Annotated in this window: 102 protein-coding genes, 2 tRNA genes and 2 pseudogenes; 50 read left to right on the top strand and 56 right to left on the bottom strand. The window is 73.2% G+C overall.

Annotated elements, in window-relative coordinates:
- Nucleotides 1-351 precede the first annotated feature (351 nt).
- Nucleotides 352-426, top strand: coding sequence for a 50S ribosomal protein bL37 (locus tag ACIRG9_RS24810; RefSeq protein WP_369700219.1), 75 nt, complete (start codon nucleotides 352-354; stop codon nucleotides 424-426).
- A 74-nt stretch (nucleotides 427-500) separates the two neighbouring features.
- On the opposite strand, the gene rsrA is transcribed toward ACIRG9_RS24810, so the two are convergent.
- From rsrA to ACIRG9_RS24785, 5 genes are all read right to left on the bottom strand, one after another.
- Complete coding sequence (gene rsrA / locus ACIRG9_RS24805; RefSeq protein WP_402860390.1) at nucleotides 501-788, bottom strand: mycothiol system anti-sigma-R factor; 288 nt, start codon at nucleotides 786-788, stop codon at nucleotides 501-503.
- A gap of 2 nt (nucleotides 789-790) precedes the next feature.
- The gene (locus ACIRG9_RS24800; RefSeq protein ID WP_402860387.1) at nucleotides 791-1,594 is read right to left on the bottom strand and encodes a sigma-70 family RNA polymerase sigma factor; all 804 of its coding nucleotides are present in this window, start codon (nucleotides 1,592-1,594) and stop codon (nucleotides 791-793) included.
- Between the two features lie 297 nt (nucleotides 1,595-1,891).
- A complete protein-coding gene (locus tag ACIRG9_RS24795; protein ID WP_402860384.1) occupies nucleotides 1,892-2,509 on the bottom strand; it encodes an alpha/beta family hydrolase in 618 nt (205 codons plus the stop codon).
- A 143-nt stretch (nucleotides 2,510-2,652) separates the two neighbouring features.
- Nucleotides 2,653-3,045, bottom strand: a complete 393-nt coding sequence (locus tag ACIRG9_RS24790; RefSeq protein ID WP_402860381.1) for a WhiB family transcriptional regulator — start codon at nucleotides 3,043-3,045, stop codon at nucleotides 2,653-2,655.
- Between the two features lie 210 nt (nucleotides 3,046-3,255).
- The gene (locus tag ACIRG9_RS24785; protein WP_402860378.1) at nucleotides 3,256-3,966 is read right to left on the bottom strand and encodes an SOS response-associated peptidase; all 711 of its coding nucleotides are present in this window, start codon (nucleotides 3,964-3,966) and stop codon (nucleotides 3,256-3,258) included.
- A 101-nt stretch (nucleotides 3,967-4,067) separates the two neighbouring features.
- Here ACIRG9_RS24785 and aroA point away from each other — a divergent pair, with 101 nt between their 5' ends.
- The 4 genes and pseudogenes from aroA to ACIRG9_RS24765 all read left to right on the top strand — a co-directional run bounded on the left by aroA (nucleotide 4,068) and on the right by ACIRG9_RS24765 (nucleotide 8,438).
- Nucleotides 4,068-5,369: a 3-phosphoshikimate 1-carboxyvinyltransferase gene (aroA, locus tag ACIRG9_RS24780; protein WP_402860376.1), complete on the top strand. Its 1,302-nt coding sequence runs from the start codon at nucleotides 4,068-4,070 to the stop codon at nucleotides 5,367-5,369.
- The gene (locus ACIRG9_RS24775) at nucleotides 5,339-6,496 is read left to right on the top strand and encodes a ribosome small subunit-dependent GTPase A (protein WP_402860373.1); all 1,158 of its coding nucleotides are present in this window, start codon (nucleotides 5,339-5,341) and stop codon (nucleotides 6,494-6,496) included. Before aroA ends, ACIRG9_RS24775 begins: the two co-directional genes overlap by 31 nt.
- A 115-nt stretch (nucleotides 6,497-6,611) precedes the next feature.
- Nucleotides 6,612-7,430 (top strand): histidinol-phosphatase, encoded by an 819-nt coding sequence (gene hisN / locus ACIRG9_RS24770; protein ID WP_402860370.1) that lies wholly within the window; start codon nucleotides 6,612-6,614, stop codon nucleotides 7,428-7,430.
- 61 nt (nucleotides 7,431-7,491) lie between these two features.
- Nucleotides 7,492-8,438, top strand: a pseudogene (locus ACIRG9_RS24765) (hypothetical protein).
- Here ACIRG9_RS24765 and ACIRG9_RS24760 read toward each other — a convergent pair.
- Complete coding sequence (locus tag ACIRG9_RS24760) at nucleotides 8,393-9,589, bottom strand: glycosyltransferase (protein WP_402860367.1); 1,197 nt, start codon at nucleotides 9,587-9,589, stop codon at nucleotides 8,393-8,395. The pseudogene ACIRG9_RS24765 and the gene ACIRG9_RS24760 overlap by 46 nt on opposite strands.
- 238 nt (nucleotides 9,590-9,827) lie before the next feature.
- On the opposite strand from ACIRG9_RS24760, the gene ACIRG9_RS24755 reads away from it, so the two are divergent.
- From ACIRG9_RS24755 to ACIRG9_RS24745, 3 genes are all read left to right on the top strand, one after another.
- Nucleotides 9,828-10,814, top strand: a complete 987-nt coding sequence (locus ACIRG9_RS24755) for an SDR family oxidoreductase (RefSeq protein WP_402860364.1) — start codon at nucleotides 9,828-9,830, stop codon at nucleotides 10,812-10,814.
- A 125-nt stretch (nucleotides 10,815-10,939) separates the two neighbouring features.
- A complete protein-coding gene (locus ACIRG9_RS24750) occupies nucleotides 10,940-11,668 on the top strand; it encodes an ATP-binding protein (protein ID WP_402860361.1) in 729 nt (242 codons plus the stop codon).
- Between the two features lie 114 nt (nucleotides 11,669-11,782).
- Nucleotides 11,783-12,358 (top strand): DUF5709 domain-containing protein, encoded by a 576-nt coding sequence (locus tag ACIRG9_RS24745; RefSeq protein ID WP_402860358.1) that lies wholly within the window; start codon nucleotides 11,783-11,785, stop codon nucleotides 12,356-12,358.
- 13 nt (nucleotides 12,359-12,371) lie between these two features.
- Here the strand turns inward: ACIRG9_RS24745 and ACIRG9_RS24740 are convergent, their stop codons facing one another.
- On the bottom strand, nucleotides 12,372-13,025 hold the full coding sequence (locus tag ACIRG9_RS24740) for a response regulator (RefSeq protein ID WP_402860355.1): 654 nt from the start codon (nucleotides 13,023-13,025) through the stop codon (nucleotides 12,372-12,374).
- The gene (macS, locus tag ACIRG9_RS24735; protein WP_402860352.1) at nucleotides 13,022-14,143 is read right to left on the bottom strand and encodes a MacS family sensor histidine kinase; all 1,122 of its coding nucleotides are present in this window, start codon (nucleotides 14,141-14,143) and stop codon (nucleotides 13,022-13,024) included. The genes ACIRG9_RS24740 and macS overlap by 4 nt, the downstream gene beginning before the upstream one ends.
- Nucleotides 14,144-14,258: 115 nt before the next feature.
- Here macS and ACIRG9_RS24730 point away from each other — a divergent pair, with 115 nt between their 5' ends.
- The 6 genes from ACIRG9_RS24730 (at nucleotide 14,259) to ACIRG9_RS24705 (ending at nucleotide 18,690) form a co-directional block, all read left to right on the top strand.
- Nucleotides 14,259-14,726: an ATP-binding protein gene (locus ACIRG9_RS24730; protein ID WP_402860349.1), complete on the top strand. Its 468-nt coding sequence runs from the start codon at nucleotides 14,259-14,261 to the stop codon at nucleotides 14,724-14,726.
- Between the two features lie 96 nt (nucleotides 14,727-14,822).
- Nucleotides 14,823-16,307: a glycerol kinase GlpK gene (gene glpK, locus ACIRG9_RS24725; protein ID WP_402860346.1), complete on the top strand. Its 1,485-nt coding sequence runs from the start codon at nucleotides 14,823-14,825 to the stop codon at nucleotides 16,305-16,307.
- Nucleotides 16,308-16,360: 53 nt separating this feature from the next.
- Nucleotides 16,361-16,777 (top strand): DUF3592 domain-containing protein, encoded by a 417-nt coding sequence (locus ACIRG9_RS24720; RefSeq protein WP_402860610.1) that lies wholly within the window; start codon nucleotides 16,361-16,363, stop codon nucleotides 16,775-16,777.
- A gap of 141 nt (nucleotides 16,778-16,918) precedes the next feature.
- Nucleotides 16,919-17,371 (top strand): YbaB/EbfC family nucleoid-associated protein, encoded by a 453-nt coding sequence (locus tag ACIRG9_RS24715; RefSeq protein WP_402860343.1) that lies wholly within the window; start codon nucleotides 16,919-16,921, stop codon nucleotides 17,369-17,371.
- A gap of 137 nt (nucleotides 17,372-17,508) precedes the next feature.
- The gene (locus tag ACIRG9_RS24710; protein ID WP_402860340.1) at nucleotides 17,509-17,802 is read left to right on the top strand and encodes a hypothetical protein; all 294 of its coding nucleotides are present in this window, start codon (nucleotides 17,509-17,511) and stop codon (nucleotides 17,800-17,802) included.
- 12 nt (nucleotides 17,803-17,814) lie between these two features.
- A complete protein-coding gene (locus ACIRG9_RS24705) occupies nucleotides 17,815-18,690 on the top strand; it encodes a hypothetical protein (RefSeq protein WP_402860337.1) in 876 nt (291 codons plus the stop codon).
- Nucleotides 18,691-18,697: 7 nt separating this feature from the next.
- Here ACIRG9_RS24705 and ACIRG9_RS24700 read toward each other — a convergent pair whose 3' ends face one another.
- Nucleotides 18,698-19,531 (bottom strand): phosphoribosylaminoimidazolesuccinocarboxamide synthase, encoded by an 834-nt coding sequence (locus ACIRG9_RS24700; RefSeq protein ID WP_402860334.1) that lies wholly within the window; start codon nucleotides 19,529-19,531, stop codon nucleotides 18,698-18,700.
- A gap of 155 nt (nucleotides 19,532-19,686) precedes the next feature.
- On the opposite strand from ACIRG9_RS24700, the gene ACIRG9_RS24695 reads away from it, so the two are divergent.
- Nucleotides 19,687-21,006: an ABC transporter substrate-binding protein gene (locus ACIRG9_RS24695; protein WP_402860331.1), complete on the top strand. Its 1,320-nt coding sequence runs from the start codon at nucleotides 19,687-19,689 to the stop codon at nucleotides 21,004-21,006.
- A gap of 90 nt (nucleotides 21,007-21,096) precedes the next feature.
- Here the strand turns inward: ACIRG9_RS24695 and ACIRG9_RS24690 are convergent, their stop codons facing one another.
- From ACIRG9_RS24690 to ACIRG9_RS24670, 5 genes are all read right to left on the bottom strand, one after another.
- Nucleotides 21,097-21,351: a hypothetical protein gene (locus tag ACIRG9_RS24690; RefSeq protein ID WP_402860328.1), complete on the bottom strand. Its 255-nt coding sequence runs from the start codon at nucleotides 21,349-21,351 to the stop codon at nucleotides 21,097-21,099.
- Nucleotides 21,352-21,454: 103 nt separating this feature from the next.
- Nucleotides 21,455-21,528, bottom strand: a tRNA-Met gene (locus ACIRG9_RS24685).
- A gap of 134 nt (nucleotides 21,529-21,662) precedes the next feature.
- Nucleotides 21,663-21,736 (bottom strand) — tRNA-Met (locus tag ACIRG9_RS24680).
- Between the two features lie 162 nt (nucleotides 21,737-21,898).
- Complete coding sequence (locus ACIRG9_RS24675) at nucleotides 21,899-24,889, bottom strand: UPF0182 family protein (protein WP_402860325.1); 2,991 nt, start codon at nucleotides 24,887-24,889, stop codon at nucleotides 21,899-21,901.
- Between the two features lie 124 nt (nucleotides 24,890-25,013).
- Nucleotides 25,014-26,027 (bottom strand): PDZ domain-containing protein, encoded by a 1,014-nt coding sequence (locus tag ACIRG9_RS24670; protein WP_402860322.1) that lies wholly within the window; start codon nucleotides 26,025-26,027, stop codon nucleotides 25,014-25,016.
- Between the two features lie 168 nt (nucleotides 26,028-26,195).
- On the opposite strand from ACIRG9_RS24670, the gene ACIRG9_RS24665 reads away from it, so the two are divergent.
- Nucleotides 26,196-27,464, top strand: a complete 1,269-nt coding sequence (locus ACIRG9_RS24665; protein ID WP_402860319.1) for a zinc-dependent metalloprotease — start codon at nucleotides 26,196-26,198, stop codon at nucleotides 27,462-27,464.
- Between the two features lie 101 nt (nucleotides 27,465-27,565).
- Here ACIRG9_RS24665 and ACIRG9_RS24660 read toward each other — a convergent pair whose 3' ends face one another.
- Together ACIRG9_RS24660 and ACIRG9_RS24655 are read right to left on the bottom strand one after the other, a co-directional pair.
- Nucleotides 27,566-28,252, bottom strand: coding sequence for a hypothetical protein (locus ACIRG9_RS24660; RefSeq protein WP_402860316.1), 687 nt, complete (start codon nucleotides 28,250-28,252; stop codon nucleotides 27,566-27,568).
- Between the two features lie 57 nt (nucleotides 28,253-28,309).
- Nucleotides 28,310-28,831: a M48 family metallopeptidase gene (locus tag ACIRG9_RS24655; protein WP_402860313.1), complete on the bottom strand. Its 522-nt coding sequence runs from the start codon at nucleotides 28,829-28,831 to the stop codon at nucleotides 28,310-28,312.
- A gap of 522 nt (nucleotides 28,832-29,353) precedes the next feature.
- On the opposite strand from ACIRG9_RS24655, the gene ACIRG9_RS24650 reads away from it, so the two are divergent.
- From ACIRG9_RS24650 to ACIRG9_RS24640, 3 genes are all read left to right on the top strand, one after another.
- A complete protein-coding gene (locus ACIRG9_RS24650; RefSeq protein ID WP_012014940.1) occupies nucleotides 29,354-29,521 on the top strand; it encodes a DUF5679 domain-containing protein in 168 nt (55 codons plus the stop codon).
- A 259-nt stretch (nucleotides 29,522-29,780) separates the two neighbouring features.
- The gene (locus ACIRG9_RS24645) at nucleotides 29,781-30,893 is read left to right on the top strand and encodes a TOMM precursor leader peptide-binding protein (protein ID WP_402860311.1); all 1,113 of its coding nucleotides are present in this window, start codon (nucleotides 29,781-29,783) and stop codon (nucleotides 30,891-30,893) included.
- 10 nt (nucleotides 30,894-30,903) lie between these two features.
- Complete coding sequence (locus ACIRG9_RS24640) at nucleotides 30,904-32,250, top strand: ABC1 kinase family protein (RefSeq protein ID WP_402860308.1); 1,347 nt, start codon at nucleotides 30,904-30,906, stop codon at nucleotides 32,248-32,250.
- 385 nt (nucleotides 32,251-32,635) lie between these two features.
- On the opposite strand, the gene ACIRG9_RS24635 is transcribed toward ACIRG9_RS24640, so the two are convergent.
- From ACIRG9_RS24635 to ACIRG9_RS24625, 3 genes are all read right to left on the bottom strand, one after another.
- Nucleotides 32,636-33,001: a WhiB family transcriptional regulator gene (locus ACIRG9_RS24635; protein WP_402860305.1), complete on the bottom strand. Its 366-nt coding sequence runs from the start codon at nucleotides 32,999-33,001 to the stop codon at nucleotides 32,636-32,638.
- A gap of 139 nt (nucleotides 33,002-33,140) precedes the next feature.
- Complete coding sequence (locus ACIRG9_RS24630) at nucleotides 33,141-33,392, bottom strand: hypothetical protein (protein ID WP_402860302.1); 252 nt, start codon at nucleotides 33,390-33,392, stop codon at nucleotides 33,141-33,143.
- Nucleotides 33,393-33,528: 136 nt separating this feature from the next.
- Nucleotides 33,529-35,676 (bottom strand): ATP-dependent DNA helicase UvrD2, encoded by a 2,148-nt coding sequence (locus tag ACIRG9_RS24625; protein ID WP_402860299.1) that lies wholly within the window; start codon nucleotides 35,674-35,676, stop codon nucleotides 33,529-33,531.
- A 91-nt stretch (nucleotides 35,677-35,767) separates the two neighbouring features.
- Here ACIRG9_RS24625 and ACIRG9_RS24620 point away from each other — a divergent pair, with 91 nt between their 5' ends.
- Complete coding sequence (locus ACIRG9_RS24620; protein ID WP_402860297.1) at nucleotides 35,768-36,010, top strand: mycoredoxin; 243 nt, start codon at nucleotides 35,768-35,770, stop codon at nucleotides 36,008-36,010.
- 65 nt (nucleotides 36,011-36,075) lie between these two features.
- On the opposite strand, the gene ACIRG9_RS24615 is transcribed toward ACIRG9_RS24620, so the two are convergent.
- Nucleotides 36,076-37,368: an MFS transporter gene (locus tag ACIRG9_RS24615; RefSeq protein WP_402860294.1), complete on the bottom strand. Its 1,293-nt coding sequence runs from the start codon at nucleotides 37,366-37,368 to the stop codon at nucleotides 36,076-36,078.
- A 213-nt stretch (nucleotides 37,369-37,581) separates the two neighbouring features.
- Between ACIRG9_RS24615 and ACIRG9_RS24610 the strand changes: the two genes are divergently transcribed.
- From ACIRG9_RS24610 to ACIRG9_RS24600, 3 genes are all read left to right on the top strand, one after another.
- A complete protein-coding gene (locus ACIRG9_RS24610) occupies nucleotides 37,582-38,562 on the top strand; it encodes a helix-turn-helix domain-containing protein (protein WP_402860291.1) in 981 nt (326 codons plus the stop codon).
- Nucleotides 38,563-38,634: 72 nt separating this feature from the next.
- Entirely contained in the window at nucleotides 38,635-38,874 is a 240-nt protein-coding gene (locus ACIRG9_RS24605) for a DUF397 domain-containing protein (protein WP_402860288.1), read from the top strand.
- Between the two features lie 209 nt (nucleotides 38,875-39,083).
- On the top strand, nucleotides 39,084-39,353 hold the full coding sequence (locus tag ACIRG9_RS24600) for a hypothetical protein (protein WP_402860285.1): 270 nt from the start codon (nucleotides 39,084-39,086) through the stop codon (nucleotides 39,351-39,353).
- Between the two features lie 210 nt (nucleotides 39,354-39,563).
- On the opposite strand, the gene nudC is transcribed toward ACIRG9_RS24600, so the two are convergent.
- From nudC to ACIRG9_RS24585, 3 genes are all read right to left on the bottom strand, one after another.
- On the bottom strand, nucleotides 39,564-40,508 hold the full coding sequence (nudC, locus tag ACIRG9_RS24595; protein ID WP_402860283.1) for an NAD(+) diphosphatase: 945 nt from the start codon (nucleotides 40,506-40,508) through the stop codon (nucleotides 39,564-39,566).
- A gap of 22 nt (nucleotides 40,509-40,530) precedes the next feature.
- The gene (locus ACIRG9_RS24590; protein WP_402860280.1) at nucleotides 40,531-41,868 is read right to left on the bottom strand and encodes a M16 family metallopeptidase; all 1,338 of its coding nucleotides are present in this window, start codon (nucleotides 41,866-41,868) and stop codon (nucleotides 40,531-40,533) included.
- A gap of 115 nt (nucleotides 41,869-41,983) precedes the next feature.
- Complete coding sequence (locus tag ACIRG9_RS24585) at nucleotides 41,984-43,291, bottom strand: M16 family metallopeptidase (RefSeq protein ID WP_402860277.1); 1,308 nt, start codon at nucleotides 43,289-43,291, stop codon at nucleotides 41,984-41,986.
- Nucleotides 43,292-43,519: 228 nt separating this feature from the next.
- Between ACIRG9_RS24585 and ACIRG9_RS24580 the strand changes: the two genes are divergently transcribed.
- Genes ACIRG9_RS24580 through ACIRG9_RS24565 form a run of 4 tightly spaced genes read left to right on the top strand, consistent with a single transcriptional unit; the run spans nucleotide 43,520 to nucleotide 46,673 of the window.
- Entirely contained in the window at nucleotides 43,520-44,581 is a 1,062-nt protein-coding gene (locus tag ACIRG9_RS24580; RefSeq protein ID WP_402860274.1) for an ABC transporter substrate-binding protein, read from the top strand.
- A complete protein-coding gene (locus tag ACIRG9_RS24575) occupies nucleotides 44,578-45,357 on the top strand; it encodes an ABC transporter ATP-binding protein (protein WP_402860271.1) in 780 nt (259 codons plus the stop codon). Before ACIRG9_RS24580 ends, ACIRG9_RS24575 begins: the two co-directional genes overlap by 4 nt.
- Entirely contained in the window at nucleotides 45,347-46,231 is an 885-nt protein-coding gene (locus ACIRG9_RS24570) for an ABC transporter permease (protein WP_402860268.1), read from the top strand. Before ACIRG9_RS24575 ends, ACIRG9_RS24570 begins: the two co-directional genes overlap by 11 nt.
- 4 nt (nucleotides 46,232-46,235) lie before the next feature.
- A complete protein-coding gene (locus ACIRG9_RS24565) occupies nucleotides 46,236-46,673 on the top strand; it encodes an RrF2 family transcriptional regulator (RefSeq protein ID WP_402860265.1) in 438 nt (145 codons plus the stop codon).
- Between the two features lie 27 nt (nucleotides 46,674-46,700).
- Here the strand turns inward: ACIRG9_RS24565 and ACIRG9_RS24560 are convergent, their stop codons facing one another.
- From ACIRG9_RS24560 to ACIRG9_RS24535, 6 genes and pseudogenes are all read right to left on the bottom strand, one after another.
- Entirely contained in the window at nucleotides 46,701-46,892 is a 192-nt protein-coding gene (locus ACIRG9_RS24560) for a hypothetical protein (protein WP_402860262.1), read from the bottom strand.
- A gap of 173 nt (nucleotides 46,893-47,065) precedes the next feature.
- Nucleotides 47,066-47,269 (bottom strand): cold-shock protein, encoded by a 204-nt coding sequence (locus ACIRG9_RS24555; protein WP_007464836.1) that lies wholly within the window; start codon nucleotides 47,267-47,269, stop codon nucleotides 47,066-47,068.
- 194 nt (nucleotides 47,270-47,463) lie between these two features.
- Nucleotides 47,464-50,976: an ATP-dependent helicase gene (locus ACIRG9_RS24550; protein WP_402860259.1), complete on the bottom strand. Its 3,513-nt coding sequence runs from the start codon at nucleotides 50,974-50,976 to the stop codon at nucleotides 47,464-47,466.
- Complete coding sequence (locus ACIRG9_RS24545; RefSeq protein ID WP_402860256.1) at nucleotides 50,973-54,602, bottom strand: ATP-dependent helicase; 3,630 nt, start codon at nucleotides 54,600-54,602, stop codon at nucleotides 50,973-50,975. Before ACIRG9_RS24545 ends, ACIRG9_RS24550 begins: the two co-directional genes overlap by 4 nt.
- 173 nt (nucleotides 54,603-54,775) lie before the next feature.
- On the bottom strand, nucleotides 54,776-55,321 hold the full coding sequence (locus tag ACIRG9_RS24540; RefSeq protein ID WP_402860253.1) for a TIGR00730 family Rossman fold protein: 546 nt from the start codon (nucleotides 55,319-55,321) through the stop codon (nucleotides 54,776-54,778).
- 144 nt (nucleotides 55,322-55,465) lie between these two features.
- Nucleotides 55,466-56,299 (bottom strand): annotated as a pseudogene (locus tag ACIRG9_RS24535) (TIGR00730 family Rossman fold protein); the annotation flags it as partial.
- 261 nt (nucleotides 56,300-56,560) lie between these two features.
- On the opposite strand from ACIRG9_RS24535, the gene ACIRG9_RS24530 reads away from it, so the two are divergent.
- Nucleotides 56,561-56,722 carry a hypothetical protein gene (locus tag ACIRG9_RS24530; RefSeq protein WP_167667066.1) on the top strand — a complete coding sequence of 54 codons (162 nt, stop codon included), beginning with the start codon at nucleotides 56,561-56,563 and terminating at the stop codon, nucleotides 56,720-56,722.
- Between the two features lie 65 nt (nucleotides 56,723-56,787).
- Here the strand turns inward: ACIRG9_RS24530 and dapE are convergent, their stop codons facing one another.
- Entirely contained in the window at nucleotides 56,788-57,861 is a 1,074-nt protein-coding gene (gene dapE / locus ACIRG9_RS24525; RefSeq protein WP_402860250.1) for a succinyl-diaminopimelate desuccinylase, read from the bottom strand.
- A gap of 138 nt (nucleotides 57,862-57,999) precedes the next feature.
- On the opposite strand from dapE, the gene dapD reads away from it, so the two are divergent.
- Nucleotides 58,000-58,956: a 2,3,4,5-tetrahydropyridine-2,6-dicarboxylate N-succinyltransferase gene (dapD, locus tag ACIRG9_RS24520; protein ID WP_402860247.1), complete on the top strand. Its 957-nt coding sequence runs from the start codon at nucleotides 58,000-58,002 to the stop codon at nucleotides 58,954-58,956.
- 126 nt (nucleotides 58,957-59,082) lie between these two features.
- Nucleotides 59,083-59,649: a sugar O-acetyltransferase gene (locus ACIRG9_RS24515; protein ID WP_402860244.1), complete on the top strand. Its 567-nt coding sequence runs from the start codon at nucleotides 59,083-59,085 to the stop codon at nucleotides 59,647-59,649.
- Between the two features lie 27 nt (nucleotides 59,650-59,676).
- Here the strand turns inward: ACIRG9_RS24515 and ACIRG9_RS24510 are convergent, their stop codons facing one another.
- The 4 genes from ACIRG9_RS24510 to ACIRG9_RS24495 all read right to left on the bottom strand — a co-directional run bounded on the left by ACIRG9_RS24510 (nucleotide 59,677) and on the right by ACIRG9_RS24495 (nucleotide 63,059).
- Complete coding sequence (locus ACIRG9_RS24510; RefSeq protein ID WP_402860241.1) at nucleotides 59,677-60,324, bottom strand: nucleoside/nucleotide kinase family protein; 648 nt, start codon at nucleotides 60,322-60,324, stop codon at nucleotides 59,677-59,679.
- A complete protein-coding gene (locus tag ACIRG9_RS24505) occupies nucleotides 60,324-60,965 on the bottom strand; it encodes an SIMPL domain-containing protein (RefSeq protein WP_402860238.1) in 642 nt (213 codons plus the stop codon). The genes ACIRG9_RS24510 and ACIRG9_RS24505 overlap by 1 nt, the downstream gene beginning before the upstream one ends.
- A 5-nt stretch (nucleotides 60,966-60,970) precedes the next feature.
- Entirely contained in the window at nucleotides 60,971-61,999 is a 1,029-nt protein-coding gene (locus tag ACIRG9_RS24500) for a prephenate dehydrogenase (RefSeq protein WP_402860236.1), read from the bottom strand.
- Nucleotides 62,000-62,105: 106 nt separating this feature from the next.
- Nucleotides 62,106-63,059, bottom strand: a complete 954-nt coding sequence (locus ACIRG9_RS24495) for a DUF4034 domain-containing protein (RefSeq protein WP_402860233.1) — start codon at nucleotides 63,057-63,059, stop codon at nucleotides 62,106-62,108.
- Nucleotides 63,060-63,214: 155 nt separating this feature from the next.
- Here ACIRG9_RS24495 and ACIRG9_RS24490 point away from each other — a divergent pair, with 155 nt between their 5' ends.
- The gene (locus ACIRG9_RS24490; RefSeq protein WP_402860231.1) at nucleotides 63,215-65,056 is read left to right on the top strand and encodes a M48 family metallopeptidase; all 1,842 of its coding nucleotides are present in this window, start codon (nucleotides 63,215-63,217) and stop codon (nucleotides 65,054-65,056) included.
- A gap of 101 nt (nucleotides 65,057-65,157) precedes the next feature.
- Here the strand turns inward: ACIRG9_RS24490 and ACIRG9_RS24485 are convergent, their stop codons facing one another.
- The 7 genes from ACIRG9_RS24485 to ACIRG9_RS24455 form a co-directional block, all read right to left on the bottom strand.
- Entirely contained in the window at nucleotides 65,158-66,927 is a 1,770-nt protein-coding gene (locus tag ACIRG9_RS24485; RefSeq protein ID WP_402860228.1) for a trypsin-like peptidase domain-containing protein, read from the bottom strand.
- 62 nt (nucleotides 66,928-66,989) lie between these two features.
- The gene (locus tag ACIRG9_RS24480) at nucleotides 66,990-68,543 is read right to left on the bottom strand and encodes a sensor histidine kinase (protein ID WP_402860225.1); all 1,554 of its coding nucleotides are present in this window, start codon (nucleotides 68,541-68,543) and stop codon (nucleotides 66,990-66,992) included.
- Entirely contained in the window at nucleotides 68,540-69,241 is a 702-nt protein-coding gene (locus ACIRG9_RS24475) for a response regulator transcription factor (protein ID WP_402860222.1), read from the bottom strand. The genes ACIRG9_RS24480 and ACIRG9_RS24475 overlap by 4 nt, the downstream gene beginning before the upstream one ends.
- Nucleotides 69,242-69,326: 85 nt before the next feature.
- Nucleotides 69,327-69,944: a PadR family transcriptional regulator gene (locus ACIRG9_RS24470; protein ID WP_402860219.1), complete on the bottom strand. Its 618-nt coding sequence runs from the start codon at nucleotides 69,942-69,944 to the stop codon at nucleotides 69,327-69,329.
- Nucleotides 69,941-70,774 carry a DUF4097 family beta strand repeat-containing protein gene (locus tag ACIRG9_RS24465; protein WP_402860217.1) on the bottom strand — a complete coding sequence of 278 codons (834 nt, stop codon included), beginning with the start codon at nucleotides 70,772-70,774 and terminating at the stop codon, nucleotides 69,941-69,943. Before ACIRG9_RS24465 ends, ACIRG9_RS24470 begins: the two co-directional genes overlap by 4 nt.
- Before the next feature lie 113 nt (nucleotides 70,775-70,887).
- Nucleotides 70,888-71,814, bottom strand: coding sequence for a lysophospholipid acyltransferase family protein (locus tag ACIRG9_RS24460; RefSeq protein ID WP_402860214.1), 927 nt, complete (start codon nucleotides 71,812-71,814; stop codon nucleotides 70,888-70,890).
- Nucleotides 71,811-72,587: a GNAT family N-acetyltransferase gene (locus ACIRG9_RS24455; protein WP_402860211.1), complete on the bottom strand. Its 777-nt coding sequence runs from the start codon at nucleotides 72,585-72,587 to the stop codon at nucleotides 71,811-71,813. Before ACIRG9_RS24455 ends, ACIRG9_RS24460 begins: the two co-directional genes overlap by 4 nt.
- 209 nt (nucleotides 72,588-72,796) lie before the next feature.
- Here ACIRG9_RS24455 and ACIRG9_RS24450 point away from each other — a divergent pair, with 209 nt between their 5' ends.
- The 5 genes from ACIRG9_RS24450 (at nucleotide 72,797) to ACIRG9_RS24430 (ending at nucleotide 79,609) form a co-directional block, all read left to right on the top strand.
- Nucleotides 72,797-73,453 (top strand): hypothetical protein, encoded by a 657-nt coding sequence (locus ACIRG9_RS24450; RefSeq protein WP_402860208.1) that lies wholly within the window; start codon nucleotides 72,797-72,799, stop codon nucleotides 73,451-73,453.
- Between the two features lie 163 nt (nucleotides 73,454-73,616).
- Entirely contained in the window at nucleotides 73,617-74,555 is a 939-nt protein-coding gene (locus tag ACIRG9_RS24445) for an ABC transporter ATP-binding protein (RefSeq protein WP_402860205.1), read from the top strand.
- Nucleotides 74,552-75,376 carry an ABC transporter permease gene (locus ACIRG9_RS24440; protein ID WP_402860202.1) on the top strand — a complete coding sequence of 275 codons (825 nt, stop codon included), beginning with the start codon at nucleotides 74,552-74,554 and terminating at the stop codon, nucleotides 75,374-75,376. Before ACIRG9_RS24445 ends, ACIRG9_RS24440 begins: the two co-directional genes overlap by 4 nt.
- A 253-nt stretch (nucleotides 75,377-75,629) precedes the next feature.
- Nucleotides 75,630-79,340, top strand: coding sequence for a multifunctional oxoglutarate decarboxylase/oxoglutarate dehydrogenase thiamine pyrophosphate-binding subunit/dihydrolipoyllysine-residue succinyltransferase subunit (locus tag ACIRG9_RS24435; protein WP_402860199.1), 3,711 nt, complete (start codon nucleotides 75,630-75,632; stop codon nucleotides 79,338-79,340).
- Between the two features lie 89 nt (nucleotides 79,341-79,429).
- Nucleotides 79,430-79,609 (top strand): DUF6104 family protein, encoded by a 180-nt coding sequence (locus tag ACIRG9_RS24430; protein ID WP_402860196.1) that lies wholly within the window; start codon nucleotides 79,430-79,432, stop codon nucleotides 79,607-79,609.
- 20 nt (nucleotides 79,610-79,629) lie between these two features.
- On the opposite strand, the gene ACIRG9_RS24425 is transcribed toward ACIRG9_RS24430, so the two are convergent.
- Complete coding sequence (locus tag ACIRG9_RS24425; protein WP_402860193.1) at nucleotides 79,630-80,217, bottom strand: TetR/AcrR family transcriptional regulator; 588 nt, start codon at nucleotides 80,215-80,217, stop codon at nucleotides 79,630-79,632.
- 49 nt (nucleotides 80,218-80,266) lie between these two features.
- On the opposite strand from ACIRG9_RS24425, the gene ACIRG9_RS24420 reads away from it, so the two are divergent.
- The 4 genes from ACIRG9_RS24420 (at nucleotide 80,267) to ACIRG9_RS24405 (ending at nucleotide 84,847) form a co-directional block, all read left to right on the top strand.
- Nucleotides 80,267-80,770, top strand: a complete 504-nt coding sequence (locus ACIRG9_RS24420; protein WP_402860190.1) for a GNAT family N-acetyltransferase — start codon at nucleotides 80,267-80,269, stop codon at nucleotides 80,768-80,770.
- 107 nt (nucleotides 80,771-80,877) lie between these two features.
- On the top strand, nucleotides 80,878-81,585 hold the full coding sequence (locus ACIRG9_RS24415) for a DUF998 domain-containing protein (RefSeq protein ID WP_402860187.1): 708 nt from the start codon (nucleotides 80,878-80,880) through the stop codon (nucleotides 81,583-81,585).
- A 71-nt stretch (nucleotides 81,586-81,656) separates the two neighbouring features.
- Nucleotides 81,657-83,729, top strand: a complete 2,073-nt coding sequence (gene pta, locus ACIRG9_RS24410; RefSeq protein ID WP_402860184.1) for a phosphate acetyltransferase — start codon at nucleotides 81,657-81,659, stop codon at nucleotides 83,727-83,729.
- Nucleotides 83,726-84,847, top strand: a complete 1,122-nt coding sequence (locus ACIRG9_RS24405; RefSeq protein WP_402860181.1) for an acetate/propionate family kinase — start codon at nucleotides 83,726-83,728, stop codon at nucleotides 84,845-84,847. The genes pta and ACIRG9_RS24405 overlap by 4 nt, the downstream gene beginning before the upstream one ends.
- 148 nt (nucleotides 84,848-84,995) lie before the next feature.
- On the opposite strand, the gene ACIRG9_RS24400 is transcribed toward ACIRG9_RS24405, so the two are convergent.
- Nucleotides 84,996-85,169 carry a hypothetical protein gene (locus ACIRG9_RS24400; RefSeq protein ID WP_402860178.1) on the bottom strand — a complete coding sequence of 58 codons (174 nt, stop codon included), beginning with the start codon at nucleotides 85,167-85,169 and terminating at the stop codon, nucleotides 84,996-84,998.
- Between the two features lie 156 nt (nucleotides 85,170-85,325).
- On the opposite strand from ACIRG9_RS24400, the gene ACIRG9_RS24395 reads away from it, so the two are divergent.
- Nucleotides 85,326-86,318, top strand: coding sequence for an alpha/beta hydrolase family protein (locus ACIRG9_RS24395; protein ID WP_402860175.1), 993 nt, complete (start codon nucleotides 85,326-85,328; stop codon nucleotides 86,316-86,318).
- 81 nt (nucleotides 86,319-86,399) lie between these two features.
- Nucleotides 86,400-86,939, top strand: coding sequence for a nucleotidyltransferase domain-containing protein (locus ACIRG9_RS24390; RefSeq protein WP_402860172.1), 540 nt, complete (start codon nucleotides 86,400-86,402; stop codon nucleotides 86,937-86,939).
- 37 nt (nucleotides 86,940-86,976) lie between these two features.
- Here ACIRG9_RS24390 and ACIRG9_RS24385 read toward each other — a convergent pair whose 3' ends face one another.
- The 3 genes from ACIRG9_RS24385 to ACIRG9_RS24375 form a co-directional block, all read right to left on the bottom strand.
- A complete protein-coding gene (locus tag ACIRG9_RS24385; protein WP_402860169.1) occupies nucleotides 86,977-87,939 on the bottom strand; it encodes a zinc-binding dehydrogenase in 963 nt (320 codons plus the stop codon).
- 69 nt (nucleotides 87,940-88,008) lie between these two features.
- The gene (locus ACIRG9_RS24380; RefSeq protein WP_402860166.1) at nucleotides 88,009-89,184 is read right to left on the bottom strand and encodes an NADP-dependent malic enzyme; all 1,176 of its coding nucleotides are present in this window, start codon (nucleotides 89,182-89,184) and stop codon (nucleotides 88,009-88,011) included.
- A 139-nt stretch (nucleotides 89,185-89,323) separates the two neighbouring features.
- A complete protein-coding gene (locus tag ACIRG9_RS24375; protein ID WP_402860163.1) occupies nucleotides 89,324-89,680 on the bottom strand; it encodes a S26 family signal peptidase in 357 nt (118 codons plus the stop codon).
- 84 nt (nucleotides 89,681-89,764) lie between these two features.
- Here ACIRG9_RS24375 and sodN point away from each other — a divergent pair, with 84 nt between their 5' ends.
- The 3 genes from sodN to ACIRG9_RS24360 all read left to right on the top strand — a co-directional run bounded on the left by sodN (nucleotide 89,765) and on the right by ACIRG9_RS24360 (nucleotide 91,136).
- Nucleotides 89,765-90,169 carry a superoxide dismutase, Ni gene (gene sodN / locus ACIRG9_RS24370; protein WP_402860160.1) on the top strand — a complete coding sequence of 135 codons (405 nt, stop codon included), beginning with the start codon at nucleotides 89,765-89,767 and terminating at the stop codon, nucleotides 90,167-90,169.
- 65 nt (nucleotides 90,170-90,234) lie between these two features.
- Nucleotides 90,235-90,687, top strand: coding sequence for a GNAT family N-acetyltransferase (locus tag ACIRG9_RS24365; protein WP_402860607.1), 453 nt, complete (start codon nucleotides 90,235-90,237; stop codon nucleotides 90,685-90,687).
- Between the two features lie 44 nt (nucleotides 90,688-90,731).
- Nucleotides 90,732-91,136 (top strand): ATP-binding protein, encoded by a 405-nt coding sequence (locus ACIRG9_RS24360; protein WP_402860157.1) that lies wholly within the window; start codon nucleotides 90,732-90,734, stop codon nucleotides 91,134-91,136.
- Between the two features lie 32 nt (nucleotides 91,137-91,168).
- On the opposite strand, the gene ACIRG9_RS24355 is transcribed toward ACIRG9_RS24360, so the two are convergent.
- Nucleotides 91,169-91,558: a hypothetical protein gene (locus tag ACIRG9_RS24355; RefSeq protein ID WP_402860154.1), complete on the bottom strand. Its 390-nt coding sequence runs from the start codon at nucleotides 91,556-91,558 to the stop codon at nucleotides 91,169-91,171.
- Between the two features lie 43 nt (nucleotides 91,559-91,601).
- Between ACIRG9_RS24355 and ACIRG9_RS24350 the strand changes: the two genes are divergently transcribed.
- Together ACIRG9_RS24350 and ACIRG9_RS24345 are read left to right on the top strand one after the other, a co-directional pair.
- Nucleotides 91,602-92,552, top strand: coding sequence for a diacylglycerol/lipid kinase family protein (locus ACIRG9_RS24350; RefSeq protein WP_402860151.1), 951 nt, complete (start codon nucleotides 91,602-91,604; stop codon nucleotides 92,550-92,552).
- Between the two features lie 445 nt (nucleotides 92,553-92,997).
- Nucleotides 92,998-93,255, top strand: a complete 258-nt coding sequence (locus ACIRG9_RS24345) for a WhiB family transcriptional regulator (RefSeq protein WP_402860604.1) — start codon at nucleotides 92,998-93,000, stop codon at nucleotides 93,253-93,255.
- A 79-nt stretch (nucleotides 93,256-93,334) separates the two neighbouring features.
- On the opposite strand, the gene ACIRG9_RS24340 is transcribed toward ACIRG9_RS24345, so the two are convergent.
- The 4 genes from ACIRG9_RS24340 to ACIRG9_RS24325 all read right to left on the bottom strand — a co-directional run bounded on the left by ACIRG9_RS24340 (nucleotide 93,335) and on the right by ACIRG9_RS24325 (nucleotide 96,768).
- Entirely contained in the window at nucleotides 93,335-94,084 is a 750-nt protein-coding gene (locus tag ACIRG9_RS24340; protein ID WP_402860148.1) for a sirohydrochlorin chelatase, read from the bottom strand.
- Complete coding sequence (locus ACIRG9_RS24335; RefSeq protein WP_402860146.1) at nucleotides 94,066-94,830, bottom strand: phosphoadenylyl-sulfate reductase; 765 nt, start codon at nucleotides 94,828-94,830, stop codon at nucleotides 94,066-94,068. Before ACIRG9_RS24335 ends, ACIRG9_RS24340 begins: the two co-directional genes overlap by 19 nt.
- Nucleotides 94,827-94,985: a hypothetical protein gene (locus ACIRG9_RS24330; RefSeq protein ID WP_402860144.1), complete on the bottom strand. Its 159-nt coding sequence runs from the start codon at nucleotides 94,983-94,985 to the stop codon at nucleotides 94,827-94,829. The genes ACIRG9_RS24335 and ACIRG9_RS24330 overlap by 4 nt, the downstream gene beginning before the upstream one ends.
- A 76-nt stretch (nucleotides 94,986-95,061) precedes the next feature.
- Nucleotides 95,062-96,768 carry a nitrite/sulfite reductase gene (locus tag ACIRG9_RS24325; protein WP_402860142.1) on the bottom strand — a complete coding sequence of 569 codons (1,707 nt, stop codon included), beginning with the start codon at nucleotides 96,766-96,768 and terminating at the stop codon, nucleotides 95,062-95,064.
- Between the two features lie 484 nt (nucleotides 96,769-97,252).
- Here ACIRG9_RS24325 and ACIRG9_RS24320 point away from each other — a divergent pair, with 484 nt between their 5' ends.
- The gene (locus ACIRG9_RS24320; protein WP_402860139.1) at nucleotides 97,253-98,833 is read left to right on the top strand and encodes a glycosyltransferase family 39 protein; all 1,581 of its coding nucleotides are present in this window, start codon (nucleotides 97,253-97,255) and stop codon (nucleotides 98,831-98,833) included.
- A 175-nt stretch (nucleotides 98,834-99,008) separates the two neighbouring features.
- On the opposite strand, the gene ACIRG9_RS24315 is transcribed toward ACIRG9_RS24320, so the two are convergent.
- Nucleotides 99,009-100,556 carry a sensor histidine kinase gene (locus ACIRG9_RS24315; protein ID WP_402860136.1) on the bottom strand — a complete coding sequence of 516 codons (1,548 nt, stop codon included), beginning with the start codon at nucleotides 100,554-100,556 and terminating at the stop codon, nucleotides 99,009-99,011.
- A 25-nt stretch (nucleotides 100,557-100,581) separates the two neighbouring features.
- On the bottom strand, nucleotides 100,582-101,613 hold the full coding sequence (locus ACIRG9_RS24310) for an SIS domain-containing protein (RefSeq protein ID WP_402860601.1): 1,032 nt from the start codon (nucleotides 101,611-101,613) through the stop codon (nucleotides 100,582-100,584).
- A gap of 180 nt (nucleotides 101,614-101,793) precedes the next feature.
- Between ACIRG9_RS24310 and ACIRG9_RS24305 the strand changes: the two genes are divergently transcribed.
- On the top strand, nucleotides 101,794-103,614 hold the full coding sequence (locus ACIRG9_RS24305) for a tetratricopeptide repeat protein (protein WP_402860133.1): 1,821 nt from the start codon (nucleotides 101,794-101,796) through the stop codon (nucleotides 103,612-103,614).
- Between the two features lie 97 nt (nucleotides 103,615-103,711).
- Here the strand turns inward: ACIRG9_RS24305 and ACIRG9_RS24300 are convergent, their stop codons facing one another.
- On the bottom strand, nucleotides 103,712-105,295 hold the full coding sequence (locus ACIRG9_RS24300) for an MDR family MFS transporter (RefSeq protein WP_402860130.1): 1,584 nt from the start codon (nucleotides 105,293-105,295) through the stop codon (nucleotides 103,712-103,714).
- 114 nt (nucleotides 105,296-105,409) lie between these two features.
- Here ACIRG9_RS24300 and ACIRG9_RS24295 point away from each other — a divergent pair, with 114 nt between their 5' ends.
- Nucleotides 105,410-105,979: a TetR/AcrR family transcriptional regulator gene (locus ACIRG9_RS24295; RefSeq protein WP_402860127.1), complete on the top strand. Its 570-nt coding sequence runs from the start codon at nucleotides 105,410-105,412 to the stop codon at nucleotides 105,977-105,979.
- 44 nt (nucleotides 105,980-106,023) lie between these two features.
- Here ACIRG9_RS24295 and ACIRG9_RS24290 read toward each other — a convergent pair whose 3' ends face one another.
- Both ACIRG9_RS24290 and ACIRG9_RS24285 read right to left on the bottom strand, forming a co-directional pair.
- Entirely contained in the window at nucleotides 106,024-106,533 is a 510-nt protein-coding gene (locus tag ACIRG9_RS24290) for a GNAT family N-acetyltransferase (RefSeq protein WP_402860124.1), read from the bottom strand.
- Entirely contained in the window at nucleotides 106,530-106,745 is a 216-nt protein-coding gene (locus ACIRG9_RS24285) for a biotin/lipoyl-binding carrier protein (protein ID WP_402860121.1), read from the bottom strand. Before ACIRG9_RS24285 ends, ACIRG9_RS24290 begins: the two co-directional genes overlap by 4 nt.
- Between the last annotated feature and the right edge of the window lie 202 nt (nucleotides 106,746-106,947).

The raw sequence follows: 106,947 nt of genomic DNA, 5'->3' as shown, positions 1-106,947 counted from the left end.
TCCTGCTTCATCGGCGATCGCCCCCGGGACGAACCCAAGCCGAGGTCTTACACCGCCTCCACAGGCATCACATCCCGCCAGCCCGGCGGTAGACCGGCCGAGCTTCCCCCACCGGAACCGCCGACGCTATCACCCGCAGACACGACGGGTGCTCGCCTGCTGGGCGGGCTACCTACCCACCAGGACCGGGATGCGGAGCCGGCCGGGCCGGGGCGTTTCCGCCCCCGCCGGACCCGCGGGGCCGCCACCGGCACTAGCATCAGCGCCGTCGGTCCCAGCCCGAGCAGGACCGGTACGCGACCTCCGCCGCGCTCGCCCGCGGCCGGACGTGACAGCACAAGGAGGCAGAGCATGGCGAAGAAGGCCCGCAAGAAGAAGGCCCGCAAGAAGAGCGGCGCGAACCACGGCAAGCGCCCCAACTCCTGATCGTCGGGACGCGACGGTGGCCCGGGTCCGATCGGACCCGGGCCACCGGTGTCTTCAGCTCGTCGCGATCGCGCTCAGTCGGCGAGTTCGCGGGACTCGGTGGTCTCGAAGACCACCAGCTCGGCCAGGCGTACGCGCAGTCGCTCCCGCAACTCCTCGGGCGCGGTCTCGTTGCCGCAGCAACGGGCGACCAGTGCCCGCACCTCCTGCTCGATGCCGTACTCGCGCAGGCACGGCCCGCACTCGTCCAAGTGGTGACGGATCAGCACACGCCGCTGCTCGGCGCACTCCAGGTCGAGGTAGAGGTAGACCTCGGCAAGCACCTCACGGCAGTCCGTCTCGTGCGGCTCTCCACAGCTCACGGTCACACCTCCCGGCTGGCGGCGGCGGTCGAACCCTTCGACGGCGCGGCGGTGAACCCCCGCTCGGCGGCGTACTGCTCGAGCAGCTTGCGCAGATTACGCCGACCGCGGTGCAGCCGCGACATCACGGTGCCGATCGGCGTACCCATGATCTCGGCGACCTCCTTGTAGGAGAAGCCCTCGACGTCGGTCAGGTAGACCGCCAGGCGGAACTCCTCCGGCAACTGCTGGAGGGCCTCCTTGACGTCACTGTCCGGCAGCCGATCGAGCGCCTCGGTCTCCGCCGAGCGCAGCCCGCTGGAGGTGTGCGACTCGGCCTCGGCGAGCTGCCAGTCGGTGATCTCGTCGGTCGGCGCCTGGACCGGCTGGCGCTGCCGCTTCCGATAGGAGTTGATGTAGGTGTTGGTCAGGATCCGGTAGAGCCAGGCCTTGAGATTGGTGCCCTGCTCGAACTGGTGGAAGGCGGCGTACGCCTTCAGGTAGGTCTCCTGGACCAGGTCCTCGGCATCCGCCGGGTTCCGCGTCATCCGCAGCCCGGCAGCGTAGAGCTGATCGACGAAGGGCATCGCGTCCCGCTCGAAGCGGGCCCTGCGCTCGTCCGTCTTCTCGGTGGTCAACCGCACATCCCCTCGCGTCGGATGCTTTCCCGCCGAGGATACGCGTACGGGCGTGCCCGCAGATTCGGTTCCGGCCAGTGTGCTGGCGCTCACCGCCGCCGACGCGGACCACTCCGGCGCGTCGAGCAGTCGCCTCAACGCCCGCGCGTCCCGTTCGTCCCGCTCCCGGCTCCGTGTCTCGATCGGCACCGGCCACCCCCCTCGGCTGGAAAAGTCATCCCGGGGGTGGTAACGCACGCCGCCGATGGCACATTCCGCAGCCACCCCCGCCGTTCCTGGTCCCGGCCCCGGCCGCGACCGGCGCTGGGACCAGGAAGGGCCTGGGAGGATGGCCCCGGATGCCCGAATCGGGCCGCCGACGCCATCCGATGCAACGACCCGCCGCCGCCCCGGGTCACGCCCGCGCATCCCCAAGATCGCCCTCCCCCACAAGATCGCCTGGTGTCGAACCGGACCGCTGGCGCCCGAGGAGCCTGACGTTGGCTGTCAGGCGGGCGTCCAGCCTCGGGTACGCAGCCAGTCGCGAACCACCTCGGCCGTGCCGGCCGGATTGCCGCGCAGGTCGTGCCGTTCGCCCGGGCGGATCGCCACCTCGACGTCCGGCCCGGGCTCGGGGACACCGAACGGGTCCCGGTCTCCGTTGACCACGAGGGTGGGCAGGCCGGTGGTCAGTTCGTCGGCGCGCGAGCGCTCCGGGCGCCCGGGAGGATGCAGCGGGAAGGCGAGCGCGACGATGCCGGCAGCGCCGACGGCACCGGCCGTACGGCAGGCGACCCGGGCACCGCTGGACCGGCCACCCACCACCCAGCGGGACACCGTCGGGTGACGCTCCCGCAGCGCGGCCAGCACGGCCCGCCATGCCTCGTCGAGGTGCCCCGCGGGGGCGGGCGCCCGCCGGCCGGCGACCCGGTACGGCTGGGTCACCCGGATCACACCCACCCCGGCGTCGACCACCGCGTCCCGGACCGCGAGCAGGTCCGGAGCATCCACGGCGCCGCCCGCCCCGTGCCCGAGGACCAGCAGAGTTTCGACCGGGACCGCCGGCAGGTCGGTGACCGTCCGGGCAGGTCCGCGAGGCGTTTCGATCTCGTCGCTGTGCCGCACCGGCCCATTCTGCGCCCGGCGCCGGTGGCCCGCGGCGCACCGGCGCATTCCGTGCCGGCGCCGAAGGGCCGTTCCGCTCCACGGCGTACCGGGCCGAAATGCCGCCGCCCGCGTCCGACGGACGCGGGCGGCGGCGTACGGAATCAGCGCGACGGCACCAGGGTGAGCAGACGGTCGCGGACCGGCGGGCCCGCCTCGTCGGCCGCATCCGGATCCGGCTGGACCTCGCTGCGCCAGGCGACGAGCATCGCCCGCCGCTCACGCGGCGTGGTGCCGCCCCAGACGCCGTGACAATCACCTACCTCAAGTGCCCAGGCCAGGCACGATCCCTGGACGTCACAACTTCGGCAGAGCGCGACGGCGGCGTCGGCCGGCTCATTGGGTGCCGGGAAGAACGTCTCCGGATCCACGCTCTGGCAGGTACCTCTGGTCCGCCACGCCTCGTCATGTCGTCGCTCACGTAACGCCCGCAGCAGCCGCGGGTCTCGTCGTGCGGCGGCCACTTCGTGCGGGCGGGGCATACGCGCCCGTGTCAATACACCCACCTCCCCCGTGGGACCGGCAGATGATCCTTAAGATCGATGGGTGTCATCCGCCCCGTGCGAACAGACGCCCAACGCCGGCGCTGTGTTCTATCGCACTTGCGGACACGGGGACAAGCCTCCGCGGTAAACATGGCTAAACGGCCGGGCGACGTTTCAGGCGCAACCCCGGCAAATCAGCACACGACAATGTGCCGACAATGATCAAAACAGCGTCATTTCCGAGGCCGCCTCCCCCCGCGCCAGGGGCACCCGGGCGGTCAGGCCGGGTCCGTCGTTGCGGACGTCGCCGACCGCCGCCGACACCGGCCGGATCTCCAGCCCGGCGAGCCACCCCGGAGCCGGCGGGGCGAGCAGCGCGGCGGGCTCCTCGGCCGGGCCGAGCCAGGATGCCCACCGCTCCGGGGGCAGCAGCAGCGGCATCCGGTCGTGCACCTCGGCCAGCTCGCCGACCGCCGCGGTGGTCAGCACGCTGAAGGTGAGCAGGGCGGCACCCGCCGGCTCCCAGACCGACCAGATGCCGGCGAAGGCCAGCACCGAGCCGTCCACGGGGGTCAGGTAGTACGGCTGCCGTCGTCCGTCCGGCTCGCGGACCCACTCGTACCAACCGTCGGCGGGCACCAGGCAGCGCCGCCGGGCGAAGGAGGGGGCGTACGCCCGACTGGTGGCGATGGTCTCCACCCGGGCGTTGATCATGCGGGCGGCCCCGGACGCGCTACGGGACCAGTGCGGCACCAGACCCCAGCGACCGACGGAGAGCAGCCGGTGACCCTCCGGAGCCAGCCGGACCAGCGGCACCGGATCGGTCGGGGCGACGTTGAAGTCCGGGCCGACCGCGTCGCTGGTCTCGTCGGACGACTCGAACAGCGCGCTGAGGTCGCCCGCGCTCCGGGTCGTCGCGTACCTCCCGCACATGCGCACACGCTAACCCGCCGCCGGCGTTCCGGCTGTCCCGCCAACCGGGAGCAGGCACGACGGGCGGTTCCACCGTCCCCGCGAGTTGGCACAATGTGGGCGTGGGGAATCTGACCGAAACGCGACCGCCGGAACCGTGGACCGCACCGACCGCCACCGACCCGGTCGCCGCCACGCTGCGCCTGCCCGGGTCCAAGTCGATGACCGCCCGGGCCCTGGTGCTCAGCGCGCTGGCCAGCGGCCCGTCGACGCTCGTCCGGCCGCTGCGCGCCCGCGACACCGAGCTGATGGCCGGCGGGCTGCGCGGGATGGGCGCCCACATGTCGATCTCCGACGACGAGCGCTGGCTGGTCCGGCCGCACCCACTGGTCGGCCCCGCCCACGTCGACGTCGGCCTGGCCGGCACCGTGCTGCGCTTCGTGCCGCCGGTGGCCGGCCTCGCCGCGGGCCGGGTCACCTTCGACGGCGACCCGTACACCCGGGCCCGCCCGCTCGGCCCGATGATCGGGGCGCTGCGCTCCCTCGGCGTACGCATCGACGCCCCCGCCACCGGCAGCCTGCCGCTGGCGGTGCTCGGCGCCGGCCGGGTCGCCGGCGGCGAGGTGGTCATCGACGCCTCCGCCTCCAGCCAGTTCGTCTCCGGGCTGCTGCTGGCCGCGCCCCGCTTCGACCGGGGGTTGGTGATCCGGCACGTGGGGCCGCCGGTCCCGTCCGCCCCGCACCTGCGGATGACCGTGCAGATGCTCCGGGCCGCCGGGGCCGCGGTCGACGACGCCACGCCCGACGTGTGGGCGGTCGAGCCCGGCCCGCTGACCGGGCGCGGCTGGGAGATCGAGCCGGACCTCTCCGGCGCGGTGCCGTTCTTCGCCGCCGCACTGGTCACCGGCGGCGAGGTGACCCTGCAGGGCTGGCCGCCCAGCAGCATGCAGCCGGTCGAGCAGCTCCGCGCGCTGTTGACCGGGATGGGCGGCGAGGTGACGCTGACCACCGCCGGGCTGACCGTCCGGGGCACCGGCAGCGTGCACGGCCTGACCGCCGACCTCTCCGACGTCAGCGAGCTGACCCCGGTGCTGACCGCGCTGGCGATGCTCGCCGACTCGCCGTCCCGGCTGACCGGGGTCGGGCACATCCGGGGGCACGAGACCGACCGGATCGCCGCCCTGGCCACGGAGTTCGCCGCGCTCGGCGCGGACATCACCGAGTCCGCCGACGGGCTGGAGATCCGCCCCCGCCCGCTGCGCGGCGGGACCTTCCGGACGTACGCCGACCATCGGATGGCGCACGCCGCGGCGGTGGCCGGGCTGGCCGTCCCCGGCATCGAGGTGGACGACGTGGCGTGCACCTCGAAGACCATGCCGGAGTTCCCGGCACTATGGTCGGGGATGGTGACCGGAAAGAGCTGACCCGACGGGGGGACGTCCTGGCGACCAGGCGACGCGAGTACGACGAGGACGATGTCCGGGTCCGGCCCGGGAAGTCGTCGCGCCCGCGTACGCGCACCCGGCCCCGACACGAGAACGCGGTCGACGGGTTCGTGATCGCCGTCGACCGGGGCCGCTACACCTGCGTGCTCCCCGACGGCGGGCCGGACGCTCCGACCGTCACCGCGATGCGCGCCCGCGAGCTGGGCCGCAAGTCGGTGGTGGTGGGCGACCGGGTCGGCCTGGTCGGCGACACCTCCGGCGCGCCGGGCGCGCTGGCCCGGATCGTCCGGATCGCCGACCGCAGCTCCGTGCTGCGGCGTACCGCCGAGGACGACGCGACCACCGCCGAGGGGCGGCTGGAACGGGTCGTCGTCGCCAACGCCGACCAACTGGTGATCGTCAGCGCGCTGGCCGACCCGCCGCCGCGCACCGGGTTCATCGACCGCTGCCTGGTCGCCGCGTACGACGCCGACATCGAGCCGCTGCTCTGCCTGACCAAGGCCGACCTGGCCGGCCCGGAGGCGGTCCTCGACTACTACACCGAGCTGGAGCTGCCGTACGTGCTGATCCGGCCGGACTCCGCGCTGGACGCGCTGCGCGCGCTGCTCGCCGGGCGGGTGTCGGTGCTGGTCGGGCACTCCGGAGTGGGCAAGTCGACGCTGGTCAACCGCCTCGTCCCGGAGGCCGGCCGGGCGGTCGGCACGGTCAGCGCGATCGGCCGGGGGCGGCACACCTCGACCAGCGCGGTGGCGCTGCGGCTGTCCCCGCTCCGGCTCGGCGCGTCCGGCGCCGCGCCGCGACCCGGAGACGGCGACCCGGGCTGGATCATCGACACCCCCGGGGTACGCAGCTTCGGGCTGGCCCACGTCTCGGCGGAGAGCCTGCTGCACGGCTTCCCCGATCTGGTGGAGGGGACGGTCGACTGCCCGGCGAACTGCCAGCACACCGCCGACGAGGCGGACTGCGCGCTGGACGCGTGGGTGGCCGCCGGCAAGGCCGACCCGCGCCGGCTGGCGTCGTACCGCCGGCTGCTGGCCTCCCGGTCCGGCGAGGGCGACCCGCGGGAGCCCGAGCGGAACCCCGGCGACCCGCTCGCCGGTTCCTGACCGACGGGACGCCGGGCGCGTTCGCGGCCCGGAGCGGCCCCGAGCCGGTTCCTGACCGGCGGGACCCCGACCGCCCCGCCGCCACGGCCGTCCGGACGTCGCTACCGTGTCCGGCATGACCGGGTACGCCGACGACCTCGCCCTCGCCCACCTGCTCGCCGACGCCGCCGACGCCGTCTCCACGGCCCGGTTCCGCGCCCTCGACCTGCGGGTCGAGGCCAAGCCCGACCTGACCCCGGTCTCCGACGCGGACACCGCCGTGGAGCGGACGATCCGCACGCTGCTGGCCGAGCACCGGCCGGGCGACGGCCTGCTCGGCGAGGAGTACGGGGAGCAGCCCGCGACCGGCCCGGACGGGCGACGCTGGGTGGTCGACCCGATCGACGGCACGAAGAACTTCGTCCGGGGCGTACCGGTCTGGGGGACCCTGATCGCCCTGCTGGAGGCCGACCGTCCGGTGCTCGGCCTGGTCTCCGCCCCGGCACTGGGCCGACGCTGGTGGGCCGCCCGGGGTGCGGGCGCGTACGCCGGTCCCGACCTGGCCTCCGGCGCGCCGATCCGGGTCTCCGGCGTCACCGGCCTGGCCGACGCGAGCTTCTGCTACTCCTCGCTGACCGGCTGGGAGGAGGCGGGCCGGCTGGACGCCGTGCTCCAGATCATGCGCGACACCTGGCGCAGTCGGGCGTACGGCGACTTCTACGGCTACATGCTGCTGGCCGAGGGGGCGCTGGACGTGATGGTGGAGCCGGAGCTGTCGCTCTGGGACATCGCCGCGCTGGTCCCGATCGTCACCGAGGCGGGCGGCACCTTCACCGACCTGGCCGGTCGACCCGCCCCGGCCGGGACCAGTTCCGACGAGATCAGTGCGATCGCCACCAACGGGCCGCTGCACGGGGACATCCTGGCCCGGCTCGGCCGACCAGCCGCGCGCTGATCCACGGGCTGTCCTCTATCCTCGCCAGGTGGTGTCCTCCGGTTGGTGTTTCCTGGCGGCGATGATCGTCGCGTACGGCTTCGCCAACCTGCTCCAGTCGGTGGCCGCGGCGCGGACCACCCTGCACCACACGTTCGATCCCGGGCTGCTGCTCCGGCTGGCCAGCCACCGGACCTACCTGGTCGGCCTGCTGTGCCAGGTCGTCGGCTTCGTCTTCGCCTTCCTCGCCCGCCGCGACCTACCGTTGTTCCTGGTCCAGGCCAGCGTGGCGGCCGGGCTCGGGGTGACCGCCGTGCTCGGCGTGCTGGTGCTCAAGTGGCGACTTCCGGTCGCCGAGGTCGTGCTGCTCGTGCTGCTCTTCGGCGGGATCACCGCGCTGGTGCTCGCCGCCCAGCCCGCACCGTCCCGGCAGCTCGGCACGGGGGGACTGGTCGGTCTGGCGGTGGCGCTCGTCGTGATCGCCGTGCTCGGCTTCTTCACCGCCCGGCTGCGCGGTGCGCCCGGCTCGGTGGCGCTCGGCTCGCTGGCCGGGATGGCGTTCTCCGCCGCGGCGGTGGCCGCCCGCCCGCTCGCCTCGGCCGACTCGGCGGAGGCGTTCGTCCGTGACCCGCTGCTCTACCTGCTGATCGTCCACTCGGTGGTCGGGCAGCTGCTGCTCGGCCTGGCCATGCAGCGCGGCTCCACCACGGCGGCGGTGGCCGCGATGGACGCCGCCGGGGCGGTCCCCGCGGCGATCATCGGCCTGCTGCTGCTCAACGACCGGATCTGGCCCGGACGGGAGTGGCTGGCCGGCGTCGGCTTCCTGGCCACGCTGGTCGCGGTGCTCGGCCTGACCCGGTACGCCGAGCCGCAGCACCACCACGCGGTCGCCCGCAAGCGGGAACGGCCCCTGGTCGCCGCCGGCACGGCCGCCCGGCCACGCCGCTGACCTCCGCCCCTGGGGCCCGACCCGGCCCGCCCGGTCAGGCCGCCTCGACCGGCCTGCGCCGGCTGACCACCCGCTCGTAGAGCCGTTCCAGTGCGCCGGCTGTCCGTTCCCAGGTATAGCTGCACCGCACCCGGTCCACCGCTGCGTGCCCGTACGCGAACCGCCCGGCGTTGTCGGTCAGCAGCCGGCGCAGGGTCACCCCGAGGGCACGGACGTCCCCGGGCGGTACGAGCTTCCCGGTCACCTCGTCGACCACCGCGTCGGCGAGGCCGCCCATCGCGTAGCCGACCACCGGCACCCCGCAGGCCATCGCCTCCAGCGACACCCGCCCGGCCGAGCAGTAGTGCGGCGTGCAGGCGACCACGTCGGCGGAGCGGTACCAGGTCGCCATCTGGCCGTGCGGGACCGCCCCGACCAGCGTCACCTGGTCGGCCACCCCGGTCCGTTCGGCCAGTTCACGCAGCCGGCGCGCCTCGTCGTGATCGGCGAGCTGCGCGGCCGGCGGACCGCCGGCGATGATCAGCTCGGCGTCGCCGACCAGCCGCAGCGCCCGGATCACGTCCTCCTGGCCGTGCCGGGGCGAGAGCCCGCCGACGGAGAGGATGCGGGCCCGCTGGTCCCGGGGTGCCGCCTCGCCGTCCGGGTGGAACTGCTCGGTGTCCACCCCGGTCGGCACCATCGCCACCGCGGTGCGCTGGAGCCCCATCCGGGTCAGCTCGTCGACCTCGTCGTTGCACTGGGCGATCGCGATGTCCACCGCCCGGGTCAGCGCCCGCTCCAGCGGGATCCGCTCCCCCGGCCCGTCGTACCGCTGGCCGAGGTGACGGAGCTGCTCGACGCCGAGCGAGTGGAAGGTCTGCACGACCGGGATGTCCGTCTCGCGTACGGCGTTGGCGGCGGCCAGGCCCCCGACCCAGTAGTGCCCGTGCACCACCTCCGGCGTCCAGTCCCCGGACCACCGCTGCGCGAGCCAGCGGCCGAACTCGGTCACGTACGGCACCAGCTCGGCGGTGGCCAGCGGGACGGGCGGGCCGACGGGCGCCCGCTCCAGCCGGTAGCCGTCCAGCTCGACCGACTCGGGCTGACCCGGGTCGTCGCGCCGCTCGTGGACCCGGATGTCGTGACCTCGTGCGGCGAGTTCGGCCGCCACCCGCGCGACGTGCTGGTACGTACCGACGGTGGAACCTTCGACGGACGGGCCGGCGTGTGCGCACACAAGGCCGACGCGCATGGTGCACCTCCACGCGTTCTATCCAGCGGTGGATCCTCCGGTCAGAGGGTCCCATTAACCCGGCCCCGGTGCGCCGAAACCTGGCAGATCAGGCGCCGCCCCGCGGACCAGGTCGAACGGTGGTCGACCCCGACGGCACGCGGCGTGTCCCCGGCATCTGAAGGAAGGTTGCCGGGCCAACCATGATCGGGGCGACCCCGGCCGCATGACCGGCCCGGCCCGGGGGTACCGCCGAGGAATGCCTCTCACCCGCAGCCTCGGCGACGCCACCGTCGTGATCACCGGCGCCTCCAGCGGCATCGGGGCGGCCACCGCGTACGCGCTCGCCCGCCGGGGCGCCGACGTGGTGCTGGCGGCGCGCACCGAGGAGGCGCTGCGCCAGGTCGCCACGCGCTGCCGGAAGCTGGGCGGTCAAGCACTGGTCGTACCCACCGACGTGACCGATCCGGAGGCGGTGGAGCGGCTCGCGGCGCGGGCGGCGGCGGAGTTCGGCCGGATCGACGCCTGGATCAACAACGCCGCGGTGAGCGTGGTGGGGCTGTTCGACGAGATCCCGGTGACCGAGTTCCGCCGGGTGGTGGCGGTGAACCTGCTCGGCACGGTCTACGGGACGAAGGCGGCGCTGCGCTGGCTGGACGCCGCGGGGGGCGGGGTCCTGGTCAACAACGCCTCGGTGCTGGCCGAGGTGGCCATGCCCTACCAGTCGGCGTACAACGCGGCCAGGCACGGCATCCGCGGGCTGGCCGACACGATCCGGCAGGAGTTGCGCGTCACCGGCCGGAACAACATCTCCCTCTGCACCGTGCTGCCGGCGGCCGTCGACACCCCGTTCTTCCGGCACGCCGCCAACCGCACCGGCCGGGAGCCGGCCCCGCCCCCGCCGGCCCACCCGCCGGAGGTGGTGGCCGAGACGATCGTCCGGCTGCTGCGCCGGCCCCGCCGGGAGGCGTACGCGGGCGGCACGGCCCGGCTGCTCGGGCTCCAGTGGCGACTGGCCCCGGCGGTGGTGGAGCGGGTGTCCGGCTGGTACACCGCCCGCACCCGGTTCGGCCCCGGCGTACGGCTGGACACCGCCGGCAACCTGTTTCCGCCCGACGCGGCGGCAGGCGGCTGGCACGGCCGCCGCCGGCAACTGCTCCGGCTGACGGCGTTCGGGCTGGCCGCGGCGGGCACCGCGGTGGGCACCGTGGCCGCGATCAGCCGGCGATCGCGGGCCGGCCGCTGATGCCGCGCGCCGACCGGCCGGATGCGCCGCCCGAACCGGGCCGGCAGGATGGGTCGATCATGCCGACGGACCCGCGTTGTCGGGTGGTCACGGACGGATCGTCCCCGGTCGTCAGGCTCACCGGCGTGCTCGATCGGGCCGGCGCCGACGGCGTCCGCGACGCGCTCCTCGCCGGGCTGTGGCAGCGGTCCGGCCCGGTGATCGTCGACCTCTCCGCGATCCGGATCGCCGATCCCGAGGCCCGGGCCGTGGTGGACGACGTGCACCGCGCGGTGGCCGACTGGCCCGCCAGCGGGCTGCTGGTGCTCGACCCGTCCCGCTCTGTCAACCCCGACGCCCCGGTCCGCCCGTCCGGTTCCAGCTCCCGCGCCCCGGTCCACCGCCCCGGCTCCGGCCCCGGCGCCCCGGTCTACCCGTCCCTGGACCGGGCGCGGGCCGCGCTGGCCGAGGTGCCGCCGGCGGCCGTGCTGGCCGCCGACCTGCCGCCCGCGGTGGGCGCGGCCCAGAAGGCACGGGCACTCGTCACCGACGGCTGCGCCCGGTGGGGCGTGCCGGAGCTGGTCGACCCGGCCTGCATCGCGGTCACCGAGATGGTGAACAACGTGGTCGCCCACGCCGGGACGCCGATGACCGTCCGGCTGGCCCGGCACGGCAGCATCCTGCACCTGGCCGTCCGCGACGGGTCCACCCGACGGCCCGCGTACGCCGGGCTGGCCCCACTCACCTCGGTCGGCGGGCGCGGGCTGCTGCTCGTCGCCACCTCCGCCCGGCGTTGGGGCAGCACGCCGCTGCCGGACGGCAAGGTGGTCTGGTGCGTGCTGCACGCCGAGGACGAGGCCGCCCGCCTCGGTTGACCCGCGCCGACGGGGCGCCAGCTGCGGCAGATCTGGCCGGTTTCCGACCGTTCCTCCCGATCCACCCCCGCCGGACCCGGTTAGCCCGGTCAGCTCGGCGGGTAGTGACCAATCATGCGCGACGACGACTACCCCACCCCCGTGTCCGATCCGGAGGCGGAGGGACTGCCCGACACCGCCGACGACGACTCCACGGCCGACGACGACGTCCTGACCGGACGCGAGGCGGACGGCCCGGAGCCGGCGCAGCTTCCCGCCGACCGCGACCCGGTGGCGGTGGACCACTTCGGGACCACCGCCGAGGAGCAGCTCGACGGCGAGTCGCTGGACTACAAGCTCCAGCGGGAGACGTACGAGCGGCCCGTCGACGATCCGCTCGCCGGCCCGGTCGACCCGGGCATCGCCGCCGAGGCGGACAGCGAGGAGGCCGCCGCGCAGGCCCAGTTCGACGCGGACGTGATCGACCCGGGCCCGACCTCCGACCCGCACTCGGCGGTCTCCATCTACGACCACGACCAGCTCGGCGCCGTCGCCGACCACCAGGTGGGCCGGCTGGTCGAGCCGGATGAGGGAGCGCACACCGACCAGGAGACCGACAGCATCGGGTACGACGCGGGCGCGGCCGGCGGCGGGGCGACCGCCGAGGAACTGGCGGTCCACGAGACCCGCCCACCCGAGGCCACCCCCTGACGGCACGCGTCCGTCAGTCGTCCAGGCCCCGCTCGATGGCGTACCGGGTCAGCTCGACCCGGTTGTGGAGCTGGAGCTTGCCGAGCGTGTTCTGCACGTGGTTCTGCACCGTCCGGTGGGAGAGCCCGAGCCGCTCGGCGATCTGCTTGTACGACAGCCCCTTCGCCACCAGTCGCAGCACCTCGGTCTCGCGCTCGGTGAGCCGGGGCGCCGCGTCGTGGACGGTGGCCGGGCGGGCCGCCAGCCGCCGGTACTCCCCGAGCACCAGCCCGGCCAGCCCGGGCGTGAAGACCGGCTCGCCGGCCGCCGTACGACGCACCGCGTCCAGGAACTCGGCCGGGGCGGCCGACTTGACCAGGTAACCCGTGGCGCCGGCCTTCACCGCGTCCAGCACGCTCTGCGGCTCACCGCTGGCCGACAGCATCAGCACCCGTACCTCCGGCAGCACGGCGCGCAGTCCGCGGATCACCTCGACGCCGGAGACGTCCGGCAGTTGCAGGTCGAGCACGACCACGTCCGGGCGGGCCGCCGCGGCCACCCGGACCGCCTGCCGCCCCTCCCCGCTGGTCGCCACCACCAGGTGCCCGGCCTCGGTCAGGTCGCGGGCGACCCCCTCCCGCCACATCGGGTGGTCGTCGACCACCATCACCCGCACGCCGCTGCTCATCGGCCGTTCCTCGGCACGGTCAGCTCGATCTCGGTACCCGCGCCGGGGGCGGAGACGATCCGCGCCGAGCCGCCCAGGTCGGCGACCCGGCCGCGGATCGACTGCGCCACCCCGAGCCGGCCCTGCGCCGCGGCCTCGGCCAGCCGCCCCTCCGGAATTCCCGGGCCCTCGTCGCGTACCGAGACGGTCACCGTCTCCCCCTCGTCCTCGATCAACACCCAGGCCCGCCCGCCGGCGTGCCGGGCCACGTTGTCCAGCGTCGCCCCGACCGCGGCGGCCAGTCCGTCGGCGACCCGGGCGGGCAGCGTCACCGGGGTGGCCGGCGCGGCCAGCTCGACCGTCGCCGAGGCATACCGGTCGAGCAGCTCGCGCAGATCGGTATCCCCCTCGTCGGCTGGCACGGCCCCGGCCCGGCCGATCAGGGCGCGCAGCGCGACCTCCTGCTCACCGGCCAGCCGGGCCAGCTCGCCCGCCTCGCCGTCCAGCTCGGCGCCGCGCCGCCGCACCAGCACCAGCACCTGCAGCACCGAGTCGTGGATGTCCCGGGCCAGCCGCTCCCGCTCCCGGGTGGCCGCCTCCAGCTCCACCGCCCGTTGCAGCCGCTGCTCGGCGGTGACCGCCAGTCGCGCCACGTGCCCGACCGCCACCCCGGCGAGCAGCATCAGGATCAACCCGGTGACCGACGACTGGCTGATCCGCGTCCGGGTGGCCAGGTCGACCCCGCCGAGCACCAGCGCGGCAACCGTGCCGCGCCGCCGGCCGCCGGAGACCGCCCAGGCCAGCACCGGGCCGGCCAGCCAGGCGACGGTCAGGGTGGGCACGCCGGCGGCGAGTGCCGCACGCCCCACCACCCACGGGGTGGAAACCATGATCGCGAGGACCACACCGAGGTCGGCCAGGAGCAGCGGCCAGCGCCGCCCGGCCGGGCGCGCGTAGCCGGCCGTGGTCACCCCGGTCCAGGCCAGCATCAACAGGAGTACGCCGCCGGCGGCCAGCGGGTGCGCGTACCGGTGTCCGTCGCGGAGCACCAGCAGCCCGATGTACGCCAGCGAGGCGAACCGGAACACCGCGATCGACCGCCAGAGCGGGACCTCCAGGCCACCCGGGGACGACGGCATGTGCGACACCATGTCACAGCTGGCCAGGGGTGGGGTGACGGGTGCGCGCCGGGAAACCCTGACGTACGGTGGAAATGCCGCGAAAATCGCCGAGATCCACCGTCGGGACGGGGCCATGACAGACGCAGATCTCCCCGCACCGCGTACGGTTGTGCCCATCGAACCTTCCCTCCTCATCGGCGAGGCCTTCGACCAGGCCCAGGTGACCGAGTTGCGTCACTCGGTCACCTCCTGCGTGCACGCCGTGGGGCTGCGCGGCCAGCGGTTGGACGACTTCGTGCTGGCGGTCAACGAGCTGATCACCAACGCCGTTCGGCACGGCGGCGGCCAGGGCTGGCTGCGGCTCTGGCACGGGGCCGGGGAACTGGTCTGCGAGGTCGCCGACCACGGTCGCGGGATCAGCGCCCACCGGCTCAGCGACCGCAACCGGCCCGCCCCGGACACCGCCGGCGGCTGGGGCCTCTGGCTGGCCCGGGAGCTGAGCGACACCATGGTGGTCGACACCGGCGACGCGGGCACGGTCGTACGGATCACCGCGGCACTCGGTCTCCCCGAGCAGATCCGCAGGCAGCCCGCCGAGTAGGCGCACCGGTCGGAGATCCTGGACGGTGCACGCCTGCCGATCGTACGGGTCGGCGCGGGGCGGGCGACGGACGATCCCGGCAGGTACGGTGCAGCCGTGACCGGAGAATTCGTCGCCGCCATCGACCAGGGCACCACCTCGTCGCGGTGCATCGTCTTCGACCGGGCCGGGGCGATCGTCGCCGTCGCCCAGCGCGAGCACCGGCAGCACTTCCCGCGGCCCGGCTGGGTCGAGCACGACGCCGAGGAGATCTGGGCGAACGTCCAGCAGGTGGTGCGGGAGGCCCTGGCCGCCGCGGGCACCGGGCCGGCCGGGCTGGTCGCCGTCGGCATCACCAACCAGCGGGAGACCACCGTGGTCTGGGACCGGGCGACCGGCCGGCCGGTCGCCAACGCCATCGTCTGGCAGGACACCCGCACCGCCCCGGTGCTGCGCGAGCTGGCCGAGTCCTACGACGAGGAGCGGCTGCGGGCCCGTACCGGCCTGACCCTGGCCACCTACTTCGCCGGGCCCAAGCTGCGCTGGCTGCTCGACCACGTCGACGGGCTGCGCGAGCGGGCCGAGCGGGGCGAGGTCCTCTTCGGCACGATGGACAGCTGGCTGATCTGGAAGCTGACCGGCCGGCACGTGACGGACGTGACCAACGCCAGCCGGACCATGCTGATGGACCTGGAGACCCTGGACTGGGACCCGGAGCTGCTCGACGCGCTGCGGGTGCCGGCCGCGATGCTGCCGGAGATCCGCGGCTCGGCGGAGGTCTACGGGGTCGCCGGCGGGGTGCTCGCCGGAGTGCCGGTGGCCAGCGCGCTCGGCGATCAGCAGGCCGCCCTCTTCGGACAGACCTGCTTCCAGCCCGGCGAGGCCAAGTGCACCTACGGCACCGGCAGCTTCCTGCTGCTCAACACCGGCACCTGCCCGGTCACCTCCCGGCACGGACTGCTCACCACCGTCGCGTACCGGATCGAGGGCCAACCGGCCGTGTACGCCCTGGAAGGCGCGATCGCGGTCACCGGCTCGCTGGTCCAGTGGCTGCGGGACAACCTCGGCCTGATCTCGACCGCTCCGCAGATCGAGGAGCTGGCCCGCACGGTGGACGACAACGGCGGCTGCTACGTGGTGCCGGCCTTTTCCGGGCTGTTCGCGCCGCACTGGCGCAGTGACGCCCGGGGCGTGATCGCCGGGCTGACCGGCTACGTCACCAAGGGGCACCTGGCCCGGGCGGTGCTGGAGGCGTCCGGCTGGCAGACCCGCGAGGTGGTCGACGCGATGAACGCGGACTCCGATGTCGCGCTGCGCCGGCTGCGGGTGGACGGCGGGATGACCGGCAACACCCTGCTGATGCAGTTCCTCGCCGACGTGCTCGACGTGCCGGTGGTCCGCCCCCGGATCACCGAGACCACCTGCCTCGGCGCCGCGTACGCGGCCGGACTGGCGGTCGGCTTCTGGCCGGACCTGACCACCCTGCGGGAGCACTGGCGGGCCGACGCACAGTGGACCTCGGAGATGGACCCGGCGCTGCGCGACCGGGAGCTGCGCAACTGGCGCAAGGCCGTACAGCGCACCCTCGACTGGGTGGAGTGACCCGCACCCGGTTCGCTGCGCGGCGGTTCGATCGAACGGAGAAACAGTTGACCGTGTCCCTGTTGATGCTCCTCATCATGTCCGGCCTCGGGCTGACCGGGATCGGCTACGCCACCGTCCGGTTCTGGCGCGACCGACGCCTGCTGCGCGAGGGCCACCGGGCGCCCGGCGAGGTGGTTGACCTGCTGGTCAACAAGGTCAAGAGCGGCGAGATCTACACCCCCGTGGTGCGCTTCCACACCGCCGACGGGGTGCCGGTCACCTCGTCGCCGGGCCGGTGGCGCCAGGCCCCCTTCACCCCGGACGGCCAACCGGTCACTGTGGTCTACGATCCTTCCCGGCCGTCGCGGGTGCTGGTCGTCGCCAGCGGACGCACCGGCACCGAGTCCGTGGTCGTCCCGTTCGTCGCGCTGCTGGTGATCGGTGTCGCCCTGGCCATCGCCGGGGTGTACGTCTTCTACACCTTCTAGCGCCGGCCACCGCTCGGCATATCCGTCTCTTGCGGATGGTCGGGCCGCCGCCCCGGTCGTTGGCGCGCTTTGTCACGTTCCCGGATTCCGGCTAACGTCGGCGCGACCCGAATGGCACGACGACGCGAGGGTGATACCGAGATGACCGCAACCAACGGGGAGCCGGCGGGGAACGACAACCCGATGGCCCAGATCGCCGCCCGGATGCGTGAACAGATGGCGCAGGGCGACGAGCTGCGGAGTCGGCTGACCGGGCTGACCGGCCGGGCGGTCAGCGACGACGAGCAGATCGAGGTGGTCTGCACCGCCGAGGACCCGGCCCACGAGCTGCGGATCGACCCCCGCGCCATGCGCCGCTCCTCCGCCGAGCTGGCCGAACTGCTGCAGGAGCTGCTCCGATCGGCCCGGACGGATCTGCAGCAGCAGACCACCGAGGCGGTACGCGACGTGGCCGGCCAGTTCGGACCGCAGTCGCTGATCGGCAACCCGGCCGCAGCACAGGCCAAGCTGGCACAGATCAACGAGATGGTCAGCGGCCCGATGCGGCAGAGCAGCGAACTGCTGGAGCGGCTGCGCCGCCAGTTGTCGATCTGAGCTGACAGGACATTCGCCGAAACGCCGGCGGGCGGGTACGGCGGAGGCTCGAAGCGGCGGAACAGCCTTCGATGCGCGCTTGCTAGGCTCGGCCCGGCCGGCCGCACCGCGAGCGGCAGGGCCCACGGGGAGGGTTGATGATCGAGGTAGACGTGGGCGCGATCCGCGCCCTGGCCAAGGATATCGAACAGCAGACGGCGCCCGGACTGGAAGCGGCTTCCGAACGGCTGAACAACACCAGGGCGATCGAACACAGCAACTTCACCACGGTGGTCCCGGCCCTCGCGGTCGTGTATGTCGCGGCGGTGGAGTTCATGGAGGAGGAACTGCGCACCAAGCGGACCCACCTCATCGAGATCGAGTCCCGGCTGAACACCAACGCCGACAACTGGGAAGCGACGGAAGACGCCAGCACCATCGTTACCCGCTGAGGTGAGGACCGCATGGCAACGAGCAGTTCGGCCGCGGCCGCGAAGGCGGCCCTTCTTGAGATCACGATCGCCTGCGCGGTCATTCCGGGCGCCTGGCCGATCGCCCAGATCGTCTACTTCAACCAGTGCGACCCGGAGGCCATGCTGGACGCCTCCCAGGAGTGGATGCAGGTCTACCGCGAGCTAGAGGTCGCCCGGCAGTGCCTGGATCAGGCGGTCTCCTCGGTGTCGGCGGAGCAGTGGGCCGGTGCGGACCGGGACGCGTTCGGCAAGCACGTGCAGGCGTACGACGTGCAGGTGGTCGGCAGCCAGGTCGTCGCCGTAGCGGTCTCCGTGGGCCTGATCTGCGTCGCCGTGGTGCTGCTCGTCCTGATCGTCGCGTACGCGCTGATCTCCACGATCCTGTGCGCCTTCGCCGTCTTCATCGCGGCCGCGGCGGCCAGCTTCATCGGTGCGCCCGCCGCGGCCTCCGCCGAGGCGACCGCCAACTCGATCGCCGCTTCGGCGCTGGGCGTGCTGAAGACCATCGAGGCCGCGGCCGAGGGAGCCGCCCTCGGCGCCGCCGCCGCCGTCACCGGGGCCCTCGCCTTCGACGTCGGGGTGCAGCTGGGCAGCGGTAACACCGACGTGCTGAAGGATCTCGTCCAGGCCTCGATCGACGGGATCGACAACGTGCTCGTCGGCTTCCTCTCCAAGCTGGAGCGGGACTTCGTCGGCCACGGGATCTACAACGGCGGCAAGCACGTGGCGGGCTCACCCTACGGGCCGGGATCCCTGATGTACGGCGGCATGACGCAGTACGGGCCGACGGGCGACGGCTACGGCACGGGCGGCCTGGTGGACAACATCTGGAACCGGTTCTTCGACGAGGACGCCATCAACCACTGACCACCCGTCAGTCCCAACGGTTGCCGGTGAGCTTCTCGTAGACGTCGACGTAGCGCGCGCGGGTCGCCTCGACCACCTCGGCCGGCACCTCGGGGGCCGGCGGCCGCCGATCCCAGCCGCTGCCGATGGCCCAGTCCCGGACGTACTGCTTGTCGTAGGAGAACTGGGCCCGGCCCGGCTGGTACGACTCGGCCGGCCAGAACCGGGACGAGTCGGAGGTGAGGAGCTCGTCGGCGAGGACCAGGCTACCGTCCGGCGCCCAGCCCAGCTCGATCTTGGTGTCGGCGACCAGGATGCCCCGGTCGGCGGCGAGCTCCGCGCCGCGCCGGTAGACGTCGAGGGTGATCTGCCGTAGCCGCTCGGCGGTCTCCGCGCCGAGCTTGTCGACCACCTGCGCGTAGGTGATCGGCTCGTCGTGCTCGCCCTTGGGCGCCTTGGTCGACGGGGTGAAGATCGGCTCGGGCAGGATCGACGCCTCCACCAGGCCTCGGGGCAGCTCGACACCGGAGACCGCGCCGGTGCGCTGGTATTCATCGAACCCGCCGCCGGTGAGGTAGCCCCGGGCCACGCACTCGACCGGGACCATCTCCAACCGCCGGCAGCGGATCGCCCGGCCGGCGAACTCCGCCGGCACGTCGGTGGCCGAGATCACATGGTTCGGCACCAGGTCGGCGAGCTGCTCGAACCACCACAGCGACAGGGCGGTGAGCAGCCGGCCCTTGTCCGGGATCGGGGTCGGCAGCGCCACATCGTAGATGGAGATGCGGTCGGAGGCGACCAGGAGCAGGTCGTCGCCGTCGGCGTACACGTCCCGGACCTTGCCCGAGTGCAGAAGTTCCACGGCGCCTAGTACACCACGCGGCCGGGCCCGCGCCCGGTGCGGCCACCGGCCGTCCCGTCGGAGGGGCCGGCGGCACCCGTCCCGGCGTTGACACCCTCGCCCGTGCCCTGGGTAAATGATCTGTACGCAGCATCCGCCCGCCCCAGGAGAGCCCCGTGCGCGCTCCGCAGTCCGTGCCCCGTCCCCACGTCGACCGACGGCGGTTCCTCGGTGCGCTGGCCGGGCTGCCGCTGCTCGCCGGAGGGATGGCCGGCTGCCGGCCGGAGGAGGATGCCCGGGTCGACGACGGGCCGGTCGAGCTCTCGGTGTTCTGGTGGGGCGGGACCCGCCGGTCCACCGCGACCGAGCAGGCGCTGCGCCTCTACTCGCAGCAGAACCCCCGGGTCCGGTTCCGGTTCACCTCGCAGGGGCTCGCCGGCTACTACGACCGGCTGGCCACCCAGGCGACCGGGGGCAACGTGCCCGATCTGTTCCAGATCGACGACACGGTGCTCACCGAGTACGCCCAGCGGGAGATCGTCCTCGACCTCGACCCGTACGTCGCCGACCAGCGGCTCGACCTCAACGGCCTGCCGGAGCACCTGGCCCGCTACGGCCAGGTGTCGGGCCGGACGATGGCCGTCCCCGCCGCGCAGACCAACGCCGCGCTCGTCTACAACCGCGACCAGCTACGCCGCCTGAAGCTGCCCGAGCCGGGCGGCGGGATGCCGTGGAAGGAGTACCTGCAGTGGGCCACCCGGGTCACCCAGGAGTCCCACAGCCGGGTGGCCGGCATGGTGGACGCCTCCGGCGACTACCGGGCACTCTGGCTCTGGCTGCGGGCCCAGGGCGGCGAGCTCTACCGGGGGCGGCAGCTCGGCTTCAGCTCGGCCGAACTGCTCGACTGGTTCGAGTTCTGGGAGGTGGCCCGCCTCGACCGGGCGACACCGACCGCCGGGCTGGTGGAGCTGGCGGACAGCGGCGAGTTGGCCCGTCAGCCCGTGGTCACCGGGCAGGCGGCGGCGTCCTTCGCCTGGTCGCACGAGCTGCCGGAACTCCAGCGACTCACCGATGACGAGCTGGGCATGACCACGTTTCCGGGCACCCCGGCCGCCCAGTGGCCGCGGGCATCGATGTACTGGGCGGCGTTCCGGGGCACCCGTCACCCCGGGGCGGTCGTCGACGTGATCAACTTCCTGACCACCAACGTGGCGGCCGGTCGGGTCCTCGGCACCGAACGCGGGCTGAACGCCAGTGTCCCCGTCCGGCGGTTCGTCGAGCAGGGCGTGACCGACCGGTCGGGAAAGCGGGTGGTGGCCCTCGGCACCGACCTGGCCGAGCTGATGGGGCCCGCGCCCGAGCCGCCGCCGAAGGGGCATACGCAGGTGCGCAACCTGCTCGTGGCCGCCGCCGAGAGCATCCGCAGCAAACGGTCGGGCGCCCGGGCAACGACCTCCCGATTCATGGCCCAGGCGAACGCGGCCCTGGCCGAGTGACCACCGCCGCGCCGCGGGCCCGGGAGCGCGGAGGCACCCGCCGGGCCGGCGCAGGGGCGGCAGATCGCCGCGCTGGCCGCGACGGCGCGGTCAGCGGGGCGGGCCGCTCCGGCGACGGGTCAGCCGCATCAGCAGGAGCACCAGCAGCACGATCACCCCGACCACCACCAGGCAGCAGAACAGCCCGAGGAAGCCGAAGCCGCCCCGGGGCCGCCGCCGGACGGCCTCCACCACCACTTCGCCGGTGCCCGTGGACGCCCACGCCGCGACCGGCACGAACACCGAGAGCACGATCCCGCCGAGGACCGCGCCGAGCCGGCCCCACCACCTGTTCCAAGCAGACATGGCCCCATCCTCGCCGAACAGCGCAACCAGGAAGAGTCGCACCGTGCCGGGCCGGAAACAGACGAGAGGCCCCGGAGCACACTCCGGGGCCTCTCGTGACGAGTAGCGGGGACAGGATTTGAACCTGCGACCTCTGGGTTATGAGCCCAGCGAGCTACCGAGCTGCTCCACCCCGCGTCGGCTTGTACAGCTTATCGCATCTCCGGAACGGAGATCAGCCGGGTCCGGCGATCGCGACCGGGACCCGAAGAACGGGAAGAAGAACGGGAAGAAGAACGGCCCCGAGGGATCCTCGGGGCCGTTCCATTTCGTAGCGGGGACAGGATTTGAACCTGCGACCTCTGGGTTATGAGCCCAGCGAGCTACCGAGCTGCTCCACCCCGCGTCGGTCCGTTAACCGTAGCGCACGGACCCCACGGGGCGCAAAACGGCTGCCAGGACAGCCAGTTCCTGACCGCCTTGCGGGCCTCCCGTCCGGAACACGACAAGCCCGCGGCCCGGGACCGCTACGGGTCTCCGGGCCGCGGGCTCGGTGGTCGGGCCGGCGTCAGCCGTTCGGTGTCGGCGAGGGCGAGGCCGGTGACGACGCTGGCGGGCTGCCGCTGGGCGACGCGGCGGGCGACGGGTTGGCCGCCTCCTGCGCATGCTGGAACGCGGTGATCGCCTCGTCCAGCGCCTTCAACGCCCGGCCGTACCGCTCGAAGTCGCCGGACGTCTGGGCGGCCTTGACCTCGGTGATGGCGCTCTGCACCCGGTCGGCGGCCTGGGCCAGCTCACCGGTGAGCACCGGCTGGGTGGTGCCGCCGCCGGTCGGCGGATTCCCGTCGGTCGGCGGGGTGCTGCCGCCCGGGGCGGGATTGCCGGCCCCCCGTTTGCCCTTCTCGACGAGTTGCTTGATGCCGTCGTTGATGTTGTTCGCCAGCACCACGTACGAGCTGCCGTCGCCGTACGAGAGCAGCACCTTCTGCAACAGCGGGAACGCGTCCTGCTGGTTGCTCTTCACGTAGACCGGCTCGACGTAGAGCATGCCGTCGGCGAAGGGCAGCGAGAGCAGGTTCCCGTACTGCACCTGCGCCTGGTTGGACTGAAGCAGGTTGAGCTGCTGGCGGATGTCGCCGTCGTTGGTCATCTGCTGGTGCACCTGGACCGGGCCGCCGGTCCGGGTCTGGTCCGGCAGCTCCAGCACCTCCAGCCGTGGCTGGCCGTCGACATACGACCCGGAGATCAGCGCGGCGAGGTTCTGCCGGCGGTTCGGGGTGACCGCTGAGGTGAGCTGGAAGCGCGGCCCCTCCTGCCCGGGGAACTGGGTGAAGAGGTAGTAGGGCGGCTGCTTCTGCCCGCTGTCCGGCGCGTCCGGGGCGTTCGGCACCTCCCAGAAGTCCTGCCCGGAGTAGAAGTCGCCCGGATCGGTGACGTGGAACCGGGTCAGCAGGTTGCGCTGCACCTTGAACAGGTCCGCCGGGTAGCGGAAGTGGTCGGCCAGCTCCGCCGGGATGTCGCTCTTCGGCTGCACCAGGTCGCCGCCGAACGCCTTGTTCCAGGCCTTCAGCACCGGGTCGTTGTCGTCGAACTGGTAGAGCCGCACCGTGCCGTCGTAGGCGTCGACCGTCGCCTTGACCGAGTTGCGGATGTAGTTGACGTTCTCCCGGGCGAGCTGGAACGTGCCCCGCCCGGTCAGCTCGTCGGCCGTCTCGGCCTGAAGGTTGACCCGGTCGGCGTACGGGTAGGTCGCGGCCGTGGTGTAGCCGTCGACGATCCACAGGACCCGGCCGTTCACCACCGCCGGGTACGGGTCGCCGTCCAGGGTGAGGAACGGCGCGACCTTCTCCACCCGGTCCCGCGGGTTGCGCACGTAGAGCAGCTTGGAGTCCTTGTTCACCGCCTCGGAGAGGAGGAAGTTCGACTCCTGCTCCTTGATCGCGTAGAGCAGCCGCCGGGTGAACGAACCGATCTTGACGCCGCCCTCACCGGTGTACGTGTAGTACTGCTCGCCGCCGGTCGAGATCGGCCGGTCGAACTCCACGTTGCGGTCGCCGGTCTGCCCGACGATCGCGTAATCGTCGGCCGTCATCCGCTCGCCGTAGTAGATCCGCGGCTGATCGGCCGGGATCTGCTCGGACGCCGACGAGCAGCCCTGCGTCTCCTTCGCCGCCTCGCCGAGGAAGCCCGAGACGAAGTACGGCACGCCGTTGCAGACCTGGTTGGCGGGTGCGGCCACCAGCCCGTACCCGTGTGTGTAGACGGTGTGCCGGTTGATCCAGTTGCTCTGCTGCGGGGTCAGCTCGCCGTAGTTGATCTCCCGGAGGCCGACCACGTAGTCGGAGGTCTTGCCGTCGACCGCGTACCGGTCGATGTCCAGCTTCGCGCCGAAGTCGTAGAAGCCACGGACCTGCTGGAGCTGGGTGTACGTCTCGGAGACCAGCTGTGGGTCGAGCAGCCGGACGTTCGACACCACCGAGGTGTCGGTGGCCAGGCTGGCCGGCGGGACGAGGTTGCTCGCCGCGTACCCGGTGCTCTTCGCGGCGGTCAGCCCGTACGCCTCCCGGGTCGCGTCGATGCTGCGCTGGATGTACGGCGCCTCCTTGTCCCGGGCGCTCGGCTTCACCTCGAAGGTCTGCACCGCCCACGGGTAGATGCCGCCGATCGCCACCGCCGAGACGCCGAGCAGGGCGAGCGCGATGCCGGGCCAGACCAGGTTCCGCATCACCGCGTTGGAGAACACGATGATCGCGATGGCCACCACGATCGAGATGTACGCCAGGATCTCCTTCGCCGGGAGCAGCGCGTTCACGTCGGCGTAGCCGGCGCCGTAGAGCTTGGCGCCCTCGTTGTACTCCAACAGCATCGCCCGCCGGTCCAGCACGTACGCGATCGCCTTGAGCAGGACGAAGACGGCGACCAACGTGCTCAGGTGGCCCCGGGCGGCGTTGGTCATCCGGTCACCGACGCCCTGCAGCCGCACCCCGCCGTAGATGTAGTGCACGGCCAGCGCGCCGAGCAGGGACAGCACCACCACGGTGAAGCCGACGCCGAGCAGATAACGCCAGAACGGCAGCTGGAAGACGTAGAACCCGACGTCGACGCCGAACTCCGGGTCCTTCACGCCGAAGTCCCCGCCGTTGCGGAACAGCATCCACTGGCCCCACCGGCTCTGCGCCGACAGCCCGGCGAAGAACCCGATGGCGGCGGAGACCAGGGCGATCCAGGTGCCGAGCCGGGGGGTGAGCAGCATCCGGTACCGCTCCAGGGTCGCCTGCTCGGGCGAGTGCGGGCGCAACTGGGGCCGCAGCCGGTACGCCAGCCAGAGGTTGCCCGCGATGATCACCGCCAGGCCGGCCCCGACCACCAGGAACAGCACCAGCCGGGTGACGAGGACATCGCTGAAGACCTGGGTGTAGTGGACCTCGTCGAACCAGAGCCAGTCGGTCCACGCGTTGACTCCCCACCCGAGCAGGGTGAACAGCAGGAACACCCCGATCAGGACCCCGATGGTGACGCGTCCGCGCCGGCTCATTCTCGGCAGGGGGCTGCTACGCATGACCACTGTTGGCTCCGCACGCTCGATGTGATCGGCTCCGACCAGGCACCCAGAGTACGTGGTGTTCCTGAACACGTCGGGTCAAGGTCACGTCACGATCCTCCACGCGTTCACCACGGGCGGCTCAACAACGGGTCGGTTGCCCCCCGGCGCGCAGCGTCTCCAGCGTCTTCAGCGCGTCGTCCAACGACGTCACCTTCAGCAGCGGCAGGTCGGGCTGCGGGTTGCTGACCGCCTCGGCGCAGTTGTCGGCGGGCACCAGGAACACCTTGGCACCGGCCTTCTTCGCGCCGACCAGCTTCTGGGCGATGCCGCCGATGGGGCCGACCCGTCCCTCGTCGTCGATGGTGCCGGTGCCGGCGATGTTCTTCCCGCCGGTCAAATCGGCCGGCTCCAGCTTGTCGATGATGCCCAGGGCGAACATCAGCCCGGCGCTCGGTCCGCCGATGTCCGCCAGGTCGATCTTCAGGGTGAACGGGTGCGGCTGCTGCTGGTCGATCTCGACACCGATCCGCGGCCGGCCGTCCTGCTCCCGGCTGGTCACCGTGGCCGTGCCGGGCTGCCCGTCCCGGGTGTACCCGATCTTCAGCGCGGTGCCGGCCGGCTTGGCCCGGATCAGCTCGGTGAGCCGGGCGGCGCTGGTCACCTGCTGGCCGTCGACCGAGGTGAGCACGTCGCCGGGCTTGAGCACGTTCGTCGACGGCCCGCCGGCGGTGACCGCCTTCACCAGCACCTGGACCGGGTAGCCCAGCTCGCGCAGGGCCGCCGTCTCCGCGCTGGTCTGCGAGTTCTGGAAGTCCTCGACGTTGCGCTTCTCGATCTCCTGCTGCGACTCGCCCGGCGGGTAGACCAGCTCGCGGGGCACCACCGCCTCGTCCTTGGAGAACCAGCCGGCCAGCGCCGAGCGGAGCCGGACGGTGGGCTGCACACCGACCGTGGTGAGCCGCAACTGCCCGGCGGAGGTGGACGTCGGCCGGCCGTCGACCTGGATGATCTCCTTGCCGTTCGAGGTGCCGAGGGTGTTGACCGTCGGGCCGGGACCGAGCACCACGTACGGGATGGGCACGCTCAGCACCCCGATGCTGAGCAGGGCGGTGAGCAGTGCACCGAAGAGTACGGTCACGCCGCGACGTCTCATGCGGGAGAGCGTACCGAGCCGGGCATGCGGCTCCGGCCCGACGACCGGCGGACTTCGCCCTCGGCGCAACGCCGACCTGCCCGACCTGCGGCGCAGCGCCTCATTCGGTCTGGAGCGCCGCCTGGCGGCGCGGGGCCGAATTACCACCGCACGCGTACCGTAGACGACGTGCCTGATATTCCGTTCGGCTTCGCGCTCCCGGGTGGGCAACCACCAGACCCCAACGACCCCGCACAGATGCAGCAGTTCATGACGCAGTTGCAGCACCTGCTCTCCGCGTCGGGCAGCGGTCCGGTCAACTGGGACCTCGCCCGGCAGGTGGCCGCGAGTCAGCTCGCCGCCGCCGGCGACCCGGCGGTCTCGCCGTTCGAACGCAACGCGGTGGAGGAGGCGCTGCGCATCGCCGATCTCTGGCTGGAGCCGGCCACCTCGTGGCCCTCCGGCATCCGGACGTCGATCGCCTGGAACCGCAACGAGTGGATCTACAAGACCCTCGACGTGTGGCGCAAGCTCTGCGACCCGGTGGCCAGCCGGATGGTCGGCGCGATGGGCGACCTGGTCCCGCCGGAGGCGCGGGCCCAGCTCGGCCCGATGCAGTCGATGGTCGCCACGCTGGGCGGCGCGCTCTTCGGCGGCCAGCTCGGCCAGGCGCTCGGCTCGCTCGCCGCCGAGGTGCTGTCCGCGGGCGACATCGGCCTGCCGCTCGGCCCGGCCGGCACCGCCGCGCTCGTCCCCGCCAACATCCGGGCGTACGGCGAGGGCCTGGAGCTGCCCGAGGACGAGGTACGCCTCTACGTCGCCCTGCGCGAGGCCGCCCACCAGCGGCTCTTCCAGCACGTGTCGTGGCTGCGCGGGCACGTGCTCGCCGCAGTGGAGAACTACGCCGCCGGCATCCGGGTCAACCGGGAGGCGATCGAGGAGGCGATGGGCCGGGTCGACCCGACCGACCCGGAGTCGATGCAGGCGATGGCCCTGGAGGGCATCTTCACCCCCGAGGACAGCCCGGCGCAGAAGGCCAGCCTGGCCCGGCTGGAGACGGTGCTCGCCCTGGTGGAGGGCTGGGTGTGCCACGTGGTCGACAGCGCGGCCGGCGATCGGCTGCCCAACGTCGTACGCCTCGGCGAGGCCTTCCGCCGGCGCCGGGCCGCGGGTGGGCCGGCCGAGCAGACGTTCGCCGCCCTGGTCGGTCTGGAGCTGCGGCCCCGCCGGCTGCGCGAGGCGACGGTGCTCTGGGCGGCGTTGACCGAGCACCGCGGGATCGCCGGCCGGGACGCGGTCTGGGGTCACCCCGACCTGCTCCCGTCGGACGACGACTTCGCCAACCCGGAGGCGTTCGCGGCGACCAGCAGCGACCTGGACGAGGAACTGGCCAACTTCGACTTCACCGCCCCCGGCGCCCCCGAGGAGGACCGCCCGGGCGAGGACGACAAGCCCTGACCCTTCTCCCCCGGTCCCAAGGTCCGCGCAACATCAGGGAAGTAGTGGCCTCAGCGGTGAGTCGGGGCCGCTACTTCCTGGAAGTTGTGCGGATCCTGCTTCTAGTGGGGGCGCGGGGAGAGGAGGGCGCGGGTGGCGTCCCAGCCGTCGATGGCCGGGTCGAGGGCCGCCAGGTCGGCGGGGCCACGCAGCCGGCGCCAGCCGGCGGTGACGGCGACGTCCCCCGGCCGCGGGGCGGCGGCCCGCACGTCGGCCGCCGCCGCCGTCGACAGGTCCACCTCGGGCAGCCATTCAGGTACGGGCAGCCGCGCCGCCACGCCGAGCAGCCCCGGGCCGTGCCCCTCCACCGGGGCGACCGCCACCGGGCGGCTGGACAGCGGCCGGAGCAGCTTGCCGAGGGTGAGCCCGGGCAGGTCGGGCGCGTCGGCGACCACCACCGCCGCCTGGTCGTACCGGGCCGGCCCGGTGCCAGCATCCGCCGGCGCGGCACCATCGCCCGGCCACCCGGCATCGTCGACGGTCGGGGCGGCGCGGTCGGCGGTCAACGCCGCGAACACGGCGTTGACCGTGGGTTCGGACACCTCGTACACGGGGGTGCCCGGCCAGACGACGGCGTCGGCCAGCCAGCGGTCCCCGGGCGGCACCGCCACCGCGGTCTCCACCTCGTTGAGCGTGGCGAGCAGGTCCACGACGTCCTCGGCGAGTGCGGTACGCCACCGCGTCGGATCGATCCCCGGCGGCGTCCAGGTCACCGGTCCGAGCAACGCCACCACCACACGTCGGGCCATGCCCGACCCTAACCCGGGCCGCGCCACACGGGGCGGCCCGTCGCCGGTGCCCTCAGCTCAGCCGGCCAGGGCGACGGAGGCGACGCCTTCCAGGTAGCCCCGGGCCCGCTCGGTCTTCGGGTAGCGGCCGACCAGGGCCCAGAACCGGGCGTTGTGGCTGGGCACGATCAGGTGCGCCAACTCGTGCAGGAGCACGTAGTCGATCACCCAGTCGGGCATGTCCTGGATCCGGTGGGAGATCCGGATGGTGCGGTCGGCGGGGGTGCAGGAGCCCCACCGGCCGTTCTGGTTGGTGACCCAGCGCACGCTGGCCGGGGCGGCCGCGCCGCGGTGCTCGGGGAGGTAAAGGTTGATCAGGCGGGTGGCTCGGGCCAGCAGTTCCCCGTCGGAGCGGGCGAGCCGGCCCTCCCGGGCGGCGAGCCGGGCCAGCATCCGGTCGACCCACTCGCTCTCCTCGGCCCGGGAGAACTGGTCGGGGATGAGCACCACGACCCGTTCGCCGTCCCGATACGCGGACACTGTACGTCGCCGGCGCTGACTGCGCCGCACCTCGACGACCGGCTTCCGCGTCCCGGCCATTACCGGTCCGCGCAGCCTCGGATGACTGTCACGAAGGCAAGCTAATGCTTACTGACCAGGAGTCCGCAAGAGTAAACACGATGACACGCGCCCGGAAAATGGTATTTGGTCGCGGGGAGTCCTGAAAAATTTCGTTGCGCTGGCCGCTCGAAGGACTCCGGTCACCCTTCGTGGCGAACCGAACCGGCCCGCCGGCCGTCACCCGTCGGCCCTCGGACACGTTAGGTGATCTACGGGTGGGGCGTCGCGCGGGGCTGCCCGAAGGGGGAATCTGAGTGCATTCACCCGGCGTGTCCCCGCCAAACTGACTTATCCGACCTAACCCGGCATGCACACTCTCGTCGTCGGCTTGCTCACAGAGTCGGCGTACAGCTGACATGGAACTGCCCAGAGCTGGGTAGGGTCCGCCAACCGGCGGTCACGAGCGTGATCGCGGAGAACCACCCGGCGCCGGAGCCACGCGTGGCCCGCCGCTGGGAGACCCGCCGGGCGTGCCCGGCGGACGAGACGAGGAGGGCTAGCGTGGCCGACCAGGCCCAGACCTACAACGGTTACTGCGTCAAGTGCAAGGAGAAGCGGGACTTCGAGGGACGCGTGGAGGTCTCGAAGACCGGCATGAACATGGCCAAGGGCAAGTGCCCGGTGTGCGGCACAACAGTGAACCGCATCCTCGGCAAGGCCAAGGTCTGACCCACGAAGGTGCCGCCGGGCGGGCCGCCAGGCATGAGCCCGCCGGCACCTTTGTCGTCGGGTGGCGCGGGAGAGGGACGACCGGCGACTGGTCGCCCCTCTCCCGCGTCACCTCCGACCACTGACTGTCGGTCGGCCGACACCGGTTACCGCCCGGTTGTGGATAAGCCGGCTTTTCCTGTGGACAGCCCTGGATGCGGTCGGGCATACCTGTGGACAACGAGGCACGGACAGCGCGGATACGGTAACGATTCGTGGCATGACCGCGCGCACCCCGCTCGCCCGTCCGACGTTCCTGCCGGGCCTGACCCGGCTCTGGCGGGACCGGTACACCCTCCAACTCGGGCTCGAACCGGGCCGTGCCGTCCTGCTGGAGGTGGCCAACCCCTCGGCCGCCCGCCTGCTCGACCTGCTGGACGGCACCCGCAGCGAGCGCGCCGTCCTCGCGTACGCGGCCACGCTCCAGGTGGCACCGGACGAGGCCCGGGTCCTGCTGGACACGCTCCGGGCCGCCGGTCTCGTCGTACCGGCGCACAGCCTGCTTCCCCGCGACCTCGCCGGGCCGGCCCGGGCCCGGCTGGCCGACGAGGCCGCGGCCCTGCCCCTGGCCCCCGCCGGGCTGCCCGGCACCCCGGCCCAGGTCCTACGCCGCCGCCGGGCGGCCCGGGTGCTGGTCACCGGTGCCGGCCGGCTCGGCGGGGCGATCACCGTCGCGCTGGCCCAGGCCGGCGTCGGCCACGTGGCACCCGACCTGTCCGGCCCGGTCCGCGCGGGCGACCTGGTCGGGACCGGCCTGACCGCCGCCGAGGTGGGCCGGCCGCTGGCCACCGCCCTCCGGGAGGCGCTCGGCCGGTCCGCGCCAGGGACGAAGACCGGGCAGCTGCCGCGCGGCCGCGTCGACCTGGTGATCCAGCTCGGCACGGACCGCCCCGCGGCCCTGCTGGCCGCCCGGTACGCGCAGCGCCGCCAACCCCACCTCCTGGTCGACCTGCGCGGCGGCGTGCCGGTGGTCGGCCCGCTGGTACGGCCACCGGCCGGGCCCTGCCTGAGCTGCCTCGACCTGCACCGGGTCGACCGTGACCCGGACTGGCCGGCGCTCGCCGCCCAGCTCGCGACCGACGAGACCGAGCGCCCGTGCGCGGCCACCACCCGGCTGGCGGCGGTGGCGTACGCCGCGGCGGAAGCGCTGGCCCACCTCGACGGCGGCGCTCCGGAGACCCCCGGCTGCGCCGTCGAGATCGCCGGAGCCGGCCGGTTCCGCCGCCGTCAGTGGCCACCGCACCCGTCCTGCGGGTGCTCCGGACGTCGCTCGACCCGAATCGGCATCACCCGCTCCGGGCTCGCACCAGCAACGGGCCCGTCGAGTCGGTAACAATGACCGGGTGACCGACATCCCGCGCCGGGCCGTGTCCCGGACCGCCAAGCTCGCCGCTCTGCCGCTCGGCTTCGCCGGCCGGACCGTCCTCGGCATGGGCAAGCGGGTCACCGGGCTCGCGTCCGACGTCATCTCCGCCGAGATCCAGCAACGCACCGCCGAGCAACTGTTCAGCGTGCTCGGGCAGCTCAAGGGCGGGGCGATGAAGTTCGGGCAGGCGCTGTCGGTCTTCGAGGCGGCGCTGCCCGAGGAGATCGCCGGGCCCTACCGCCAGGCGCTCACCAAGCTCCAGGAGGCCGCCCCGCCGCTGCCCGCGGCGACCGTGCACAAGGTGCTCGCCGAGCAGCTCGGGCCGGACTGGCGGGACCGGTTCGTGGAGTTCAACGACACCCCGGCCGCCGCCGCCAGCATCGGGCAGGTGCACCGCGCGGTCTGGCGCGACCCGGGGTACGGCCCGGACGGCGCCCCGCACCACCGGGACATCGCCGTGAAGATCCAGTATCCAGGCGCCGGGGACGCCCTGCTCGCCGACCTGAAGCAGCTCTCCCGGCTCGGCGGCATGTTCCGCGCGATCCAGCCCGGGCTGGACGTCAAGCCCCTCCTCGTCGAGCTGCGCGAACGGATCACCGAGGAACTGGACTACGAGTTGGAGGCCGAGTCGCAGCGGGCCTTCGCCGCGGCGTACGCCGGCGACGCGGAGATCTTCATCCCGGCGGTGGTGGACGCCTCGCCCCGGGTGCTGATCACCGAGTGGGTGGAGGGCATCCCGCTCGCGGACATCATCCGGAACGGCACCGAGGAGCAGCGCGACGAGGCCGGTCGGCTGATGGCCGAGCTGCACCTCTCCGCGCCGATGCGCGCCGGGCTACTGCACGCCGACCCGCACCCGGGCAACTTCCGGCTGCTCCCGGACGGTCGGCTCGGTGTGATCGACTTCGGCGCGGTGGCGCGGATGCCGGAGGGCACTCCCGAGCCGATCGGCCGGCTGGCCGGGCTGGCCCTGCGTGGCCGGGCGGACGCGGTGGTGGCCGGGCTGCGCGAGGAGGGCTTCGTCAGCCAGACCGAGCCGATCGACGCGCAGGCGCTGTTGGAGTGGCTCCAGCCGATGCTGACCCCGGTCGCCGAGGAGGAGTTCCGGTTCACCCGGGCCTGGCTCCGTTCCGAGGCCACCCGGCTGGCCAGCCCCCGGTCGCCCTCGTTCCAGCTGAGCCGCCAGCTCAACCTGCCCCCGTCCTACCTGATGATCCACCGGGTGACGCTGGGCTCGATCGGGGTGCTCTGCCAGTTGGAGGCGAAAGCGCCCTACCGGGCGATCCTGGAACGCTGGCTGCCCGGCTTCGCCCCGGTGAGCTGAGCGCCGACCGAGCCAGGGCGGGTCTGGCCGATCGTCGCCCGGCCTGCGCCGGCCCCAGACGTCGCCGCGACCCGGGTGCCGGCCGCGGCGGGAACGCCACGGGGGCGGTGGCCATCCGGCCACCGCCCCCGTCGTGTTCGGTAGGGATCTAGAGAACGCCCAGGTCGCGAGCCGACTGGCTGCGGCTCTTCATGGCGACGGTACGGGCGGAACGGGTTGCCTCAGTGCTCGTGGTGGTGCGACCGGCCTGAGGCCGGGGCATTCGAGCCCTGGACAACGCTTCGTGAAGTAGTTGCATCTCGGTTCCATTCGGCAGGTGCATCATCGGTTTCAGCTTTCTCGCGGCCGGTGGGACACCGGCGGGGACGTGTGGATCGGAAACGTGTCAGGCTGCCAGCCGGACCGTGTTGCGCGACTCGGACAGCCCACTGGCCGCCAGTCGCGCCTCGGCCTCGACCCGGAGCTGGGCGTCGCGGGCGAGGTCCTCCTTGCGCGGACGGCCACGGGGCCGCTTGCGCGGGACGACCGCGCCACGCTCGAAGATCTCGCCGCCCCAGACCCCCCACGGCTCGGCACGCTCCACCGCGCCGGCAAGGCACTCGACGCGCAGCGGGCAGTCCCCGCAGAGCGACTTGGCCAGCTCCAGCTGGGTCGGGGCATCGGAGAACCACAGGTCAGGGTCGAACTTCCGGCAGGGCAGGTTCGCCTCCACCTCGACGCTCACGTCGAGCGGGGCCAACGCCAGACTCATCCTCCGGTCACCTCTCTCTCACTTCGATCTCGTGGATCGTGTTTCCGACGTACTTCGGCACTTCGCGGTGCAAAAAACTGAGGCCGCGGATCCCGGTAGCGGGTTCCGCGGCCTCGAGGTGAGCCGGTGGTCTGGTGGATCAGACCGGTCTACCTCGAGGTGGAACACCGCGGGCATCCGTGCGCTTGTTGACGCCGATGCCCATGCCCGTGAAGCCACTGGTCCCCTCGATCCCCGCCAGCGGCGCAACGGTCAGGTTCAGCTCGGCCTGAACCTGGACCTGGTGCACCTGCGGGACCGACGGTCGAGTGGCAAGGGCCACCCGGACGGACGACAGCGGAGCGCAGGCAGCTGGCATCGCCGCCGGACGCTCGTAGATGTAGGTCTCCATTGATGCCACCTCCCTGACTTTCCTCGTGCCGACCATGGACTCATCCCCCGTGAGCAGCCCGAATGGCGCCGCTCGTGAGGTGTGCTCTGAGGCTATTCCTCGCCTCCGGGGGAGGGCAAACGATTTACGGCCAGATCTAGAAACTTTTCTGTGGGCAGACATCGTCGACCGCTGCGCCTGCCACCAGGGCCAGCACGGTATCGCCGTAAAGTCCCAGTTTGCGGGGGCCGATTCCGGCGATCGCGATGAGTTCCTCGCTGCGTCCCGGCCGCCGCTCGGCCAGCGCGGTCAGCGTCGCGTCGGTGAAGACCACGTACGCCGGCACCCGCTGCGCCTCGGCCACCCGCTGCCGCCACTCGCGCAGCCGCTCGTGCAGTTCCTCGTCGAGGTCGGACGGGCAGGTCGGGCAGCGCCCGAGCTTGCGGTCCGCCCCGGCGAGCAGGGTGGCGCCGCAGATCCGGCAGGACACCACCTGAGGTCGCCGCCGCTCGGTCCGCCGGGCCGCGCCGGCGCCGGCCCGCTCGGTGCCGCCCGAGCGGTCGAGCTGCGGCAGGAAGCGGGACGGCCGCCGGGCCCGTCCACCCGGCGAGCGGGCCGCGGCGTACGACAGCCAGAGCCACTCCCGAGCCCGGGTGATCCCGACGTAGAGCAGCCGCCGCTCCTCCTCGACCTGCTCGGGGGTCTTGGCGTAGGAGGTGGGCAGGGTGCCCTCGACGAGGCCGACCAGGAACACCGCGTCCCACTCCAGGCCCTTCGCGGAGTGCAGCGAGGCCAGCGTCACCCCCTCCACTGTGGGTACGTGCTGCTGGGCCGCCCGCCGGGCCAACTCCTCGTTGAAGTCGGCCAGCGTCACCGGGCGCTCGACCGCGGCGGCCTCCCCGATCGGGGTGATCTCCGGCGTGCCCGCGTACTCCTCGGCGAGCTGGACCAGGGCGGCGAGCGCCTCCCACCGCTCGCGGGCGGCGCCGCCCGCCGGGGGCGCGTCGGGCGCCCAGCCGACCGCGGCGAGCCCCTCCACCACGGCGGCCGGCAGCGGGGTCTCGCCAGGGATCGACCGGGTGGCGGCGCGCAGCGCCACCATCGCCTGCCGCACCTCGGGCCGCTCGAAGAACCGTTCCGCCCCCTGCACCTGGTACGGCACCCGCGCCTCGGTGAGCGCCTTCTCGTACGCCTCGGACTGCGCGTTGGTCCGGAACAGCACCGCGATCTCCCGGGCCGGGGTGCCGCCGTCGATCAGCGCCCGGCAGCGGGCGGCGACCGCGTTCGCCTCGGCCGGTTCGTCGGTGAAGATCCGCAACTCGGGTTCGGGGCCGGGCGGGCGCTGTCCGTGCAACTCCAGCCGCAGCCGGGCCTCGGTGCCCCGGGCCTGCGAGATGACGGCGTTGGCCAGCCCGACCACCTGCGGGGTGGAGCGGTAGTCGCGAACCAGCCGGACCACCGCGGCGGAGCGGTACCGGCGCGGGAAGTCGACCAGGTACGACGAGGTCGCCCCGGTGAACGAGTAGATCGTCTGGCTGGCGTCGCCGACCACGGTGAGGTCGTCCCGGCCGCCGAGCCAGACGTCCAGCAGCCGCTGCTGGAGGGGGTTGACGTCCTGGTACTCGTCGACGACGAAATGCCGGTACTGGCCGCGTACCTGCTCGGCGACGTCGGCGTGCTCCTCCACACCCCAGACGGCGGCGCGCAGCATGTCCTCGAAGTCGATCACGCCGTTGCCGCGCTTGAGCCGCTCGTACGCGGCGAAGACCTCGGCCACCTTCGCCGGCTCGTACGGGGTCTCACGCAGCGCCTTGGCCGCGGCCACCACGTACTCGCCGGGCTCGACCAGGGACGACTTGGCCCACTCGATCTCACCGGCGAGGTCGCGGGCGGCGGCCCGATCGGCGCGCAGGCCCACCTTGGCGGCGGCCAGGGTGACCACCCGGACCTTGCTGTCCAGCAGCTCCGGCATGGCGCGCCCCTCCAGCAGCCGGGGCGCGAAGTAGCGCACCTGGCGCAGCGCCGCCGCGTGGAAGGTGCGGGCCTGGACGTTGCGTACCCCGAGCGCGGTAAGCCGGGCTCTCATCTCGGCGGCGGCGCGGGCGGTGAAGGTGACCGCCAGCACGTGCCGGGCGGAGATGTCGCCGGTGAGGGCGCGGTGAGCGATCCGGGCGGTCACCGCCCGGGTCTTGCCGGTTCCGGCGCCGGCCAGGATGCACACCGGACCGGCCGGTGCGGTCACCGCGGACCGCTGTTCCGGATCCAGTCCGGCGAGCACCTGTTCCGCCGCTGAGTGAACCGCCACAACCAGGAATCATCTCAGCCCTCCGCGATGTTGCAGCGGTTAGCCTGGCCGGATCGGACCGGGCGCGAGCCTTCCCTTGGAGGACCTGACCATGTTGACGATGTATTCCACCCCGTGGTGCGGCTACTGCCACCGGCTGAAGTCGCAACTCGACCGGGAGGGCATCGGGTACGAGGTGGTCGACATCGAGCAGGATCCGCAGGCCGCGGAGTTCGTGATGAGCGTCAACGGCGGCAATCAGACCGTTCCGACCCTGCGTTTCGCCGACGGCAGCGCCCTCACCAACCCCTCGATCAACCAGGTCAAGCAGCACCTCGCCACCATTTCCGCCTAACCCACCCCCCACCCCGCCCGTCCCGGCCCCTGCCCCGGTCCCGGTCCGCCCCGGTGATCATGAAGTTAGCGCCCGTGAGTTCGGCGTGTCGTGACGACAACCTCATGATCGACGGTGGACAGCGGGCGGCGAGGGCCCGGGACGGGGCTGGGGGTGGGGGTGGGTGGGTCCGTGGAGGGGGGTGGGGTCAGGCGGCGGTGGTGCCAGAGGTATCCGCCGGCGGCGGTCGTGACCACTCCGACCAGGGCGAACAGCAGGCGGTAGTCGAAGACGCCGACGAGCAGGGCGCCGGTGCCGATGGAGACCGCCTGCGGGCCGCTGACCAGCGCCTCGGAGGCGGCGGTGACCCGGCCGAGCAGCTCCGTCGGGGTACGCCGCTGGACCAGCGTGTTGAGCCCCACCATGGTCAGCGGCAGCGACACCCCGGCGAGCAGCAGCGCCCCCACGCCGAGCCAGAGCCGCGGGTACGCCAGCGCCAGCGCGGCCGGCCCGAAGAACGTAACCCCGGCGGCGAGCGCACCCACCTCCCCGGCCCGGCGTACCACGCCGGCCGAGACGAGCCCGCCGGCCAGCCCACCGACGCCCTGCACGGTGACGAGCACGCCGACGAACGCGGCGTCCCGGTGCAGCCCCAGATCGACGTACGCGAAGATCAGCGACTCGGTGAAGCCCATCACCAGCGAGCCGAGCCCGTAGCCGAGCAGGGCGCGGCGCAGTGCGGGCTCGCCGGCCAGGTGCCGCAGGCCGGCGCCGAGCCCGGCCGGCCAGCGCCGGACGGCGCCGGGTGACCCGGACTCGGTGACCCGGAGGAGGCCGACCACGGCCGCGGCGGTGAGGAAACCGGTCATGGCGAGGGCGACCAGCAGCCATCCCCCGACGGCGGCGTAGAGCCCGGCCCCGGCGAGCGGACCGACCAGCCGCAGGCCCTGCCGGACGGTCTGCAGCACCCCGTTCGCGTCGGCCAGCAGCTCGCTCGGCACGATCTGGCGGATCAGCCCGCTCAGCACCGCGCTCAACGCGATGTACGACAGGCCGTAGCAGGCTGCCACCGCGTAGATGATCCAGACGTCAGCGCGATCACGGACCGCGAAGAGCGGGCCGAGCAGCACCGCCGTGCCGAGGTTGGCGACCACGAAGAACGGCTGGCGCCGGTACCGGTCGACGACCCAGCCGACCAGTGGGGCCAGGGCCATCGGCGCGACGATCGCGAAGATGGTCGCCCCGGCCATCCCGTCCGAGCCGGTCAGGTCCTTCGCCCAGACGGCGAGGGCCAGCAGCAGGATCGACTCGGCCGCCATGCTGGCCAGCAACGCGGCGAAGAGCAGGCGGAAGTCGGGGCGGCGCAGAACGACGCGCATCGGGGTTCCCTTCGGCGAGGGGTGCGTCGGGGACGCGCGCCCGGCCCCTCCCCGTCCGGACCGGTCGGGCGTCCTTCCAGAGTCCACTTTTTGTCGCAAGACACGCCCTCGCCGGAACCTCCGACATCGGTCGCGGCGTCCATACTGACCGTGGGGGCCGAACTTCATACGGTTACCGTCGCGCCCTGCGGCGGTCGACGGAAAGAGGACATCGTGCCTCCTGCCACACCAGGCCCGATCCTGCGTCGTCGCAGGCTCGGCACCGAGTTACGCCGGCTGCGTGAGCACGCCGGCCTCACCGGCGACCAGGTCATCGAGCGGATCGGTTGGGCCTCCGCGTCCAAACTGTCCCGCCTGGAGAACGGGCGCAGCCGACCCGACCCCGACGACGTCGGCGTCCTGCTGGCCCTCTACGACGCGGACGACGGGCTGCGCGAGGAACTGCTGGGGATCACCCTGGAGGCCGGCGACATGCGGGGCTGGCTGCGCAACTTTCCGGTGATGACCCAGCAGCAGCGCGGCTTCGCCGAACTGGAGGCGGGCTGCGCCGAGATCTCCGAGTACAACCCGGTGCTGGTCCCCGGGCTGCTCCAGACGCCGGGATACGCCCGGCACCGGATCAGCTCCGCGTCCCGAGTGGCTGAGCAGGCCGGCGACTCGGAGGGCGAGGACCCGGAGACCGAGGTACGCGCCCGCCAGGCCCGCCAGTCGCTGCTGACCCGATCCCCCGACGCGCCGCGCTACACGGCGGTGCTGGAGGAGGCGGCGCTCGGCCGGCGGGCCGGACCGCCCGCGGTGCTGCGCGAGCAGATCGTCCACCTCTGCGAGCTGGCCATGCTGCCGAACGTCACGCTGCACCTGCTGCTGCGCGACACCCGGATCGGCGACTGGTACCTCCCGCCGACCGCGTTCTCGGTCTACCGGTTCGCCGATCCGCTCGACCCGGAAACCCTGGCCATCGAAGGCGGGTTCACCGACGTCATGTCGACCGAGGTAAACACCCTAAATCGCTATAAAGTGGTGTTCGAGTGGCTACGCTCGGCGGCGCTCTCCGCATCGGACACCCTCTCCTGGCTCATCGAGACGACGGGACGGCTGCCCGACACGGCAGCCGAGTCCACTGCGGCGTCCGGGCCGGCAATGGCGCCGGCCCAGCGCCGCCGCGGCTCGGGCCGCCTGGCGACGGACCGGTGATCCACGCCGGACCTGGCCGTCCGCGCGGCGTCACTCGCCCCCATCGGAGCACTCCAGACCAGGAGCAGAACCATGAACGAGACTCGCAACAGCTCGTCCGACCTCGCGCCGCAGCTAGCCGGCGCCACCTGGCGCAAGAGCACCCGCAGCCAGACCTCGAACTGCGTGGAGGTCGCGCCCCTGCGTAACGGGCCGGCGGCGGTGGCGCTCCGGGACAGCAAGGACCCGAGCGGGCCGGTGCTGCTGTTCAACCGGGCTGGATGGCTGGGCTTCATCGCCGGCGCGAAGAACGGCCAGTTCGCGATGAGCTGATCCGCCGAACGCACCGGGGCCGTCGGCATCGCGCCGGCGGCCCCGACGCATGTCCGCCCGCGACAATGGTGCTGACCTGGACTCGCCCGATCGGTCGACCCCCACGAACGATCGTCGAGTTTCACTTGCTGGGACAACCGCCGGGCGTAACATGTCGAAAGAGTGACGTGGAAGTTCCAGCGCGTATCCGTCCGTCCCGGGGGACACCCATGCGGTTCCTGATCGTCCGCACCGAGATCCGTGCCGCCGCCGACACCGACATCGCCGCCGCCTGGTCCGGAGGGGGCCGGCTGCGGGATGAGACCACCGCGCCGGAGCCACGCCGCCAGGTCGTCCACGCCGAGGACCGCGACGCCGCCCTGCTGCTGGCCCGCGCACTGGCGTGCGTAGGAGCCGTACGCGCCGGCCGGCACCGGGTCAAGGTGCTCCCGGTCGAGGAGACCAACCCAGGTCACCCCTACCGCTGGGACGGCAGCTGACCACGTCTGACCTCCGTCGTGGCCGGACCGGCTCCTCCCGCCGCGTTCCTGCCTCACCCGGCCGCGACGCCCCTGTTCCCGGCCCGGGGCCGCCGCGGCAACGACGGTTCCGGGCCGGGGCCGCGTCGCCGGGCTCGCCGACTGGGCCCCGCGTGACCTGGTCGCGCCGGTCCGGCTGGCCGTCGACGCGGAGCGGATCTCCCGCCCCGGTCAGCAGTGGCCGTCGAGCCAGCGGTGGACGAGGAACAGGGCGATCGAGGAAGGCGGCGGAAGGACCAGCCGCTCCCCGCACACGTCGACCGCCTCCCCGGCCAGCGCCACGCCGATCTCCCGCCGGGTGAACCAGCGGGCGTGGGCGATCTCGGCGGGGTCCACCCGGATCGGCTCGTCGGCGTCGGCGCGGGCCAGGAAGCCGAGCATCAGCGAGCCGGGGAACGGCCAGGACTGGCTGCCCGCGTACGAGATCTCCGTAACCTCGACGCCGACCTCCTCGCGGACCTCGCGGAGCACGGCGGCCTCGGCCGACTCCCCCGGCTCGACGTAGCCGGCCAGGCAGGAGTAGCGGCGCTCCCCCGGGGTGTGTGCCCAGGCGGCGTTGCTGCCGAGCAGGCAGCGCCCCTCCGGGCCGTCCACCGCGTCGTGGACCAGCACGATCATCGCCGGGTCGGTGTGCGGCCAGACCCGCTCGCCGAGCGCGTCGACCCGTGACCAGCCGGCCTCGTCGACCTGCGTGGAGTGCCCGCTGATCGACGAGTAGCCGTGCCGGACGTGCCAGTTCAACAGGGCGAGCCCGGTGGTGAAGATCCCCGCGTCCCGGTCGGCCAGCAGGTGCCCCACCTCGCGCAGGTTGACCCGGCGGGTGCCGGGCAGCTCCGGCAGCGGCGCGTCCACCGCGAAGACCGGTACGCCGTCCGGATCGACGCCGAGGAACATCGGCACCGACCGGGGCACCTCGGGCAGCTCGTCCGGGCCGACCAGCACCAGCTCCGGCGGGGCGGTCTCGCCGCGCACCAGCGCCCGGCCGTCGTCGGCCGAGTCCAGCACCAGCACCCGGGCCCGCTCCCACGCCTCGGCGAGCCAGTCCCGGTCGGTACGCCGGTGCGCCGCCCGGTCCAGCGTGGACCGGGCCAGTGGCGGGCAAACCTCGCCGCTCATGCCGCCGCCTCACTCCGCTCGCTCACGCCGCCTCCGTTCGGACCGTGGTGAGCGCGGCCAGCGGCTCAGCGACCCGCTCGGCGTCACCGAGGACCACGGTGACCGCCTTCGCCGGGGCGAGGTAGCGCGCCGCCGCCTCCGCCACGTCGTCCACGGTCGCCTTCGTCAGCCGGGCGGCGTGCTCGGCGAGGAAGTCCAGCCGCAGCCCGTTGCCGGCGTACGCGCTGGTCAGCGATGCCAGCCCGGCCTGGGTCGACATGCCGAGCTGGAGCGTGCCGAGCGCGTACTGGCGGGCTTGCTCCAGCTCCTCCGGCTTCGGCGGCAGGGCGGCGAGGCGACCCAGCTCGTACATCGTCTCCAGCAGCGCGGGTGCGGTGACCTCGGTGGCCACCTCGGCGGCGGCGATCAGCACCGACCCGGCCACCGAATGCTCCACCACCGAGTGTGGCCCGTACGTGTAGCCCTTGTCCTCCCGGATGTTCTCCACCCAACGGGAGGAGAAGTAGCCGCCGAAGACCAGGTTGGCCAGTTGCAGGGCGGCGTGGTCGGGATGGGTGCGGGGCACCGCCGGCAGGGCGATCCGCAGCGAGGACTGCACCGAGCCGGGCCGGTCGACCAGCAGCAGCGGGCCGGGCTCCAGCGGCGGCGCGGGCGGCAGCTCGGCGACGTTCCCGGCCCCGTCCCAGCCGGCCAGCGCCTGCTCGGCGGCGTCCAGGGCCCGCTCCGGCTGCACGTCGCCGACCAGCACCAGCACCGCGCCGGCCGGGTGCACCCGCTCGGCGTGCAACTTGCGCAGCACCGGTGGGCGGACCGTGCGTACCTCGTCCGGCTCGGGAGTCTGCACCGCGTACGGGTGCTTGCCGTAGATCCGCTTGAGCAACGCGGTCCGGGCCAGGTGGGCGGGCTGGCTCCGGGCGACCTGGATCCGGTCGACCAGCCGGTCCCGCTCGGTCTCCACCCAGTCGTTCGGGTAGACGGCCCCGGTCAGCACGTCGGCGAGCAGCTCCAGCATCCGGCCCAGGCCGGTGACCAGGCTGGCCCCGGACAGCATCAGCCGGTCCGGGTCGATCCCGGCGGAGAGACCGCCGCCGACCTTCTGCAGCTCGGCCGCGATCTGGGTCGCGGTGTGCGTCGCCGTGCCGGAGAGGATGGTCTGCGCCAGCATCGCGCCGCGTGCCAGGTGGGTACGCCCGAACGGCATCCACAGCCGCAGCTCGACCAGCGGAATCGCCTGCCGGCGTACGGCGATCACGGTGAGTCCGTTGGCGAGCGTGCGCTCTGCCTGCGTCGGCACCTTGAGCCTGCGGGTGGGCCCGAGTGGCGGCAGCGGTCGGGTCCCGGTCTCCACCGTCGCCGTCACCGGCCTTCCTCCGTTCGCGACTGCGGGGCTCGCAAACCCGGCTCACTCCTCGCGCTCACCGGGCCGGTCTTCGTTCGCGACTGCGGGGCTCGCAAACCCGGCTCACTCCTCGCGCTCACCGGCTACCTCCTGCAATGACCTCGATGGACGCGCGGCGTTCCGGCCGCAGGGTGGCGGCGGCGGCGAGGACCTGCTCCTCGGTCACCTCGCCGACCAGCCGGGGCAGCTCGTTGAGCAGGCCCGGTTCGCCGCGTTGCTGTTCGAGTACGGCCATCCGCAGCGCCCGGCCGAGCACCGCGTCGGTGTCCCGCAGCAGGTGGGTGGCCATCCGGGCCTGGGTGCGGGCCAGCTCCCCCTCGGTCAGCCCGTCGGTGGCGAGCCGGTTCAGTTCCTCGTCGATGGTGCGCAGCACCTTGTCGACGTCGCCGCCGGGCGGCAGGTGGGCCTGGAGCAGCAGCGCGGTGGGGTCGCGCACGTCGAACGGGTCGCCCATGAAGCCGAGGTAGCCACCGAGACTGGTGACCGTGCGGTCCCGCTGGACCAGCCGCTCGACCAGCCGGGACGCGTCACCGTCGGTGAGTACCTCGGCCAGCACCACGTACGGCAGGTATCCGGGGAAGTCGGTCACCGGGTCGGGCACCCGCCAGGCTCCGGCCACCGCCGGCAGCGGAGCCAGCTTGTCGGTGTACGAGGTGCGCCGCTCCCCGGTCAGGTCGGGCTCGGCGAAGTCGGGCCGGCGCGGGGCGGGCCGGGCCGGCACGTCCCCGAAGTGCCGCTCGATCAGCTCGGTCGCCTCGGTCACGTCGATGTCCCCGCTGACGGCGAGGACCGCGTTGCCGCTGGCGTAGTAGCGCCGGAAGAAGTCGGCGGCGTCGGCGACGGTGGCCGACTCCAGGTCGTCGAAGGAGCCGTAGCCGTCGTGCGCGTTGGGGAAGGTGTCGAACATGACCGGCGGCAGGGTCAGCCAGGGGAACCCGCCGTACGGCCGGTTGAGCACGTTGACCCGGATCTCCTCCTTGACCACGTCGACCTGGTTGCGCAGGTTCTCCTCGGTCAGGCGGGGGCCGCGCATCCGGTCGGCCTCCAGGAAGAGCGCCCGTTCCAGCGCGTTGCTCGGCAGGGTCTCGAAGTAGTCGGTGTAGTCCAGGTGGGTGGAGCCGTTGAAGGTGCCGCCGGCACCCTGGACGTGCCGGAAGTGGGCCAGCTTCTCCAGGTTCTCCGAGCCCTGGAACATCAGGTGCTCGAAGAGGTGGGCGAAGCCGGTGCGGCCCTCCGGCTCGGACCGGATGCCGACGTCGTAGACCACCGCCACCCCGATCACCGGGGCGCTGCGGTCGGGGGTGAGCACCACCCGCAGGCCGTTGTCGAGGGTGAACCGCTCGACCGGATACTTCGTCGCTGGAATTCTCGCTCTCGGCGGCACGGATCGACCCTAACGTGTCCGCACCGGCCGCACCGGCCGTGTGGCCCGGCACTCCGGACGGCCGTCGTGGCGATGGGCCGACCAGCACCGCTTACTCCACCGAACCGGTAGGAAATGTCAAGAACCTCCGGGTCGACCTTCCCGGATCGTGGATGGGCCTTGACGCCGTTCCCGGCTTGCCCCAGTCTTCCTACCAACTAAGTAGGAATACTGTGGATTGGACACACGATGAGACGGCTTCCCTTCCGCCGGCTACTCTCCGTCGCCACCCTCGCCGTGGTCGGCGCGGCCACCCTGGGCACCACCGCGGCCTGCGGCGACGACACCGACGCCGCCGGCGGGTCCGGTCCGGTGACGCTGCGCCTCGGCTACTTCCCCAACATCACCCACGCGCCTGCGGTGGTCGGCGTGGAGAAGGGGATCTTCACCGAGAAGCTCGGCAGCGGCGTCAAGCTCGACACGAAGACCTTCAACGCCGGGCCGGCCGCCATCGAGGCGCTCTTCTCCGGCGCGCTCGACGCCACGTACATCGGCCCGAACCCGACCGTGAACGCCTTCTCGAAGTCGAAGGGTGAGGCGGTCCGGGTCATCTCCGGTGCCGCCTCCGGCGGCGTCGCGCTGGTGGTGAAGCCCGAGATCACCTCGGTCGAGCAGCTGCGCGGCAAGAAGATCGCCACGCCGCAGCTCGGCAACACCCAGGACGTGGCGCTGCGCTACTGGCTCAAGGAGAAGGGCCTGGCCACCACCAAGGAGGGCGGCGGCGATGTCAAGGTCGTCCCGCAGGAGAACGCGCAGACCCTGGAGACCTTCACCAGCGGCACGATCGACGGCGCCTGGGTGCCGGAGCCGTTCGTCTCGCGACTGGTCAACGCCGGCGGCAAGGTCCTGGTCGACGAGCGCGACCTCTGGCCGGACAAGAAGTTCGTGATCACCAACCTGATCGTCAGCACCAAGTTCCTGAAGGCCCACCCCGACGTGGTGAAGAAGCTGGTCGAGGGGCAGGTCGCCGCGAACGACTTCGTCAACAGCAAGCCGGACGAGGCCCAGCAGGCCATCTCCGACCACATCGGCAAGATCACCGGCAAGCCGCTGGACCTCAAGCTGATCAAGCAGGCGTGGCCCACCCTGGAGTTCACCAACGACCCGATCCCGTCCTCGCTGAAGGTCGGCCTGGACCACGCGGTCGCCGTCGAACTGACCGCTCCCGTGGACCTCACCGGCCTCTACGACCTGACGTACCTCAACGAGGTGCTCAAGGCGCAGGGCAAGCCCGAGGTAACCCAGCCGTGACGTCGACCACGACCGTCCCGCGCAGCGCGACCGGCTCGGTCGCGCTGCGCGGCGTGACCAAGGTGTACGGCCAGGGCGAGCACGCCGTCCTGGCCCTGGACGGGGTGTCGCTGGACGTCGCCCCCGGCGAGTTCGTCTGCCTGGTCGGCGCCTCCGGCTGCGGCAAGAGCACCCTGCTCAACCTGGTCGCCGGGCTCGACCGGGTCAGCGGTGGGCAGATCGACCTCGGCGAGGAGATCAATCCCGGCCTGATGTTCCAGGAGCCGGCCCTGTTCCCGTGGCTCACCGTCGAGGCGAACGTCGAGGTGCCGCTCAAGCTGCGCGGGCTGCCCCGGGACGAGCGCCGCGCCCGGGTCGCCGAACTGCTGCGCACGGTCCACCTGGCCGACTTCGGTCGCAAGCGCCCGCACCAGCTCTCCGGCGGCATGCGGCAGCGGGTCGCGCTGGCCCGTACTCTCGCCCTGGACACGCCGGTGCTGCTGATGGACGAGCCGTTCGGTGCCCTCGACGCGATGACCCGGGACATCCTGCACGACGAGCTGGAACGGATCTGGTCCGAGCGGAGGCTCACCGTGCTCTTCGTGACCCACAACGTCCGCGAGGCGGCCCGCCTCGCCGACCGGATCATCCTGCTCTCCAGCCGGCCCGGCCGGATCATCTGGTCCACTCGGGTCGACGTGGCCCGGCCCCGCCGGATCGACTCCCCGGAGATCGCGACCATCGCCGCCGAGGTCACCGAACGGCTACGTACGGAGGTGGGCCGCCATGGCCAGTGACACGCTCGCCGGGTCGACGCGTACCGACGCGCAGATCACCGGCCTGGACGCCCTGGAGATCGCGGGCCGCGAACAGGGCCCGACCCGACTGCGCCGGGCCTGGTCGGCACTGTGGCCGAAGCTCGCCGCCCTGGCTCTGGTCATCTCCTTCTGGCAGGCCGTGGTCTGGACCGGCTGGAAGGATCCGTGGGCCCTGCCCGGCCCGGCGACGGTGTTCGAGGACCTCGGCCACTACCTGGTCAGCTCGGCGCTCTGGGACGGCCTGGCCACCACCGGCCGGCGGGCCGCCGTCGGCTTCGCCGCCGCGGTCACCGTCGGGCTCGTGCTCGGCCTGGCCGTGGCCCGGGTGCGGGTGCTCCGCGCCGCCCTCGGCTCGATGATCACCGCACTGCAGACCATGCCGTCGATCGCCTGGTTCCCGCTGGCCATCCTGCTCTTCCAACTCAGCGAGCAAGCGATCTTCTTCGTGGTCGTGCTCGGCGCGGCGCCGTCCGTCGCCAACGGCGTCATCCATGGCGTCGACTACGTGCCGCCGCTGCTGGTACGGGCGGGCCGCAACCTCGGCGCCCGGGGGCTCAACCTCTACCGGTACGTCATCGCGCCAGCCGCGCTGCCCGCGATCGTGGCCGGGCTCAAGCAGGGCTGGGCATTCGCCTGGCGCAGCCTGATGGCCGGCGAGCTGCTGGTGGTCATCGCCACCCGGACCTCGATCGGCGCGCAGCTCACCTATGCCCGTGAACTCAGCGAGGCGCCCCGGCTGATGGCGATCATGATCGTCATCCTGGTGGTGGGGCTCGGCGTGGACGCCGCCTTCGGCGCGGCCGACAAGGCGATCCGCCGCCGGTGGGGCGTGCTGGACCAGGCCGGCAACTGACGCCGTGTACGTCTCCGCGCGCGCCGACTACGCGCTCCGGGCCATGCTCGCCGTCGCAGCCGCCGGGTCCTCCGGCGACGGGGAGGCCGGCGACGAGCTGGTGAAGGCGGCGGCCCTGGCCGAGAGCCAGGACATCCCGCTCAGCTTCCTTCAGGGCATCCTGCTCGAACTGCGCCGGGCCGAGCTGCTGAACAGCCACCGCGGGACCGAGGGCGGATACGCGCTCACCCGCCCCGCGGCCGAGATCAGCGTGGGCGACATCCTGCGCGCGGTCGGCGGGGCGCTGACCAGCGTCCGGGGCCTGCCGGCCGATCGGGCCGGCTACCACGGGGTGGCCGTCGGACTGCGGGACGTCTGGTTGGCGGTGGACGGTGCGATCGCGCTGGTGGTCGACCGGACCACCCTCGCCGACCTGCTGGGCGACCGCACGCCGACGGTCTGACCAGGCGGGATGCCGGGGCGGTGGCCCTCAGCCGGCGGTCGCGCCGACCGACCGCCCGGCCGGGCTGTGCAGCTCGACCAGCCCGGCCCGGGCGGAACCGGCGGAGGCCGGGTGCCACGGGCCGAACGCGGCCAGCATGGCGAGCACCAGGCCCAGCCCCGCGACCGCGAGGACCAGCAGCAGCTCACGCGCCGCCCCCGAGTGGGCCTCGCCCGCCATGGTCCCCCCTCCCGCGCCCGCCAGGCACGCCCGGCCTCTTCCCCCGGATAACAGCATCACCCGAGACTGAGCCGCGGAACAGTCGTCTTTCGGACGCCATTCGCGCGGATCTCCGACTCAGGCTTGCCGTACCCGTGGGTGTTGGGGCGGGCGCGCCGGGCGGCGGGTGAAGGTCAGAGCGGGCGGATGTTCTCCGCCTGCGGGCCCTTCTGGCCCTGGGTCACCTCGAACTCGACCCGCTGGTTCTCGTCCAGGCTGCGGTAGCCGGACGACTGGATGGCGGAGAAGTGGGCGAAGACGTCGGCGCCGCCGCCGTCCGGGGTGATGAAGCCGAAGCCCTTGTCAGCGTTGAACCACTTGACGGTTCCGATAGCCATTGTTCGTCTCCTCTGACGGAACGTTCCGGCCCACGCCTGTCGCAGGCCGGAGTGATGGTGCGCCACCCGGCGCACCTGTCGCTGCTGGTCGCCCCGCCCGGAGCATTCCGGACACAACAAAGTGCGCCTGGGGCCACAATCCGCCAGGCGCACACAGAGTCTCTGGAAACCAAAACTGCAACGTCGTCAAGGTATCACGGCCGGCGGGATGTGCCAGCCCCCGCCGGAGCTTCCGGCACGCCGGCGATCAGGGCGGTCAGCCCCTCGGCGTCGAGCAGGTCGGCCGGCCGGACGGTGGCCCCGTCCCGGACATAGTGGAAGGCCGCACCGACCCACTCGACCGGCACACCGGCCAGCTCGGCCCAGGCCAGCCGGTAGACCGCGAGCTGCACCGCCACCGCCTCGGCCTCCCGCCCGGTGGGCTGCCGGCCGGTCTTCCAGTCGACCACGTCGTACCGGCCGCCGGGGCGGGCGAAGACGGCGTCCATCCGGCCCCGGACCACCACGCCGGCGAGAACTGTGGCGAACGGCACCTCGACCTCCACCGGCACCCGCTCGGCCCACTCACTGGCCAGGAAGCGCTCCTGCAGTTCGGTGAGCGCCTCGTCGGGCGCGGCGTCGTCGTCCGCCGCGCCGGGCAGCTCGTCCACGTCCAGCAGCCGGTCGGCGCCGAAGCGCTGCTCCAACCAGGTGTGGAAGGCGGTGCCGCGCCGGGCGTACGGGTTGGGTTCGGCGGGCATCGGCCGGCGCAGCGCCCGGGCCAGAGCCCCCGGATCGCGGCGCAGCGCCACCAACTGGGTCACCGACAGATGCTCGGGCAGCTCGATCTCGACCGACTCGGCCCGGCGGGCCAGCTCCGCCCGCTCGGCCAGCAGCAGATCGGCCTCCCGCCGCCACCGGACCACCTCGGGATCGTCCGCCCGGCTCCCGGTGCCGTCGTCCCCGGGCACCACCCGGGTGCCACCGGCCGGCCGCTCGGTCCCGGTCCGGCCGCCCACCGGCCCGGATTCCGTCGCCCCGGTGTCGGCGGTCGGCCCGGCGAGCGCGAGCCCGGTCGCCTCGCGGTGGGCCGACTCCGGGTCGGCGAGGTAGCGGCGGACCAGCGCGGCGGCCTCGGCCAGCGCCGGACGGCGGGCGCCCAGCGGGTCGGCCGGCCACTCCGCCCGGAGCACGACCTCGGTGGTCGGGTTCACCGCGTCCCCGGCCGGCTCCGGCGCCCACTCGTCGACCAGATGCCCGGCCGCGCCGTCCAGGCAGGCGTCGTGCACCTCGCCCAGGAAGACCGACGGGCCACGGAACCGCTTCGTCCCCTCCCCCCACCAGTAACCCGAGCAGAGCAGCAGCCGCCGGGGTCGGGTCACCGCCACGTACGCGAGCCGGCGCTCCTCCCGCTCGTCGTGCGACCGCCAGGCGTCGCCGAAATCCTCCAGCGCCCGGGCCACCCCGCGCTGGTCCTCTGCCCCGTGAAGGCCCAGCTCGGGCAGCCCGTCGGCGTCGCCGCGCAGCGGGAACGGCAGCACGCCCAACCCGCCGAGCCAGTGGTCGGAGTTGCGCACCGGTCCCGGCCAGACACCCCGGGTCAGCCCGGCGGCCGCCACCACGTCCCACTCCAGGCCCTTGGCGGCGTGCGCGGTGAGGATCTGCACCGCGCCCTCCACCACCTCGACCTCGCCGGGCGTCAGGCCGCGCTCCTCGTCCTCCGCCGCGGCCAGGTAGGCGAGGAAGCCGGCCAGGGTCGCACCGGGCGTCTCACCGCTGAACCGGGCCGCGACGTCGCCGAGCGCGTCCAGGTGCCCGCGGGCCAGGCCGGCGTCGCCGGTGCCGTCCCGACCCGCCCGGACCGCCACCTCCACGTCCAGGCCGATGGTCCGCTCGATGTCCGCGATCAACTCCGGCAGGGACTGGTCCAGCCGGTAGCGCAGCAGCGCCAGCTCCATCCCGTACGAGCGCAGCCGCGCGTACCCCTCCGCGGAGTAGGCCTGCGCCGGCCCCAGGTCGGCGAGCGCCTCGACCAGGGTGGCCTCGTCGAGGACGTCCACGGTGATCTCCGGCCCCCCGTCGCCGGCCAGTTCCCGGCGGGCCCTCGCGATGCCCTTCGCCCGCCGGTGCAGGGCGACGAGGTCGCGCGGCCCGATCCGCCAGCGCGCCCCGGTGAGCAGCCGCAGCAGCGCCGCCCCGTCGGTGGGATCGGCGAGGACCCGCAGCGTGCAGACCACGTCGCGGATCTCGGGGGTGTCCAGCAGGCCGCCGAGCCCGACCACCTCGACCGGCAGGCCCCGGGCGCGCAGCGCGGACTCGATGGCGGGGATCTGGCTGCGCAGCCGGACCAGCACGGCGGTGGTGGGGCGGTGCGGCACCGGGATGCGCTCGGGCAACGCGTCCGACATCCCGGCCGCCCCGCGCCAGGCGGCGACCACGCTGTCGGCGATCCACTCGGCCTCGTCGGCGTACGTCTCCAGCAGCGCGCAGTGCACGGTGCCGGCGGCCTGCCCGCGCGGGCTGCGGTGCGGGATCGGGTCCCTGACGCTGCGCGCCGCGTGCAGTTCCGGCACCCGGGCACCGGCCGCCCGCAGCGGCACCGAGAGCGCGTTGGCGACGCCGAGGATCTCCGGCCGGTTGCGCCAGCTGGTGGTGAGGCTGAGCACGTCGGCGGGGGTGCCTTCGGCGCGGGCGAACTCAGTGGGGAACCGGTCCAGGGTGCCGGCGCTGGCACCGCGCCAGCCGTAGATGGACTGGCAGGGGTCGCCGACGGCGGTGACCGGGTGGCCGCCGCCGAAGAGCGCGTTGAGCAGCACCACCTGGGCGTGGCTGGTGTCCTGGTACTCGTCGAGCAGCACCACCCGGAACCGGTCCCGTTCGATCAGCCCGACACCGGGGTGGTCCCGGGCCACCCGCGCGGCCCGGGCGAGCTGGTCGGCGAAGTCCATCGCCTCGAAGTCGTCCTTGCGCCGGGCGTACGCGCGGACCAGCGGCAGCAGCTTCAGCCGGGTCTGCTGGAGCTGCAACGCCTTCTTGACGTCGGCGTAGACCCGGCCGGGACGGGACTGCACCTCGGCGAAGAAACGGCCGGTCCAGGCGGCCAGCGCGTCCGGGCCGACCAGGTGCTCGTCCAGCTCCCCGGCGAGGGACAGCACGGCGTCGGTGACCGTGCTGGGCATCCGGTCCACCTCGGACATGTCGCCGTCGTAGTTGCGGACCAGCAGGTCGACGAGCTGCCATCGGGACGCCTCGGTGAGCAGCCGGGTGCTCGGCTCGTACCCGGCGCGCAGCCCGTGCTCGGTGACGATCCGGCCGGCGTACGAGTGGTAGGTGGAGACGGTCGGCTCGCCGGCCAGCGGGTCGTCGTGCGGGTCCCGGCGTGGGCGGCCCAACCGGCGGATGAGCTGGTCGAGCCGGGTACGCACCCGGTGCGCCAGCTCGCCGGCGGCCTTGCGGGTGAAGGTGAGGCCGAGGATCTGTTCGGGCCGCACGTACTGGTTGGCGACCAGCCAGACCACCCGGGCGGACATCGTCTCGGTCTTGCCGGACCCGGCGCCGGCGACGACCAGCAGCGGCTCCACCGGCGCGGCGATGATCGCCGCCTGTTCCCGGGTGGGCGCCGGCAGCCGCAGCAGCTTCGCCAGCTCCACGGGGGTGTAGCGGGGGCCGGAGTCGGCGGTCCGGGGCGCCGGGGTGGCGGCGGCACCGAAGAGCGCGGGCTGGGTCACGGCTGCTCCGGACGAGGCGTGGTCGGCGGCTCGACCACCTGGCGGCCCTGCCCGGATACCGGGCAGCTGGTCCGGACCGGGCAGACCCGGCACTTCGAGTTGGCGACCGCGGCGAAGGTGGCGGCGGCCATCGTATCCGCGGTACGCCGGACCAGCGCGGTGGCCCAGCCGGCCTCCGGCCCCTCCCCGGCGGCGGCCTGGGTCTGCTCCTTGGCCTCCCTGGCGCCCGTGCCGAGCTGCACCAGCGCGGCCCCGCCGGACTCGTCGCCGAACTCGGCGAACCCCCCCGCCTCCACCGCCGCCTGGTACGCGCCGAGCTGCGGGTGCTCGGCCACCTCCCGCTCGGTGACCGCGGTGGACTTGCCGGTCTTCAGGTCGATCACCACGAGCCGCCCCTCGGCGTCCACCTCCAGCCGATCCACCCGGCCGGCCAGCTCGACCGGCCGGCGCGGGTCGTCGAGGCGTACCGCGAACTCGTGCTCGATGGCGAGCAGCCGGCGCGGGTTGCCGGCCAGCCAGCGCAGCAGCTTGTCCACCATGGCCTCGGCCCGGGTGCGTTCCGGGCCGACCATCCAGCGGGCGGCCAGCTCGATCGCGTCGAACCGGGCGGCCACGTACTCCAGCAGTGCGGTCCGGTCCACGCTGGCGTCCTCGGCCAGCATCGCGGCGGCGTGCACCAGGTTGCCGACCCCCTGCGCGGCGCTGGCCGGGGCGCTGCCGCCGTGCCGTTCCAGCAGCCAGCGCAGGCTGCACCGCAGCGCGCTCTCCATCGCCGACGGGGTGACCCGCACCGGTTCGCCCTCGTCGACCAGCGGCCGGTCGTCGGAGAGGCCGCGCAGCCCCCACCAGTCGTCCGGGTGCGCGCCGGGCACCCCGGCCGTGGCCAGCCGGGCCAGCTCGGCCGCCGCCGCGCGCCGCTGGGCGGGCGGCACAGCCGGGTCGACCACCGCGGTGCGCAGCTCCGCCACCAGCGCGGACAGGGTGAGCCCGCGCGGCGGCAGGGTGACCGGCAGGGCGGCCGGCGCGGCGTCCTGCGGATCGTCAATCGTCGGCACCGGCCCGTCCGACGCCGGTGGCACGGCCGGCGTGGCGCCGTCGCCCCGGTCACGGCGGTCTCGCACCGGACCGCCGTCCCCGCCGGCGACGCGGCGCGCGGCCCGGCCGGCGGAATCCGGATGGCCCGGTCCCGGACCGGGTCCCGCCGGGACGGCTCCCCCGCCGCCGACGGCGGGCGGCTCGGTGCCGCCCAGCTCGTGCAGGAAGCGGCTGGGCTGCTCCTCGTGGTCGTCGCCGCCCACCGCCGCCGAGGCGACCGCGGTGACCAGCAGCCGGTGCCGGGCCCGGCTGACCGCGACGTGGAACAGCCGGCGTTCCTCGTCGAGCAGCGCCGAGGTCTGCCCGACCAGGCTGGCCCGTACGCCGGTGCCGTCGGCCCGGCCGGCGAGCACGTCGACCAGCCGCTCGGAGCCGAGCAGACTGCCGCGCAGCCGCAGGTCCGGCCAGACGCCCTCCTGCACCCCGGCGATCGCGACCAGGTCCCATTCCAGGCCCTTGGCGGCGTGCGCGGTGAGCAGGCGTACCGCGTCGCCCCGGTCGGCGCTGGCGGCCAGGGTGTCCGCCGGCAGGTCCTGGCCGAGCACGTGGTCGAGGAAGACCTCGGTACGCGCACCGGGCAGCCGGTCGGTGAACCGGGCTGCCGCGTCGAAGAGCACCAGCACCGCGTCGAGGTCCCGGTCGGCGGCCTCGGCGCGCCAGCGCTGGGCGGTCTCGTGCTCGCCGGTGGCCGCCCGGCCCCGGGTGATCGCACCGGCCCAACGCTCGGCCAGCCCGCTTTCCTGCCACACCGCCCAGAGCACCTCCTCGGCGGTGGCCCCGGGGGTGGCGGCGACCTGCCGGGCGGTCGCCAGCAGGTGCGCCACCGCCTGGGCGGGCTCCGCCCAGCGCCGCTCGACGGCGGCCAGCTCGGCCGGGTCGCGCAGCGCCTCGACGATCAGCTCGCCGGAGGGGCGGCGGTCACCGGCGGCCAGCGCGAGCGCGCGCAGCCCCTGGCGCAGCCGCCGCTCGGCGAGCGGGTCGGCGCCGCCCAGCGGCGAGTGCAGCAGGGCGACCGCCGCCTCCTCGTCCAGCCGGTCGGGTTCCAGCGCGCAGCGGAGCAGGAGCAGCAACGGAGCCACCCCGGGCTGGAGGTGCAGCGGCAGGTCCTCGCCGTGCACCACGGTCGGCACGCCGGCGGTGTGCAGGGCACGCCGTAGCGACGGCAACTGACGGCCGGTGGAGCGGACCAGCACCGCCATCCGGGACCAGGGCACCCCGTCGAGCAGGTGCGCCTCGCGCAGGGCGTGGGCCAGCCACGCGGACTCGCTGGTCGCCGAGCGGAAGGTGCGTACCTCGACCGTGCCGGGCGGCGCGTCGGGCAGCGGGCGCAGCCGCCGGTGCGCCGCCGGCCCGCGCAGCCGGCGGGCCAGTCGGGCGGTCGCCGCCAGCAGCTCCGGGCCGGCCCGGTACGACGTGGTCAGCACGACCTGCGCGGCGGGCGCCCCGGAGGCGGTACGGAACCGGTGCGGGAAGGTGGCCACACCCGCCGGGTCGGCGCCCCGGAACGCGTACGTGGAGGAGTCCGGGTCGGCGAAGGCGACCAGGGACTTGCCGCCGCCGGCGATGACGGCGAGCAGGTCGAGCTGGGCCGGGTCGGTGTCGGCGAGCTCGTCGACATAGACGTGAGCCAGCCGCCGACGCTCGGCCGCCAGCAGCTCCGGGTCGTCGAGCAGCATGCCGGTGGCGGCCCGGACCAGTTCGGCCGGGTCGTACGCGATCGAGCCGCGGTTGCTCACGTCGCGCAGGGCGAGGACGGCGACGTACTCCCGTAGGAAGCGGGCGGCGGCCGGCCAGTCGGCGCGCCCCAGCTTCTCCCCCAGCCGGGCCAGCTCGATCGGGCCGACGCCCCGCTCGGCGGCGCGCATCAGCAGGTCGCGGAGCTGCTGCGCGAACGCCCGGGTACGCAGTGCCGGCCGCAGGTCCTCCGGCCAGCCGACCGGGTCGTCATCCGGCTCCTCGCCGACCACGTCGAGCAGCTCGCGGATGATGAGATCCTGCTCGGGCCCGGTGAGCAGCCGGGGCGACGGCTCGCCCCGCTCGGCGGCGGCCCGGCGGAGCAGCCCGAAGGCGTACGCCGGGAAGGTGCGGACCAGTGGCTCGCGGAGCACCCGGGCGGGCCAGGTCGCAATGCCGCCCGCCGCCTGTCCACCCTCGTGCGGATGGCCGGCGCCGGCGATCCGCGCCTCGATCCGGTGGCGCAGGTCGGTGGCACCGCGTCGGCCGAAGGTGAGCACCAGGACGCGCTCGGGGTCGGTGCCCTCGGCCACCCGTGCGGCGACCGCCTCGACCAGCGTGCTGGTCTTGCCGGTGCCCGGCCCTCCGACGACCAGCATCGGCCCGTCGGTGTGCGCGACCACCTCGGCCTGCACGGCATCCGGCCGGCGCGAGGGCGGATATGCGGCATCGCCCGCCGACCCCCCGGATCGCGGCTCCGCCCCGGTCTCTTCAGGACCGTCCCCCTGCCCCGCCCCGCCGGCACGGGAGACCCCCGTCACCGCCCCGGCGGACCGACGCACCAACCGGTACGCCATCACCCCATCCCACCACGCCCCTACGACACCCCACCGCCCCCACCCCACCCACGCGTCCCTGCCCTGCCCACCCCACCCCTGCCCACGTCGATCATGAGGTTGTCGTCACGACACGCCGATGCGCGGGGCAACAACTTCATGATCACCGCGGACGGGGGGTGGGGGTGGGGGCGTCAGGTCAGGTGGGGGGTGAGGAGGTCCAGGGCGGCGGGGACGGTGTCGGCGACCAGTAGGAGGTCGAGGCCGGCGGGCTTGAGGAAGCGACGGTCGGCGAGGGTGCGTAGCCAGTCCAGCAACGGCCGGTAGAAGCCGTCCGCGTCGACCAGCACCATGGGCTTGCCGTGCAGGGCCAGGGTGGCCGTGGTCCAGACCTCGAACAGCTCGTCGAGGGTGCCGAGCCCACCGGGCAGGGTGATGAACGCGTCCGACTTCTCGATCATCAGCGTCTTGCGGCTGGCCATCCCGTCGGTGACCAGCAGCTCGTCGGCGGCCAGGTCGGCGACCTCCAGGTCGACCAGGACCTGCGGGATCACCCCGACGGTGCGGCCACCAGCGGCCCGTGCGCCGTCCGTCACCGCACCCATCATGCCGACGCAGCCGCCGCCGCTGACCAGCGTGTGTCCGCGCCGGGCCAGCTCCGCACCGGTCTCGGCCGCCAGGTCCAGCCAGCGCTGGTCGAGGGTACGCGAGGACGCGCAGAACACGCAGATCGCGGCCACCGGTCAGCCCCGCCCCGCCGGGCGGGACCCGGGCTGGTCCCCCGCCGGTGGCTCGGGCGCGGCCTCGACCGGCTCGTCGGTGGCCCCGGCCGGCGACGCGGGTGCGGCCTCGGCCGGGGAGTCGGGTGCCGGATCGGGCGCGGCCTCGGCGGCGGCCTGCTGGTCGGCGGCGACCCGGGCGACCGCCTCCTCCCGGATGGCCTCCTGCTCGGCGGAGAGCACCGCCTCGGCCTCCACGATGTGCCGGACCGCCTGGTCGACGTCGTCGGTGAGGCAGATCAGTTCCAGGTCGGACGGGCCGATCTTGCCCTCGGCGACCATGCTGTCCCGCAGCCAGTCGATCAGGCCCCGCCAGTAGTCGAGGCCCATCAGCACCACCGGGAAGCGGGTGACCTTGCCGGTCTGCACCAGGGTCAGCGCCTCGAACAGCTCGTCCATGGTGCCGAAGCCACCGGGCAGCACGACGAACGCCTGTGCGTACTTGACGAACATGGTCTTGCGGGCGAAGAAGTAGCGGAAGTCGATGGACAGGTCGGCCCAGTCGTTGAGGCCCTGCTCGAACGGCAGCTCGATACCGAGCCCGACGGAGAGCCCGCCCGCCTCGCTGGCGCCCCGGTTGGCCGCCTCCATCACCCCCGGGCCGCCGCCCGTGATCACCGCGTACCCGGCCCGGGCCAGCGCGCCGCCCAACTCCTCGGCCATCCGGCACTCGGGGCTGTCCGGCATGCTGCGGGCCGAGCCGAAGACGCTGACCGCCGGCGGCAGGTCGGCGAGGGTGTCGAAGCCCTCGACGAACTCCGACAGGATGCGCAGCGCCCGCCAGGCGTCCTTGGTCTTCCAGTCGCCCCGGCCCCGGGAGTCCAACAGCCGCTGGTCGGCGGTGCTGGTCGGGATGGCCTGGTTGCGCAGTGTGACGGCACCCCGGTGCCGCACACCGCGTGGGCCACGGCCGGGCTGCCGCCCGTTGCTCTGGCTCATGACGGCACTCTGCTGCGCTGCGTGCCGCCATGAGGCACCAACGCGCTGCACTGATGATTCGCTCGCCTGCGCTCGCTCATGACGGCACTCCGCTGCGCTCGCTCATGGGGCCACCGTAGTGGAGCTACGGCGGTCCGGTGCGGAGGCGGGCGAGCGCGCGAAGTTCTTGGCGATCTTAGGCAACTAAATCGCTCGCCCGGACGTCTTACTATTCACATACGGGGTATGCCCCGGCGCGAGCTTTCGGGGGAGGAGCCAGCGTTGATCAGCAACACCGAGATGATCCGGATCCGCCGGCAGATGCAGCGGCGGATCCGCGACGTGGTGGCCGAGCGCCGCCGTGCCCGCATGATGGAAGCCCACCACACCGACCTCACCGGCGAGTCCGCCGAACCGGACACCTCACTGACGACGACCGTCTGAGGCTCCGCCGGACCGACCTCGGGGGGCCGCGTCACCGACGCGACCCCCCGGTCGCGTGTCCGGGCTCAGGCCGGGGCGAGCCAGCGGTGCAGGGTGGCCGCACCGTCACGGATCTTGGTCAGCTCGACGTGCTCGTCCGGGTGGTGGGCCAGGTTCGGGTCGCCCGGGCCGAAGTTCAGCGCCGGGATGCCCAGGGCCGCGAACCGGGCCACGTCGGTCCAGCCCAGCTTGCCGACCGGGGCCGCCCCCACCGCCTCCAGGAACTCCCGCGCCGGCGCGGCCGCCAGCCCGGGCAGCGCGCCGGCCGCCATGTCGGTCACCGCCAGCTCGAAGCCGGCGAAGACCTCCCGCACGTGCGCCTCGGCCTGCTCCGGCGTACGGTCCGGGGCGAACCGGAAGTTGACCTCGATCTCGCACCGGTCCGGCACCACGTTGCCGGCGACCCCGCCGTGGATGCGCACCGCGTTCATGCCCTCCCGGTAGTCGCAGCCGTCGATGGTGACCCGCCGCGCCTCGTACGCGGTCAGGCGCCGCAGCACCTCCCCGGCGGCGTGGATCGCGTTCACACCGTGCCAGGAGCGCGCCGAGTGGGCCCGGACGCCGGTGGTCGACACGATCGCCCGCATGGTGCCCTGGCAGCCGGCCTCGACGATCCCGTAGGTCGGTTCCAGCAGCACGGCGAAGTCGGCCTGGAGCCACTCCGGGTGGGCCTGGGAGACGAGCGTGAGCCCGTTGTACTGCGACTCGATCTCCTCGGCCTCGTAGAAGAAGTACGTGACGTCGTAGCGCGGATCGGGCAGGGTCACCGCCAGATGCAGCGCGAAGGCCACCCCGGACTTCATGTCGGAGGTGCCGCAGCCGTACATCAGGTCGCCGCGCATGGTCGACGGGAAGTTGTTGTTGAGCGGGACGGTGTCCAGGTGGCCGGCGAGCACCACCCGCTGCGACCGGCCGAGATCGGTGCGGGCCATCACCGTGTTGCCGTGCCGGTACGTGGTCAGGTGCGGTACGCCCCGCAGCACCTCCTCGACACAGTCGGCGATCGCCTTCTCGTTTCGGGAGACGGACTCTATGTCGACCAGTGCGCGGGTAAGCGCCACCGGATCAGCCAGGACCTCGGGGGTCAGCGGGTTCTGCATGCCTCGCACGGTACCGTCAGCACTGGTGAGCGCGTGGAGCGAGCTTGCGAGCACCTCGGCGAGCACGAGGAGTGACCCTGCGAGCCCCGCGGTCGCGAGCAGCAGCAGCCACCGTAGCCGCGAACGAGAGGTAGAGCTGTGACGTCCGATTCGGCCTGGGGCATCGGTCTGGCCACGACCACCGCTGACGACCTGGTGCTCGACACCTGGTACCCGACCGGCAAGCTCGGGCTCGGCGAGCTGCCGCTCGTCCCCGGCGAGGACCAGGCCGACGTCCTCGACCTGCCGCCCGGCGCGGTCGGCGGGCGGGCGCTGCCCGGACTGCGTACGGTCCAGGTGGTCACCGTGATCGGCTCGCTCGACGACCCGATCAAGGACGCCGCCGACGCGTACCTCCGGTTGCACCTGCTCTCCCACCGCCTGGTCCGGCCCAACGAGCTCAACCTCGACGGCATCTTCGGCAAGCTGGCCAACGTGGCCTGGACCTCGGCCGGGCCGTGCCCGCCGGAGCGGGTGGACGAGCTGCGCGTCCTCGAGCGGGCCGCCGGCCGCCACCTCGCCGTCTACGGGGTCGACAAGTTCCCCCGGATGACCGACTACGTGGTCCCCTCCGGCGTCCGGATCGCCGACGCGGACCGGGTCCGCCTCGGCGCGCACCTGGCCTCGGGCACCACCGTGATGCACGAGGGCTTCTGCAACTTCAACGCCGGCACGCTGGGCAGCTCGATGGTCGAGGGGCGAATCGTGCAGGGCGTGGTGGTCGGCGACGGCTCCGACATCGGCGCCGGCGCCTCGATCATGGGCACCCTCTCCGGCGGCGGCACCGAGAAGGTCCGCATCGGGGAGCGGAGCCTGGTCGGCGCGAACGCCGGCATCGGCATCTCGCTCGGCGACGACTGCGTGGTGGAGGCGGGCTGCTACGTCACCGCCGGCTCGAAGATCACCCTGCCGGACGGCCGGGTGGTCAAGGCCCGCGAGCTCTCCGGCGTGGACGGCCTGCTCTTCTGGCGCAACTCGGTGACGGGGGCGCTGGAGACGAAGCCGCGCACCGGCCGGGGCATCGAGCTGAACGCCGCCCTGCACGCCAACGACTGACCGGCCCGGCCGGTTGACGCACCGGGGCGTCACGCGGCGACCGGGCCCGAGCCGGGGTGGACGCTCTGGCCCGGGTCCGTCTCCGATCCGGCACCTGCCCCGGCACAAACCGGGCATGATCTCCCGGTGACCACCATGAGGGAACGCATGCTCGCCGGCGAGCTGTACCTCGCCGACGATCCCGAGATCGCCGCCGACCTGGACCGGGCGGCCCGGCTCACCGAACGCTTCAACGCCGGCCCCGTCGACGACCCGCAGGGCCGGCTCGCCGCGCTCCGCGAGCTGCTCGGCACGCTCGGCGAGGGCAGCTGGATCCGGCCGCCGTTCCACTGCGACTACGGCTGGCAGACCCACCTCGGGCCGCGCTGCTTCGTCAACTTCAACGCGGTCTTCCTCGACGTCGCCCGGATCAACATCGGCGCCGACGTCCAGATCGGACCGAACGTGCAGCTCCTCACCGCCACCCATCCGCTCGGTCCGGCCGCCCGACGGGCCAAGTGGGAATCGGCCGAGCCGATCAACATCGGCGACAACGCCTGGCTCGGCGGCGGGGTGATCGTGCTGGGCGGCGTCACCATCGGGGCGAACACCGTGGTCGGAGCGGGCGCGGTGGTGACGAGGGACCTGCCCCCCGATGTGCTGGCCGTGGGTAATCCCGCTCGACCGGTACGCACCCTGGAGCAGACCACCTGACCCGCGAAAACAGGCCTGGCCGCGCTGTCACCCGGGCAGGGGATCGGTGAGTCGGACCACCAGATCGGCGCGGCCGGCGGTGCCGGCGACCCGGGCTGCATTCGCCTCGTCGCTGCCCAGCGCCCAGGCACGCGCCTGCTCCGGGGTCTTGCCGTACGCCTCGTGCCGGGCGGCCAGCCGGCTCAGCCGCAGCTCGGCGTCCAGGTCGAGAAACCATGCCTGGTGCAGCAGCGGGCGCACCTCCTCCCACGGGTCGTCACGCAGGAGCAGGTAGTTGCCCTCGGTCACCACCAGCCGGACCTCGGGCGGCACCTCGATCGCCCCGGCGATCGGCTCCTCCAGGTCGCGGCGGAACGCCGGCGCCCACACCGAGGTCGGCTCCAACCGGTGCAGCCGACGCAGGACGGAGACGAAGCCGTTGGCGTCGAAGGTGTCCGGGGCACCCTTGCGGTCGGCCCGGCCCAGCCGGACCAGTTCGGACTGGGCCAGGTGGAAACCGTCCATCGGCACCAGCCGGGCGGCCGCACCGACCTCGGCGACGATCCGCTCGGCCAGGGTGGACTTGCCCGCGCCGGGCGCGCCGGCGATGCCGAGCAGCTGTCGCGGACCGGCGCCGGCCAGCGCACGCGCCCGCTCCACCAGCTCGCCAAGGGGGAGCACCTGGGCTGGTGGCATCAGCCGAGCACCGGCTCGCTGATGGTGAACCGGGCCTCGACCGCCGCCTGCACCGGCTGCGGCTGCGGATCCAGCTCCAGCTCGGGCGGGGCGTCGTCGGCCCCCGCGTAGGCCGCTCTCGCCAGCATCGGCGGGGCGGCGGCCAGGCCGGTGTCGGCCAGCTCCACCAGGGCGGTCACCCTGGCGCCGAGCGCCTCCGCGTACTCCCTCGCGCGGGCCAGGGCGTCCGCGATGGCCGCGTGCCGCGCCTCCCGGTACGCCGTGCTGTCCGGCCGCAGCGCCCACGCGGGACCGGCCACCTCGACCTGGTCCTGCTCGGCCAGGCGGAGCATCAGATCGCCGAGCGCGGTGAAGTCGGCGACGGTGACGGCCGTGGTGACGCTGCCGTGGTACGCCACCACCCGCTCGCCGGACCGTTTCGTCTCCGGCCAGACCCGGAGCTGGCCGGTCTCCCGCCGCTCCACTGCCGGCCCGGCCGCGTCCAGCAGCACCCGGACGGCGGCGGCCCGCTCGGCCAACCGGGTCAGCGTGGTCTCCCGGTCGCGGTCCCGGGCGGACGCGGTGACCGTGAACCGGGCCAGCTCAGGAGCGACCTCCCGGTACGCCTCGCCGCGTACCACCACGACCGGTGCGTCCGCCATGCTCCTCACCCTAGTGTCGGGCCGGTCGGCAGGTGCGCCGTGTAGGTGACCGCGCCCGCCTCGACCCGGCAGCCGGTGAGGTGGCCACCGGCCGCCCCCAGCTCCCGGAGATACGCCAACTCCCCCGCGTGTTCGGCCGAGGCCGGGAACTCACACCGATGGGTGGTGTACGAGCGGGCGCCCAGCGCGGCCCGGGCCGCCCGCGCCTCGTCCAGCCGAGCCGCGAGCGCCCCGGCGTCCCCGGCCGCCAGCGCCTCGGCGAGCTCGTCGAGGACGTTCCGGACCGCGCCCAACTCGGCCAGCACCCGGTCGCGGTTGCCGAGCAGCATGTTCGCCGTCCGGGCCGGCGGCCCCCCGGCCACCCGGGTGCCGTCGCTGAAGCTGCCGGCGGCGAGCGCGAGCACCGCGTCGCGCAGCGCCGCCCGCTGCACGGCCCCGGCCAACGCGCCCGCGAGCAGGTGCGGCACGTGCGAGGCGAGCGCCGCGGCGGTGTCGTGCTCCGGCGCGGACATCGGCACCACCTGGGCGTGGAAGACGTCGATGAGCAGCGCGGCGAGCCGTCGGAACGCGGCCATCCCGGTCGGCGCCGGGCAGAGCACCCAGGCGGCCCCGTCGAGCAGGGCCGGGGAGGCGGCGGCGAGGCCGGCCCGGTCGGCACCGGCCATCGGGTGGCCGGGCACGAACCGGTGCCCGAGCCCCTGCGCGGTGGCGGCGGTGGACACGTCCGCCTTGGTGCTGCCCACGTCGGTGAGCACGCATCGGTCGTCGGTGACGCCGGCCACCCGGGTCAGCATCGCGGGCAGGGTGGGCAGGGGACCACAGAGGAAGACCACGTCCCGGCCGGCGACCGCCTCCTCCAGGGCATCCGGGACGACGACGCCCCGCTCGGCGGCGTACCGGCGGGTCGCCGGGTCCGGATCCCAGCCCGCCACGTCGAGCCCGGCGTCCCGCAGCCGCAGCAGCACCGAGCCACCGATCAGGCCGGTGCCGAGCACCGCCACCCGTGCCTGCCCGTTGGCTGCGCCCACCGTCACCTCGGTCCGCTCGTACGTCGGCGTCGCCGCTCCACCCTCGCGCCGAGGATATCGTCCCCGGGGGTCGGCACGGTCGCGCTCGCCCTCCACCCGGGACCGCCGGGGCTCAGCCTCGCCCGGCGCCGACCTTCCGCCGCCAGCGGGCGAACGCCATGCTCGGCGTGCCAATGTTGTAGCACCAGGGCAGCTCCGTCACCCGGTCGCCGATCACCTCGAACTGCTCGACCGCCGAGCGGTGGTCGCCGGCCCGGGCGAACAGCTGCGCGAAGTAGTTGTGCGCCACGGGCCAACCCGGGCGTCGCCGGTAGTCCGGGTGGCGTACCGACTGGTCGGCCGCCGCGTTCACCTCGGCCACCACATCGGCGCCGCGCAGGTACTCGTCATCGCGCCCCGACGGCAGGTCCAGCCACATCTCCAGGTGCGCGCTGGGGATGAGGGCCCCCAGCGGAGAACCCGGCGGCATCTTGGCCACCGCGTCGCGGGCGAACGCGAACATCTGCTCGTGGCTGCCGAACCACTTCGCGCAGTTGTACTGGAGCATCTGCTCGTGGGCGATCCGGTGCCCGGGGTGCCGGGCGACGACCTCGTCGAAGCGGCGCTGCGCCTCGGGTCGGCCCACCTGCCGTCCGCGTGCCGACTTCACCAGGAACGTCCAGGCGGTGGTGTCGTCCGGGTTGCGCGACACGACCTCGTCGAGGCAGTTCTCGGCCAGCTTGAGCCGGCGCCGGAACTCCTGGAACTGCTCCTGGCTGGTGCGCTTGGCCGAGGCCGCGCCTCTCGCCTCCCAGGCCCAGTGGACCGCGTGCGCGCCCCGGACCAGCACCGGGAGCGTGGACCCCGGCTCCGCGTCGATCCATTCGCCGATCCAGTCCTGCACCCCGGGCACGTCCGCCGCGATCGAGACGTAGAACGCGTGATCGTCCGGGTCGGTGGCCGCCGTCAGCAGGTCATGCCCCGCCCGCCAGTCCCGCCGCAGCAGCGCCTCGCGTAGGGCGCGCGCCGTGTCGTCGCCCATCGCCGGATCAACCCGCAGCCGCCCACCAAGCCGGAATGGCCACATGCCTCGTTCCTCTCCCCGCAGTGTCGGCGCAGATCGTATGGGCTCGGCGGATGGGGGCGGAAGGGACTTGTCCGAAGAGCCCTCGCGTCGTACGGTCCCCCGACGGCCCGCCCGGCAGAGAGAGGCGGGCACCTCTTACGGGGGAAGGGAAATCCATGTCCGCGACATACCGGGCGCTCGCCTCGGTGGTCATGTTGATCGGCTTCTACGTCGTCGCGCTGCTCCAGCTCGTCGCCGTCGCCGCGCTCGGCGTCTGGCTGTTCAGCCGCACCAGCGGCGTACTCACCGGCAAGCTGCTGCTCCCGCTGCTCGTCGCGCTCGGCGCGGTCGGCGTCGGCCTCTGGAAGGCGATCCGCACGAAGAACGAGCCGATGCCCGGCCCGATCCTGGGCGAGCGGGAGGCGCCGCAGCTCTGGGCCACCGTACGCGAGCTGGCCGCCGCGGTCGGCACCCGCGCGCCCGACGAGATCCGTTTGCTGCCGGACGTGAACGCGGCCGTCAGCGAGCAGAGCCGGCTGCTCGGCCTGCTCGGCGGCCGGCGCACCCTCTACGTCGGGCTGCCGCTGCTCCTGGGCCTGCGGGTCGACCAGTTGCGCTCGGTGCTCGCGCACGAGCTGGGTCACTACTCCGGCCAGCACACCCGGCTCGGCGCGGTCGCCTACCGGGGCCGGCTGGCCATCGCGGAGACCGTCGAGCGGATCAGCCCGCGCAATCCGGTCGGGTGGGTCTTCAAGGGCTACGCGATGCTCTACCTGATGGTCGACAACGCGGCGTCCCGCCGGCAGGAGCTGGAGGCCGACCGGGCGTCGCTGCGGCTCGCCGGCCACGAGGCGGCCAGCTCCGCGCTGCGTACGCTGCCCGCGCTCGACGCGGCCTGGGCGTTCTACATGCGCCAGTACGTCGAGCCGGGCTGGTCGGCCGGGCTCCTGCCGGACGACCTGTTCGGCGGCTTCGCCCGGTTGCTCGACGCGCGCCGGGACGAGATCGACGAGATGCGCGAGAACGCGCCGGAGCGGAAGGCGTCCCGCTGGGACACCCACCCGCCGATCGGCGTACGGGTCGCCGCCATGGCCGAGACGCCGGTGGTCCAGGTACGGCCGGACGACCGGCCGGCCTGGATCGCGCTCGCCGACGTGGCGGGCGCCGGCCGGCAGCTCCAGAGCATGGTGGTCGAGCACGGGTCGCGCCAGATTCTGCCCTGGCCCGAGTTCGTCGCCGAGTGGATGGCCACGTCCACCCAGCAGCAGGCGGACCGCATCTACCGGGCGGCCGGCCGATTCACCGGTGTGGCGACGCCGGGTCTGCCCACGGTGCTGGACCTGGTCCGCGCCGGCCGGCTCGGCGAGCTCGCCGAGCAGTTCATCTCCGGTGCCACCCGGAGGGAGGCGGCGGTCGCCTTCGCCGGGCCGATGGAGACGCTGCTCGACAACGCGGCGATCCGCTCGGGGCGGGCACACTGGCAGCTCTCCTGGTCCGGGCCGGCCCGGCTGGTCGGCTCGACCGGCGAGCCGTGGGACCTGGCCGAGATCGCCAAGCTGGCGGTGTCCCCGGAGACCCTGGACGAGGCGCTGGCCCGCCTCGCCGAGCGGGGCGTCGACCCGGCGCAGGCGACGGTGGTGCAGGCCCGGGCGTCCGCGCGCGACGCCGACCTGATCGGCGGGCTGGCCAACATCAAGATCGACGGCCGGGAGCACGACGTGCTCGTGCTGGACAACGGCCTCGTCCTGATCCCCGACCCGGGCAAGTCCAGTGAGGGTGAGCAGCGGCTCACCACGCTGGTCCGCGCGGAGCCGGTGAGCGAGGTGGCCACCCGGTACCCGTACCTGCCGTACGAGGAGATCACCTCGGTCGAGGTGCAGCGGGAGGTGCCGTTGAAGGCGGCCCTGACCCTGCACGACGGCCGGGTGGTTCAGGTCCAGGAGCTGATGGCCAGCGAGTTCCTGGAGAAGCACAGCCGGGACACCCTGCTGCACGTGTTCCGGCAGATCAACAGCTGATCCGGGACGGCGGCGGGGGGGGGGGGGGGGGGGGGCCCCCCCCCCCCCCCCCCCCCCCCCCCCCCCCCCCCCCGCCAGTGGAGGAGGCAGGTCTGTATCCCTTAGGACGTCTCAGCGAGCGTCACGGTTGCCGTCTGGTCCGATCCGTTTCGCTTGAACTGCACATCGACCCGGTCGCCGACCTTGCCCGACTGGACGGCACCAACCAGATCGTTCGAATCCTTGATCACCTTGTCGCCGAACCGGGTGACCACGTCGCCCCGCTGCAGCCCGGCCTTTTCCGCGGCGCTGCCCGGGACGACCGCGGCGATCAGCGCGCCACCGTCCTCGGCGGCGTTCACGCTGACCCCGAGCGACGGGTGGCTGATCTTCTCGCCGCGCTGAAGCTTTTCGGCGACGTCCTTGGCCTTGTTGCTCGGGATGGCGAAGCCGACGCCGATGTTGCCGTTGCTGCCCTGTCCGGCGGTGGCGATGGCGGTGTTGATGCCGATCACCTCGCCCCGGGTGTTGACCAGCGCGCCGCCGGAGTTGCCCGGGTTGATCGGGGCGTCGGTCTGGAGCAGCCCGGAGATCGAGCTGGCGCCCTGCTGCGGTTCCATCTGCTGCTGGCCGCCCTCGCCGGCCTGGATGGTGCGGTCGCGGGCGCTGAGGATGCCGGCCGTGACCGAGCCCTGGAGGCCGAGCGGGCTGCCCAGGGCGAGCACCTGGTCGCCCACCTGCATCGCGTCGCTGTCGCCGAACTTGGCCGCCTTCAGACCGCTCACCCCGCTGGCCTGGACCACCGCCAGGTCGGTCTTCGGGTCGGTGCCGACGATCTTCGCATCGGCGTTCTTGCCGTCGGCGAAGACCACCTTCACCGTGTCACCGCTGGCGGAGGCGACCACGTGGTTGTTGGTCAGCACGTACCCGTCGGCGCTGAGGATCACCCCGGAGCCCTCACCGCTGTTCGTCATGATCGTGACGATGCTGTCCTGGACGGAGGCCGCGATCTTCGGCAGGTCGGCGGGGTTGATCACGGGCGCCGCCGAGTAGTTGCGGGTGATGGTGGTGCCCGAGTTGCCGTTCAGGGCGAGCGCGAGCGCGCCGCCGGCCACCCCGGAGCCCAGCATCAGCGCCAGGGCCAGGGCCCCCACGCCAAGGAACCTGCCCGCTCGGCTCGGCCGCGGCCCGGACTGCGGCGAGGCCCACGGCGGGACCGGCTGGCCGGGCTGGTGCGGCTGCGCGCCGGGATACGGCTGGTGCGGCTGGTACGGCGGAACGGCCCCGCCGGCCGCCGTCGGGTAGCCGGCACCGTAGTGCGCGCCGGCACCCTGGTGCGGGCCGGCACCATAGTGCGCGCCGGTGCCCTGGTGCGTGCCGGCGGCCCAGCCGGACGGCTGCTGCCCCCCGTACCAGGGGCCGGGCTGCTGCGGCTGCCCGGAGACCGGGTACGGCGGCGCGGACGGGGTCGCCGTCGGCCGGGCGTACGGGCTGGCGGCCTGCTCCGACTCGACCCGACCGGCGTCGAAGGCGGCCGGGGCGTCGGTACGGCCGAACTCGGCGGTGGCCGGCGCGTCAAGGCGGCTGACCTCGACGGTGGCCGGCTCGTCGGTGCGGCCGAGCTCGGTGGTGGCCGGAGCCTCGCTACGGCCGAAGTCCGTGGTGGCCGGCTCGTCGGCGCGGCCGAAGTCCGTGGTGGCCGGCGCGTCGGCGCGGCCGGCGCCGGCGGCGGTCCCGGCGGCCGGGGAGTCGGCCGGAACCGGCGCGACGGCCGGGGTGGGGCTGGAGTCCGAGGGCCCGTTCCCGGCGTGGGGCAGCTCGGCGGTGGGATGCGACGGCTCGGCGTCGGCGAGAGCCGGCGACCGCTGCGGGTCGGTCTCGTGGTCGGTCATGTATCCACCTTCTCCGCTGGCACTGCAATCAGCCTGGAATACGCCTGTATGTTTTCTGAAAGTCAGTCGCCCGGCTCCGGGGATTCGGGCAGCAGTGGCAGTTTGACCCGGAATGTGGCCCCGCCGCCCGGTGTTTCGACTACCTCGACCATGCCGTGGTGCACCGCCACCAGCGCGGCCACGATGGCCAGCCCAAGCCCGGTGCTGGTCGGCCCGCCGGCCTGCCGGGTCCGCGCCGCGTCCACCCGGTAGAACCGCTCGAAGACCCGCTCAGCCTGTTCCGTGGTGAGGCCCGGTCCGGTGTCCGCCACCTCGATCACGGCCAGGTTGCCGGGTTCGACCCGCAGCCGCAGGGTCACCGAGGCGTCCGGCGGGGTGTGGGTGAGCGCGTTCGTCATCAGGTTGCCGATCACCTGCCGCAGCCGGGCGTCGTCACCGAGCACCACCAGCGGCCCGGCACCGGGCTCGATGTCCAGCTCGACCCGGCGCTCCGGGTCGACCGCCCGGGCCGCCTGCACCGCGTCCGAGGCGAGCACCGGCAGCTCCACCGGGGCCAGCGCGATCGGCCGTTCCCGGTCCATCCGGGCGAGCAGCAGCAGGTCCTCCACCAGCAGCCCCATCCGGGCCGCCTCGTCCTCGATCCGGCGCAGCAGGCCGGCGGTCTGCTCGGGCTGCCGGGCCGCGCCCTGCCGGTAGAGCTCCGCGAAGCCCCGGATGGTGGTCAGCGGGGTGCGCAGCTCGTGCGAGGCGTCCGCGATGAACTGCCGCATCCGCTCCTCGGAGCGGCGGGCCCGCGCCTCGGACGCCTGAGCCTGCGCGGCCGCGTCCCGGGCGCTGACCTCCGCGCTGCGGGCCGCCGCCTCGGACGCCGCCCGCGCGGTGAAGGCCGCCTCGATCTGGGCGAGCATCGCGTTCAGCGCCCGGGAGAGCCGGCCCAGCTCGGAGGTCGGGAAGGCCCGGCCCTCCTCTGGGTCGGGCACCCGCCGGCTCAGGTCGCCGCCGGCGATGGCCGCCGCCGTCCGCTCGATCTCCACGAGCGGCTTGAGACTGGTACGCACGATTCCCGCGCCCACCGACGCCAGGATGATCAGCACCGCCCCACCGACCAGCAGGTCGATCCAGACCAGCTGCTTCACGGCCTGGTCGACAGCGGTGAGATGCTGCCCGAAGGCAACGACCTGACCGCCCCCGACATCCGTGTAGAGCATCCGCCAGCGCGTCCGGCCATCGATCGAGCGGACGGTAAACGGATCACCTACGTTGGCCTGGAAGCCGGCGTAGTCCGTGGGAAAGGGCGGCAGTGCCTCCGGGCTAAGCCCGTGATAGCGCACGGGTTCGGCCAAAACTCCACCGGGAATGGCCTTGGAGGCCACGTAGTCCGAGGGGATACCGACCTGCACTGGATTCTCGCTGCGTTCCAGCTCCCGGGCCACGCCGGCGGCGCCGCTGCGGAGTTGGTCGTCCGCCTGCCCGATCAGGTAGTTGCGGAGGAAGTAGGCGGTGAGCGCGCTGATCACGAGAAGCGCGGCGGCGACCAGGGCCAGGACTGCGGCGACCAGCTTGACTCGCAGCGGGATGGTCCGAAGGTGGCCCTTCGCGTCGTGGACGGCGCTCACGCCGCCGGCTTACGCAGCACGTAGCCGACCCCGCGCAAGGTGTGGATCAGTCGCGGCTGGGTGTTGTCGACCTTGCGGCGCAGGTAGGAGATGTAGGACTCGACGATGTTGTCGTCGCCGCGGAAGTCGTAGTTCCAGACGTGATCGAGGATCTGCGCCTTGGAGAGCACCCGGTTGGCGTTGAGCATCAGGTAGCGCAGCAGCTTGAACTCGGTCGGCGACAGCTGCACCCGCTGGCCGGCCCGGTGCACCTCGTGGGTCTCCTCGTCCAGCTCCAGGTCGGCGAAGGTGAGCCGGGAGGGGGCGTGATCACCGGTGGCGGTACGCCGCAGCACCGCCCGGATCCGGGCGGTCAACTCCTCCAGGCTGAACGGCTTGGTGACGTAGTCGTCGCCGCCCAGAGTGAGCCCGCGGATCTTGTCGTCGGTGGCGTCGCGGGCGGTCAGGAAGACCACCGGGGTACGCGTACCGCCCTCACGGAGCATCCGGATGACCTCGAAGCCGTCCAGGTCGGGCAGCATCACGTCGAGCACGACCAGGTCGGGCCGGTGGTCCTTGGCGGCGGTCAGCGCGGCACTGCCGCTGGTCGCGGTGGCGACGTCGAAGCCGGCGAAACGCAGGCTCGCGGAGAGCAGCTCGAGGATGTTGGGATCGTCCTCGACGACGAGCAGACGAGCCTCGGTCTGGGTAGCCACCATGTCGCCCATCATCCGCGCCCCGGCTGCGGTCCCGCTGGGTGGATGCTGAAAACAGCCTGTGAGCGGGCCGAGCCTGGGAGGCGGCTCAGCGGAGCAGCCGGCGCAGCCCGTCCAGCGCGCCGTCAAGCAGCCGGATCGCGGTCCGGAGCTGGCTGTCGGTGAGCCGGCCGGCGCGGACCAGCGCGCCCACCTCGACGGTGAACGCGGCCAGCCGCTGGTCGAACTCGGCGAGCAGGGGCGTTTCGCCGTGCGCCGCCCGGCCGCCGTTGGTGGTGGGCCGGGTCGGCGGCGGCTCCCAGTGTCCCCGCCGGGTCTGCCGGGCCGCATCGCGCAGCTCCCGCTTCAGGTCGCGCACGGAGCCGCGTACCTCGCTGCGGATCTCCCCGGCCAGGGCGGACAGGTCCTCGACCGAGGCGGTGATGTCCGATTCCAGAATGGCCAGCTCGTCGGCGCGCTGCCGCAGCTCCGCCCGGCCCGCCTCGGTGATCTCGTACACCTTGCGGCCGCCGGCCGCGGTGTGGGTGACCAGCCCCTCGACCTCCAGGCGTTGCAGCCGGGGGTAGATGGTGCCGGCGCTCGGCGCGTACAGGCCGAGGAAGCGGTCCTCCAGCAGCCGGATCAGCTCGTAGCCGTGCTTCGGGCCGTCGTCGAGCAGCTTGAGCAGATAGAGCCGGAGCCGCCCGTGACTGAACACGGCGGTCACGGCAGCTCCTCCAGGTCGTCGGCGTCCTCGACGGGCCGGGCGAGCAGCGCGATGCTGCCCGACGTCGCGGACGCCCAGAGCTTACCGCCGCCGGTGCCGAGGACACCGTGGCTGTCCTTGACGGAGCCGAAGCCGCCGCCGCCCGTCAGTGGGAAGCCGCTGGTGATCCGGCCGGAGGTGGTGTGCAGGTGGACGGTAAGGTCGCTGTCCTCACGGACCCGCACGGTGATGCTGCCGGAGATGGCGCTGAGCCGGATGTCGCTCCCCTTGGGATTGTCCAGGTCGCAGGTGATCGACCCGGAGACCGCGTGGGCGCGGACCCGCTCGGGCGCGCTGTCGGCGAGGATCAGCTCGCCGGAGACCGTCTCCAGGTTGAGGTCGCCGCCCACGCCGAGGGCCTCCACCGGACCCGAGGTGACCTTGGCGGTGGTGTGCCCGCGCAGCCCCATCAGGGTGACCCGACCGGAGGTGACGTCGACCCGGGTGTCCCGGCGCAGGCCGGAGGCGACCAGCGAACCGGCCACCAGGTGCAGGTCGGCCAGCACGTGCGCCGGTACGGCGATCGAGACCTCGGCCCGGAACCGGCGGCCGAGCTGACCGAGCCACCAGAGGAACCCGGGCCAGCGGGGGTGCCGCTCGTGCCCGACGAAGAGGCGACCGTCGCGCTGCTCCACCACGACCGGCCGGCGGCTGACCCGGGTGATGTCGATCCGGGCCGGACCGTCGGTGGCGACCACGTTGAGGCGGCCGGTGACCAGCCGTACGTCGAGCCGGGTGACCGGCTCGTCCAGGGTGAGCCGCTGTGGGCTGTCGACCGTCCAGCTGGGCATGGCGTCCTCCCCTCGGCGACGTGCCGAGCCACGGCACGTCGAGTGACCGGGGGGAAGCATAACGCGATACATCGCGACTGAACAAGACTGTCGCGAGATATGTCGCGAGAGCGTCAGGCGGCCAGGTCGAGCGCCACCTCCCGATCGGTCGACATCGTGGGAGCATCGCCCGAACGGGCCGGCGAGAGGTCCAGCACCGGGGCGGGCCGACCGGCGGACACCGGCCGGGCCGAGGTCAGGTGGATCGCCGACTCGGCGGCGCGGGCCAGCACCCGCCGGTCCGCCTCCACGTCCGGGTGCAGCGCGGTGGCCACCACCACCGACACGGTCAGGTCCCGGGCGGACAGCACCCGGCGTACCGACTCCCAGAGCGTCTCCTCACCGAGGAAGGCGGCCAGGGTGGTCGGGTCGCCGGCGTACCGGTAGGTGAGGCGCAGCGGCACGATCGGCGCGCCGGCGTCCACCGCGGCCTGGAACATGGCCGGCCGGAAGCCCCGCCCGGGCCGGCAGTCGGCCGCCTCGCCGCACCAGGTCGTCCCCTCGGGGAAGACCGCCACCGAGTGTCCGGCGCGCAGCGCGCTGGTCACCCGACCGACCGTGGCCGGCAGGTCACGCGGCCGGGACCGGTCCACGAAGACCGTGCCACCGGCGGCGGCCAGCGGCCCCATCAGGGGCCACTCCCGCACCTCCTGCTTGGCGAGCATCCGGGCCGGCGCGACCGCGAGCACGGCGAGGATGTCCAGCCAGGAGAGGTGGTTGGCGACCAGCAGCGCCCGCCGGCGCGGCAGCCGGCCCCGGACCACCAGCCGCACGCCGAGGGCCCGCAGGGTGCCGCGGGCCCAGCCACGCAGCGCGGCCCCCCGGTCCCGGGCGGGCAGCAGCGGCAGCAATGCGGCCAGCCCGACCCCCGCCAGCAGCATCCCGAACACCCCCAGCAGCCGCCCCACCCGGCGCGGGAGCGACACGGCCGGCCCGGCGTCGGCCGGCAGGCACGCCGGCCCGCAGCCCGACGAGGGCCGCCACAGGTCGTCGGTGGTCACGACGGCTCCCCACCGAGGAAGTGCCGCAGGTAGCGCGGGTTCATCCGGTCCAGCGAGAGCAGCACGTAGAAGTCGGCGCAGGCGAAGTCCGGGTCGTACGCCGGCTCCCCGCAGACCCACGCGCCGAGCCGGAGGTAACCGCGGAGCAGCGGCGGGATCAACGCCCGACGCTCAGCGGTCGAGAGGCTTGCCGGATCGGCGGCGGGCGCCTCGGCGAACCACGGGCGGCGGGGCGTGATCCGCATCGGCGGCGGGGCCAGGTGCCGGGCGGTGACCTGAGCCCACACCTCGGCAGCCGCGAGGCCGCCGTCGGCGACCGGCACCGAGGCGCAGCCGCCCAGCCAGCGCGACCCGCGCAGGTGCAGGTAGCGGGCGATGCCCGCCCACATCAGGTTGATCACCGCGCCGGAGCGGTGGTCCGGGTGCACGCAGGAGCGACCCGCCTCGACCAGGCCGTCCCGGAGCGGGGCGAGCGGGGTCAGGTCGAACTCGCCGTCGGAATACGGGCGACTCGCGCGACCGGGCGGCAGCAGCCGGTACGTGCCGACCACCTCGTCGGTGCCCTCCCGCAGCACGACCAGGTGGTCGCAGTGCGCGTCGAACTCGTCGGTGTCGAGCCCGGCGGCCCCTGGATGCAGGGTCGCGCCGAGCTCGGTGGCGAACACCTCGTGGCGGAGGCGTTGCGCGGCCGCGACCAGGTTCGGGTCGTCGGCGATCAGCAGGGTGTAGCCACTGGTCGTCAGGGGTGCGCCAGCGGCGTGCAGAACGGCCATGGGTATCTGTGTAAGGGGCGCGGTTGCCGGCCATGGGGATGAGGGGTGTCGATCCGGTGAACGCCGGTCGGCGCTCCGGTCCCGCCCCCCACCTGCGGCGTTCACCCCCGCGCCGGGATCGGGCGGGTGGAGCCGGCGAAGTCGGGCGTGCGAGGCTGCCGGGCGGGGCCGGCAAGGGGGCCGGGCCCGGACCAGCCTGGAGGACGTACATGATCATCGAGTCGCGCTTCCACGGGCCCGCCGGCTCGGGCAACGGCGGCTGGAGCGCCGGGATCTTCGCGGCGGTGGTCGACGGCCGGGGGCCGGTGGAGGTCACCCTGCGCAAACCGCCCCCACTGGAGACCCCGCTGACCGCGGTCGACGGCTCGGTTCACGACCCGGACGGCCAGGTGATCGCGCAGGTACGCCGGGTCGACGAGTTCAGCGCCGTGGTGCCACCGGTGGACCAGCCGACGGCCGAGGCCGCCGCCCGGACGTACCCGGGGCTGGTGGAGCACCCCTTCCCGGGCTGCTACGTCTGCGGCCCCGAGAATCCGGACGGGCTGCGCATCTTCCCGGGCCGGCTGCCGGACGGCCGGACCGCCGCGCCGTTCCGCGCCCCGGCCGGGGTGGTGCCGGCGACGGTCTGGGCGGCGCTGGACTGCCCCGGCGGCTGGGCGGTGATCGCGCCCGGCCGCCCGTACGTCCTGGGTCGGATCGCCGCAGTGGTCGCGGCGCTGCCGCGGCCCGGCGACGAGTGCGTGGTGACCGGCGCGATGGTCGGCGGCGAGGGGCGCAAGGCCGAGGTGCACTCCAGCCTTTACGGCCCCGACGGCGCCCTGCTCGGCTACGCCCGGGCCACCTGGATCGCGCTGCCGCCGGCCTGACCTCTCCTCCCTGAGAACGATCGCCTCCTGCCCCCGACGGAGGAGGACGTACGCGTCCCGCCTGATTGACCCTGTTGCGCGCGGTTGCGAGGCTGTGCCACGGCGCTGTTCGCGACGGTGCCCCCAGCGGCGCGCCCGCGCGCCGCGCCAGGAGAGGAGAACGATGTCCGACGGGCAGTCAAGCCCCAGCGCCGGGACCGGCCAGATCGTGGTGTCCGGGCTGACCAAGCAATACAAGAACGTGCGGGCGGTCGACAATCTGTCCTTCACCGTCCAGCCGGGGCGGGTGACCGGCTTCCTCGGCCCGAACGGCGCCGGTAAGACGACCACCCTGCGCATGCTGCTCAACCTGGTCACGCCGACCGCCGGCGAGGCCACCATCGGCGGCCACCGGTACGCCGACCTGACCGACCCGCTGCACTCGGTGGGCGCGGTGCTGGAGGCGTCCAGCGCGCACAAGGGCCGTACCGGGATCAACCACCTGCGGGTGATCTGCGCTGCGGCCGGCCTGCCCCGCGAGCGGGCCGACGAGGCGCTCGCGCTGGTCGGGCTGACCCCGGCCGCGAAGCGCAAGTTCAAGGGCTACTCGCTGGGCATGAAGCAGCGGCTCGGCATCGCCGCCGCGATGCTCGGCAACCCGCAGGTGCTGATCCTCGACGAGCCGGCCAACGGCCTCGACCCGGAGGGCATCCGCTGGATGCGCGGCTTCCTCAAGGGGCTGGCCGCCGAGGGGCGGACCGTGCTGGTCTCCAGCCACCTGCTCTCCGAGATGCAGCTGCTCGCCGACGACGTGGTGATCATCGCGGCCGGCAAGCTGGTCCGGCAGGGCACCGTGGAGCAGGTGCTCGGCTCGATGACACACGGCGCCCAGGTGCGGGTCCGCACCCCGCAGGCCGACGAGCTGACCGCCGCGCTGCGCGAGCAGGCGGCCACCGTGGCCACCGGCGAGCACGGCGCGCTGCTGGTCACCGGCGTGGACGCCCCGACCGTCGGCCGGGTGGCCCTGGCCGCGAAGGTGGAGCTGCACGAGCTGACCACCGAGCGCCCCGACCTGGAAGGTGTCTTCCTCGAACTGACGGCCGGAAAGGCGGGCATCCGATGAACCTGGTTCGATCCGAGCTGCTCAAGATCCGTACCACCAGCACCTGGTGGATCTTCGGGCTGATCACCCTGCCGCTCTGGGCCCTCGCCGTACTCTTCAACTGGCTGCAGGCAGACGCCCTGACCAGCGGAAACATCGGCGAGGTGCCGGCCGATCAGGCCGACCAGGTGCAGGCGGTCGCCAGCGTGGACAGCCTGGCCGCCAACCTCTACACCAGCGGCCAGTTCTTCGGCCTGCTCATCGTGATGCTGCTCGGCATCGTCGTGGTGACCAGCGAGTTCTTCCACCAGACGGTGACCACCACGTTCCTCACCGCGCCGCACCGCGCCGCGGTGATGCTGGCCAAGCTGGCCGCCGCGGGTGTGCTCGCGCTGCTCTTCTGGCTGGGCACCACCCTGCTCAACCTGGTCGCCGCCCCGCTGGTGCTGAACGCGGTGGACATCGGCTCCCAGTTCGGCAACGACGCGGCCTGGCGGGCCGTGGGCCTCAACTGCCTGGCCTACCTGCTCTGGTCGGTGCTGGGCGTCGGGATCGGCGTGCTCATCCGCAGCCAGATCGGCGCCACGGTGACCGGCATCCTGCTCTACCTGGGTGGCACCATCGGCGCCGCCATCGTGATCAGCGTGCTGGCCGCGAAGTTCGGCGAGTGGATCAACAAGCTCCAGCTGCTGGTCCCCTCGCTGGCGTCGAGCCTGATGGTGAGCGGGGCCGAGATTCCCGGCAACCCGCCACGCTGGGCGGGAGCCGCGGTGTTGATCGGGTACGCCGTCGTGGCCGGCGTGATCGGGATTCTGACCATCCGGCGTCGCGACATCTCCTGACCCCGAACCCTCGACCGGCCCTGAGCGGTGACCCTGTGTCACCACTCAGGGCCGCCGTCGCTTATCACCACCGGAACGGACACGCAGGGTTTGCTGAACTTCTGGCATCTTCTGTGAATCGGGCCACCCGCCGGAGGCGACAATGCCCACAGGATTCGTACGGCGTAGCCTGGGATCCGTCCGTGCGCCCATTTCCGGGCACCGCCGGACACCGCGTGCATACGAACCCGCGTGAAAGAGGCGATCAGCGGCCGTGTCGACCCAGCAAACTTCGCAGGAGAACCCACTGGCGGGTTTCGGCCCGAACGAGTGGATCGTCGAGGAGATGTACCAGCGCTATCTCGCCGACCCCTCGAGCGTGGACTCGGCCTGGCACGACTTCTTCGCCGACTACCGGCCCGCCCCGGGCGCCGCGACCCCGCGCCCCGACGGCAAGGCCAAGCCGGCCACCCGTCCCGAGCCCGCTGAGCAGCAGGAGGCCGTCGCCAGCGTCACCCAGCAGCCGGCCCCGGCGAAGCCGGCCCCCGCCGCGAAGGCCCCCGAGAAGCCGGCGGAGAAGCCCGCCGCCAAGCCGGCCGCGAAGCCCGTCGCCAAGGCCCCGACCGTCAGCGCCGCCGGCACCACCCCGCTGCGCGGCGTCGCCGCCAAGATCGTGCAGAACATGGACGCCTCGCTCGCCGTGCCGACCGCCACGAGCGTCCGCGCGGTCCCGGCGAAGCTGCTGGTCGACAACCGCATCGTGGTCAACAACCACCTGGCCCGCGGCCGCGGCGGCAAGGTGAGCTTCACCCACCTGATCGGGTACGCGATGGTCCGGGCGCTGGTCGAGCACCCGGAGATGAACAACTCCTACGCCGAGGTCGACGGCAAGCCGGCGATGGTCCGCCCCGAGCACGTCAACCTGGGCATCGCCATCGACCTGGCCAAGCCGGACGGCTCCCGCACCCTGGTGGTCCCCTCCATCAAGGCCTGCGAGCGGATGGACTTCCGGCAGTTCTGGCAGGCATACGAGGACGTGGTCCGGCGCGCCCGCCGCAACGAGCTGACCATGGACGACTACTCCGGCACCACCATCTCGCTGACCAACCCGGGCGGCATCGGCACGGTTCACTCGATCCCGCGCCTGATGCAGGGCCAGAGCGCCATCATCGGCGTCGGCGCCATGGAGTACCCGGCGCCTTACCAGGGCATGAGCGAGGCCACCCTGGCGGAGCTGGCGGTCAGCAAGGTCATCACGCTGACCAGCACGTACGACCACCGGATCATCCAGGGCGCGCAGTCCGGCGAGTTCCTCAAGGTGATGCACGAGCTGCTGCTCGGCGAGCACGGCTTCTACGACCAGATCTTCACCTCGCTGCGCATCCCGTACGAGCCGGTGCGCTGGGTGCAGGACGTGGCCGTCAACTCCGAGGGCCAGATCAACAAGACCGCGCGGGTGCACGAGCTGATCCACGCGTACCGGGTGCGCGGCCACCTGATGGCCGACACCGACCCACTGGAGTTCAAGATCCGCAAGCACCCGGACCTGGACGTCCTCCAGCACGGGCTGACCCTGTGGGACCTGGACCGGGTCTTCCCGGTCAACGGCTTCGCCGGCAAGCAGCGGATGAAGCTGCGCCAGATCCTCGGCGTGCTGCGTGACTCGTACTGCCGCCGGGTCGGCGTCGAGTACATGCACGTCCAGGACCCGGAGGAGCGGCGCTGGATCCAGGAACGGATAGAGCGCAAGTACGAGAAGCCGAACCGGGACGAGCAGAAGCACGTGCTCAACCGGCTCAACGCCGCCGAGGCGTTCGAGACCTTCCTGCAGACCAAGTACGTCGGCCAGAAGCGCTTCTCGCTGGAGGGCGGCGAGTCGCTGATCCCGCTCCTCGGCGAGGTGCTGGAGTCCTCCGCCGAGGCCGGGCTGGACGAGGTCGTCATCGGCATGGCCCACCGCGGCCGGCTCAACGTGCTGGCCAACATCGTCGGCAAGCCGTACGAGAAGATCTTCTCCGAGTTCGAGGGGCACCTCGACCCGCGCTCCACCCAGGGCTCGGGCGACGTGAAGTACCACCTCGGCCAGAACGGCAAGTTCACCACCCCGAACGGCGAGCACACGGTCAAGGTGTCGGTGGTGGCGAACCCGTCGCACCTGGAGGCCGTGGACCCGGTGCTGGAGGGCATCGTCCGGGCCAAGCAGGACCGGATAGACCTCAAGCTGGAGGGCTACACCGTGCTGCCGCTGGCGGTGCACGGTGACGCGGCCTTCGCCGGCCAGGGCGTGGTCGCCGAGACGCTCAACCTGTCGCAGCTGCGCGGCTACCGCACCGGCGGAACGGTGCACGTGGTGGTCAACAACCAGGTCGGCTTCACCACCGCCCCGGAATACAGCCGGTCCAGCCTCTACAGCACCGACGTCGCCCGGATGATCCAGGCGCCGATCTTCCACGTCAACGGCGACGACCCGGAGGCCGTCGTCCGGGTGGCCCGGCTCGCCTTCGAGTACCGCCAGGCGTTCAACAAGGACGTCGTGATCGACATGGTCTGCTACCGCCGTCGCGGACACAACGAGGGCGACGACCCGTCGATGTCCAACCCGCAGATGTACCAGATCATCGACTCCAAGCGGTCGGTCCGGAAGCTCTACACCGAGGAGCTCATCGGGCGGGGTGACATCACCGTGGAGGACGCGGAGGAGCTGCTGCGCGACTACCAGGCGCAGCTGGAGCGGGTCTTCAAGGCCACCCGCGACGCGGCCACCACGCCGCGCCAGCTCAGCCGGCCGAACCGCGAGGAGGAGCCGGAGCCGCGGGTCGACACCGCCACCGACGCCGCCGTGGTCAAGGCGATCGGCGAGGCGCACGTCAACCTCCCCGAGGGCTTCACCCCGCACAAGCGCATCCAGCAGCTGCTGGACCGGCGGGCCAAGATGTCCGTCGAGGGCGGCATCGACTGGGGCTTCGGCGAGATCATCGCGTTCGGCGCGCTGCTGAACGACGGGGTCACCGTCCGGCTCGCCGGGCAGGACTCCCGGCGCGGCACCTTCGTCCAGCGGCACGCCTCGATCGTCGACGCGAAGACCGGCGACGACTACCTCCCGCTGAAGTCGCTCACCGCCGACGGCGAACGGTCCCGCTTCTTCGTCCACGACTCGCTGCTCTCCGAGTACGCCGCGATGGGCTTCGAGTACGGCTACTCGGTGGAGAACATCAACGCGCTGGTCTGCTGGGAGGCCCAGTTCGGTGACTTCGTCAACGGCGCCCAGTCGGTGATCGACGAGTTCATCTCCTCCGGCGAGGTGAAGTGGGGCCAGCGCTCCGCGGTCACCCTGCTGCTGCCGCACGGCCACGAGGGCCAGGGCCCGGACCACACCTCCGGCCGTCCGGAGCGGTTCCTCCAGCTCTGCGCCGAGGACAACATGCGGGTGTCCATCCCGACCACCCCGGCGAACTACTTCCACCTGCTGCGTCGCCAGGCCCTGTCGCCGAAGCGCAAGCCGCTGGTGGTGTTCACGCCGAAGTCGCTGCTGCGGCACAAGCTCTGCGTGTCGCCGGTGGAGGACTTCACCTCGGGCACCTTCCAGCCGGTCCTGCGGGACACCGCCGCCCCGGCGCCGGAGCAGGTGAAGCGGGTGCTGCTCTGCTCGGGCAAGGTCTACTACGACCTGTTCCAGGCCCGGCAGGAGCGGGGGGTCACGGACACCGCGATCATCCGGATGGAGCAGCTCTACCCGCTGCCCGTCGAGGAGATCCGGGCCGCCCTGGCGCAGTACCCGAATGCCGAGGACTTCGCCTGGGTGCAGGAGGAGCCGGCCAACCAGGGTGCCTGGTCGTTCGTCGCGCTCAACCTGCTGGAGCACCTGAGCGACGTCCGGCTGCGCCGCATCTCCCGTCCGGCCGCCGCCGCCCCGTCGGTCGGCTCGGCGAAGATGCACGACGTCGAGCAGACCGCCCTGATCGAGGCGGCTCTCCCCCGCCCGTGATCTGACCGCACCGCGAGACACCGGGGCAGCGACCGTACGACGGCCGCTGCCCCGCCTCGTGTGGCGTCGCCTTCCGAGAGGACGAACCGTTGTACTTCACCGACCGTGGCATCGAGGAGCTGGTCGAGCGCCGGGGCGACGAGCAGGTCACCCTGGAGTGGCTGGGCGAACGGCTGCGCGACTTCGTCGACCTGAACCCCGAGTTCGAGACCCCGATCGAGCGCTTCGCCACCTGGCTGGCCCGGCTCGACGACGAGGACGAGGAGTAGGCCGACCACGCCGGCCAGGGTTACCGGGCCGCTGCCCCGGTCAGGTCCAGGTACCGCTCGACGGCCGCCGTCGCGCGCTCGGCGTCGCCGGTGGCCAGTAGGTCGAGCAGCGCACCGCGCAGCAGCGCCAGACCGAGGGCAGGATCGGCATCGCCGGCATGGTGGTCGCCGCCAGCCTCGCCGTGGGCGTCGGCCAGCAGGCCGAGCCAGTCCTCCACTGTCTGCCGGGCGAAGCCCGCCCAGGGCCCGTCCGGCTCGCTGAGCGAGCGGGCGTACGCCTGGAGCCAGAGGACCAGCAACGATCGGTGCGCCGGATCCACGAGCCACCGCCACGTCGCCCGCACCGCGGCGGCGAAGTCGTCGTGCCCTCCCGCCTCCAGGACCCGACGCAGCGCCGTCAGCTCGTCGGCGCGGGCGCGGGCGAGCAGCGCGCGGATCAGCTCGTCCTTGGAGCCGAAGAGGAAGAGCAGTACCCGGGGACTGGACCCGATGGCGGCGGCGAGCGGGCGCAGCGACAGCTCCGTCAGCCCGTGCTCCAGCGCGTACCGGTAGGCCCGCTCGGTGAGTTCGTCCCGGCGGGCGCTGGGGGGTCGCTTCTGCTCGGTCACAGCGCTACTCTGCCACTGAAACGACTGTTTCAGTTGGAGAGGGGTGTCGATGAGCTCGGAAATCCTCATTCGTCCGCTGGGCCGTCCCGGTGACCTGGGCTGGGTGGTGATGGCCCACGGCGAGATGTACGCCGCCGAGTACGGCTGGGACACCAGCTTCGAGGCGCTCGTGGCCCGGATCGTGGCCGACTACGCCGCCGGTCACGACGCGACCCGGGAGGCCGCCTGGATCGCCGAGGTCGACGGCGAGCGGGTGGGCTGCGTCTTCTGCGTCGCGGCGGACGAGCGGACGGCGCAGCTCCGGATCCTGCTGGTGGACCCGGCGGCCCGGGGACGCCGGGTCGGCGGCCGGCTCGTCGACGAGTGCCTCACCTTCGCACGGCGGGCGGGGTACTCCCGGATGCGGCTCTGGACCAATCACCCCCTGGTCGCCGCCCGCCGGATCTATCTCTCCCGCGGGTTCCGGCTGATCGAGGAGGAGCCCCACCACAGCTTCGGAGTGGACCTGACCGGGCAGGTGTACGAGCGGGAGCTGGCACCGGCCGGCGGGTGAGCCGACCATTGACGGCGGGCCGTTCCCTGGCGTCCACTGGAAGGCAGCGTCCAGGGTCCGACGAGGACGCGCCGGACCACACGCCGCCCGACGCCAGGGAGGCGGAGATGAATCCTGAATCCCGCAAGCCGCCACAGGACGCGGTGACCGTGCGTCACCTACGCCTGGGCATCGGATCCGTCGGCATCGCACTGCCGGTCGTGCTCGTGGTCGGTCACCTGGTCGCGACCCGCCGGCTCACCCTGCTCGACTCGCTCAGCGGTTACTACCACACCGAGATGCGCGACGTCTTCGTCGGCTCGCTGTGCGCCGTCGGGGTGTTCCTGATCGCCTACCGGTACCGCCGGCCGGACGACGTGCTGGGCACCGTCGCCGGGGTGCTGGCGGTCGCGGTGGCCCTCTTCCCCACCACGGTGGGCGCACCGACCGGCACCATCAGCCACCGCGACGAGACGGTCGGCATGGTGCACCAGGTCGCCGCCGCGGCGCTCTTCGTGCTCCTCGCGGCCTTCTGCCTCTTCCTCTTCACCGGACCCGACCGGGTCGGGGTGCCGCCGTCCCGGACGGCCGTCCGGTTCTACCGCGTCTGCGGCGGGCTCATCCTGGCGGCGATCACGGTCGCGCTGGCGAGTACGCAGCTCTCCGAGGAGGTACGGCAGGCGCTCAAGCCGGTGCTGTGGTGCGAGACGGTCGCCGTGTTCGCCTTCGGGGCGGCCTGGGTGGCGAAGAGCGACGCGCTGTTCCGGGCCGCGGAGTCCATCGACGGGAGTAACGCGGAGCAGGACACCCGGCCCGCCGCACCGGCATCGCCCTGACCAGGAAAGGGCCGTCGGCCCCGGGCACAAGGACCCGGGCGGAGGGCACCGCGATCTTGTAGCGTGTGGTCGTGGCACGCAGCGTTTACCTGACCGGTGTGGGGTCGGGCGGTGGCAAGTCGACGGTCGCGCTCGGCCTGGCCGAGTTGCTCTCCCGGCAGGTCGAGCGGATCGGCGCGTTCCGGCCGTTGGTCCCCGGCACCGGCCCCGACCCGATCCTCGCCCTGCTCACCGAGCGCTACCGGGTGGAAGTGCCGATCGACGAGCTGCACGGCTCGACGTACGCGGAGGCCACCGCGCTGGTCGCCGAGGGGCGGCGGGGAGAGCTGATCTCCCGGATCGTGGCCCGCTACCGCGAGGTCGAGCGGCGCTGCCCGGCCGTGGTCGTGGTGGGCAGCGACTTCGCCGACGGGGACGGTGCCGGCCCCCGCGAGCTGGCCTTCAACGCCCGGCTGGCCACCGAGTTCGGCAGCGTGGTGGTGCCCGTGGTCGACGGGTTCGGGCAGCAGCCCGAGGCGATCGCGGCGGCGGTGCGCGGGGCGTACCACGACCTGCAGGACCTGGGCGCGACCGTGGTGGCCGTGGTGGCCAACCGGGTGCCCGGGCCGATGGAGCTGCCCGAGCTGCCCGTCCCCGCGTACGCGATCCCGGAGGTGCCGGCCGTGTCGGCGCCGACGGTGGCCGAGGTGGCGGCGGCGCTCGACGCCACCCTGCTCTCCGGCGACGAGGCCGCGCTCGAACGGGACGTGCTCGACTACGTGGTGGGCGCGGCGCACGTGCCCACCCTGATCGACCACCTGACCGACGGGGCGTTGGTGATCACCCCTGGCGACCGGGCCGACCTGCTGGTGGCGGCCGGCGCCGCGCACGTGGCCGGGCAGGTCTCCCTGGCCGGCCTGGTGCTCACCCTCGGCGAGCAGCCAGACCCGCGGGCGATGCGGCTGGTCGAGCGGCTGAACACCGGACTGGCCGTGCTCTCGGTGACCAGTGACAGCTACGACACGGTCGCGGCGTCCAGCCGGATCGAGGGCCGCCCCAGCACGGCGAACCCGCGCAAGGTGGAGGCGGCGATCGGCGCCTTCGAACGCTGCGTGGACACCGTCGACCTGGCCGGCCGGCTGCGGGTCAGCCGCTCCGAACGGGTCACCCCGCTGATGTTCGAGAACGACCTCATCGAACGGGCCCGGACGCGACGCCGGCGGCTGGTGCTGCCGGAGGGCGCGGAGGAGCGGATCCTGCGCGCGGCGGAGATCCTGCTCCGCCGGGGCGTCGCCGACCTCACCCTGCTCGGTCGCCCCGACGAGATCGCCCGGCGTACCCGGGAGCTGGGCGTGGACATCGGCGACGCGCAGGTGGTCGACCCGGTGACCAGCCCGTGGCGGGACGAGTTCGCCGCCGAGTACGCGCGGCTCCGCGCCCACCGGGGCCTGAGCCTCGAACTGGCCTACGACATCGTGGCCCAGTCCAACTACTTCGGCACGATGATGGTGCAGACCGGGCACGCCGACGGCATGGTCTCCGGGGCCACCCACACCACCGCGGCCACCATCCGGCCGGCCTTCGAGATCATCCGGACCGTGCCGGGCGTCTCGGTCGCCTCCAGCGTCTTCTTCATGCTGCTCGCCGACCGGGTGCTGGTCTATGGCGACTGCGCGGTCAACCCGGACCCGGACGCCGCCCAGCTCGCCGACATCGCCATCTCGTCGGCCGACACCGCGGCCCGGTTCGGCATCGAACCGCGGGTGGCGATGCTGTCGTACTCGACCGGCGAATCCGGCTTCGGCGCGGACGTGGAGAAGGTCGCGGCGGCCACCAAGCTGGTCCGGGAACGCCGGCCGGAGCTGCTGGTGGAGGGCCCGATCCAGTACGACGCGGCGATCGACCCGCAGGTGGCGGCCACCAAGCTGCCGGAGAGCCCGGTGGCGGGGCGGGCCACGGTGTTCATCTTCCCGGACCTGAACACCGGCAACAACACGTACAAGGCGGTGCAGCGGTCGGCCGGCGCGGTGGCGGTCGGCCCGGTCATGCAGGGCCTGCGGCGCCCGGTCAACGACCTGTCCCGGGGCGCCACCGTGCCCGACATCGTCAACACGGTGGCGATCACCGCCATCCAGTCCGCCGCGCCGTCGGAGGAGGTCGCGTGACCGACCGGATCCTGGTCCTGAACTGCGGGTCGTCGTCGGTCAAGTACCGGCTGTACGACGGTGAACAGGTCCGCGACAAGGGCCTTGTCGAGCGGATCGGCGAGCCGGGCGGCGGGCCGGTCGACCACGAGACCGCGGTGCGGGAGATCATCGACCGGCTCGACCTCGACGGGCTGGCCGGGGTCGGGCACCGGGTGGTGCACGGCGGCCGGAGGTTCAGCGCGCCGGTGCTGATCGACGACGAGGTCATCGCCGCGATCGAGGACCTGGTGCCGCTCGCACCGCTGCACAACCCGGCCAACCTGGCCGGCATCCGGGTGGCCCGGGAGGCGCTGCCGGACACCCCGCAGGTCGCCGTCTTCGACACCGCCTTCCACCACACGCTGCCCGAGGCCGCCGCCACGTACGCGATCGACCGGGACACCGCCGAGCGCTGGGGGGTCCGCCGGTACGGCTTCCACGGCACGTCGCACTCGTACGTCTCCCGGCGCACCGCCGAGCTGCTCGGCCGGCCGTACGCGGAGCTGAACACGATCACCCTGCACCTGGGCAACGGGGCGAGCGCCTGCGCGGTCCGTGGCGGGCGCAGCGTGGCCACCTCGATGGGTATGTCCCCGCTGGAGGGCCTGGTCATGGGCACCCGCAGCGGCGACCTGGATCCGACGGTCATCTTCCACCTGCGCCGCGAGGCCGGGATGGGCGTGGACGAGATCGACGACCTGCTCAACCACCGCAGCGGCCTGCTCGGGCTGACCGGGGCCAACGACATGCGCGAGGTGCTGGCCCGCCGCGACGCCGGCGACCCGGCCGCCGTGCTCGCCTTCGACGTCTACCAGCGCCGGATCACCGGGTACGTGGGCGCCTACTACGCCCTGCTCGGACGGGTCGACGCGGTCACCTTCACCGCCGGCGTCGGCGAGCACGCGGCACCGGTCCGGGCCGCGTCCCTGGCCGGCCTGGAGCGGCTCGGGATCGCGGTCGATCCGGCCCGCAACGACGGCAGCGGCGACCGGGTGATCTCACCGGACGGTGCCGAGGTCGCGGTCTGCGTGGTCAACACCGACGAGGAGCGCGAGATCGCCCGGGAGACCCGGGACGTGCTCGGCCAGCCCGGCTGAGCCGCCGGCGGGCGATCACACAGGCCGCCCGAAGGCAGCGACGGCTCCCCGACCGCGCAGCAGCGAACGGGCCGGGTAGGCGCCTCTCGGCAAACCACGACCGGGCGGTGTTCGTCCGGCCGTCCAGCCCGGACCCGGCGGCGGGGGCTCAGGCCAGCGCCAGCCAAACGACCAGGGCGATGACCACGACGGCGACGCCGATGCCGGCGATCAGCGGCAACCGGGAGGGGGCCTCCGCCGCCGCCGCTGCCGGCTCCGGCGACTCGACGAAGGCACGGAACTGCGCGGTGTTGCCGCTCGGGTCGGTGTAGTTCTCAGCCATGCGCGTGACCCTAGCGAAACTCGTCCACTCGGACGGTCCCGACGTGCCCGAGACGACAACACGGTCCGGCCGGTGGAGACACGTCGGCCGGGTGGCGGTGACGCCCGGTCCGGACGTCTGGGCCGTACCGGCCACCCGGCCGCCTACCGTGAAGGGGTGAGGGTGCAGCGGCTGGTCGCCGCGCTGGTGACGGCGCTGCTCGCCGGGTGTGGTCCGGCCACGACCGCCGCTCCCGGGCCGTCCACCAGCCAGCCCGCCCCGCAGCGGGCGTACGCCGTCGGGATGCGGCAGTTCGTCGTCGACCCGGGCGGCACCCGGCCGCTGCCGGTCACCGTCTGGTACCCGGTGGAGCCGGCCGCGCAGCCCGCCCCGGCCGCAACGGCACCCGGCCCCGCGCTCACTCGGCTGGCGGCACCCGCAGCCGCGCCGTCCCCGGGCCCGCCCGAGGTCCGGCCGGGTGCGCCGGTGGCCGCCGGACGCTTCCCGGTGGTGATCTACAGCCACGGGCTGCACAGCCTGCCCGAGCTGCACGCCCCGTTGACCACCCGCTGGGCCGCCGCCGGCTTCGTGGTGGCCGCGCCCACCTATCCGCGTACCAACCTGCGGGCGCGGGACTTCAGCCGGGCCGATGTCCGCAACCAGCCCGCCGACGGCTGGCGGCTGATCCGCCACCTGATCCGCCTCGACGCCCGCCGCGGCGACCCGCTCGCCGGGCACCTGGCCGTCAACCGGATCGGCGCGGCCGGACACTCGGCGGGCGGCTTCACCACGGCCGGCATGTTCACCTCCGGGCACCCGGCGCGGCTGCGCGCGGGGATCGTGATCGCCGGAGGTGGCCTGGCCGGCAGCTTCGCCGGTCCCGTCGCCCCGCTGCTGTTCGTGCACGGCAGCGCCGACCCGATCGTGCCGGAGTCCGTCGGCCGGGCCGGGTACGCCCGCGTGCTCGGGCCGGCCGCCTTCCTGAGCCTCCCCGGTCAGGGCCACGGCGAGTACCTGACCCCGGGCCGCCCCGGCTTCGCCCAGGTCCTCGCCGCCACCATCGACTTCCTCCGCTGGACCCTCTACGACGACCGGGCGGCCCTGCGCCGGCTCCCCATCGACGCCCAGCTCCCCGGCACCACCGCCCTCACCAGCCGCCTCCCCCGCTGACCCCGCCGACCCGCAACTCCATGATCAACCGGGTCGCTGCGGGGGCGGCGCGGGCGAGGTGTGGGCGGTAGCGTTGCGCGGGTGGACGGTGCGGGGCTGGCAGGGCGGCAACTCGACGCCATCCGCGAGGTGACCGGGCTGGCGGAACGAGCCGGCGTCGCGGTGTGGCTGCGCGGCGGCTGGGCGATGGACTTCCACCTCGGCGAGGTGACCCGGCCGCACGTCGACGTCGACTGGTACTGCTGGCGACGCGACGCGAACGCGCTGGCCGCCCTGCTCGGCGGGCACGGTTGGCGCCCGGACCCTCGGATGCCCGCCGACACCCAACTCGACCTGCTTCGGGGCGACGTGGAGCTGAGCTTCGCCTACCTGGACCGGGACGCCGACGGCCGGGTCGTGGTGGGCGCCGGGCCGTGGGCCGGCACGCCGCTGCCCGACCGGATGCTCGACGCTGAGCCGGGCCGCATCGGCCCGCTGTCCGCGCCGATCATCGGCGTGGCCGCGCAGATCGAGTTCAAGGAGATGTTCCCGGTCTGGATGCCGGCCCGGCCACGCCGCGCCAAGGACGCCGCCGACCTCGCCCGCCTCCGAAGCAGCGTGCCGGACCCGCGCGGACGGTGACCGGCCGGCCGCCCGGAGGATCGGGACCGGTGTGGGCTCAGGCGGTGTGGTCGATCACGACCTTGCCGAAGACGTCGCCCGAGGCGAGGCGGGCGAAGCCCTCCTCGATCCGGCTGAACGGCACCACGCTGTCGACCACCGGGCGTACCTGGTGCTCGGCGCAGAACGCGAGCAGCTCGGCGAGTTCGTCCAGGGTGCCCATCGAGGTGCCGAGGATCTCCAGCTGCATCGCGAAGACCCGGCGCAGGTTGACCTTGGGCTCGTGACCGGAGGTGGCGCCGGAGACGACGATCCGGGCCATCGGCGCGGCCGACTTCAACGAGTGGTCGAAGGTGGCCGCCCCGACCGTCTCGATCACCACGTCGACCCGCTCCGGCAGCCGGGCGCCCGGCTCCAGCGCGGTCGCGCCCAGCTCGGCGATCCGCTCCCGCTTCGCGGCGTCGCGGCTGGTCGCGTACACCCGCTTGCCGAGCGCGACGCCGAGCGCGACGGCAGCGGTGGCCACGCCCCCGCCGGCCCCCTGCACCAGCACCGACTCGCCGTCGGCCACCCGACCCTTGGTGGTGAGCATCCGCCACGCGGTGAGCCAGGCCGTGGGCAGGCACGCCGCGTCGGTCGCCGACAGGCCGGCCGGCAGCGGCAGCAGGTTCATCCGGGGTACGGCCACCCGCTCGGCGAACGTGCCGGAGAAGTGCTCGGAGAGGATGGAGATCCCGCGCGGGTCGCCCGGGGTGGGCACCACCGGGTAGATGACCACCTCGTTGCCGTCCGGGTCGGTGCCGACCGCGTCACAGCCGAGGATCATCGGGAGCTGGTCCCCGGTGAGCCCCACCCCGCGCAGTGACCAGAGGTCGTGGTGGTTGAGCGAGCTGGCCCGGACCCGCACGGTGACCCAGTCCGGATCGGGGTGGGTCGGCTCGGGCCGATCGCCGACGACAAGGGTGGTGAGCGGGTTGTCGTCGTCGAAGGCGGAGGCATAGGCAGCACGCATGATCGGCACCGTAACAAGGAGAGCGGGTGTTAAGAAGGGGCCCCTCCTAGACCAGATGCGTTAGGAAGGGGCCCTTCCTTACCGGCGGGCGACGCCGTCGCGGCGGGCAGCTTCGGCGACCGCCTCGGCGACGGCCGGGGCGACCCGCGGGTCGAGCGCCGAGGGCACGACGGCCTCCGCGGTGAGCGTCTCCGCGACCACGCCCGCGATGGCGTCGGCCGCGGCCACCTTCATCCCCTCGGTGATCCGCGTGGCCCGGGCGTCCAGCGCGCCCCGGAACACGCCGGGGAAGGCGAGCACGTTGTTGATCTGGTTGGGGTAGTCGCTGCGCCCGGTGGCGACCACCGCGACGTGCCGTGCGGCCACCTCGGGGTGCACCTCGGGCGTGGGGTTGGCGAGCGCGAAGACGATGCCACCGGAGGCCATCCCGGCCACCGCCTCCTCCGGGATCTGCCCGCCGGAGACGCCGACCAGCACGTCCGCGCCGCGCAGCGCCTCGGTGATGCCGCCCTGCCGGCCGTCGGCGTTGGTGGTCTCGGCCAGCTCGGCCTTGGTCCCGGTCAGCTCGCGGTGCCGGCCGATGATGCCCTTGGAGTCGCAGACAACCACCTGGTCCGGGTTCACTCCCCCGGCGATCAGCATCTTCGTCACCGCGACGCCGGCCGCTCCGGCCCCGCTCACCGCCACCCGCAGGTCGCCGAGCTTGCGGTTGAGCAGGGTCGCCGCGTTACGCAGCGCGGCCAGCACCACGATCGCGGTGCCGTGCTGGTCGTCGTGGAAAACCGGGATGGACAGCGCCTCGTCCAGCCGGCGTTCCACCTCGAAGCAGCGCGGCGCGCTGATGTCCTCCAGGTTGATCCCGCCGAACGAGGGGGCGAGCGCCCGGACCGTCGCGACGATCTCGTCCACGTCCTGGGTGTCCAGGCAGATCGGCACCGCGTCCACGCCCGCGAACTGCTTGAACAGCACCGCCTTGCCCTCCATCACGGGCAGTGCCGCGCGCGGGCCGATGTTGCCCAGGCCGAGCACGGCGGAGCCGTCGGTGATCACGGCGACGGTGTGCGAGATCCAGGTGTAGTCGTCGGCGAGGCCGGGGTCGGCGGCGATCGCCTCGCACACCCGGGCCACTCCCGGGGTGTACGCGAGGGACAGGTCTTCCCGGCTGGTGAGCGGCACGGTCGAGGTGACGGCCATCTTGCCGCCGGCGTGCAGCCGGAAGACGGGGTCAGCGAGGTCCGGGGTGGACGAAGGCATGGTGACTCCAGGATCTGTCGTGCAGACGGACCGGCCGGCTCGGCTCGCGATGGTCAGCGGCCAGCGGGGCGGCGGTGCGGGGGTCACCCGGGCACTTTCCGAGCATAGTCAGACACCCGTCACCCGTGTGTGAGCGGGGTCATATCCACCGCTGACGACCGCCGACCAGCCCGGGACGCGGCCAGTACCGGGCCACCACCCGGCCCCGCACGTCGGCCACCCCGTAGGCCCGGGAGTCGTCGGTGACCAGGTCGTTGTCGCCGCGTACCCACCAGCCGCCGTCCTGCTGGCGGACCGCGCGCTTGACGACGAGCAGGTCGGGGCGGCTGCGGAAGACCGCGACCACCACGTCGCCGGGACGTACCGCCCGACCGCCGGTACGCACCAGCACCGCGTCCCCGTGCCGCAGGGTCGGCGCCATGGAGGGGCCGGTGACCAGCACGGCCGCCAGCGGGCCGCGCAGCACTGGCGCGGCGGAGCCGTTCGGGGCACCCACCGGGTTTCACCTCCCGCCCGCCGGGGAGCATCTCCAGGAGTAATGTCGGCTTGGATCATCGCAAACATCCCATGGAGGACCCTGATGCGCCTTCCCCGCATCCTCACGCCCCGTGTGACCGTCAGCGCCCACTGCGACCTGCCGTGCGGCGTTTACGACCCCGCGCAGGCCCGGATCGAGGCCGAGTCGGTCAAAATGATCTGCGAGAAGTACCAGTCCAACACCGACCCGGAGTTCCGCACGCGGGCGATCCTGATCAAGGAGCAGCGGGCCGAGCTGGTCAAGCACCACCTCTGGGTGCTCTGGACCGACTACTTCAAGCCGGCCCACTTCGAGAAGTACCCCCACCTGCACCAGCTCTTCAACGAGGCCACCAAGCTGGCCGGCTCCGCGGGCGCCAAGGGCGCGACCGACCCGTCCAAGGCCGACGAGCTGCTCGCCAAGATCGACGAGATCTCGAAGATCTTCTGGGAGACCAAGCAGGCGTGACCCTGGCTGACCAGGCACCGACGATCCGGCCGGCGCGTCCCGAGGACGTGCCGGCCGTCGTCGCGATGGTGCACGAACTCGCCGACTACGAGCGGGCCCCCGAGCAGTGTCACCTGACCGAGGAGCAGCTCGCCGCCGCGCTCTTCCCGACCGCACCGGGGAGCGCGCCCGCGCTCTTCGGGCACGTCGCGATGGACGCGACGGGGCAGCCGGTGGGCTTCGCCCTCTGGTTCCTCAACTTCTCCACCTGGGAGGGCGTGCACGGCCTCTACCTGGAGGACCTGTACGTCCGGCCGGCCGCCCGGGGCACCGGCGTCGGCCGCCGCCTGCTCGCCACCCTGGCCGCGATCTGCATCGAGCGCGGCTACCGGCGGCTGGAGTGGTGGATGATCCACTGGAACCCGGCGGCCCGCTTCTACGCGTCCATCGGGGCGACGCCCATGGACGAGTGGGTCCCGTACCGGCTCACCGGCGGGGCGTTACACGAACTCGCCGGGAAGGCGACGGTCGTCACATAGCCCGACACCTGACCGGGTAGAGTCCCCGACCGGGGGGATGAGGCGTGACTCAACTGACCGGCCAGCCGACGACCGACGACGATGTCGTGCACCTCACCGTGCCTGCCGACGGCGGCTATCTCGCCGTGCTGCGCACCGCCACGGCCGGCCTCGCGGCCCGGCTCCAGTTCGCCCTCGACGAGATCGAGGACCTGCGCATCGCAGTCGACGAGGCGTGCGCGATGCTGCTCGCCATCGCCACCCGGAACGCCGAGTTGGAGTGCCGGTTCGCGGTCACCGAGGACGCCCTCACCGTCGAGGTGACCGTGCCCGCGGTTCGGGGGGCCGCGCTCCCCTCCCAGTCGTCCTTCGCCTGGAAGGTGCTGACCGCACTGACCACCGAGGCGTCCGCCCGGGCCGCCGACGGCCGGGCCACCATCTCCCTGCTGACCCGCCGCTCCGGCTACTGACCGGCCCGCCGCCGCCCCGTGGGGGGTACGGATCAGTGGAAGCCGAGCGCGCGGTTGGTCGGGGAACTCACCAACAGCCCGCTGACCCCGAGGCCGAGCGCGATCAGCGGCAGCCCCAGCCAGCCCAGCCCGCCCTGGATCATGTACCAGCCCAACGGCAGCAGCATGAGCTGAAGCACGATGGCCGGTGCCCGGGCGCCCGCCCGGCGGCGTACCAGCGCACCGCCGAGGGCCCAGAGCGCCGCCGCCCCGGCCACCGCGAACCCGGTCACCCACAACGCCGAGGTGAGGTCGGTGCTGCGCGCGGTCAGGTCGGACCAGATCAGCCACGCCGCGACCAGGCCGAGCGCCACCGCTTCGGTGCGCAGCAGCCGGACCGCCCAGCGGAGTGCGGCAGGGACCGGGTCGGAGTCGATCGTCACGGCCGACACGATACCCGTGGGTAGGCGCGGTACAGTGCCGCCCATGCGGGCCGTCCTGGTGGTCAACCCGAAGGCCACCACCACCAGCGAGCGCAGCCGGGACGTCCTGGTCCGGGCGCTACGCAGCGAAGTCGACCTGTCGGTGCGCTACACCCGCCGACGGGACCATGCCACTGACCTGGCCCGGGAGGCCGCCGAGGAGGGCGTCGACCTGGTGGTCACGCTCGGCGGCGACGGCACGGTCAACGAGGTGGTGAACGGTCTGATGACCGCGGACCCGCCGACCTTCCGCACCGGGGCGACCTCGGCGGAGCGGCTGCCGGCCCTGGCCACGGTCCCGGGTGGTTCGACCAACGTCTTCGCCCGTGCGCTCGGCCTGCCACGTGAGTGGGCCGACGGGGCCAGCATGATCCTGGAGGGGCTGCGCCTGGGCCGGTCCCGCACCGTCGGCCTGGGCCGGGCGGACGACCGCTACTTCACCTTCTGCGCCGGCTTCGGGATCGACGCGGCGGTGATCCACCGGGTCGAGCAGGCCCGCCGACGGGGCCGGGTGTCCACGCCGGCGCTCTATCTGCGCTCGACGGTGAGCCAGTACTTCCTCGCCTCGGACCGCCGGCATCCCTCGATCACCTTGGAGCGCCCGGGCGAAACCGCGGAGACCGAATTGGCCACCGTCATCATCCAGAACACCGCGCCTTGGACCTATCTGGGTGAGCGGGAGATCAACCCGAACCCGGATGCGTCATTCGATCTTGGGCTGGACGTGCTCGCGATGCGGCAACTCCGGGTGGGCAGCACCGCACGCACGGTGACGCAATTCTTCTCCAGTCGGCCCGACCCGCACGGCCGCCAGGTGCTCCAGCTGCACGACGCGCCGGAGTTCACCCTGCTCTCGGCCCGTCCGCTGGCCTTCCAGCTCGACGGGGACTACCTGGGCGAGCGGGAGAAAGTCAGATTCACATCCGTTCCGGCCGCACTGAGAGTAATCTGTTAGGTCTCGGGTACTCCCGTCGGTTGACGCGGCTACCGCCGCCCCCAAGGCGACCCGCCACACCGACGAAAGGTGCCGGAAATGTCAGCAATGTCACGCAGACTGTACTACATTGATCCTCAACTGTGGTACGCCGGGTAACCAGAGCGCTCTGAAACCCGGACAAAAGGGTGGTGAGCCCGCTCACTGTTCGGAGTTTTTCCGAGCGGCACCCTTGACATCCCTGTAGTTCGTGAAAGTATTCACAAGCAAACTTGAGTTACCGGGACATTGCCTGGATATGCTCGGCAGGTTGAGCTCTTCCAGCAGGTCCCGACACCCGCAGCCCGCTCACGCAGCGCCGAATTGATGGATGCTGACCGTCACCAATCGGCAACGCGGATGCATATCGGGAAAGCACCAAAGCGTTTATCTGGCCACCCACTTAAGAATGAGGAGTGTTGCCGCCATGGACTGGCGCCACGATGCCGTCTGCCGCGACGAGGACCCGGAGCTGTTCTTCCCGATCGGGACGTCCGGCCCGGCCCTCCTGCAGGTGGAGCAGGCCAAGGCCGTCTGCCGGCGCTGCCCGGTGACCGACCACTGCCTGCAGTGGGCGCTGGAGTCCGGTCAGGACGCCGGCGTCTGGGGTGGGATGAGCGAGGAGGAGCGCCGCGCGGTTAAGCGCCGCGGCGGCTTCCGGGTGCTGCGCGCTCACTCTGCCTGATCGCACCAACGCAAGCCACACGCCCCGGCCGGGTCACCGGCCGGGGCGTCTTGCTGCGCCGCCCCCACCGACCGACCGATCACCCGAGTCGGGCGTCGACCCGACGCAGGACCAGATCGGCGAGTTCGGGGAGGTCGGTGAGCGGGTCGGCGACCGCGACCGCACCAGCCGCACCCGCACCGGCCCGCACGGCGTCGTGGAACAGGCCCGGGGCCAGGAAGTAGGCGGCCACCGCCACCCGGCGCGCCCCGCCGGCCCGCAGTTTCGCCACCGCGACGCCGGCCCCCGGGGGCGCCGCCGAGGCGTACGACACGCGGCAGTGGACGCCCAACTCGGCGCTGAGGGCCGCCGCGACCCGCCCCACCGAGCCGCGCGCCCGGGAGTCCCGGGTGCCCGCCGCGGCCAGCACCAGAGCGTCGTACCCGCCGGGCGCCACCTCGGCCAGCCGGCGACGCAACCCGCCCAACAACGCGCCGTCCACCCGCCCGTCCGCCGGCCCGAGCACGTCCGTGACCCGTACGTCGATCGCCGGCCCGCCCTGCCCGACCGCGGCCACGGCCGCCGGGATGTCCACCCTCCGGTGGTACGCGGCGGTCAGCAGCAACGGCACCAGCACCGCCCGGGGGTGACCGGCGGCGGCGAGGTCCCGCAGCACGGCGGTCGGGCCGGGCTCGGTGTGGTCCAGCCAGCTGGGCAGCACGGTGGTGCCGGGGCGGGCGGCCGCCACGGCCCGGGCCAGCGCCCGGGTCGCCTCGGCCGCCCGCGAGTCACGACTGCCGTGCGCGACCAGCACCACCGGTGGATCGGCGCTCAGGTGTGCAGGCCGCACTCGGTCTTCTCGAACATCGCCCACCGGCCCGCCCGCGGATCCTCCCCCGCCTTCGTCCGGCGGGTGCAGGGCCAGCAGCCGACCGAGCCGTAACCCCGGCCGAACAGCTCGTTGACCGGGATGTCGTAGCGGGCGATGTAGGCGTCCACGTCGCGCTGGGTCCAGGCGGCGATCGGGTTCACCTTGACCTTGCCGCGCCGCGGGTCGAAGGCCACCACCGGGGTGTTGGCCCGGGTCGGCGACTCATCCCGGCGCAGCCCGGCCGCCCAGGAGTCGTACCCGGTCAACGCCCGCTCCAGCGGCTCGACCTTGCGCAGTTGGCAGCACTCGTCCGGCGACCTGCTGAACAGGCGGGGGCCGTACTCGCCGTCCTGCTGCCCGACGGTCATCCGCGGCCGGATCGACCGCACGTTCACCGGCAGCCGCCGGGCCACCTCGTCGCGCACCCGCAGCGTCTCCGGGAAGTGCAGCCCGGTGTCCAGGAAGACCACGTCGACGCCCGGCGCGACCCGGGAGACCAGGTGGGCCAGCACGCCGTCGGCCATCGAGCTGGTCACGCAGAACCGGTCGCCGAAGGTCTCGGCGGCCCAGCGGGCGATCTCCAGCGCGGGGGCGTCCGCCAGAGCGCGGGCGGCCTCCTCCGCCAACGCGCGCAGTTCCTCCGGGTCTCGCCGCGCCGGGTCGGCGGGTGCCGAGCCGCCGACCCCGACCAGGCCCAGGCCGACGGCGGAAGCCAGGCCGCTCATCGCGCCACCCCCCGGCTGAGCAGGCCGGTGAACTTCACCGTGAAGACCCGCGCGCAGGCGTGGCACTCCCAGGCGCCGTGCCCGGCCTCGCTCGGCCGCAGGTCCTCCTCGCCGCAGTACGGGCAGTACAACGGCACGGATCGGACATCACTCATCGGGTCACCTCGCTACGCTCGGCGCCACGATGAGCCATCAAGGCGCTGAACTGGCTGATTCGCTCGCTACGCCCGCTCATCGGAGTTCCTCCTCGTCGACCCTGATCACCCAGTTGGCGAAGGTCTCGCCCTCGGCCCGGCCGGCCAGGTAGCGACGGGCCAGCCGTTCCACGTACTCGGGAAGCTGATCGGCGGTGGTCTTCAGGCCACGCAGCTTGCGGCCGAAGCCGGCGGTCTGCCCCTGCGCCATGCCGAGGCCGCCGCCCAGGTGCACCTGGAAGCCCTCCACCTGCCGGCCGTCCGGGCCGACCACCAGCTGGCCCTTGAGGCCGATGTCGGCGACCTGGGTGCGGGCGCAGGCGTTCGGGCAGCCATTGAGATGGATGGAGATATCGGCGTCGAAGTCGCGCAGCCGCTCCTCCAGCCGGGCCACCAGTTCCTCGCCGCGGGCCTTGGTCTCGACGATGGCCAGCTTGCAGAACTCGATGCCGGTGCAGGCCATGGTGCCGCGCCGCCAGGCCGACGGCCGCGCCTCCAGGCCGATCCGGCGCAGCTCCGCCACCAGCGAGTCGGTCCGCTCCGGCGCCACGTCCAGCACCAGCAGCTTCTGGTACGGAGTGAGCCGCACCCGGCCGCTGCCGTGCGCCTCGACCAGGTCGGCGAGCCGGGCGAGCTGCGGCCCGGAGACCCTGCCCACCACCGGGGCGGCACCGACGTAGTTGCGGCCGTCGCGCTGGGCGTGCACACCGATGTGGTCGACCGGCCTCGCCGGCAGCTCCGGGGCCGGGCCGTCGAGCAGCGTACGACCCAGGTATTCCTTCTCCAGCACCTCGCGGAACTTCTCCACCCCCCAGTCGGCGACCAGGAACTTCAGCCGGGCCCGGTTGCGCAGCCGGCGGTAGCCGTAGTCGCGGAAGATGCCGACCACGCCGGCCCAGACGTCCGGCACCTCGGCCAGCGGCACCCAGACACCGAGGCGCTTGGCCAACATCGGGTTGGTGGAGAGGCCGCCGCCGACCCAGAGGTCGAAGCCGGGGCCGTGCTCCGGGTGCTCCACCCCGAGCAAGGCGATGTCGTTCGCCTCGTACGGCGTGTCCACCAGCCAGGAGATCGAGGTCTTGAACTTGCGGGGCAGGTTGGAGAACCGCTTGTCACCGACGTACCGGCGGACGATCTCGTCGAGCGCCGGGGTCGGGTCGAGCACCTCGTCCCGGGCCACCCCGGCGACCGGGCTGCCCAGCACGACCCGGGGGCAGTCGCCGCACGCCTCGGTGGTCTGCAGGCCGACCTCTTCCAGCCGGCGCCAGATCTCCGGCATGTCCTCGACCCGGATCCAGTGGAACTGGATGTTCTGCCGGTCGGTGATGTCGGCGGTGTCCCGGGCGAACTCCCGGGAGATGTCCGCGACGACCCGGAGCTGAGCCAGGTTGAGCTCGCCGCCGTCCACCCGGACCCGGAGCATGAAGAACTCGTCCTCCAGCTCGTGCGGTTCCAGCACGGCCGTCCGCCCGCCGTCGATGCCCGCCTTGCGCTGGGTGTAGAGCCCCCACCAGCGGAACCGGCCGCGCAGGTCCTGCGGGTCGATGGAGGCGAAGCCCCGGTGGGCGTAGATGGTCTCGATCCGGGCGCGAACGTTCAGCGGATCGTCGTCCTTCTTGATCCGCTCGTTGGGGTTGAGCGGCTCGCGGTGCCCGAGCGCCCACTGCCCCTCGCCCCGGGGACGGCGGGGCGCCCGGGTGGCGGGCGGGTTCTCGGACCGGGTGGGGGTACTGCTGACCGCCATCGCGGCGTCCTCCGTTGTCTCCTGTGCCCGGGAGCGCATACGCGGCGGCCGGCCCTGTTGGAAAGGGCCGCGGACGGCGATGTCGGAGACGGCCGGCGCGCGGGCGCGCCCGAGACAAATGGGTCGGGCGTCGTCAGTGGGCCGGACAGATCGCGCTGCGCACGCGGCCGTAATCAACGTGGCGACGGGCCACGAAGCGGCGGACGACAGCGGCGGTCATGGGCTCATGCTCCCACATCGATCGGCTGCCGGCCAACGGCCGGAAGTGTGATCCCACATCACGGGCCACCCCTACCCATCGACGGTCGTGCGCAGCCAGCCATGATCCACTCCGCGTGCGGCAGTCGGGCGTTGACGGACGGTGAGCGCGCGGCAGGCGGGGCGTTGACGCACGGTGAGCGCGCGGCGTGCGGCCACCCGAGTCGATCAGCCGGGAATCGGCGGACCGGCCCGGGAGCACGGCCACTGTGTGACGCTGCGGAATGTGAGCACAGCCTCGGAGTCCGGACCGGCCGGGACGACCGGTGCCCGCCGAGGCTGGCTGGTCTGGTGCCCGCCGGCCCTGCTCACGCTGGCGGTCACCCTCACCGGGATCGGCCACGCCCAGCCGTGGCGCGACGAGCTGGCGACCTGGAGCGCCGCCGCGCGCCCGGTCGGCGACCTGGTCCGGCTGGCCGGCACGATCGACGCCGCGACCGGGCCGTACTACCTGTTGCTGCACGGCTGGATCGCGCTGGCCGGCGCCTCGCCGACCGCGCTGCGGCTGCCGTCCGCGCTCGCCATGGCCGGGGCCGCCGCGCTCACCGCCCAACTCGGCGCACGGCTCGCCGGCCCCCGGGCCGGACTGCTGGCCGGGCTGCTCCTCGCCGTCCTCCCGAGCACCTCCCGGTACGGCCAGGAGGCCCGCCCGTACGCCCTCGCCGCGCTGCTCGCCGTGGCCGCCACCCGCCTACTGGTCGTGGCGCTACGCCGGCCGACGTGGCGGCACTGGGCCGGTTACGCCCTCGCCGTGGCCGCCCTCGGGCTGACCCACCTGATCGCCGTGACCCTGCTGACCGCGCACGGGCTCGTGGTGCTGCTCGCCGCGACGCGCGGCCCGACGGAAGCCGGCCTCAGCGGGTCGGCGAACCCCGGCGAAGCGGAGGCCGGCGGCCCGGGCGGCCGGACCGGCCCCGGTGCGACGGCCGGTCGGGGCGGAGCGGGGACGGGCCGGCGGTGGGCCCGTCCCGGCCTGCTCTGGCGGTGGCTGGCGGCGATGCTGCCCGGCCTGCTGCTGGTCACCCCGCTGGTGCTGCTCGCCGGGTCGCAACGGTCCCGGCAGCTCGACTGGGTGGACCTGGCCCGCCCCGCCGACCTGACCGGGCTGCCCAGCGGGTTGGCGCAGAGCGGGGTGCTGGGCGGACTGCTGGTCGGTCTCGCCACGCTCGGCGCGGGGCGGCTCGGCCGGCGGGCCCTGCTGCCCGGGGCCGCCGTCCTGTTGCCGGTGCTGCTGCTCTTCGCCGCCGGCACGGCCGTGCCGCTGTGGGTGGCCCGGTACCTGTTCTTCACCGTCCCGTTCGCGTGCCTGCTGGCCGGGGCGGCGCTGGCCGGCGTACGCCTCGCGCCGGCGCTCGCCGTGGTGGCGCTGGCCGGGGCGCTCGGCCTGCCCGACCAGGCGGCGCTGCGCCGTACGCACGAGTGGCCGCGTACCGCCCCCGTCGACTACCGGGGCGCGGCACAGGTGATCGCCGCGCACGAGCGGCCGGGCGACGCGATCGTGTACTCGCCCCGGGACAGTTGGCTCTTCCTCGACCTGGGGATGGCCTACCACCTGGGGTCGCGGCAGCCCCGTGACGTGTTGACGGTCCGCGACCAGGGGCAGCGCGCCGACCTCTGGGCCAGCGAGTGCACCCGCCCCGCGACGTGCCTGGCCGGCGTGAACCGGGTCTGGCTGGTGGTCGCCGGCCGGCGTACCGACCCGCTCGCCACCGTTCCCGCCGCCAAGGGCACCGCCCTCCGCGACAACTTCACCGTCGCACAGGTCTGGCCCCGCCCCGGCCTGACGGTCGCCCTCCTCACCCGCTGACCCTCACCCCATCCCTCGCCCTCGCCCTCGCCCTCGCCCTCGCACCAAGATCCATACAACTTCATGGAAAGAGTGCCCTCGACGCGCCGGGAAGCCACTCTTTCAGTGAATTTGTGCGGCTCTTGAGCACGCGGGGGTGGGGAGGGGGCGGGGGCCGGGGGGGAGGGGCGGGGGGTTAGGGGGTTAGGCGGTCGGTGGGGGTGCGGGCCAGGGGGACGACCAGGACGGCCTCGGTGCCGCCGGTGGCGCCGTTGCGGAGCTCGATGGTGCCGCGCAGCTCGCCGGTGATCAGGGCCCGGACGATCTGGAGACCGAGGTTGCCACCGCGCTCGGCGTCGAACTGCTCGGGCAGTCCGCGTCCGTTGTCCGCCACCGAGACGTGCAGCTGCTTGCGGAACCGGTGCGCGGAGACCACCACCTCGGGCCTCCCCGCGCCGTCCGGGCTGGCCGGACCCTCCTCGCCGGTCGGCGGGAACCCGTGCTCGACGGCGTTGAGCAGCAGCTCGTTGAGGACCATCACCAGGGAGGTGGCGATCTCGGCGGGCAGTACGCCGAAGCTGCCCTGCCGGCGCATGCCGACCGTCACCTCGGTGGCCGCGACCTCGGTGGCCGCGCTGGCCACCCGGTCGACGATGCCGTCGAACTCGACCGCCTCGTCGCTGGACATGGAGAGCGTCTCGTGCACCAGCGCGATCGAGGCGACCCGGCGGACGGACTCCTCCAGGGCGACCCGGGCCTCCGGCATGCCGACCCGGCGGGCCTGGAGGCGGAGCAGCGCGGCGACGGTCTGGAGGTTGTTCTTCACCCGGTGGTGGATCTCCCGGATGGTGGCGTCCTTGGTGATCAGGGCACGGTCGCGTCGGCGTACCTCGGTGATGTCGCGGACCAGCACCAGCACGCCGATCGGCACGCCGGCTGGCATCAGCGGCAGCGCGCGGGTGAGCACGGTCGCGCCCCGGGCGTCGATCTCCCGCCGGGGCGGGGCCTCGCCACGCAGCGCGGCCAGCACCGCGTTGCCCGCGTCGGTGCCTTCGAGCGGGTCGCCGGCCAGCCGGCGGTGCAGCTTGGCCAGGTCCTCCCCCACCAGATGGGAGGCGTAGCCCATCCGCCGGTACGCGGACTGCGCGTTCGGGCTGGCGTAGGTGACCTTGCCGTTGGCGTCGAGCCGCACCAGGCCGTCGCCGACCCGGGGCGCCGAGGTGGTCTCGCCCGGATGCCGGGGCGGCGGAAAGGTGCCGTCGGCGATCATCTGGGCCAGGTCGTCGGCCGTGGTCAGGTAGTTCAGTTCGAGTTGGCTGGGCGTCCGCGCGGTGGAGAGGTTGGTGTCCCGGCCGACCACGGCGATGACCTCGCCGGACTCCCCGTCGGCGGTGCGCAGCCGCACCGGGATCGCCTCGTGCCGGGCGGGCACGTCGCCGTACCAGACCGGGTCGCCCTCCCGCCAGATCCGGCCCTGCCGGTGGGCGACCTCCAGGTGCGCCACCTCCGGCCCGCCGATGATCCGGCCGACCTGGTCGTCGAGGTACGCGGTCGGCGCGGTCGTCGGGCGGACCTGGGCCACGCAGAGGAACGTGCCGTCGCCGTCCACCGGCACCCAGAGCAGCAGGTCGGCGAAGGACATGTCGGAGAGGAGCTGCCAGTCGCCGGCGATCCGGTGCAGGTGGTCGATGTCGGCCGGCCGGAGCTGGGTGTGCTCCTCGGCGAGCTCACGGAGGGTGGACACGCTGAACAGCGTGCCACGCCGGGCGTCACATCGTCGCGGTGACCTTCTTCAACCCGCGCGGTGAGTCGGGGTCCTCGCCGCGGGTCAGCGCCAGGGCAAGCGCGAGTCGCTGGAGCGGGAGAATGTCCAGCAGCGGGGCGTACCGCTCGTCGACCTCGGGCACCGGCATCCGGGCGGTCGCCTCGACGTCGGCGGAGCCGACCACCACCACGTCGGCGCGGCGCTCGCCGAGCCGGGGCAGCACCTCGCGCATCGCCTGCCCGCCGGGGCCGGACCCGACCACGGCGAGCACCGGCACGTTGGGGTCGGTCATGGCGAGCGGGCCGTGCAGCAGGTCGGCGCCGGAGAAGGCGAGCGCCGGCAGGTACGAGGTCTCCATCAGCTTCAGCGCCGCCTCCCGGGCCGTCGGGTAGGCGTATCCCCGACCGGTGGTGACGAGCCGGGCGGCGAACCGGTAGCGCGGGGCGAGCTGCGCCGGGGTGGCGTCGGACAGGGTGCGCTCGGCCAGCTCGGGCAGGCGGGCGAGGGCCTCTCGCTCCTCGGCGGGGAGCACACCGTCGCCGGCGCGTACGCCCTCGACGAGCATCAGCAACGCGAGCAGCTCGGCGGTGTACGTCTTGGTGGCGGCGACCGCCCGCTCGTGCCCGGCGGCGATGTCGACGCTCAGCTCGGCGGTGCGTACCAGCGGCGAGTCGGGGTTGTTGGTGACGGCGAGGGTGAGCGCGCCGGAGGCGCGGGCCACCCGCAGCACCTCGGCCAGGTCGGGCGAGCCGCCGCTCTGGCTGACCCCGACCACGAGGGCGTCGGAGAGGTCGGGCCGGGCGCCGAAGACGGTGATCGTGCTCGGCGAGGCGAGGCCGGCGGGAAGGCCGAGCCGGATCTCGGTCAGGTACGCCGCGTAGAGCGCCGCGTGGTCGGAGGTGCCCCGGGCGGTGAACACCACGTGGCGGGGCCGGCGCTCGGCGATCACCGCCGCGACCTGGGCGATCGCCCCGGCGTGCTCGGCGGAGAGCAGGCGGTCGTAGCCGGCCGGCTGCTCGGCGATGTCGGCGGCCATCCCGGCCCCTGGACGCGTCACGAAGAGACCCCTTCCTGCGCGATTGCCGCGCGATCGATGCTCAGTCTTGCACTTTTCGGCAGCAACGAGCAACGGAACGAACAGTAGTGCGCAGCGGATCACCATGTGGACACTTGATCCCCTACGCTTGCCCGACCGGCCGACCACCGAGAGGACGACGTGCCCGAGGACGATCCCGCGCTCTCCGCGGTGGAGGAGCTGGCGTTGGCCCGGCTGGCACTGGACGAGGGGGATCTGCCGCACGCCGCGGGGCACGTCGCCGCCGCCATCGTCCAGGCCCCGACGCTGCCCGAGGTGCACGAGACGCTCGCCCGGGTGTCCGCGGCCAGCGGCGGCGACCTGGAACTCTTCCCGCTCGGCCACCGCGCCTTCGTCGGCGCGGTGGTGGCCCGCGCCCACCTGCTCGCCGCCGCGGGGCGGCCCGCGGAGGGGCTCGACCTGCTGGCCGCGGCAACCGGCTACGCCCCCGACGCCGACTGGGCCGGGGTGCCCTGGGTGATCGCCCCCGAGCTGCCCGAACGACTCGAACCCGAGCGGACCGCCCGGATCCTCATGCAGCTCTGCGCGGCGGTGTCCGACCCGGTTCCGCGCCGGCTACGCGAGCCGCTGCGGCCGTACCTCACGCTGGCCCGCAACGCGGTCACCGCGCACCCCGGCCACCCGCTGCTGCTCGGCGCGGCGTCCGCGCTGGCCCGGCGCCTCGGCGAGGCCGCCCTCGCCGTCGGCTGGGCCACCCGAGGGGTACGCGCACAGCCCAGCAAGCTCGGCGAGGTCTGGCTCGGGTACGCGTACCGCAGCGCCGGCCGGATCCGGGAGGCTCTCGCCGCGCTCGGCCGGGCCGTCGCGCACGACCCCGACGACCTCGCGGTCTACGCCGACATCGCCGGCACCCTCGCCGACCACGGCCGGCTCGACGAGGCGCTGGACTGGATCGACCGGGCTCTCACCAAGGACCCCACGTTCGACTGCGCGGTGCACACCGCGCACCGGCTGCGCTTCCAGCGCGACGGGGACGTGACCCACCTGGTGGCCCTGACCGACTTCGTGCGGGACCACCCGGACGACAGCCACGAGCACGGCGACCTGGCCGAGTGCTGCCGCGCCCGGCCCTGGCTCGGGCAGCTGACCCCGGCCATCGGGCCGGTGCCGGACGCGCTGCGCCGGGCCGTCGCCGCGCAGGGCACCGGCCGGATCGCCGTACGCGTCGACGCGCTCGAACCGCCCAGCGCGGTGCGCACCGCGGCGGCCGTGCCAGGGCTGGACGTCGAGGTGACCGCGGTCACCGGCCCGGAGCCGCGGGAACCCCTGCGGGCCCCCACCCGCCCCCTCTGGCGGTACGACGGCACCACCGCGACGCCCGCCCTGCCGGAGCCCTCGGCCGAGGCCGCGGAGCGGATCCGGCAGCTCGCCCACCCGGCCTGGCCCCACCCACCGGCCGCGTACGACGCTGCGGTCGGGCTGGCCACGCTGGACCTGACCGACCTGCTCGGCCTGCTGGTGCATCCGCCCGAGGCCCCGCCGACCGCGCTGGGCCGGGCGCTCGCCGGCCAGGACCCGTCGCTCTGGGTGCGTTGCGTCCAGGTCTGGGCCTGCCTGGGCCTGCTGCACCACCGCACCGACGAGCCGTGGCCGGAGTCCACCCGCCGTCGGGTGCTGCTGGAGCTGGTCTGGGACGTGACGGACTGGGTCACCGAGGCGGCACTGTTCGCGCTGGTCACCGCCGCCTGGGTCGACCCTGCCGTACGCCCCGACGTGGCCGGGGTGATAGCCGAGCGGCTCGCCGACGCGGCGGCCGTGGCCCGGGAGCGCCGAATGCCGATCGTGGTGTCGCTGGCGCACCTGGCGCTGGCCACCCCGGACGTCGACCCGCCCACCCGCGACCTGGCCCGCACGCTGATCGCCGCCGCGTCGGCCGACACCCCGACCACACCCTGGCGCCGATTCCGGCGCCGCCTGGCCGCCCTCTTCCACCGCGCCTGACGCCTCGCCCTCGCCCCTCGCGCCCGCAACTCGGGCGGAGACGGCGCGGCCACGCCGTACCCCTGACGGGGCTCGGCGTGGCCGCGGAGCTTGCGGGTCAGACGGTGGGCGCGCTGCCGAGGGCGACCTCGGCCTGTTCCTCGGTGGCCGCGGCGGCCGGGGCCTCGTTCACCGAGCGGAGCGGAACCTCCTTGATGAACCAGGCGAGCACCGGCACCGCGACGGTGAAGAAGACCGCCCAGACGAAGACGTTCGAGATGGCGTCGGAGAGCCCGCCGAGCACGATCTGGCGCATCGGCCCGGTCAGCTGCTTGAGCTTCTCCAGGTCGGGCTGGCCGCCACCGCCACCACCGCCGAACGCGGCTCCGGCGGGCGAGCTGGCGAGCCGGTTGGCGAAGATCGCACCGAAGAGCGAGACGCCGAACGAGCCGCCGATCGAGCGGAAGAAGGTGGCCGCGCCGCTGGCCGCGCCGAGGTCCTTCTGCGCCACGCTGTTCTGCGCGATCAGCATCGAGGTCTGCATGAGGAAGCCCATGCCGACGCCGAGCACGATCATGTAGAGCGAGGACTCGGTCTTGCTGGTGTCGAGGTCCAGCAGGGTCAGCAGGCCCATGCCCGCGACCATCGCCACGCCGCCGATGATCGGGAAGGCCCGGTAGCGGCCGGTCTTGGTGATGGTGCGGCCGACCACCAGCGAGACCACCAGCATGCCGAACATCAGCGGGAGCAGCAGCAGGCCGCTGTTGGTGGCCGAGGCACCCTGCACGGTCTGCTGGAAGAGCGGCAGGAAGCTCATCGAGCCGAACATCGCGAAGCCGAGCAGGAAACCGATCACCGAGATGAGGGCGAAGTTCCGGTTGGCGAAGAGCCCCAGCGGCAGGATCGGCTCGGGCGCCCGCCGCTCGACGAAGCCGAAGGCCACCAGGGTCACCGCGGCGAGGGCGGCCAGGCCGAGGATCTGCGGGGAGATCCAGTCGTACTCGTTGCCACCCCAGGTGGTGACCAGCACGATCGCGGTGATGCCGACGGAGAGCAGCGCGGCCCCCAGCCAGTCGATCTTGTGCTCGGTGCGGTATTTCGGCAGGTGCATGGTGGTGGCCAGGACGAGCAGGGCGAGGCCGCCGAGCGGCAGGTTCACGTAGAACGCCCAGCGCCAGGAGAGGTGGTCGGTGATGAAGCCGCCGACCAGCGGGCCGGCCACCATGGCGATGGCCATGATGCCGGCGATCATGCCCTGGTAGCGGCCCCGCTCCCGGGGCGGCACCAGATCACCGATGATCGCCATCACACCGACCATCAGGCCGCCGGCGCCGAGGCCCTGGACGGCGCGGAACGCGATCAGCTCGATCATGCCGTCGTTGACTCCGCCGAGGAGGCTGGAGCCGGACATGCCGCAGAGCGCGGAGCCGATCAGGAAGATGACCACAGAGGTCAGGAAGACGGTCTTGCGGCCGTAGAGGTCGCCGAGCTTGCCCCAGATCGGGGTCGAGACCGTGGTGCCCAGCACGTACGCGGTGACCACCCAGGTGAAGTGGCCGGCCCCGCCGAACTCGAAGACGATCCGCGGCAGCGCGGTACTGACGATCATGTTGTCGAGCATCGCGAGCATCATCGCGATCATCAGGCCGAACAGGACGACCCGGACACCGGGTCGGGCTGCCGCCTGGGCTGGCTGCGTCATGGGTGAAATCCCCCGAAGTGTGATCGACTTACTTGCCGCCCGGCTAGTTTCCTTACTAGCCGTACGGTAAGCTGGTCAAAAGGATTGGTCAAGCAAGTTGGGTGGTGCACACACGTGAGGGAGAGCACAGGCGGCACGCGGGAGCGTATTCAGGCCGTCGCGCTGGAGCTCTTCACCGAGCAGGGGTATGAAAAGACCTCGCTCCGGGAGATCGCGGAGCGGCTCGGGGTGACCAAGGCCGCCCTCTACTACCACTTCAAGAGCAAGGACGAGATCGTCAGCAGCTTCGTCGAGGACCGGCTGCGCCGGATGGACGAGCTAATCGCGTGGGCCCGCACCCAGCCCGCCACGCTGGCCACCCGCCGGACGCTGATCGGCCGGTACGCGGAGGCGATGTTCGGCAGCGACCTGACCGCCGTGATGCGCTTCTTCGAGCAGAACCAGACCGTGCTGAAGAGCCTCGTCGCCGGGCAGCAGATGCGGGAGCGGATGATGCGCCTCGCCAACGAGCTGTGCCGGGGCGACGACACGCCGGCCGCCCAGCTGCGGGCCGCGCTGACCCTCTTCGCCGTGCACAGCAGCTGGTTCGCGGTCCGCGCGCCGGACATCACCGACGACGAGCGCCAGAAGATCGCCCTCGAGGTGGCCGACGAACTGCTGGCGAAGATCGGCTCCGACGACTGAACCGCGCCCGCCTCCCCGATTCGGGTGGGCGGCGGCGCCATCGGTCAGCCCCGGGTGAGGTCCAGGCGCAGGCCCAGCAGCTGCACGCCGGGCAGCGGCGACCAGTCCTTCGCCGGCACCCGGACGAAGCCGAGCCGCGCGTAGAGGCGGTGCGCCGCGTCGGCCATGCCGGCGCGTACGCAGATCACCACGGCCGAGCAGCCCAGCTCGGCCGCCCGGGCCACGCAGGCGCGGACCAGGGCCACCCCGGCGCCGCGCCCCTGCGCCGCCGGGTCGACCGCGAGCATCCGGAACTCGGCCTCCCCGGGACCGGACAGCTCGGCGTACGGGGTGCCGGGCAGCACGAACGTGACCGCGCCCAGCACCTCGCCGGTGGCCCCGTCGACGGCGACCAGCACCTCGCCCGTCTCCGCCCGGGCGGCCACGTCGGCGAGCACCACACCGTAGCCGTGCTCGCCCTTGAGCTGGCCGTCCGCCTCGTAGGCGGCGACCGTCAGGCGGGCCACCGCCGGATGGTCGGCCGGCTCCGCCCGACGAACCAGGAGGCCGGTCAACCGATCACCGCGATCAGGTCACCGTCCTGCACCACGTCGCCCTCGTTGACCGCGATCTGCTGCACGACGCCGTCGGACTCGACGACGACCGGGATCTCCATCTTCATCGACTCCAGGATCACCAGCGTGTCTCCTTCGGAGACGCTGTCCCCAGCCGACGCGACGACCTTCCAGACGTTCGCCACCATCTCGGCGCGGATCTCCTCGGCCATCCTGACGACCCTCCCTCTCCACCGGTGTTCCTGCGAACGGTATCCAATCTTGACTTCCTCCACCCGCCCGAAAAATGCGGGGGATTCCCTCCCCTCACAGGGCGGACCTTCCTGCTTCATCGGCGATCGCCCCCGGGACGAACCCAAGCCGAGGTCTTACACCGCCTCCACAGGCATCACATCCCGCCAGCCCGGCGGTAGA

The sequence above is a fragment of the Micromonospora sp. NPDC093277 genome (assembly GCF_044765245.1).
Lineage (GTDB): Bacteria > Actinomycetota > Actinomycetes > Mycobacteriales > Micromonosporaceae > Micromonospora.
This window is presented reverse-complemented; position numbering and strand designations above follow the sequence as displayed.

Coding starts and splice junctions, on each gene's coding strand:
- ACIRG9_RS24785 (WP_402860378.1), bottom strand. CDS start 3,966: ATGTGCGGGAGGTACGCGACGACCCGGAGCGCGGGCGACCTCAGCGCG.
- ACIRG9_RS24775 (WP_402860373.1), top strand. CDS start 5,339: ATGGTCGGGGATGGTGACCGGAAAGAGCTGACCCGACGGGGGGACGTC.
- hisN (WP_402860370.1), top strand. CDS start 6,612: ATGACCGGGTACGCCGACGACCTCGCCCTCGCCCACCTGCTCGCCGAC.
- ACIRG9_RS24760 (WP_402860367.1), bottom strand. CDS start 9,589: ATGCGCGTCGGCCTTGTGTGCGCACACGCCGGCCCGTCCGTCGAAGGT.
- ACIRG9_RS24755 (WP_402860364.1), top strand. CDS start 9,828: ATGCCTCTCACCCGCAGCCTCGGCGACGCCACCGTCGTGATCACCGGC.
- ACIRG9_RS24745 (WP_402860358.1), top strand. CDS start 11,783: ATGCGCGACGACGACTACCCCACCCCCGTGTCCGATCCGGAGGCGGAG.
- ACIRG9_RS24740 (WP_402860355.1), bottom strand. CDS start 13,025: ATGAGCAGCGGCGTGCGGGTGATGGTGGTCGACGACCACCCGATGTGG.
- macS (WP_402860352.1), bottom strand. CDS start 14,143: ATGCCGTCGTCCCCGGGTGGCCTGGAGGTCCCGCTCTGGCGGTCGATC.
- ACIRG9_RS24730 (WP_402860349.1), top strand. CDS start 14,259: ATGACAGACGCAGATCTCCCCGCACCGCGTACGGTTGTGCCCATCGAA.
- ACIRG9_RS24715 (WP_402860343.1), top strand. CDS start 16,919: ATGACCGCAACCAACGGGGAGCCGGCGGGGAACGACAACCCGATGGCC.
- ACIRG9_RS24710 (WP_402860340.1), top strand. CDS start 17,509: ATGATCGAGGTAGACGTGGGCGCGATCCGCGCCCTGGCCAAGGATATC.
- ACIRG9_RS24705 (WP_402860337.1), top strand. CDS start 17,815: ATGGCAACGAGCAGTTCGGCCGCGGCCGCGAAGGCGGCCCTTCTTGAG.
- ACIRG9_RS24690 (WP_402860328.1), bottom strand. CDS start 21,351: ATGTCTGCTTGGAACAGGTGGTGGGGCCGGCTCGGCGCGGTCCTCGGC.
- ACIRG9_RS24675 (WP_402860325.1), bottom strand. CDS start 24,889: ATGCGTAGCAGCCCCCTGCCGAGAATGAGCCGGCGCGGACGCGTCACC.
- ACIRG9_RS24670 (WP_402860322.1), bottom strand. CDS start 26,027: ATGAGACGTCGCGGCGTGACCGTACTCTTCGGTGCACTGCTCACCGCC.
- ACIRG9_RS24660 (WP_402860316.1), bottom strand. CDS start 28,252: ATGGCCCGACGTGTGGTGGTGGCGTTGCTCGGACCGGTGACCTGGACG.
- ACIRG9_RS24655 (WP_402860313.1), bottom strand. CDS start 28,831: ATGGCCGGGACGCGGAAGCCGGTCGTCGAGGTGCGGCGCAGTCAGCGC.
- ACIRG9_RS24645 (WP_402860311.1), top strand. CDS start 29,781: ATGACCGCGCGCACCCCGCTCGCCCGTCCGACGTTCCTGCCGGGCCTG.
- ACIRG9_RS24635 (WP_402860305.1), bottom strand. CDS start 33,001: ATGAGTCTGGCGTTGGCCCCGCTCGACGTGAGCGTCGAGGTGGAGGCG.
- ACIRG9_RS24630 (WP_402860302.1), bottom strand. CDS start 33,392: ATGGAGACCTACATCTACGAGCGTCCGGCGGCGATGCCAGCTGCCTGC.
- ACIRG9_RS24620 (WP_402860297.1), top strand. CDS start 35,768: ATGTTGACGATGTATTCCACCCCGTGGTGCGGCTACTGCCACCGGCTG.
- ACIRG9_RS24615 (WP_402860294.1), bottom strand. CDS start 37,368: ATGCGCGTCGTTCTGCGCCGCCCCGACTTCCGCCTGCTCTTCGCCGCG.
- ACIRG9_RS24605 (WP_402860288.1), top strand. CDS start 38,635: ATGAACGAGACTCGCAACAGCTCGTCCGACCTCGCGCCGCAGCTAGCC.
- ACIRG9_RS24600 (WP_402860285.1), top strand. CDS start 39,084: ATGCGGTTCCTGATCGTCCGCACCGAGATCCGTGCCGCCGCCGACACC.
- nudC (WP_402860283.1), bottom strand. CDS start 40,508: ATGAGCGGCGAGGTTTGCCCGCCACTGGCCCGGTCCACGCTGGACCGG.
- ACIRG9_RS24580 (WP_402860274.1), top strand. CDS start 43,520: ATGAGACGGCTTCCCTTCCGCCGGCTACTCTCCGTCGCCACCCTCGCC.
- ACIRG9_RS24570 (WP_402860268.1), top strand. CDS start 45,347: ATGGCCAGTGACACGCTCGCCGGGTCGACGCGTACCGACGCGCAGATC.
- ACIRG9_RS24560 (WP_402860262.1), bottom strand. CDS start 46,892: ATGGCGGGCGAGGCCCACTCGGGGGCGGCGCGTGAGCTGCTGCTGGTC.
- ACIRG9_RS24555 (WP_007464836.1), bottom strand. CDS start 47,269: ATGGCTATCGGAACCGTCAAGTGGTTCAACGCTGACAAGGGCTTCGGC.
- ACIRG9_RS24545 (WP_402860256.1), bottom strand. CDS start 54,602: ATGGCGTACCGGTTGGTGCGTCGGTCCGCCGGGGCGGTGACGGGGGTC.
- dapE (WP_402860250.1), bottom strand. CDS start 57,861: ATGCAGAACCCGCTGACCCCCGAGGTCCTGGCTGATCCGGTGGCGCTT.
- ACIRG9_RS24510 (WP_402860241.1), bottom strand. CDS start 60,324: ATGCCACCAGCCCAGGTGCTCCCCCTTGGCGAGCTGGTGGAGCGGGCG.
- ACIRG9_RS24505 (WP_402860238.1), bottom strand. CDS start 60,965: ATGGCGGACGCACCGGTCGTGGTGGTACGCGGCGAGGCGTACCGGGAG.
- ACIRG9_RS24495 (WP_402860233.1), bottom strand. CDS start 63,059: ATGTGGCCATTCCGGCTTGGTGGGCGGCTGCGGGTTGATCCGGCGATG.
- ACIRG9_RS24490 (WP_402860231.1), top strand. CDS start 63,215: ATGTCCGCGACATACCGGGCGCTCGCCTCGGTGGTCATGTTGATCGGC.
- ACIRG9_RS24485 (WP_402860228.1), bottom strand. CDS start 66,927: ATGACCGACCACGAGACCGACCCGCAGCGGTCGCCGGCTCTCGCCGAC.
- ACIRG9_RS24475 (WP_402860222.1), bottom strand. CDS start 69,241: ATGGTGGCTACCCAGACCGAGGCTCGTCTGCTCGTCGTCGAGGACGAT.
- ACIRG9_RS24465 (WP_402860217.1), bottom strand. CDS start 70,774: ATGCCCAGCTGGACGGTCGACAGCCCACAGCGGCTCACCCTGGACGAG.
- ACIRG9_RS24455 (WP_402860211.1), bottom strand. CDS start 72,587: ATGGCCGTTCTGCACGCCGCTGGCGCACCCCTGACGACCAGTGGCTAC.
- ACIRG9_RS24450 (WP_402860208.1), top strand. CDS start 72,797: ATGATCATCGAGTCGCGCTTCCACGGGCCCGCCGGCTCGGGCAACGGC.
- ACIRG9_RS24445 (WP_402860205.1), top strand. CDS start 73,617: ATGTCCGACGGGCAGTCAAGCCCCAGCGCCGGGACCGGCCAGATCGTG.
- ACIRG9_RS24440 (WP_402860202.1), top strand. CDS start 74,552: ATGAACCTGGTTCGATCCGAGCTGCTCAAGATCCGTACCACCAGCACC.
- ACIRG9_RS24420 (WP_402860190.1), top strand. CDS start 80,267: ATGAGCTCGGAAATCCTCATTCGTCCGCTGGGCCGTCCCGGTGACCTG.
- ACIRG9_RS24415 (WP_402860187.1), top strand. CDS start 80,878: ATGAATCCTGAATCCCGCAAGCCGCCACAGGACGCGGTGACCGTGCGT.
- ACIRG9_RS24400 (WP_402860178.1), bottom strand. CDS start 85,169: ATGGCTGAGAACTACACCGACCCGAGCGGCAACACCGCGCAGTTCCGT.
- ACIRG9_RS24380 (WP_402860166.1), bottom strand. CDS start 89,184: ATGCCTTCGTCCACCCCGGACCTCGCTGACCCCGTCTTCCGGCTGCAC.
- sodN (WP_402860160.1), top strand. CDS start 89,765: ATGCGCCTTCCCCGCATCCTCACGCCCCGTGTGACCGTCAGCGCCCAC.
- ACIRG9_RS24365 (WP_402860607.1), top strand. CDS start 90,235: ATGGTGCACGAACTCGCCGACTACGAGCGGGCCCCCGAGCAGTGTCAC.
- ACIRG9_RS24350 (WP_402860151.1), top strand. CDS start 91,602: ATGCGGGCCGTCCTGGTGGTCAACCCGAAGGCCACCACCACCAGCGAG.
- ACIRG9_RS24345 (WP_402860604.1), top strand. CDS start 92,998: ATGGACTGGCGCCACGATGCCGTCTGCCGCGACGAGGACCCGGAGCTG.
- ACIRG9_RS24335 (WP_402860146.1), bottom strand. CDS start 94,830: ATGAGCGGCCTGGCTTCCGCCGTCGGCCTGGGCCTGGTCGGGGTCGGC.
- ACIRG9_RS24330 (WP_402860144.1), bottom strand. CDS start 94,985: ATGAGTGATGTCCGATCCGTGCCGTTGTACTGCCCGTACTGCGGCGAG.
- ACIRG9_RS24325 (WP_402860142.1), bottom strand. CDS start 96,768: ATGGCGGTCAGCAGTACCCCCACCCGGTCCGAGAACCCGCCCGCCACC.
- ACIRG9_RS24310 (WP_402860601.1), bottom strand. CDS start 101,613: ATGGCCGCCGACATCGCCGAGCAGCCGGCCGGCTACGACCGCCTGCTC.
- ACIRG9_RS24300 (WP_402860130.1), bottom strand. CDS start 105,295: ATGACGCAGCCAGCCCAGGCGGCAGCCCGACCCGGTGTCCGGGTCGTC.
- ACIRG9_RS24285 (WP_402860121.1), bottom strand. CDS start 106,745: ATGGCCGAGGAGATCCGCGCCGAGATGGTGGCGAACGTCTGGAAGGTC.